General features: G+C 63.7%; 107 protein-coding genes (1 of these 107 cut by a window edge). 59 read left to right on the top strand and 48 right to left on the bottom strand.

Annotated elements, in window-relative coordinates; translation table 11 throughout:
• The 4 genes from NKH38_RS06920 to NKH38_RS06905 all read left to right on the top strand — a co-directional run.
• Positions 1-341 carry the 3' end of an arabinose ABC transporter substrate-binding protein gene (locus NKH38_RS06920; protein ID WP_023668118.1) on the top strand. 649 nt of this gene lie to the left of the window's left edge, so only the last 341 of its 990 coding nucleotides appear in the window; the start codon falls outside the window, past its left edge; its stop codon occupies positions 339-341.
• Between the two features lie 70 nt (positions 342-411).
• Complete coding sequence (gene araG / locus NKH38_RS06915) at positions 412-1923, top strand: L-arabinose ABC transporter ATP-binding protein AraG (RefSeq protein WP_352761841.1); 1512 nt, start codon at positions 412-414, stop codon at positions 1921-1923.
• Between the two features lie 11 nt (positions 1924-1934).
• Positions 1935-2885: an L-arabinose ABC transporter permease AraH gene (gene araH, locus NKH38_RS06910; protein WP_023729461.1), complete on the top strand. Its 951-nt coding sequence runs from the start codon at positions 1935-1937 to the stop codon at positions 2883-2885.
• Positions 2886-2909: 24 nt separating this feature from the next.
• On the top strand, positions 2910-3689 hold the full coding sequence (locus NKH38_RS06905; protein WP_023729460.1) for an SDR family oxidoreductase: 780 nt from the start codon (positions 2910-2912) through the stop codon (positions 3687-3689).
• A 62-nt stretch (positions 3690-3751) separates the two neighbouring features.
• On the opposite strand, the gene NKH38_RS06900 is transcribed toward NKH38_RS06905, so the two are convergent.
• The gene (locus NKH38_RS06900) at positions 3752-4699 is read right to left on the bottom strand and encodes a GlxA family transcriptional regulator (protein WP_023729459.1); all 948 of its coding nucleotides are present in this window, start codon (positions 4697-4699) and stop codon (positions 3752-3754) included.
• 87 nt (positions 4700-4786) lie between these two features.
• Between NKH38_RS06900 and NKH38_RS06895 the strand changes: the two genes are divergently transcribed.
• From NKH38_RS06895 to NKH38_RS06865, 7 genes are all read left to right on the top strand, one after another.
• On the top strand, positions 4787-5494 hold the full coding sequence (locus NKH38_RS06895; protein ID WP_023729458.1) for a DJ-1/PfpI family protein: 708 nt from the start codon (positions 4787-4789) through the stop codon (positions 5492-5494).
• A gap of 121 nt (positions 5495-5615) precedes the next feature.
• Entirely contained in the window at positions 5616-6350 is a 735-nt protein-coding gene (locus NKH38_RS06890) for a FadR/GntR family transcriptional regulator (RefSeq protein WP_023668124.1), read from the top strand.
• Positions 6347-7543 (top strand): PLP-dependent transferase, encoded by a 1197-nt coding sequence (locus NKH38_RS06885; RefSeq protein WP_352761842.1) that lies wholly within the window; start codon positions 6347-6349, stop codon positions 7541-7543. Before NKH38_RS06890 ends, NKH38_RS06885 begins: the two co-directional genes overlap by 4 nt.
• A gap of 26 nt (positions 7544-7569) precedes the next feature.
• Positions 7570-8847 (top strand): ABC transporter substrate-binding protein, encoded by a 1278-nt coding sequence (locus NKH38_RS06880; protein WP_023685297.1) that lies wholly within the window; start codon positions 7570-7572, stop codon positions 8845-8847.
• A gap of 268 nt (positions 8848-9115) precedes the next feature.
• Positions 9116-10039 carry a carbohydrate ABC transporter permease gene (locus NKH38_RS06875; protein WP_352761843.1) on the top strand — a complete coding sequence of 308 codons (924 nt, stop codon included), beginning with the start codon at positions 9116-9118 and terminating at the stop codon, positions 10037-10039.
• Positions 10039-10887 carry a carbohydrate ABC transporter permease gene (locus NKH38_RS06870; protein ID WP_023691354.1) on the top strand — a complete coding sequence of 283 codons (849 nt, stop codon included), beginning with the start codon at positions 10039-10041 and terminating at the stop codon, positions 10885-10887. The genes NKH38_RS06875 and NKH38_RS06870 overlap by 1 nt, the downstream gene beginning before the upstream one ends.
• Positions 10888-10890: 3 nt before the next feature.
• Positions 10891-11958, top strand: a complete 1068-nt coding sequence (locus NKH38_RS06865) for an ABC transporter ATP-binding protein (RefSeq protein ID WP_352761844.1) — start codon at positions 10891-10893, stop codon at positions 11956-11958.
• Positions 11959-11960: 2 nt separating this feature from the next.
• Here the strand turns inward: NKH38_RS06865 and NKH38_RS06860 are convergent, their stop codons facing one another.
• Positions 11961-12803 (bottom strand): AraC family ligand binding domain-containing protein, encoded by an 843-nt coding sequence (locus tag NKH38_RS06860; protein ID WP_084014369.1) that lies wholly within the window; start codon positions 12801-12803, stop codon positions 11961-11963.
• Between the two features lie 246 nt (positions 12804-13049).
• Here NKH38_RS06860 and NKH38_RS06855 point away from each other — a divergent pair, with 246 nt between their 5' ends.
• The 6 genes from NKH38_RS06855 to NKH38_RS06830 all read left to right on the top strand — a co-directional run bounded on the left by NKH38_RS06855 (position 13050) and on the right by NKH38_RS06830 (position 22088).
• Positions 13050-14516 carry an alpha-glucosidase/alpha-galactosidase gene (locus NKH38_RS06855; RefSeq protein ID WP_352761845.1) on the top strand — a complete coding sequence of 489 codons (1467 nt, stop codon included), beginning with the start codon at positions 13050-13052 and terminating at the stop codon, positions 14514-14516.
• Positions 14517-14680: 164 nt separating this feature from the next.
• On the top strand, positions 14681-16774 hold the full coding sequence (locus NKH38_RS06850; RefSeq protein ID WP_352761846.1) for an ABC transporter substrate-binding protein: 2094 nt from the start codon (positions 14681-14683) through the stop codon (positions 16772-16774).
• Positions 16775-16873: 99 nt separating this feature from the next.
• Positions 16874-17881: an ABC transporter permease gene (locus NKH38_RS06845; protein WP_352761847.1), complete on the top strand. Its 1008-nt coding sequence runs from the start codon at positions 16874-16876 to the stop codon at positions 17879-17881.
• The gene (locus NKH38_RS06840) at positions 17882-19018 is read left to right on the top strand and encodes an ABC transporter permease (RefSeq protein ID WP_023687914.1); all 1137 of its coding nucleotides are present in this window, start codon (positions 17882-17884) and stop codon (positions 19016-19018) included.
• 10 nt (positions 19019-19028) lie between these two features.
• Complete coding sequence (locus NKH38_RS06835; RefSeq protein WP_352761848.1) at positions 19029-20696, top strand: ABC transporter ATP-binding protein; 1668 nt, start codon at positions 19029-19031, stop codon at positions 20694-20696.
• Between the two features lie 21 nt (positions 20697-20717).
• Positions 20718-22088: an alpha-glucosidase/alpha-galactosidase gene (locus NKH38_RS06830; protein ID WP_352761849.1), complete on the top strand. Its 1371-nt coding sequence runs from the start codon at positions 20718-20720 to the stop codon at positions 22086-22088.
• A 29-nt stretch (positions 22089-22117) separates the two neighbouring features.
• Here NKH38_RS06830 and NKH38_RS06825 read toward each other — a convergent pair whose 3' ends face one another.
• Entirely contained in the window at positions 22118-23764 is a 1647-nt protein-coding gene (locus NKH38_RS06825; protein ID WP_023696249.1) for an acetolactate synthase large subunit, read from the bottom strand.
• Positions 23765-23871: 107 nt separating this feature from the next.
• Positions 23872-24759 (bottom strand): AraC family transcriptional regulator, encoded by an 888-nt coding sequence (locus NKH38_RS06820; RefSeq protein ID WP_023687918.1) that lies wholly within the window; start codon positions 24757-24759, stop codon positions 23872-23874.
• A 99-nt stretch (positions 24760-24858) separates the two neighbouring features.
• Between NKH38_RS06820 and NKH38_RS06815 the strand changes: the two genes are divergently transcribed.
• The gene (locus tag NKH38_RS06815; RefSeq protein WP_352904336.1) at positions 24859-25476 is read left to right on the top strand and encodes a glutathione S-transferase family protein; all 618 of its coding nucleotides are present in this window, start codon (positions 24859-24861) and stop codon (positions 25474-25476) included.
• Positions 25477-25601: 125 nt separating this feature from the next.
• The gene (gene msuE / locus NKH38_RS06810) at positions 25602-26162 is read left to right on the top strand and encodes an FMN reductase (RefSeq protein ID WP_352761851.1); all 561 of its coding nucleotides are present in this window, start codon (positions 25602-25604) and stop codon (positions 26160-26162) included.
• Positions 26163-26458: 296 nt separating this feature from the next.
• Here msuE and NKH38_RS06805 read toward each other — a convergent pair whose 3' ends face one another.
• The 9 genes from NKH38_RS06805 to pcaQ all read right to left on the bottom strand — a co-directional run bounded on the left by NKH38_RS06805 (position 26459) and on the right by pcaQ (position 36008).
• Positions 26459-27490: a hydroxyacid dehydrogenase gene (locus NKH38_RS06805; protein WP_352761852.1), complete on the bottom strand. Its 1032-nt coding sequence runs from the start codon at positions 27488-27490 to the stop codon at positions 26459-26461.
• A gap of 254 nt (positions 27491-27744) precedes the next feature.
• Positions 27745-29190 (bottom strand): aldehyde dehydrogenase, encoded by a 1446-nt coding sequence (locus NKH38_RS06800; RefSeq protein ID WP_352761853.1) that lies wholly within the window; start codon positions 29188-29190, stop codon positions 27745-27747.
• Positions 29191-29284: 94 nt separating this feature from the next.
• Entirely contained in the window at positions 29285-30070 is a 786-nt protein-coding gene (locus NKH38_RS06795; protein WP_027050689.1) for a coniferyl-alcohol dehydrogenase, read from the bottom strand.
• A gap of 2 nt (positions 30071-30072) precedes the next feature.
• The gene (locus tag NKH38_RS06790; protein ID WP_352761854.1) at positions 30073-31137 is read right to left on the bottom strand and encodes a branched-chain amino acid ABC transporter permease; all 1065 of its coding nucleotides are present in this window, start codon (positions 31135-31137) and stop codon (positions 30073-30075) included.
• Positions 31134-32030: a branched-chain amino acid ABC transporter permease gene (locus tag NKH38_RS06785; RefSeq protein ID WP_023729446.1), complete on the bottom strand. Its 897-nt coding sequence runs from the start codon at positions 32028-32030 to the stop codon at positions 31134-31136. The genes NKH38_RS06790 and NKH38_RS06785 overlap by 4 nt, the downstream gene beginning before the upstream one ends.
• Positions 32027-32755: an ABC transporter ATP-binding protein gene (locus NKH38_RS06780; RefSeq protein WP_352761855.1), complete on the bottom strand. Its 729-nt coding sequence runs from the start codon at positions 32753-32755 to the stop codon at positions 32027-32029. Before NKH38_RS06780 ends, NKH38_RS06785 begins: the two co-directional genes overlap by 4 nt.
• Positions 32752-33426 (bottom strand): ABC transporter ATP-binding protein, encoded by a 675-nt coding sequence (locus tag NKH38_RS06775; RefSeq protein WP_502896600.1) that lies wholly within the window; start codon positions 33424-33426, stop codon positions 32752-32754. Before NKH38_RS06775 ends, NKH38_RS06780 begins: the two co-directional genes overlap by 4 nt.
• A gap of 89 nt (positions 33427-33515) precedes the next feature.
• Positions 33516-34814: an ABC transporter substrate-binding protein gene (locus NKH38_RS06770; protein WP_023691338.1), complete on the bottom strand. Its 1299-nt coding sequence runs from the start codon at positions 34812-34814 to the stop codon at positions 33516-33518.
• Between the two features lie 276 nt (positions 34815-35090).
• The gene (gene pcaQ, locus NKH38_RS06765) at positions 35091-36008 is read right to left on the bottom strand and encodes a pca operon transcription factor PcaQ (RefSeq protein ID WP_352761856.1); all 918 of its coding nucleotides are present in this window, start codon (positions 36006-36008) and stop codon (positions 35091-35093) included.
• 92 nt (positions 36009-36100) lie between these two features.
• Between pcaQ and pcaD the strand changes: the two genes are divergently transcribed.
• The 6 genes from pcaD to pobA are packed head-to-tail and all read left to right on the top strand — an operon-like array spanning position 36101 to position 40919.
• A complete protein-coding gene (gene pcaD / locus NKH38_RS06760) occupies positions 36101-36910 on the top strand; it encodes a 3-oxoadipate enol-lactonase (protein WP_352761857.1) in 810 nt (269 codons plus the stop codon).
• The gene (gene pcaC / locus NKH38_RS06755; RefSeq protein ID WP_023668153.1) at positions 36903-37316 is read left to right on the top strand and encodes a 4-carboxymuconolactone decarboxylase; all 414 of its coding nucleotides are present in this window, start codon (positions 36903-36905) and stop codon (positions 37314-37316) included. The genes pcaD and pcaC overlap by 8 nt, the downstream gene beginning before the upstream one ends.
• Positions 37306-38061: a protocatechuate 3,4-dioxygenase subunit beta gene (gene pcaH, locus NKH38_RS06750; protein ID WP_352761858.1), complete on the top strand. Its 756-nt coding sequence runs from the start codon at positions 37306-37308 to the stop codon at positions 38059-38061. Before pcaC ends, pcaH begins: the two co-directional genes overlap by 11 nt.
• Complete coding sequence (gene pcaG / locus NKH38_RS06745) at positions 38061-38675, top strand: protocatechuate 3,4-dioxygenase subunit alpha (RefSeq protein WP_023725446.1); 615 nt, start codon at positions 38061-38063, stop codon at positions 38673-38675. The genes pcaH and pcaG overlap by 1 nt, the downstream gene beginning before the upstream one ends.
• A gap of 19 nt (positions 38676-38694) precedes the next feature.
• Positions 38695-39747, top strand: coding sequence for a 3-carboxy-cis,cis-muconate cycloisomerase (locus NKH38_RS06740; protein WP_352761859.1), 1053 nt, complete (start codon positions 38695-38697; stop codon positions 39745-39747).
• Positions 39747-40919, top strand: a complete 1173-nt coding sequence (gene pobA, locus NKH38_RS06735; protein ID WP_352761860.1) for a 4-hydroxybenzoate 3-monooxygenase — start codon at positions 39747-39749, stop codon at positions 40917-40919. Before NKH38_RS06740 ends, pobA begins: the two co-directional genes overlap by 1 nt.
• A 13-nt stretch (positions 40920-40932) precedes the next feature.
• On the opposite strand, the gene pcaF is transcribed toward pobA, so the two are convergent.
• The 3 genes from pcaF to NKH38_RS06720 are packed head-to-tail and all read right to left on the bottom strand — an operon-like array spanning position 40933 to position 43782.
• A complete protein-coding gene (gene pcaF, locus NKH38_RS06730) occupies positions 40933-42138 on the bottom strand; it encodes a 3-oxoadipyl-CoA thiolase (protein ID WP_352904333.1) in 1206 nt (401 codons plus the stop codon).
• A 1-nt stretch (position 42139) separates the two neighbouring features.
• Complete coding sequence (locus tag NKH38_RS06725) at positions 42140-42928, bottom strand: CoA-transferase subunit beta (protein WP_352765623.1); 789 nt, start codon at positions 42926-42928, stop codon at positions 42140-42142.
• Positions 42925-43782 (bottom strand): CoA transferase subunit A, encoded by an 858-nt coding sequence (locus NKH38_RS06720; RefSeq protein ID WP_023696235.1) that lies wholly within the window; start codon positions 43780-43782, stop codon positions 42925-42927. The genes NKH38_RS06725 and NKH38_RS06720 overlap by 4 nt, the downstream gene beginning before the upstream one ends.
• 115 nt (positions 43783-43897) lie before the next feature.
• Here NKH38_RS06720 and NKH38_RS06715 point away from each other — a divergent pair, with 115 nt between their 5' ends.
• From NKH38_RS06715 to NKH38_RS06660, 12 genes are all read left to right on the top strand, one after another.
• Positions 43898-44668 (top strand): IclR family transcriptional regulator domain-containing protein, encoded by a 771-nt coding sequence (locus NKH38_RS06715; protein ID WP_023690763.1) that lies wholly within the window; start codon positions 43898-43900, stop codon positions 44666-44668.
• A gap of 209 nt (positions 44669-44877) precedes the next feature.
• Positions 44878-45603 (top strand): GntR family transcriptional regulator, encoded by a 726-nt coding sequence (locus NKH38_RS06710; protein ID WP_023687928.1) that lies wholly within the window; start codon positions 44878-44880, stop codon positions 45601-45603.
• Positions 45604-45606: 3 nt separating this feature from the next.
• Entirely contained in the window at positions 45607-46641 is a 1035-nt protein-coding gene (locus NKH38_RS06705; protein ID WP_352765620.1) for an ADP-ribosylglycohydrolase family protein, read from the top strand.
• Complete coding sequence (locus NKH38_RS06700; protein WP_352515220.1) at positions 46638-47612, top strand: PfkB family carbohydrate kinase; 975 nt, start codon at positions 46638-46640, stop codon at positions 47610-47612. Before NKH38_RS06705 ends, NKH38_RS06700 begins: the two co-directional genes overlap by 4 nt.
• Positions 47613-47645: 33 nt before the next feature.
• Positions 47646-48707 (top strand): ABC transporter substrate-binding protein, encoded by a 1062-nt coding sequence (locus NKH38_RS06695; protein WP_352765619.1) that lies wholly within the window; start codon positions 47646-47648, stop codon positions 48705-48707.
• A 66-nt stretch (positions 48708-48773) separates the two neighbouring features.
• A complete protein-coding gene (locus tag NKH38_RS06690; RefSeq protein WP_023685260.1) occupies positions 48774-49643 on the top strand; it encodes an ABC transporter permease in 870 nt (289 codons plus the stop codon).
• Positions 49643-50431 (top strand): ABC transporter permease, encoded by a 789-nt coding sequence (locus NKH38_RS06685; protein ID WP_023696229.1) that lies wholly within the window; start codon positions 49643-49645, stop codon positions 50429-50431. The genes NKH38_RS06690 and NKH38_RS06685 overlap by 1 nt, the downstream gene beginning before the upstream one ends.
• Positions 50431-51498 carry an ABC transporter ATP-binding protein gene (locus NKH38_RS06680; RefSeq protein ID WP_023690769.1) on the top strand — a complete coding sequence of 356 codons (1068 nt, stop codon included), beginning with the start codon at positions 50431-50433 and terminating at the stop codon, positions 51496-51498. The genes NKH38_RS06685 and NKH38_RS06680 overlap by 1 nt, the downstream gene beginning before the upstream one ends.
• Before the next feature lie 101 nt (positions 51499-51599).
• Positions 51600-52688, top strand: coding sequence for a Gfo/Idh/MocA family protein (locus NKH38_RS06675; protein WP_352803633.1), 1089 nt, complete (start codon positions 51600-51602; stop codon positions 52686-52688).
• Positions 52689-52742: 54 nt separating this feature from the next.
• Positions 52743-53657, top strand: a complete 915-nt coding sequence (locus NKH38_RS06670) for a sugar phosphate isomerase/epimerase family protein (protein WP_023705643.1) — start codon at positions 52743-52745, stop codon at positions 53655-53657.
• Between the two features lie 16 nt (positions 53658-53673).
• The gene (locus tag NKH38_RS06665) at positions 53674-54768 is read left to right on the top strand and encodes a fatty acid desaturase family protein (RefSeq protein ID WP_023736018.1); all 1095 of its coding nucleotides are present in this window, start codon (positions 53674-53676) and stop codon (positions 54766-54768) included.
• An 85-nt stretch (positions 54769-54853) separates the two neighbouring features.
• The gene (locus NKH38_RS06660; RefSeq protein WP_023682254.1) at positions 54854-55657 is read left to right on the top strand and encodes a 3-methyl-2-oxobutanoate hydroxymethyltransferase; all 804 of its coding nucleotides are present in this window, start codon (positions 54854-54856) and stop codon (positions 55655-55657) included.
• On the opposite strand, the gene NKH38_RS06655 is transcribed toward NKH38_RS06660, so the two are convergent.
• Together NKH38_RS06655 and NKH38_RS06650 are read right to left on the bottom strand one after the other, a co-directional pair.
• The gene (locus tag NKH38_RS06655) at positions 55658-57166 is read right to left on the bottom strand and encodes an HAL/PAL/TAL family ammonia-lyase (RefSeq protein ID WP_023815628.1); all 1509 of its coding nucleotides are present in this window, start codon (positions 57164-57166) and stop codon (positions 55658-55660) included.
• Positions 57163-58164 (bottom strand): ornithine cyclodeaminase family protein, encoded by a 1002-nt coding sequence (locus tag NKH38_RS06650; protein WP_023687938.1) that lies wholly within the window; start codon positions 58162-58164, stop codon positions 57163-57165. Before NKH38_RS06650 ends, NKH38_RS06655 begins: the two co-directional genes overlap by 4 nt.
• Before the next feature lie 109 nt (positions 58165-58273).
• Here NKH38_RS06650 and NKH38_RS06645 point away from each other — a divergent pair, with 109 nt between their 5' ends.
• The 7 genes from NKH38_RS06645 (at position 58274) to NKH38_RS06615 (ending at position 67456) form a co-directional block, all read left to right on the top strand.
• Positions 58274-59707: a DHA2 family efflux MFS transporter permease subunit gene (locus NKH38_RS06645; RefSeq protein WP_023725434.1), complete on the top strand. Its 1434-nt coding sequence runs from the start codon at positions 58274-58276 to the stop codon at positions 59705-59707.
• 272 nt (positions 59708-59979) lie between these two features.
• Positions 59980-60966 (top strand): ABC transporter permease, encoded by a 987-nt coding sequence (locus tag NKH38_RS06640; RefSeq protein ID WP_023668176.1) that lies wholly within the window; start codon positions 59980-59982, stop codon positions 60964-60966.
• A gap of 60 nt (positions 60967-61026) precedes the next feature.
• Entirely contained in the window at positions 61027-62052 is a 1026-nt protein-coding gene (locus tag NKH38_RS06635) for a sugar ABC transporter substrate-binding protein (RefSeq protein ID WP_023668177.1), read from the top strand.
• Positions 62053-62132: 80 nt separating this feature from the next.
• On the top strand, positions 62133-64256 hold the full coding sequence (locus tag NKH38_RS06630) for an ABC transporter permease (protein ID WP_352764654.1): 2124 nt from the start codon (positions 62133-62135) through the stop codon (positions 64254-64256).
• The gene (locus NKH38_RS06625) at positions 64253-65302 is read left to right on the top strand and encodes an SMP-30/gluconolactonase/LRE family protein (RefSeq protein WP_352764656.1); all 1050 of its coding nucleotides are present in this window, start codon (positions 64253-64255) and stop codon (positions 65300-65302) included. Before NKH38_RS06630 ends, NKH38_RS06625 begins: the two co-directional genes overlap by 4 nt.
• Entirely contained in the window at positions 65302-66798 is a 1497-nt protein-coding gene (locus tag NKH38_RS06620) for a sugar ABC transporter ATP-binding protein (RefSeq protein WP_352764658.1), read from the top strand. Before NKH38_RS06625 ends, NKH38_RS06620 begins: the two co-directional genes overlap by 1 nt.
• Before the next feature lie 250 nt (positions 66799-67048).
• A complete protein-coding gene (locus tag NKH38_RS06615; RefSeq protein ID WP_023699677.1) occupies positions 67049-67456 on the top strand; it encodes a carboxymuconolactone decarboxylase family protein in 408 nt (135 codons plus the stop codon).
• Between the two features lie 45 nt (positions 67457-67501).
• Here the strand turns inward: NKH38_RS06615 and NKH38_RS06610 are convergent, their stop codons facing one another.
• The 12 genes from NKH38_RS06610 to NKH38_RS06555 all read right to left on the bottom strand — a co-directional run bounded on the left by NKH38_RS06610 (position 67502) and on the right by NKH38_RS06555 (position 78505).
• Positions 67502-68389, bottom strand: coding sequence for an amidohydrolase family protein (locus tag NKH38_RS06610; RefSeq protein ID WP_352764712.1), 888 nt, complete (start codon positions 68387-68389; stop codon positions 67502-67504).
• Complete coding sequence (locus NKH38_RS06605) at positions 68389-69525, bottom strand: vWA domain-containing protein (protein WP_352764660.1); 1137 nt, start codon at positions 69523-69525, stop codon at positions 68389-68391. Before NKH38_RS06605 ends, NKH38_RS06610 begins: the two co-directional genes overlap by 1 nt.
• Before the next feature lie 235 nt (positions 69526-69760).
• On the bottom strand, positions 69761-70642 hold the full coding sequence (locus NKH38_RS06600; RefSeq protein WP_023714817.1) for an AAA family ATPase: 882 nt from the start codon (positions 70640-70642) through the stop codon (positions 69761-69763).
• 2 nt (positions 70643-70644) lie between these two features.
• Positions 70645-71649, bottom strand: a complete 1005-nt coding sequence (locus NKH38_RS06595) for a xanthine dehydrogenase family protein molybdopterin-binding subunit (protein WP_023699673.1) — start codon at positions 71647-71649, stop codon at positions 70645-70647.
• A 1-nt stretch (position 71650) separates the two neighbouring features.
• Complete coding sequence (locus tag NKH38_RS06590) at positions 71651-73018, bottom strand: xanthine dehydrogenase family protein molybdopterin-binding subunit (RefSeq protein WP_352764664.1); 1368 nt, start codon at positions 73016-73018, stop codon at positions 71651-71653.
• 11 nt (positions 73019-73029) lie between these two features.
• Positions 73030-73512 carry a (2Fe-2S)-binding protein gene (locus tag NKH38_RS06585; protein WP_023752952.1) on the bottom strand — a complete coding sequence of 161 codons (483 nt, stop codon included), beginning with the start codon at positions 73510-73512 and terminating at the stop codon, positions 73030-73032.
• A 60-nt stretch (positions 73513-73572) separates the two neighbouring features.
• On the bottom strand, positions 73573-74364 hold the full coding sequence (locus NKH38_RS06580) for an FAD binding domain-containing protein (protein ID WP_352764667.1): 792 nt from the start codon (positions 74362-74364) through the stop codon (positions 73573-73575).
• Between the two features lie 15 nt (positions 74365-74379).
• Positions 74380-74823, bottom strand: coding sequence for an SRPBCC family protein (locus NKH38_RS06575; RefSeq protein WP_023696209.1), 444 nt, complete (start codon positions 74821-74823; stop codon positions 74380-74382).
• 113 nt (positions 74824-74936) lie between these two features.
• Entirely contained in the window at positions 74937-75764 is an 828-nt protein-coding gene (locus NKH38_RS06570) for an AraC family transcriptional regulator (protein WP_352764671.1), read from the bottom strand.
• A 150-nt stretch (positions 75765-75914) separates the two neighbouring features.
• Positions 75915-76685: an SDR family oxidoreductase gene (locus tag NKH38_RS06565; RefSeq protein ID WP_031194897.1), complete on the bottom strand. Its 771-nt coding sequence runs from the start codon at positions 76683-76685 to the stop codon at positions 75915-75917.
• Between the two features lie 39 nt (positions 76686-76724).
• Positions 76725-77723 (bottom strand): ABC transporter permease, encoded by a 999-nt coding sequence (locus tag NKH38_RS06560; RefSeq protein ID WP_023673048.1) that lies wholly within the window; start codon positions 77721-77723, stop codon positions 76725-76727.
• A 41-nt stretch (positions 77724-77764) separates the two neighbouring features.
• Positions 77765-78505 carry an ATP-binding cassette domain-containing protein gene (locus tag NKH38_RS06555; protein ID WP_023682237.1) on the bottom strand — a complete coding sequence of 247 codons (741 nt, stop codon included), beginning with the start codon at positions 78503-78505 and terminating at the stop codon, positions 77765-77767.
• A gap of 466 nt (positions 78506-78971) precedes the next feature.
• Here NKH38_RS06555 and NKH38_RS06550 point away from each other — a divergent pair, with 466 nt between their 5' ends.
• Positions 78972-79961, top strand: coding sequence for a sugar-binding protein (locus NKH38_RS06550; protein ID WP_023673050.1), 990 nt, complete (start codon positions 78972-78974; stop codon positions 79959-79961).
• A gap of 179 nt (positions 79962-80140) precedes the next feature.
• A complete protein-coding gene (locus NKH38_RS06545; RefSeq protein WP_352764676.1) occupies positions 80141-80923 on the top strand; it encodes a FadR/GntR family transcriptional regulator in 783 nt (260 codons plus the stop codon).
• A gap of 19 nt (positions 80924-80942) precedes the next feature.
• Here NKH38_RS06545 and NKH38_RS06540 read toward each other — a convergent pair whose 3' ends face one another.
• Entirely contained in the window at positions 80943-81881 is a 939-nt protein-coding gene (locus NKH38_RS06540; RefSeq protein ID WP_023682235.1) for an NAD(P)-dependent oxidoreductase, read from the bottom strand.
• Between the two features lie 117 nt (positions 81882-81998).
• On the opposite strand from NKH38_RS06540, the gene NKH38_RS06535 reads away from it, so the two are divergent.
• Both NKH38_RS06535 and NKH38_RS06530 read left to right on the top strand, forming a co-directional pair.
• Positions 81999-82889 carry an NAD-dependent epimerase/dehydratase family protein gene (locus tag NKH38_RS06535; protein WP_023744557.1) on the top strand — a complete coding sequence of 297 codons (891 nt, stop codon included), beginning with the start codon at positions 81999-82001 and terminating at the stop codon, positions 82887-82889.
• 107 nt (positions 82890-82996) lie between these two features.
• Positions 82997-83773 (top strand): FadR/GntR family transcriptional regulator, encoded by a 777-nt coding sequence (locus NKH38_RS06530; RefSeq protein WP_352764680.1) that lies wholly within the window; start codon positions 82997-82999, stop codon positions 83771-83773.
• A 148-nt stretch (positions 83774-83921) separates the two neighbouring features.
• On the opposite strand, the gene NKH38_RS06525 is transcribed toward NKH38_RS06530, so the two are convergent.
• The 5 genes from NKH38_RS06525 to NKH38_RS06505 form a co-directional block, all read right to left on the bottom strand.
• The gene (locus tag NKH38_RS06525; RefSeq protein WP_352764683.1) at positions 83922-85028 is read right to left on the bottom strand and encodes a Gfo/Idh/MocA family protein; all 1107 of its coding nucleotides are present in this window, start codon (positions 85026-85028) and stop codon (positions 83922-83924) included.
• Positions 85029-85061: 33 nt separating this feature from the next.
• On the bottom strand, positions 85062-85898 hold the full coding sequence (locus tag NKH38_RS06520; protein WP_023712088.1) for an ATP-binding cassette domain-containing protein: 837 nt from the start codon (positions 85896-85898) through the stop codon (positions 85062-85064).
• Entirely contained in the window at positions 85895-87010 is a 1116-nt protein-coding gene (locus NKH38_RS06515; protein ID WP_023687958.1) for an ABC transporter permease, read from the bottom strand. Before NKH38_RS06515 ends, NKH38_RS06520 begins: the two co-directional genes overlap by 4 nt.
• Before the next feature lie 157 nt (positions 87011-87167).
• Complete coding sequence (locus tag NKH38_RS06510) at positions 87168-88136, bottom strand: rhizopine catabolism ABC transporter substrate-binding protein (protein WP_023687959.1); 969 nt, start codon at positions 88134-88136, stop codon at positions 87168-87170.
• Positions 88137-88199: 63 nt separating this feature from the next.
• Positions 88200-89111 (bottom strand): polysaccharide deacetylase family protein, encoded by a 912-nt coding sequence (locus NKH38_RS06505; RefSeq protein WP_352764687.1) that lies wholly within the window; start codon positions 89109-89111, stop codon positions 88200-88202.
• 375 nt (positions 89112-89486) lie between these two features.
• On the opposite strand from NKH38_RS06505, the gene NKH38_RS06500 reads away from it, so the two are divergent.
• The gene (locus tag NKH38_RS06500) at positions 89487-90731 is read left to right on the top strand and encodes a DegT/DnrJ/EryC1/StrS family aminotransferase (protein ID WP_023682227.1); all 1245 of its coding nucleotides are present in this window, start codon (positions 89487-89489) and stop codon (positions 90729-90731) included.
• Between the two features lie 21 nt (positions 90732-90752).
• Here the strand turns inward: NKH38_RS06500 and mocR are convergent, their stop codons facing one another.
• The 4 genes from mocR to NKH38_RS06480 form a co-directional block, all read right to left on the bottom strand.
• Positions 90753-92219 carry a rhizopine catabolism transcriptional regulator MocR gene (gene mocR / locus NKH38_RS06495; protein WP_352764691.1) on the bottom strand — a complete coding sequence of 489 codons (1467 nt, stop codon included), beginning with the start codon at positions 92217-92219 and terminating at the stop codon, positions 90753-90755.
• 1 nt (position 92220) lies between these two features.
• On the bottom strand, positions 92221-92427 hold the full coding sequence (locus tag NKH38_RS06490) for a LacI family DNA-binding transcriptional regulator (protein ID WP_023815611.1): 207 nt from the start codon (positions 92425-92427) through the stop codon (positions 92221-92223).
• 214 nt (positions 92428-92641) lie between these two features.
• Complete coding sequence (gene iolE / locus NKH38_RS06485; protein ID WP_023729403.1) at positions 92642-93553, bottom strand: myo-inosose-2 dehydratase; 912 nt, start codon at positions 93551-93553, stop codon at positions 92642-92644.
• 216 nt (positions 93554-93769) lie between these two features.
• Positions 93770-94057 (bottom strand): DUF3175 domain-containing protein, encoded by a 288-nt coding sequence (locus NKH38_RS06480; protein ID WP_023673065.1) that lies wholly within the window; start codon positions 94055-94057, stop codon positions 93770-93772.
• A 232-nt stretch (positions 94058-94289) separates the two neighbouring features.
• Between NKH38_RS06480 and NKH38_RS06475 the strand changes: the two genes are divergently transcribed.
• From NKH38_RS06475 to NKH38_RS06445, 7 genes are all read left to right on the top strand, one after another.
• Complete coding sequence (locus NKH38_RS06475) at positions 94290-95462, top strand: MFS transporter (protein WP_050589244.1); 1173 nt, start codon at positions 94290-94292, stop codon at positions 95460-95462.
• Between the two features lie 159 nt (positions 95463-95621).
• A complete protein-coding gene (gene gntR, locus NKH38_RS06470; protein ID WP_023682222.1) occupies positions 95622-96650 on the top strand; it encodes an HTH-type transcriptional regulator GntR in 1029 nt (342 codons plus the stop codon).
• A gap of 326 nt (positions 96651-96976) precedes the next feature.
• Positions 96977-98101 carry a sugar ABC transporter substrate-binding protein gene (locus NKH38_RS06465; RefSeq protein ID WP_023705611.1) on the top strand — a complete coding sequence of 375 codons (1125 nt, stop codon included), beginning with the start codon at positions 96977-96979 and terminating at the stop codon, positions 98099-98101.
• A gap of 94 nt (positions 98102-98195) precedes the next feature.
• Positions 98196-99761 carry a sugar ABC transporter ATP-binding protein gene (locus tag NKH38_RS06460; RefSeq protein ID WP_352764696.1) on the top strand — a complete coding sequence of 522 codons (1566 nt, stop codon included), beginning with the start codon at positions 98196-98198 and terminating at the stop codon, positions 99759-99761.
• The gene (locus tag NKH38_RS06455) at positions 99758-100738 is read left to right on the top strand and encodes an ABC transporter permease (RefSeq protein ID WP_023729399.1); all 981 of its coding nucleotides are present in this window, start codon (positions 99758-99760) and stop codon (positions 100736-100738) included. The genes NKH38_RS06460 and NKH38_RS06455 overlap by 4 nt, the downstream gene beginning before the upstream one ends.
• The gene (locus NKH38_RS06450; protein WP_023673071.1) at positions 100735-101721 is read left to right on the top strand and encodes an ABC transporter permease; all 987 of its coding nucleotides are present in this window, start codon (positions 100735-100737) and stop codon (positions 101719-101721) included. The genes NKH38_RS06455 and NKH38_RS06450 overlap by 4 nt, the downstream gene beginning before the upstream one ends.
• Before the next feature lie 2 nt (positions 101722-101723).
• Positions 101724-102278 (top strand): gluconokinase, encoded by a 555-nt coding sequence (locus NKH38_RS06445; RefSeq protein ID WP_352764701.1) that lies wholly within the window; start codon positions 101724-101726, stop codon positions 102276-102278.
• Here the strand turns inward: NKH38_RS06445 and NKH38_RS06440 are convergent.
• On the bottom strand, positions 102273-103421 hold the full coding sequence (locus tag NKH38_RS06440; RefSeq protein ID WP_352764704.1) for a lysophospholipid acyltransferase family protein: 1149 nt from the start codon (positions 103419-103421) through the stop codon (positions 102273-102275). The two genes, NKH38_RS06445 and NKH38_RS06440, sit on opposite strands and share 6 nt — an antisense overlap.
• Positions 103422-103534: 113 nt before the next feature.
• Here NKH38_RS06440 and NKH38_RS06435 point away from each other — a divergent pair, with 113 nt between their 5' ends.
• On the top strand, positions 103535-105076 hold the full coding sequence (locus tag NKH38_RS06435) for an acyl--CoA ligase (protein ID WP_050587033.1): 1542 nt from the start codon (positions 103535-103537) through the stop codon (positions 105074-105076).
• A gap of 65 nt (positions 105077-105141) precedes the next feature.
• Here NKH38_RS06435 and NKH38_RS06430 read toward each other — a convergent pair whose 3' ends face one another.
• The gene (locus tag NKH38_RS06430) at positions 105142-105591 is read right to left on the bottom strand and encodes an RrF2 family transcriptional regulator (protein WP_023673075.1); all 450 of its coding nucleotides are present in this window, start codon (positions 105589-105591) and stop codon (positions 105142-105144) included.
• Positions 105592-105850: 259 nt separating this feature from the next.
• Positions 105851-106837 (bottom strand): sulfate ABC transporter substrate-binding protein, encoded by a 987-nt coding sequence (locus NKH38_RS06425; RefSeq protein ID WP_352764706.1) that lies wholly within the window; start codon positions 106835-106837, stop codon positions 105851-105853.
• Positions 106838-107077: 240 nt separating this feature from the next.
• On the opposite strand from NKH38_RS06425, the gene NKH38_RS06420 reads away from it, so the two are divergent.
• Together NKH38_RS06420 and NKH38_RS06415 are read left to right on the top strand one after the other, a co-directional pair.
• A complete protein-coding gene (locus tag NKH38_RS06420; protein WP_023682213.1) occupies positions 107078-107350 on the top strand; it encodes an AbrB/MazE/SpoVT family DNA-binding domain-containing protein in 273 nt (90 codons plus the stop codon).
• Positions 107350-107748, top strand: coding sequence for a type II toxin-antitoxin system VapC family toxin (locus NKH38_RS06415; RefSeq protein WP_023705604.1), 399 nt, complete (start codon positions 107350-107352; stop codon positions 107746-107748). Before NKH38_RS06420 ends, NKH38_RS06415 begins: the two co-directional genes overlap by 1 nt.
• Positions 107749-107762: 14 nt before the next feature.
• Here the strand turns inward: NKH38_RS06415 and NKH38_RS06410 are convergent, their stop codons facing one another.
• The 5 genes from NKH38_RS06410 to NKH38_RS06390 all read right to left on the bottom strand — a co-directional run bounded on the left by NKH38_RS06410 (position 107763) and on the right by NKH38_RS06390 (position 112565).
• Entirely contained in the window at positions 107763-108803 is a 1041-nt protein-coding gene (locus NKH38_RS06410) for a sulfate/molybdate ABC transporter ATP-binding protein (RefSeq protein WP_023673079.1), read from the bottom strand.
• Between the two features lie 73 nt (positions 108804-108876).
• On the bottom strand, positions 108877-109761 hold the full coding sequence (gene cysW, locus NKH38_RS06405; RefSeq protein ID WP_023690809.1) for a sulfate ABC transporter permease subunit CysW: 885 nt from the start codon (positions 109759-109761) through the stop codon (positions 108877-108879).
• The gene (gene cysT / locus NKH38_RS06400) at positions 109754-110605 is read right to left on the bottom strand and encodes a sulfate ABC transporter permease subunit CysT (RefSeq protein ID WP_023739910.1); all 852 of its coding nucleotides are present in this window, start codon (positions 110603-110605) and stop codon (positions 109754-109756) included. Before cysT ends, cysW begins: the two co-directional genes overlap by 8 nt.
• An 18-nt stretch (positions 110606-110623) precedes the next feature.
• Positions 110624-111652 (bottom strand): sulfate ABC transporter substrate-binding protein, encoded by a 1029-nt coding sequence (locus tag NKH38_RS06395; protein ID WP_023733117.1) that lies wholly within the window; start codon positions 111650-111652, stop codon positions 110624-110626.
• A gap of 229 nt (positions 111653-111881) precedes the next feature.
• Entirely contained in the window at positions 111882-112565 is a 684-nt protein-coding gene (locus NKH38_RS06390; RefSeq protein ID WP_352764710.1) for a M15 family metallopeptidase, read from the bottom strand.
• Between the last annotated feature and the right edge of the window lie 149 nt (positions 112566-112714).

Here is a 112714-nt window from a genome sequence, read left to right as displayed (position 1 = left end):
CCCATGCCGACATCAAGAAGTGGGTCTCCTTCGGCCTCAACGACGAAGCCGTTCTCGGCGCCGTGCGCGCTTCCGAAAGCGTCGGCATCCCGGCCGAAAACGTGATCGGCGTCGGCATTGGCGGCGCGGATTCGGCGATCAACGAGTTCAAGAAGCCGACCGCCACCGGCTTCGTCGGCACGGTGATCATCTCGCCGAAGCGTCACGGCTACGAGACTGCGCTCAACATGTATGACTGGGTCGCCAACAACAAGGAACCCGAGAAGCTCATCCTGACCGCCGGTGCGCTGGCCAAGCGCGACGACTACCAGACGGTCCGCAAGGGTCTCGGCATCGAATAATCCTCCCTGTACAAACAGGCGGCGGCTCACAGTCGCCGCCTGTTTGGCATGGCAAAAGGATAGGCGCCCCATGTCCTTTCTCGACTTCTCGGAAATCACCAAGACCTATCCGGGCGTCAAGGCGCTGTCGGACGTCTCGTTCGGCGTCGACAAGGGCGCCGTGCACGGCCTGATGGGCGAGAACGGCGCCGGCAAATCCACGCTGATCAAGATCCTGTCCGGCGACCAGCATGCCGATGACGGCGAGATCCTCATCGACGGCAAGATGCAAGCCTATGCAACGACGCGAGATGCCTTCGACAATGGCGTCATCGTCATCCACCAGGAACTGCAGCTGGTTCCTGAGCTCACTGTTGCCGAAAACCTCAGCCTCGGCCGCTTCCCCGCCAACGCCGGCATCATCGCCCGTGCCAGGATGCTGGACGATGTTGGCGCCAAGCTGAAATCAGCCGGCATCGACATCGATATCAGCCGCAAGGTCAAGACGCTGTCGATCGGCGAGCGCCAGATGGTCGAGATCGCCAAGGCGATCATGCTCGACGCGCGCGTCATCGCTCTGGACGAGCCGACCTCGTCATTGTCGTCGCGCGAAAGCGAAATCCTGTTTGCCCTGATCGACCGCCTGCGCGGCGAGGGCAAGGTCATCATCTATGTCTCGCACCGGCTGGACGAAGTGTTCCGCCTCTGCGGCAGCCTGACCGTGCTGCGCGACGGCAAGCTCGCGGCGCACCATGCGTCGCTGAGCAACGTCACACGCGACCAGGTCGTCGCCGAAATGGTCGGCCGCGAAATCTCCGATATCTGGGGGTTTCGCCCACGCCCGGCCGGCGATGTCCGGCTGAAGGTCGACGCTGTTTGCGGAGTAAAACTGACGACGCCCGCCAGCTTCGAGGCGAGGGCGGGCGAGATCGTCGGCTTCTTCGGCCTGATCGGCGCGGGGCGCTCGGAACTGATGCGGCTGGTGTTCGGCGCCGACCCGCGCTCAGGTGGCACCATTACCGTTGATGGCAAGGTCGTGCATGCCACCGATCCGCATGACGCGATCCGCGCCGGGATCGTTTTGTGCTCGGAAGACCGCAAGCATGACGGCATCATCCAGGGCCGCTCGATCGAGGAGAACATCAACATCTCGTCGCGGCGTCATCACACACGCTTCGGAATCTTGAACCGCGCTAGCGAGATCGCCACCGCCGAGACCTTCATCAAGAAGCTCAAGGTGCGCACGCCGTCGCGCAAGCAGGACATCATCAACCTCTCCGGTGGCAACCAGCAGAAGGTCATTCTCGGCCGCTGGCTGTCGGAGCAGGGCGTGCGCGTGCTTATCGTCGACGAGCCGACACGCGGTATCGATGTCGGCGCCAAAGCGGAAATCTACGAACTGCTCTACCAGCTTGCCGAAGACGGCATGGCGATCGTCGTCGTCTCGTCCGAACTGCCGGAAGTGATGGGCATTTGCGACCGCATCCTGGTGATGTGCGGCGGGCGCATCAGCGCTGAACTCGCGCGCGACCAGTTCGCCGAAAAAGCGATCCTGGCCGCCGCTCTTCCCGATCAGAAAACCCCCGACGCGATCGCATCCTGAGGATCTTTGCCATGACCGATCAGTTGAAGAAGATCCTGCTCGGCGAACAGGGCCTCGTCGTGATCTTCATCGTCGCCTTCGCGCTGGTGTCGCTGCTGGTGCCGAATTTTCTGACCGACCGCAACATGCTCGGCCTGCTGCAATCGGTGGTCACCGTCGGCATCGTCGCCTGCACGATGATGTTCTGCCTCGCCGCGCGCGACTTCGACCTCTCGGTCGGTTCGATCGTTGCTTTCGCCGGCATGGTCGCGGTGATGGCGTCGAACTATACCGGATCGATCATCCTCGGGCTTCTTGCGGCAATCGCCTGCGGCGCCTTCGTCGGCTTCATCAACGGCGTCGTCATCGCCAAGTTCCGCATCAACGCACTGATCACGACGCTTGCCACCATGCAGATCGTGCGCGGCCTTGCGCTGATCGCATCGGACGGCCGCGCCGTAGGCATCAACAGCCCGGATTTCTACCAACTGGCGCTGTCGAAGCTGTTCGGCATTCCGACGCCGGTCTGGGTCCTGGCCGTGCTGTTTTGCATCTTCGGTTTTGTCCTCAATCGTACCGTCTTCGGCAAGAACACGCTGGCCATCGGCGGCAACCCGGAGGCTTCGCGCCTGGCCGGCGTCAATGTCGACTGGACGCGCATCTGGATCTTTGCGCTGCAAGGCGTGGTTTGCGGCATCGCCGGCATCCTTTTGGCCTCGCGCATCACGTCGGGCCAGCCCAATGCGGCGGTGGGGCTTGAACTCTCGGTCATCTCGGCCTGCGTGCTCGGCGGCGTCTCGCTTGCCGGCGGCCGCGCCACCATGTCGGGCGTCATCGTCGGCGTGCTGATCATGGGCATCGCCGAAAACGCCATGAACCTGCTCAACATCGCAGCCTTCTACCAATACATTGTGCGCGGCGTGATCCTGCTGCTTGCCGTTTTGCTCGACAATCTGCGTTCGTCGGCACTGGGCCGGCGCTGACCATCTTGCAGTGGAGTGACAGCCATGGCTGAGCGCCTGTCCGGCAAACGCATCTTCCTCACCGGCGCCGCGCAAGGCATCGGGCTTGCCATCGCCGAGGCCTGCCTGGCCGAAGGGGCAAAGCTGTTCCTGGTTGATCGCGACGGCGCGCTGCTGGACAAAACGGTCGCCGGCCTAGCAGCGCCGCAGGGCCATGTCGGGCATGTCTCAGCCGACATCAGCGGCGGGGCCGCGATTGCCGCTGCGGTCAGTCAAGCGACCGACGCGATCGGGCCGATCAACGCGCTGATCAACAATGCCGGGATGAATGTGTTCTCGACGCCGCTCGAGGCGACCGAGGAGGAGTGGAACCGCAATTTCGACGTCAACGTCAAGGGCGCCTGGAACTGCGCCAAGGCGGTGCTGCCGGCAATGATCGCAAATGGCGGTGGCGCGATCCTCAACATCGCCTCGACGCACAGCTTCACCATCATCCCTCATACCTTCCCCTATCCCGTGGCCAAGCACGCGCTGCTTGGGCTGACCAAATCGCTGGCGCTGGAATATGCCGGGCAGGGCGTGCGCGTGAACGCGCTGGCGCCCGGTTATGTCGAGACGCAGAAGGCGACCGACTATTGGAACAGTTTTGCCGATCCGGTTGCGGCGCGCGCCAGGACGCTGGCGCTGCATCCCGGCGGCCGCATCGCCTCGGCGCGCGAGATCGCGCTGGCCGCTGTGTTCATGATTTCTGAGGAGTGCCCGTTCATGAACGCGGCGACCCTCGTCGTCGATGGCGGGCTCAGCCAGCTACAGCATCCCGCCTGAACGCTGGAGAGGCTCTATTTCTACGGCGTCGACCGCCGGCTTAATGGCGCAAGCCGTCGCGATCAGAAACGCTCGCGATAGGCGCGCGGGTTGGTGCCCAGCACGCGCAGAAAGCCGCGCCGCATGGTTTCTTCCGAGCCGAAACCGCAGCGTCGTGCCGTCTGGTTGACGGGCTGGCCACGCTCCAGCATCCGCCGCGCCGCCTCAATCCGGATCTCCTCGATCGCGCGGGCGGGAGTTCGGCCTGTGGCCTCGTGATAGCGCCGCGAGAAGCTGCGCGGGCTCATATTGGCGTGGTCGGCCAACCGCGCCAGCGACAGGTCGCCGGCGAGATTTTCGAGGATCCAGCCATGCAGCCGGTCGAAGCGCCCGTCGCCTTGCTGCAGCTTGAGGGTCTGGCTGAATTGCGCCTGGCCACCGGGACGTTTCAGGAAAACCACCAACTCGCGCGCCACGCCGAGCGCCGTGTGCCGGCCAAGGTCGGCCTCGACGAGCGAGAGGGCGAGATCGATCCCCGACGTTACGCCGGCGGATGTCCAGACATTGCCGTCGCGGATGAAGATCGGATCGGGTTCGAGCCGGACCGCGGGAAAGCGCCGGGCGAACTCCGCGCAGCGTCCCCAATGGGTCACCGCGCGGCGGCCGTCGAGCAGGCCAGCCGTCGCCAGCAGCATGGCGCCGCTGCAGACGGAAGCGGTTCGGGTGGCATCGCGCGAGCGACCGGCGATCCACTGGACCAGCACGGGATCGTCGCAGGCCGCGTTGACGCCCCATCCGCCGGGGACAAGCAGCGTGTCGATCTTACCTCCGTGGGTTGGCAGCGCCGTGGCCTCCAGCACCAGACCGGCCGAGGTCCTTATCCGGGGCGAGGCGGCGACGACCACGACCTCGTAGGGGGCCGGCGCGCCCGCCTGCCTCTTGAAGTCGTTGGCGCTGGCAAAGACCTGGAGCGGTCCGCTGACGTCGAGGAGCTGGATGTCGGGATAGGCAAGCACTTCGATACGGCGCATCGGGTTTGGCCTGAAACGAGGGGTGAATGGCAATCGTGCCAAACCATGATGCCGTAGATTGCCTGAAGTCAACCCAAGGAGATTTCCATGCCCCTGCGTTTCGGCATCCTCGTATTCCCTGACGTCCAGCAGCTCGATCTCACCGGCCCATACGAAGTCTTGGCATCGGCCAAGGATGCCGAGGTGGAACTGATCTGGAAGGATCGCAACCCGGTGACGTCATCGACGCGCCTCTCGCTGACGCCAACCGCGACCTTCGACGATTGCCGGCCTCTCGACGTGCTGTGCATTCCGGGCGGGGGCGGGGTCAACGCGTTGCTGGAAGACCAGACAGTCCTCGATTTCGTGTGGGAGCGCGCGGGGCAGGTGCGCTACATCACCTCCGTTTGCAGCGGTGCCCTGGTGCTTGGGGCGGCCGGGCTGCTTAGGGGCAAACGGGCGACAACGCACTGGTATGCGCATGATTTCCTGGAAGAGTTCGGAGCGATCCCCGTCGATGAGCGGATTGTCGAGGACGGCAGGCTCATCACCGCCGGCGGCGTCACTTCCGGGATCGACTTCGGCCTGGCGCTGGTTGCGAGGCTGCTTGGACAGGAGGAGGCCGAGATCGTGCAGCTCTCGCTCGAATACGCCCCGGCTCCTCCCTTTCGGTCCGGCACGCCCGCCGAGGCGTCGCCTGCGGTGCTGGCGCAGGCAAAAAAGCGCCTCTCTGGTTCGAGGCGGGTTCGCGAGGCAATCTTCGCTCGCTGGCGCGAGGCTCGCGCCGCCGCTGCGCCGGCGCGCATCCCCGGCTGAAGCAGCAAGGCCGAAGGTGCATCCCCTGGCCCTTCGGCCTCGCTGCGTTTCCACTGTTGACAGGTCCCTTCGTCTGTGCAGAAATTGGTTGGACCATTGAACCACTTCGTTAATAGCGCCGGTGACCGAATTCAGCCTTCCGCCGATCCAGACGACGGCCCGCGACGACGCGGTGCTGAAGGCGTTGGCCGGCTTCGTCATGCGCGAGAAGCTGGAACCCGGTGAGAGGCTGCCGACCGAACGCATCCTCGCCGAGCGGCTCAAGGTAAGCCGCAACACGGTGCGCGAGGCGCTGACGCGCTGGGAAGGGCTTGGCCTGGTCGAGCGCCGGCAGGGCTCGGGCACGTATCTCAAGGCCGCCGTCTCGCTCGACATGCTGCACATGCCGCTGACGCTTGCCGGCGGCAATGATTTCACCGGCCTGATGCGCACGCTGGAAATCCGCCGCGCGCTGGAAGCGGAAGCCGCCGCCCTTTGCGCCATTCGTGCCGACAAGGACGACCTCGCCGAGATCGAGCGCAAGCTCGACATCATGGAGGAAGAGTTTCTCAGCCGCGCCGGCATGTCGTCGGAAGAGGACTGGGAATTCCATCAGGCGATCTACCGCGCCTGCGGCAATCCGCTGTTCGAGCAGATTATCGCCGCCATGCACGAACTGTTCCACCGCTTCTGGGAACATCCGCTCGGCGTGCGCGATTTCGGCCACGCAAGCTTTCCCTACCACCGCACCATGTTCGACTGCATCGCCGCGCACGATCCGGAAGGCGCCCGGGCCGAAGCGCTGAAGCTGATCGCCACGGTCGAGGACGATTTGAAGCGCGGCGCCGCCAACCTCAAACTTTCGGTCCGCACATGAACGAGCACAGCTTCGACCCAGGCATTTCCGGCAGCGACTATCTCGCCGAGGCGACGACGCTTCTGGCGCATGACGACCCGTTCCCCGGCAATGCGGTGGTGCCGCCGATCTACCAGACCTCGCTGTTCACCTTCGCCAGCTATGCCGACATGGCCGATACCTTTGCCGGGCGCAGGAAGCAGCCGATCTATTCGCGCGGCGACAACCCGACAGTGATGGAATTCGAGTCACGCGTCGCAGCGCTTGAAGGTGCTGAAGCCGCACGTGGTTTTTCGAGCGGCATGGCTGCAATCAGCGCGACGTTGCTGGCTTTCGTCGGCGCAGGCGAACGCATCCTTGCGGTACGCAACTGCTATGGCGACGCCTACCGACTGTTCGAGCGGTTGTTCCCGCGCCTGCATATCAAGGTCGACTATGTCGACGGCTCCGATCCGGATGCGGTGGCCGCGGCACTTCCCGGTGCGAAACTGCTCTATCTGGAAAGCCCGACCTCGATGATGTTCGAGCTGCAGGATCTCGAGCATCTGACGCGGCTGGCGAAAGAGCAGGGCATCGTCACCACCATCGACAATTCCTGGGCCACGCCGGTGTTCCAGAAGCCGATCCTGCACGGCGTCGATCTGGTGCTGCATTCCGCCTCGAAATATCTCGGCGGTCACAGCGACACCGTCGCCGGCGTGGTGGCTGGCTCGGCCGCTCACATCAAGCATATCAACGACCAGACCTATTCGCAGCTCGGCGCAAAGCTGTCGCCCTTCGAGGGCTGGCTGCTGTTGCGCGGCCTGCGCACGCTGCCGCTGAGACTGCCGCATCACATGAAGAGCGGGCTCATCATCGCCGAGCGCTTGAAGGCGCATGACAAGGTCGAGCGGGTCAATCATCCCGCCTATTCCAACCATCCCGGCAAGAAGACGCTTGCCGGCTATGCCGGGCTGTTCTCCTTCGAGGTGACGGAGGATGTCGACATTCCCGCTTTCGTCGATGCGCTGAAATTTTTCCGCATCGGCGTCAGCTGGGGCGGTCATGAAAGCCTGGTCGTGCCGGCAAAGGCCTCGCTCGAGCAGACACCGGGTCTCAATTCGATGGCGCGCTTCGGCGTCAGCCCCCGAACCATCCGCTTCAATGTCGGATTGGAAAGCGTCGAAGACCTCTGGGCCGACATCGGCCAGGCCTTCGACAAAGCAAAAAAATGACTGGGTTCAAAATGGGAGTTCTGAACATGAAACGACTGAGCATCATGCTTGCCACCGCTGCCGGCCTGGCGATGTCCGCCAGCGGCGCGCTGGCCGATACCACCCTCAAGCTGGTCGAGGTCATCACCAGCCCGCAGCGCACCGAATTCCTGAAGAAGCAGATCGCCGAGTTCGAGGCCGCCAATGCCGGCGTCAAGGTCGAGGTGGTCTCGCTGCCCTGGGGGCAGGCCTTCGAGAAATTCCTCACCATGGTGCAGGCCGGCGATACGCCCGACATCGTCGAGATGCCGGAGCGCTGGATGGGCCTGTACGCCACCAACGGCCAGCTCGAGGATCTCGGCCCTTACATGGCCAAATGGGACGACGCCAAGACGCTGGGCGACCGCGCCAAGCAATTCGGCTCGACCGTCAACAACACCCAGTTCATGATCCCGTACGGCTACTATGTGAATGCGCTGTTCTGGAACAAGAAGCTGTTCAAGGAGGCCGGTCTCGACGGCCCGCCGGCGACGCTCGACGACTTCATCGCCGACTCCAAGAAGATCTCCGCCATTCCGGGCAAGTACGGCTACTGCCTGCGCGGTGGCCCGGGCGCCTTCAACGGCATGCACATGTTCATGAACATCGCCGCTGGCAAGGGCGGCTACTTCAACGAGGACGGCACCTCGACCATCAACGAGGAGGGCTCGGTCAAGGGCCTGCAGATGCTGGCCGACATGTACAAGGACGGGCTGGCGCCCAAGGATGCGGTGAGCTGGGGCTTTAACGAGACTGTCACCGGCTTCTATTCCGGCACCTGCGCCATGCTCAACCAGGATCCGGATGCGCTGATCGGCATTGCCGACAAGATGAGTGCCGACGATTTTGCCGTGGCGCCGCTGCCTGTGGGGCCAAGCGGCAAATCCTATCCGACGCTGGGCTATGCCGGCTGGGCGATGTTCGCCAATTCGCAGCACAAGGACGATGCCTGGAAGCTGATGGCGACGCTGTTGTCGCCCAAGGACAATCTCGAATGGGCCAAGGAAGTCGGCGTCGTGCCGATCCACAATGGCGCCGACCAGGATGCCCACTTCAAGACCGAGCAGTTCAAAGGCTGGTTCACCGAACTCAGCGACACTTCCAAATATGAAATGGTGACGCCGCCGACACATCTGGAGAACCTCGGCAATTTCGTCGACCAGGTGGCGATCAAGAATTTCCAGGAAGTGCTGCTCGGCCAGAAGTCGGCCAAGGACGTTGCCGATCAATGGGCCGCGTTCCTGACCAAGGAACAGCAGGACTGGCTGGCCAAGAACAAGAAGTAGTTCTTCCACCTTCTCCCCGTTTACGGGGAGAAGGTGGCCCGAATGCATGTCGCCAAAAAGTGCGTAGCGGTTTTGGGACAACGACATGCACAGACAGGCCCGGATGAGAGGCAGCGCGAGCACCCCAAGGCTGGCGCCGCCCCTCATCTGCCTGCCCGTCCTCCGCAGCAGCTGTGCTGCAGCTACGGAGGGTGGACCGGCATCTGTTCCCCAATGAACGGCGACGCTTGTTGCCAATCCGCTCCTCCAGGAGACGATCCAGAAGCCAATGACCTACGCCGTACCCGAAATACGATCCGCCGGCCGGCCGCGAAAGAAGCGGCTGACGCATGCGGCCATCGAGCCCTGGCTTTATCTTTCGCCGGCGATCGTTCTGCTGGTCGTGGTGCTGTTGGTGCCGCTGATCATCGGCATCAGCTATTCGTTCCGGAAGTTCTCCGCCTTCAAATCCGAATATGTCGGTCTAGGCCAGTATCAGGCGATGCTGACCGACCAGGTGCTGGGGCAGGCGCTGGTCAACACGCTGTGGTGGACCGTCGCCAGCCTGTTCTTCCAGTTCTTCCTCGGCCTGGGTCTGGCGTTGCTGCTCGACAAACCGTTTGTCGGGCGCAAGTTCGTGCAGGCGGTGGTGTTCCTGCCCTGGGCGGTGCCATCTTTCCTGTCGGGCCTGACCTGGGCGTGGCTGTTCAATCCGATCATCGGACCACTGCCGCATTGGCTCTTCACGCTCGGGCTGAAGGCCGAGCCTACCAATGTGCTGTCCGATCCGGCGACCGCCATGTGGGGGCCGATCATCGCCAACATCTGGTTCGGCATTCCGTTCTTCGCCATCACGCTGCTGGCGGCGCTGAAGTCGATCCCGTCGGAACTGCATGAGGCGGCCGCAATCGACGGCGCTTCGCCTTGGCAGCGCTTCACCAAGGTGACGCTGCCGTTCCTGGCGCCGACCATCGTCATCACCGTCATGCTGCGTACGATCTGGATCGCGACCTTCGCCGATCTGATCTTCGTCATGACCGAGGGCGGGCCGGCCGGCTCGACCAGCACGGTGCCGGTCTACATCTATGTCAGCGCCTTCAAGTCGCTGGACAAGGGCTATGCCTCCGCGGTGGCGGTGCTGCTACTGGTACTGCTCATCGCCTATGCGATCGCGCTGATCGCCATCCGCCGCTTGCTGGTGAGGCACGTCTGATGATTGCCGGACGCTCCACCTCCTCGCGCATCTTCAGCGGCGTCGGCCTCTACGCGGCGATTGCCGCCTATATGATCTTCGCCCTGTTCCCGATCTTCTGGACGCTGAAGATTTCGGTGACGCCGGAGCGGCTGCTCTATTCCGAGGGCATCACGCTGTGGCCGTCGCAGACGACCTTCCGCAACTTCATCACTGTCCTGGAAGCCTCTGACTTCCCCCGCTATTTCCTCAACAGCGTCATCGTCTCGGTGTCGACCGCGGCGCTCGTCACGGTCATCGCCACCCTCGCCGGCTACGCCATGTCGCGCTTCACCTTTCGCGGCAAGGCGACACTGGCGATCATGCTTTTGCTCACGCAAACCTTTCCGCTGGTGATGGTCATTCCGCCGATCTACCGCGTCATGGGCGAGCTTGGCCTGACCAACAGCCTGGTCGGTCTGATCATCATCTACACGGCCTTCAACACCGCCTTCGCCACCTTCCTGATGCAGTCCTTCTTCGACGGCATTCCGAAGGATCTGGAGGAAGCGGCGATGATCGACGGCTGCACGCGGGCGCAGGCGATGCGCAAGGTGATCGTGCCGCTGACCTTGCCCGGCATGGGCGCCACGCTCGGCTTCGTCTTCACCGCCGCCTGGAGCGAATTGCTGTTCGCGCTGATGCTCATTTCCAGCGACGACCAGAAGACGTTTGCCGTCGGCCTGCTCACCTATATCGGCAAGTTCGCCGTCGACTGGGGGCAGATGATGGCGGCGTCGATCCTGGCGCTGATCCCGGTCTGCATCTTCTTCGCCTTCCTGCAACGCTATCTCGTCACCGGCCTCACCGCCGGCGCGGTCAAAGGATAATCGATGGCTTCCGTCACGCTGCAAAACGTCGAGAAGGACTACGGTTCGCTGCGCATCCTGCACGGCGTCGACCTCGAGATCGCCGATGGCGAGTTCGTCGTGCTGGTCGGCCAGTCCGGCTGTGGCAAGTCGACCCTTTTGCGCATGATTGCCGGGCTGGAGGAGGTGTCGGGCGGCGAGATCCATATCGGCGATCGGCTGGTCAACGATGTCGCGCCGAAGGACCGCGATATTGCCATGGTGTTCCAGTCCTACGCGCTCTATCCGCACATGGATGTGTCGTCGAATATGGGCTTCAGCCTGCTGTTGAAGAAGGCGGAGAAGACGAGGATCGACGGCAGGGTAGGGGCGGCAGCAAAGCGGCTCGGCCTCGACAATTTTCTCGGCCGTCTGCCCAGGCAACTGTCCGGCGGCCAACGCCAGCGCGTCGCCATGGGCCGGGCCATCGTGCGTGATCCCAAAGTGTTCCTGTTCGACGAACCGCTCAGCAATCTCGACGCCAAATTGCGCGTGCATATGCGCGCCGAGATCAAGGCGCTGCACCAGCAGCTCAAGACCACATCGGTCTATGTCACCCACGACCAGATCGAAGCCATGACTATGGCCGACCGCATCGTCGTCATGCATGACGGTTACGTCCAGCAGGTCGGCCATCCGCTCGAACTCTACGATCGGCCGATCAACACCTTCGTCGCCGGCTTCATCGGCTCGCCCGGCATGAACTTTTTTCCGGCGACAGTGGCCAAGGGCGGCAAGGTGGACGCGGTGCTGGCCGACGGCCAGAAGCTGAGATTGCCTGATGGCTTGCCATTGAAGGATGGCGATGTGCTCACCGTCGGGCTACGGCCGGAGCACATCCAGCTTGCCGACGATGGTCCGCTCAGGGCAGAGGTCGAGGTGGTCGAGCCGCTCGGCCTGTCGACGCAGTTCTATGTCCGGCTCGCCAACCAGCTGGTTTGTGTCTTCGTCATGGGACGCAGCACTATCCGGCCTGGCGATAAGGTGCGGCTGTCTGCCGATCCGGCGGCGCTGCATCTGTTCGATCCCGCAAGCGGCAACCGCATCGGGTAATCCTATCGAAGGCTGCCCAGGCTGGCATACATGCCGGTGGTGCGGAACTGCGTCGGGTTGATGCCGTAGAGCCGGCGGAAGACTTTCGAGAAATAGTTGGCGTCCTCGAAGCCGCACAGGATGGCGACCTCCTTGACCGGCAGGAAATCGGCTTTGGTTAGCAGCTTCGCCGCCCGCTGCAGCCGCTGCTGCAGCACGAACTCGGCCGGCGGAACGCCTTCGCTCTCGGCGAAGCAGCGCGAGAAATGGGCGCGGCTGAGGCCGCTGATCTGGACGAGCTCGGCCACGGGCAAGGGCTTGTCGAGATTGGCGTTGATATGATCGATGACCGGCTGCATGACGCTCTGTTTCTCAGTGAAGGCGTGCGAGCCGAAGACATCGTCGTAAAGCGCCATCGCCGCCTCATAGGCGATTGCCGAAGCAGCGCCCGGCGAAGCGCCGGCCTTGATCAGGCGCAGGCTGCAATCGGCGAGATGATCGATCGTCTCCGGCTGCAGCCGAAACACCGGGCCGGAGACGCTGAGTATGGATTTGTGGACGCGCAGCGCCTCCTCGCCATTCATCGAGATCCAGAAATATTCCCAGCGGTCGCCCTTCTCCAGCCAGTAGCGATGGTTGTGTGGCACCAGCACCAGCAGCGTGTCGTTGGCCTGCAGGCGGTAGTTGCGGTTCTCGTAGCGCAGCTGGCCGGTGCCGCTGATCGTGTGCTGCAGCACGGTGAACGGTGTCTGGCCGCGCTTGCGCCCATCCCAGTCATAGGTCACGCCCTCGCGTACTTCATAGCCGGTGCTGGTTGGCATGGCATGCAGGCGCTGGCGGCCGCGCGGCAGCGAGATGGTTCGCATCAACTGTCCGTTGGCGATCAGATCATGCAGCACAAAATTACCCTCGAAAGCATAATCGTTCTCTGGCCGCGCCTTGGAATAACGGCATAATCCAAATCCTGAGAACGCGAAAGACCCGCGGTCGAGGAGCGGGCGGGGAGGAGAACGAGCCGGAATTCCGGCTCGAATGGCATGCGCGCCGAGGCGAGCCGCCATTCCCTTTCCTGTTGCTCCTTACCCGGCATTCGAATGCATCGAGGTGAGGTAATGAGTTTCAAAATCGCTATTATCGGCGCCGGCAGCGTCGGCTTCACCAAGAAGCTGTTCACCGATATTTTGTGCGTCCCGGAATTCAGCGACATCGAATTCGCGCTGACCGATCTCAGCGAACACAATCTGCAAATGATCAAGGCGATCCTCGACCGCATCGTCGAGGCCAACAAGCTGCCGACCAGGGTGACGGCGACGACCGACCGCCGCAAGGCGCTGGAAGGCGCGCGCTACGTCATCAGCTGCGTGCGGGTCGGCGGGCTCGAAGCCTATGCCGACGATATCCGCATTCCCTTGAAATACGGCATCGACCAGTGCGTCGGTGACACGATTTGCGCCGGGGGCATCCTCTACGGCCAGCGCAACATCCCGGTCATCCTCGACTTCTGCAAGGATATATTGGAGGTCGCCGAGCCAGGCGCCAAATTCCTCAACTATGCCAACCCGATGGCGATGAACACCTGGGCGGCGATCGAATATGGCAAGGTCGATACGGTCGGCCTCTGCCACGGTGTCCAGCACGGCGCCGAACAGATCGCCGAAGTGCTCGGCGCCAAGTCGCACAGCGAACTCGATTATGTCTGCTCCGGTATCAACCACCAGACCTGGTTCATCGATTTGCGGCTCAACGGCCGCAAGATCGGCAAGGACGAACTGGTGGCTGCCTTCGAGGCGCATCCGGTCTATTCGCAGCAGGAAAAGCTGCGCATCGACGTGCTGAAGCGCTTCGGCGTCTACTCCACCGAAAGCAACGGTCATCTCTCCGAATATCTGCCCTGGTATCGCAAGCGGCCGGACGAAATCACCCGCTGGATCGACATGTCCGATTGGATCCATGGCGAGACCGGCGGCTATCTTCGCTACTCAACGGAAACCCGCAACTGGTTCGAGACGGAATATCCGCAATTCCTCGAAGCGGCGTCGAAGCCGCTCGACGTATCGAAGCGCTCGAACGAACATGCCAGCCATATTCTCGAAGCGCTGGAGACGAACCGCGTCTATCGCGGCCACTTCAACGTCAAGAACACCGGCATCATCACCAATCTGCCGCAGGACGCGATCATCGAATCGCCCGGCTTCGTCGATCGCTTCGGCATCAACATGGCGTCAGGCATCACGCTGCCGGAAGCCTGCGCGGCCACCTGCATGGCTTCGATCAACGTCCAGCGCATGTCGGTGCATGCGGCTGTTACGGGCGACATTGACCTGCTCAAGCTCGCGGTGCTGCACGATCCGCTGGTGGGTGCGGTGTCGACGCCGGAAGAGGTCTGGCAGATGGTCGACGAGATGGTCGTCGCCCAGGCGCGTTGGCTGCCGCAATACGCCGATGCCGTGCCGGCCGCCATGGAGCGGCTTTCGAAATCGATGGTGAAAACCCGCGACTGGGCGGGTGCGGCGCGGCGCAAAGTGCGCTCGATCGAGGAACTGCGCGCCGAAAAAACGGCCCTGAAACAGGCCGGCTGAGAATGCTGGCAGGCGGACAGCGGGAGGCCGGTTCGCCAATCAGCCATCATGAATAGATGCGGGCAGCAGCAGACGTCGAAACATCTGGGAGGAACACAATGAGGAACTTTCGTGGAATTGGCATTCTCGCCGGTCGAAGAATTGGAATTCTCGCCGGGCGAAGAATGGGGATTCTCGCCGGGCGAAGAATTGGCATTCTCGCCGGGCTGGCGCTGAGCGTCTCGGCATCGGCGCTTGGCAGTGCATACGCGTCCGAGCCGACCACGCCGCCGGCGCCGGCGGCGTTTCCCGCCGAGGGCAAGATCAAATACGTCGCCCGCGATTCCATCCTGGAGTTCAAGGCGCTGCCCGAATATCACGAGCCCGACTGGGTCACCGAGAAATACGTCAAGACGGGCAAGCTGCCGCCGGTCAAGGATCGCCTGCCGAAGGAGCCGCTGATGTTCAAGACCGGCAACATGCCGGACGGCATCGGCGTTTATGGCGACACCATGCGCCACGTCATTGGCGGCCGGCCGGAAGGCTGGAATTATGGCGCCGGCCAGACGCAAGGATGGGGCGGCATCGACATCGGCCTTTCGGAATGCCTGACGCGCACCGCGCCTTTGTTCCAGGTCGAGGCCAAGGACACCGAGCCGCTGCCCAACCTCGCCAGGAGCTGGGACTGGTCGAAGGATGGCCACACGCTGACGATGCACCTGGTCGAAGGCGCCAAATGGTCGGACGGCGTTGCCTTCAATGCCGACGATGTCATGTTCTACTGGGACGACGAGGTCGTCGATCCCAATGTCTCGCCGTTGAACGGCGCCACAGCGGAAACCTTCGGTGTCGGCACGACGCTGAAGAAGGTCGACGACTACACCGTCGAGTGGACCTTCAAGGACGCTTTCCCCAAACAGTATCTCTACGCCATGGCCTACGGCACCTTCTGCCCCGGCCCGGCGCATATCCTGAAGCCGCAGCATCCGAAGTACTCGAAGAATACCTACGAGCAGTTCAAGAACGCGTTCCCGCCGGAATATATGAACATTCCGGTGATGGGTGCCTGGGTGCCGGTGGAGTATAGGCCCGACGACATCATCGTCTTGCGCCGCAACCCCTACTACTGGAAGGTCGACGAGAAGGGCAACCAGCTGCCCTATCTCAACGAACTGCACTACAAGCTGTCGACCTGGGCCGACCGCGACGTGCAGGCGGTGGCAGGGGCCGCCGACTTCTCCAACCTCGAGCAGCCGGAGAATTTCGTCGCTTCGCTGAAGCGAGCGGCGGACAAGGACGCGCCGGCCCGGCTCGCCTTTGGCCCGCGCCTGATCGGCTACAATCTGCGCATGAACTTTTCCGCCAATGGCTGGGGCAATCCCGACGAACGCGGCCAGGCGATCCGCGAGCTCAACCGCAATGAGGACTTCCGCAAGGGCATCACCATGGCGCTCGACCGCAAGGCGCTCGGCGACTCGCTGGTCAAGGGGCCGTTCACCGCCATCTACCCCGGTGGCTTTTCCTCGGGCACCAGCTTCTATGACCGCAACTCGACCGTCTACTATCCCTTCGACATCGAGGGCGCCAAGGCGGAACTGGCCAAGGCTGGTCTCAAGGATACGGATGGCGACGGCTTCGTGAACTTCCCGGCCGGGACCGCCGGCGGCAAGAACGTCGAGATCGTGATGCTGGTCAACAATGACTACGGCACCGACAAGAGCCTCGCCGAAGGCGTCGTCGGCCAGATGGAAAAGCTTGGCATCAGGGTCGTGCTCAACGGCCTCAACGGCACCCAGCGTGATGCCTCGCAATATTCCGGCCGCTTCGACTGGCTGATCAGGCGCAACGAGCAGGAGCTGACCTCCGTTGTGCAGAATACCGTGCAACTCGCGCCCGTCGGACCCAAGACCAGCTGGGATCACCGCGCGCCCGAAAGCGGCGTGGTCGACCTGATGCCGTTCGAAAAGGAGCTTGTCGACATCGTCAACAAGTTCGTCTCCTCGTCAGACAATGACGAGCGCGCCAGCCTGATGAAGACGTTCCAGAAGATCTCGACGGAGCATGTCTACAATATCGGACTGACCGAATATCCCGGCGCCCTGATCATCAACAAGCGCTTCTCCAACATCCCGCAGGGAACGCCGATCTTCATGTTCAACTGGGCCGAGGATTCGATCATGCGCGAACGCGTCTTCGTCGCCGCCGACAAGCAGCAGAAATACGAACTCTTTCCCGACCAGCTTCCCGGCAAGCCCGGCGACAAGGGTCCGACGAACTGAGTTTCCTCCCCTGGCTGACGCCCGGCCGCGCTGCGCGCGCGGCCGGGACGGAGTAAGGTCAGCGGCAACAGATTAGATCCAAGGAGGAGAAACGGTCCGATGCTGCGATTCCTGGCCATGCGCATAGCATCGGCGGTGCCGGTCATGGTCATCCTGAGCCTGGTCACCTTTGCCATCATCCAGGCGCCGCCGGGCGACTATGCCGACTATATCCGTTCGCAGCTCATCAACCAGGGCGGGGCGTCTTTTGCCGAAGCCGACGCGCAGGCGCAGGCCTATCGGGTCGAGCACGGCCTCGATAAACCGCTGCCCGTCCAGTACCTGAACTGGGTCGCCGGCATCATCACCCGCGGCGATTTCGGCTACAGCCTCTATTACAACAAGCCGGTCGCCGCCGTGGTCGGCGAGCGGCTGCCGCGCACGCTGCTGCTGGCATTGGTCTGCCATCTGCTGGCGTCGGTGCTCGGCATCACCTTCGGCATCTGGGCGGCGACCAGGCAATACACCTGGATCGACTCGGCGCTGTCGGCAATCTCCTTCCTCGGCATGACGGTGCCGCGCTTCCTGATGGCGCTGATCATCGTCTATCTCCTGGTCTTCCAGTTCAACGTGTCGGAGATCGGCAGCTTCTTCTCGCCGCAATATGGCGGCGCGCCGTGGTCGTGGGCGAAATTCGCCGACCTCGTCAAGCATGTCTGGCCGGTGGTGGCGATCGCCACCTTCGGCGGGCTCGCCTACAATATGCGCGTCATGCGCGGCAATCTGCTCGATACGCTGAACGCGCAATATGTCGAGACGGCCAAGGCCAAGGGCCTGACCGGCAGCGCCGTCGTCATGCGCCATGCCGTGCCCAACGCGCTGCACCCGCTCATCATGTATCAGGGCGTGGTGCTGCCCTACATGCTGACCGGCGAGATCGAGACGGCGATCATCTTTGCGCTGCCGACGGTCGGGCCGGCCATTGTCGGCTCGATGGCGGTCGGCGACGTCTATGTCACGGCGACCTTCATGATGGTGCTGTCGGCAACGCTGATCGTCGGCAACATCATCGCCGACATGCTGCTCGCGCTGCTCGATCCGCGCGTGCGCCAGTTCAGGGAGGGCTAGATGCTGGCGCGCGACCCATCCCCGCCGCCGCCCCCGGCTGAAGCAACCGCGATTGCGACCCCGCGCGGCAATGAGAGCTATATGGCGCTGGTCTGGCGCCGGCTGAGGCGCTCCTGGACCGGCATGGCCGGGCTGATCCTGGTGGTGCTTCTGGTGCTGATGGCGCTGTTCGCCGATTTCTTCGCGCCGATGGACCCCAAGGTGACCGATGTCGCTTTCGCCCCGCCGCAAGTGATGAGTTTTCACGACAGAGACGGGAATTTCGTGCTCCAGCCGCGGGTCTATGCGCTGGCGGATTCTGCAGACCTCGACCCGGTCACCTTCCAGCCGGTCGTCGGGCCGGATTACGAGCATCCGCGCCTGCTCGGCTTCTTCGTCAAGGGCGCCGACTACCGGCTGCTTGGCCTGATCCCCGCCAACCGGCATTTCTTCGCTTCGGCCGACGGCCAGCCGGTGCATTTTCTCGGCACCGACAAATTCGGCCGCGATGTGTTGTCGCGCGCCATCCAGGGCTCGCGCGTCTCGCTGATGATCGCGCTGACGGTGGTGTTCATCATCACCGTCATCGGCACCACGGTCGGCATGGTCTCGGGCTATTTCGGCGGCCGCTTCGACGTCTGGATGCAGCGCTTTGTCGAGTTGGTGCTCGCTTTCCCGCAATTGCCGCTTTATCTTGCGCTGACGACGCTGATCCCGGTGACCGCGCCGACCAACGTCTTCCTCGCCTTCGTCATCATCGTCATGTCGGCGCTGGGCTGGGCGCAGATGTCGCGCGAGGTGCGCGGCAAGACGCTGGCGCTGGCGCGGATCGACTATGTGCGCGCCGCCATGGCGGTCGGCGCCACCGACATGCGCATCATCATGCAACACATTTTCCCCAATGTGATGAGCCACGTCATCGTCGCCGTGACGATCGCCATCCCGACGGTGGTACTGCTCGAAGCCTTTCTCGGCTTCCTCGGCTTCGCGGTGAAGCCGCCGCTGATCTCGTGGGGGCTGATGCTGCAGGACACGGCTACCTATTCGGTCATCGGCACCTATCCGTGGATCCTGTCGCCGGTCGGCTTCGTGCTGATCACCGTCTTTGCCTTCAACGCGCTGGGCGACGGCCTGCGCGATGCCGTCGATCCTTATTGAGGTGGCCGGGATGACTGTAGCGCTCGCAGCCACCTTCGCACCAGCCGTCCGGTTCGACCATGCCGGCCGCCACGACCAACCCATCATCGATGCCCGCAACATCGAGGTCGCCTTCAAGGTCGAGCACGGCGTCGTCGACGCGGTGAAGGATGTCTCGTTCCAGCTCTATCGCGGGGAGACGATCGCCATCGTCGGCGAGTCCGGTTCCGGCAAGTCGGTGACGGCGCGCGCTGTCATGGGGCTCTTGTCAAAGCGGGCCACCGTGTCGCCGAAATCCACCATCCACTATTGCGGGCAGGACATACTGAAATTCCCCGAGAGCGCCCGGCGCAAGTTGCGCGGCAATCGCATCTCGATGATCTTCCAGGAGCCGATGAGCTCGCTCAACCCGATCTATACGGTCGGCAGTCAGATCGTCGAGGCGATCAGAGTGCATCGAAAGGTCAGCCGCAAGCAAGCCTGGGCGCGGGCGCTCGAGCTTTTGCGGCATGTCCAGATCCCCGAGCCGGAAGCGCGCATCAAACAGTATCCGCACCAGATGTCGGGCGGGCAGCGCCAGCGCGTGATGATCGCCATGGCGCTCGCCAACGACCCCGATGTGCTGATCGCCGACGAGCCAACGACAGCGCTCGACGTCACGGTGCAAGCACAGATCCTCAATTTGATCCGCAATCTGCAAAAAGAACTCAGGATGGCGGTCATCCTGATCACCCACGACCTCACCGTGGTGCGGAAATTCTCGGACTATGTCTATGTCATGCAGCATGGCGAGATGTGCGAGCACAACGTTACCGAGCGGCTGTTCGCCGACCCGCAGCATGCCTATACCAAGCGGCTGCTCGCTTCAGAGCCGCACGGCAAGCCGCAGCCGCTGCCGGAAAACAGCGGCACCATCCTCGAGGCCCGCGACATGCGCGTCTGCTTCATGCTGCGCCATGGCAGCTTCCTGAAGCCGGACTGGCGCGAACTGGTCGCCGTCAACGGTCTCGGCCTGAAGCTTTGCCGCCACGAGACGCTGGGGCTGGTCGGCGAATCCGGCTCCGGCAAGACCACCTTCGGTCTCGCCTTGCTCAAGCTCACCGAGGCCAAGCGCGGCGAGGTCAGCTTCGACGGCCAGCCAATCCACGGCCTGTCGCGCGCCGAGATGCGGCCGCTGCGCTCGCGCATGCAGGTCGTTTTTCAGGATCCGTTCTCGTCGCTCAATCCGCGCATGACGATCGGCCAGATCATCGAGGAAGGGCTGGTCGTCAACAGGATCGGCGCGACACGGCGCGAGCGGGTCGATCGGGTGCGCGACGCCCTGGTCAGCGCCGGCATGCCCGGCGATATCCTGTCACGGTTCCCGCACGAATTTTCCGGCGGCCAGCGGCAGCGCATCGCCATTGCCCGGGCCATCGCACTGGAGCCCGAATTCATCCTGCTCGACGAACCGACATCGGCGCTCGACCTCTCGGTGCAGGCGCAGATCATCGACTTGTTGCGCAAGCTGCAGGACGAACGCGGCCTTAGTTATCTCTTCATTTCGCACGACCTCAAGGTCGTGCGCGCGCTCTGCCACCGTGTCATCGTCATGCAGAACGGCAAGATCGTCGAACAGGGACCCGTCGACGAGGTCCTCACCCATCCCAAGACCGCCTACACCGAACGGCTCGTCAGGGCCGCCTTCGACGTGGCGTAGCAAAGTGCCGGAGGCTTAATAGTGGCAAGACATCCCAGGATCACCTTCATTGGCGCGGGTTCGACCGTGTTCATGAAGAACATTGTCGGCGACGTGCTGCAGCGGCCATCGCTGTCAGGCGCGACGATCGCGCTGATGGACATCAATCCGCAGCGGCTGGAAGAGAGCGCCATCGTCGTCAACAAGCTGATCGCGACGCTGGGCGTGAAGGCGAAGGCCGAGACCTATTCCGATCAACGCAAGGCGCTCGCCGGTGCCGACTTCGTCGTCGTCGCCTTCCAGATCGGCGGCTTTGAGCCCTGCACCGTCACCGATTTCGAGGTGCCGAAGAAATACGGCCTGCGCCAGACCATTGCCGACACACTCGGCGTCGGCGGCATCATGCGCGGCCTCCGGACCGTGCCGCATCTGTGGAAGATCTGCGAGGACATGCTGGCCGTCTGCCCCGACGCGATCATGCTGCAATATGTCAACCCGATGGCGATCAACACCTGGGCGATCTCAGAGAAATACCCTGAGATCAAACAGGTAGGCCTCTGCCACTCGGTGCAGGGCACGGCGATGGAACTGGCGCACGATCTCGACATTCCCTACGAAGAGATACGCTACCGCTCGGCCGGCATCAACCACATGGCCTTCTACCTGAAGTTCGAGCACCGGCAGCCGGATGGCTCTTACCACAACCTCTATCCGGACCTGGTCCGCGCCTATCGCGAAGGCAGGGCGCCGAAGCCGGGCTGGAACCCGCGCTGCCCCAACAAGGTGCGCTACGAGATGCTGACGCGGCTCGGCTATTTCGTCACCGAAAGCTCCGAGCATTTCGCCGAATACACGCCCTATTTCATCAAGGAAGGCCGCCCCGACCTGATCGACAAGTTCGGCATTCCGCTCGACGAATATCCCAAGCGCTGCATCGAACAGATCGAGCGCTGGAAGGGCCAGGCCGAGGCCTATCGCTCGGCCGACCGCATCGAGGTCGAGCAATCGAAGGAATACGCGTCCTCGATCATGAACTCGGTGTGGACCGGGGAGCCTTCGGTGATCTACGGCAATGTCCGCAACAATGGCTGCATCACCTCGCTGCCGGACAATTGCGCCGCCGAGGTGCCGTGTCTGGTGGACGCCTCCGGCATCCAGCCGACCTATATTGGCGAACTGCCGCCGCAACTCACCGCGTTGATACGCACCAACATCAATGTGCAGGAACTGACGGTGCAGGCGTTGATGACCGAAAACCGCGAGCACATCTACCACGCGGCGATGATGGACCCGCATACGGCGGCCGAACTCGATCTCGACCAGATCTGGGCGCTGGTCGATGAGTTGCTGGCGGCGCATGGCGACTGGCTGCCGACCTGGGCGCGTGTGAGCGCCAAGGTCCGGGCCGCCTGAGCGCTGCTGCGGCGGTATCTACTCCACCGTCAGGCCTCCGGTGGCGCCGGCAACCGGTGGCGCAGTTCCTCGACCAGCACGCGCTCGTTCTCCGAATAGTCGATCGGAACGACGACGAGATGGACGCCACCGCCGGCAAAAGCCTGTTCAAGCGTCGATTGTATTTCTGAGACGGCGCCGACCCTGGTTCCCTTGGCGCCATAGGCCTCGGCATATCTGACGAAATCCGGATTGCCGAAGGTCATGCCGAAATCGGGGAACTGGTCGACCGCCTGCTTCCAGCGGATCATGCCGAAAGCATTGTCCTCGATGATCAGCACGACGAGGTTAAGTTTCAGCCTGACGGCGGTTTCCAGTTCCTGGCTGTTCATCATGAAGCCGCCGTCGCCGCAGATCGCCATGACGCGGCGGCCGGGATAGAGCATCGCGGCCGTCATCGCCGAGGGCAGGCCGGCGCCCATCGTGGCCAGGGCGTTGTCGAGCAGCAAAGTGTTGGCGACGCGCGTGCGGTAATTGCGCGCAAACCAGATCTTGTACATGCCGTTGTCGAGCGCCAGGATGCCATCGGCCGGCATCACCGCGCGCACATCGTGCACCAAGCGCTGCGGCGTGAAACGGTCTTCGGTGGCGCGGGTGGCAATGCGGCTCAAAATCCCTTCGCGCAATGGCAGCAACGCTTGCGCGTTGGGGATCTTGCCCTCGATCCGGTCGGCAAGCAGCCTGAGCGAAGCGCCGATGTCGCCGACCACTTCGGTCTGCGGGAAATAGACCTGCTCGACATTGGCCGGCTGGTAACCGACATGGATCACCTTCGGTCCCTTGTCGCCCATAATGAAGGGCGGCTTCTCGATCGTGTCGTGGCCGATGGTGATGATGAGGTCGGCCTGTTCTATCGCCTCATGCACATAGTCGCGCTCGGAGAGAGCGGCGGTGCCCATGTAGAGTTCGGTGCCGCCGGGCACGGTGCCCTTGCCCATCTGGGTGGTGAAATAGGGGATGCCGGTTCTGATCACGAACTGGGCGAGGTCGGAGGTCGAGCGCGGCCGCGATGCGGCGGCGCCCAGCATCGCCAGCGGACGTTGCGCCTTGATGATCATCTCAGCGGCACGGTCGAGCGCCAGCGGGCTGGCCAGCGGAAGCTCGACCGGATGCGGCGGGATCAGCGCGACATCGTCGCACTCCTCGGCCGCGATGTCTTCGGGCAGTTCCAGATGCACCGGCCCCGGACGCTCCTCCTCGGCAATCCGAAACGCTTCGCGCACCACGGCGGGAATGGTCTTCGCCGAGATGATCTGACGTGACAGCTTGGTCAACGGCTTCATCGCGGCGACGATGTCGACGATCTGGAAGCGGGCCTGGCGCGACGAGCGGATGCCCTTCTGCCCGGTGATCATGATCATCGGCATGGCGCCGAGCAGCGCATAGGCGGCACCCGTCGTCAGGTTCAGGGCGCCGGGTCCCAGCGTGGTGATGCACACACCTGGCTTGCCGGTGAGCCTGCCATGGGTGGCGGCCATGAACGCCGCCGCCTGCTCATGACGGGTGAGGATGAGCTGGATCGAGGATTTGCGGATGGATTCGACGACGTCCAGGTTTTCTTCGCCGGGAATGCCGAAGATGCGATCGACGCCCTCATTCTCGAGGGCGGCAACAAGCAGGTCAGAACCTTTGGGCACGAAGCATCTCCTGGGCAAAGCGGCGGCGAACCGCGTCGGGATATGATCAGACATAGTGCTGGCAAAGTCCTACCGCGAGGCCCGGCCGCCGCCAATATCGCTCTGCCTTACAGATCCTTCCGTTTCCTGAATTGGCCGGGCGAGACGCCGGCGTGGCGCCTGAAGGCGGTGGAGAAGGCGGCTTCCGAGCTGTAGCCGACCGCCTCGGCGACTTGGCCCAGGCTCTTGCCCTCGTGCAGCAGCCGGCTGGCCTGCCGCATGCGGCAGCCGAAGAGATAGGCCATGGGCGCTTCGCCGACGAGATCGCGAAAGCGGGCGGCAAAGGTTGCCCTGGAGAGCCCGACCGCGCGTGCCAGGGTCTCGATCGTCCAGTCGTGGCCATAGGCTTCATGCAGGGTGGCGAGCGCTCTGGCGATCGCGGGGTCCTGCAATCCCCTCAGCCAACCTGGATTGTCCATGCTTTCCAGACCGGAGCGCAAGGCGCGCGTGACGATGGCCCCAGACAGGCGAGCCATGACCACGTCGCTGCCGGGACCTTCGTCGGTCGCTTCCACCAGCAAGGCCTCGACATAGCCACGCAGCCATTTGGGCAGACGGCCATTCGATCCCCGGATGTGAACGATGCGCGGCAGGCCGGCAAGTGCCGGATGGTCGGCGTCGCGAAAGGCGAAGGCGCCGCACAGGATGACGGTCTTTTCGCCTTCGCCGCCGCTGCGAATACGCCCGGCTGCGGTTTGGGTCGCCAGTTCGGCGGCGGAGACGTTCGCGCTTTTGAGCGCGCCGGGCGACCGCAGCACATGCGGATCGGCGCGCGGTGCAATGATCAGGTCGCCGGCATCGAGAGGCTCGACATCTTCCTCACCGAACACCGCCTCGCATCGCCCCTTGATGACGACGTGAATGCCGCGAAGCCCAGCCTGGCTGAACGAGATCGCCCAGGGAGCGGCCAGTTCGAGGCGCCGGTACCCGGCGGCTGCGAAGTGCAATTCGCGCATGAGGGTAGCCAGGAGATCCACGCTTCGCTCCAGAAACAGACGATCGATAAATCAATCCAGACGCTGTCGAATAGCGCGCCGGCCTTACTGGACCTAGCTATGCCCGACAGGCCGCTTGTCGGCGATAACGAAACTCAGGAGTTATTCATGCCGCCAATCGAGCTTTTTGTCGCGCAGCTTTGTCCCTATGCGCACCGTGTCAGGCTCGCCCTTGCCGAGAAAGGCCTGCAGGCGACGGAAATCGAAATCGATCTGCGCAACAAGCCGGCGTGGTTCCTGAAACTCACGCCGACGGGAAAGGTGCCGCTGCTGCGCCATCAGGGGCAATATGTCAGGGAGTCGGCGATCATCTGCGAATATCTCGATGATGCATTCCCCGAACGGCCGATTTTCCCCAGGGATGCTCAGGCCCGCGCTGAGGCGCGCAAGGCCCAGCTTGCCGACGATCTGCGCTTTGTGGAACAGCATGCCTTCGCCCTGCGAGGGGCGGACGAACGGTTTTTGCTGGGCTCGGAATTCAGCGCCGCCGACATCGCCTTCTATCCCTGGTTCGAACAGCTGTGCGTGCTTGAGAAATATCTGGGCTTCGTCATGCCGACCGAATGCGAGCGCCTGCTGCGGTGGCAGGAAACGGTTGCCGCCAGGGAGGCGGTGCGGACCTGCGCAAGGTCGCCCGGCTTCTACCTGGAATCCTATGGCCCGCTTCTCGCGGCCTGAGACGAGCGGGCAAACGGAAAAAAATTCCTCACTATGGTGCTGCAAGGTCAGTCATTTGCTTCTTGCGGCAGGCGCAAGCCTGTAAATATGCGGTATGAAACCCCGCCGCGAGAGGTGAGAGAAACATGCCCAATCCAACCGTCGTCGGGTTTTCCGGCAATTTCACCAGGCCGTCCAAGACGCGTGGTTTTGTCGACCAGGTTGTCAGGGATATTGCGCGCCAGCATGGCCTGTCGGCGAGCACCTATGACATCGAAGACCTCGGCCCGTCGCTCGGCGCTGCCAAATGGGCGCGCGATCTCGACGGCCAGGCCCGGGCAGTCTTCGACAGGGTCGTCAATGCCGATGTGCTGGTGGTGGGGTCACCGACCTACAAGGGCAGCTACACCGGCCTGTTCAAGCACTTCTTCGACCTCTTCGATCCCGCTTCCTTGCGCGGCAAGCCGGTGGTGCTGCTTGCCACCGGCGGCAACGATCGCCACGCGTTGATCGTCGAGCACCAGTTGCGGCCGTTGTTCGGCTTCTTCGAGGCGCTGACGCTGCCGACAGGGGTCTATGCCACGGACAAGGACTTTTCCGACGGCGTGCTGCGGGCCGAACCCATCCTGAAGCGCGTCGATCAGGTTGTCGGCGAGGTCGGGCTGGTGCTGGCCAATCGCTCGGCAGCCGGCGTTGCTGCCGGATAGAGCGAGGCGGGCAGACCGCCTCCGGCTTTGCTCGGGAGTGAATAAAAAGGCCCGCCACCGACGCGAATCGTGACGAGCCTCCTTGGAGTAGGCCAGGCCTCCCACAGCCCGATTGCTTTCAAAATCAATACCCCGCCGGCTACGCCTGGGGGGTATCGATAGTAGGATCTGGATCGAATGGGAGCGATCCGGCTGAAAAACGCCAATGCCGGAAGGTTCCCGGTCATCCTGAGCGGCGATGACAAAGGGGTTTTGGCCAACTGCGAAATCCATCTCAGGCGGATTTCTCGCGACAACTAGTTCCTGTCCGCCGGCTTCGAACGCATCCTTGACACCGTCTCGCGCTCGGCGCGCTTGGAGCGCAGAGGCGGCAGGCCGCGGTCGATCAGGTCCATGTCTTCCAGAACCATGTCGCCCATGCGCTTGAAGGCGATGTCAAGCGCACCGGCGCGGTGGGCGGAGCGCAGGAAGCCGGGGATCGTGCGGACCGGATGTTCCTGCGCCAGCGGCTCTTCAGGGAAGACATCGCTGGCGGCGACGATGTGGCCGCTTTTCACCGCCGCCATCAGGGCAGGGAAGTCGACGACGCCGGCGCGGCTGAGCAGGATGAAGGCGGCGCCCTTGCGCATACTTGTAAAGGCCTCAGCGCCGAGGAAACCCTGGTTCTCCGAGGTCACCGAAGCGACGACGAAGACGAAATCGCTTGATGTCAGCACCTCGTCCAGCGAAGCCGGCTTCACGCCATTGTCGATCAGGATCGACGGCGGCAGCCAAGGGTCGAAGACCTTGGTGCGGGTGCGAAAACCCGACAGCAGTCGGTTGAGCGCACGGCCGAGATCGCCGAAGCCGATGATGCCGACATCGGCGCCGGACAGAAGCCGCGCCGTCAAATTGCCGTCACCGCCCCACAGCTCCTCGCCTTTGCGGAAGGCGAGGTCGGCATCGACGATGTTGCGGGCGAGGTTGAGTGCCATGGCGAGGCCAAGCTCGGCCACCGGCTCGGCGAAGACGAGGCCGGTGGTGACGACATGGATGCCGCGCGCAAACAGCGTTTCATAGGGCATGTTGTTGATGAGGTTGGTCTCGACATTGAAGACGCAACGCAGCGCCTGCATCTGGTCCAAGGTCTCGGGCGAGATCGGCGGTTGGCCGATAATATAGCGGGCTTCGGCCAGCACGTCGGCGGGCAAGTTCGCCACGCCCTCGGCCGTCGTCTCGACGACGCGGCAATGCGCCTTGAGGCGCGCCAGCTGCGGTGGGGTGAAGATCAGGTCGAGCGTGCGTGGTTCCGGCGCGCTGATGACCAGCGGCAGGGCCTTGTTTGGCATGACGATTCCTCCCCGGCGCGATCCGTATCGCGTATTTTGCTTTGCACTTGCGGTAGTCCCAAAACCGCTTGCCGCCGTCCGGCGGCATGTGCTTGAGGGGTAAAATACCCACGATTAAACGATTTACAACTCCGGGAGGGGCCGCCGATCGCGCGACTCGAGCCTTGCCGGGTTTTGATGCGGGAATCCGTTGGCTCGCCAGGCAACGGCCCTGAGGGCTCCTTCCCTTCTCCCCCCTGTGGGAGAAGGTGCAGTCAAAACGGATAGTGCTGCCCCGGATCCTCGATGGTTAGCCAGCGCAGGTCGGTGAACTCGGCGATCGAGGCCTTGCCGCCGAAGCGGCCGTAGCCTGAACCCTTGACGCCGCCGAACGGCATTTGCGCCTCGTCGCCGACGGTCGGGCCGTTGATGTGGCAGATACCGGCTTCGATGCGCGCGGCGACCGTCATGGCACGGCGGATGTCGCGGCTGAACACGGCTGAGGACAGGCCGTATTCGGTGTCGTTGGCGACACGTACCGCTTCGTCCTCGCCCTCAACGCGGATCACGGGCTTGACCGGGCCGAAGGATTCTTCCGAATAGACGCGCATCGCGGGCGTCACGTGGTCGAGCAATGTCGCCTCGACCACGGTTCCGGTGCGCTTGCCGCCGGCCACAAGCCTGGCGCCCTTGGCGACGGCGTCGGCAACCAGTTCTTCCATCTTGTCGGCGGCCTGGCTGCTGATCAGCGAACCGAGCACGACATGGCCGCGCGGGTCGCCGGCCGGCAGCTGCGCCGCGCGGACGGCGAGCTTGGCGACGAATTCGTCGGCGACCTTTTCATCGACGACCAGACGCTCGGTCGACATGCAGATCTGGCCCTGATGCATGTAGGCGCCGAAGGTCGCCGCATTGACCGCGGCGTCGATGTCGGCATCGTCCAGCACGACCAGCGGCGCCTTGCCGCCAAGTTCGAGCAGCGCTGGCTTCAAGTGACGGCCGGCGAGTTCGGCAATGATCCTGCCGACCTTCGTCGAGCCGGTGAAGTTGACGCGTCTGACTGCTGGGTGCGCGACCAGTGTTTCGACGATTGCCGCTGCGTCCTTGGGGTCATTGGTGACGACATTGATGACGCCCTTGGGCAGGCCGGCCTCGACCAGCACCTGGCCGATCAGCCGGTGTGTGCCTGGGCACATTTCCGAAGCTTTCAGCACAACCGTGTTGCCGCAGGCGATCGGCATGGCGATGGCACGGGTTCCGAGGATGACCGGTGCATTCCACGGCGCGATTCCGAGGCAGACGCCGGCCGGCTGGCGGATCGCCATGGCCAGCGTGCCGGGCTTGTCGGAGGGAATGACCTCGCCCGAAATCTGCGTCGTCATGGCGGCTGCCTCGCGCAGCATTTTGGCGGCGAGCATGACGTTGAAGCCGGCCCAGGGGTCGGTCGCGCCGGTTTCTTCCATCATCAATTTGGTGAATTCGCCGACCTTGGAGTCCATGACATCGGCCGCCTTGGACAGCAAAGCACGGCGCTCGCCCGGGCCGGTCTTCGACCACGTCTTGAAAGCGGCAGCAGCGGCTTCGACCGCGGCATTGGCGTCGGCGATGCTGGCTGCGGCAGCGCGGGTCGCCAGCTTGCCGGTGAACGGGTCCATGCGCTCGTAAGAGGCTGAGCCGGAGGCATCCCTTTTGTCGCCGTCGATCAGAAGTCCGATGTCCATTGTTCTCTCCCTCGCTCGCCGTGGAGCGTCTTTTCTATCTATTATCGACCACGATCTGATCCGAACACCGGCTCCCACTTTTCGGGATCATGGTCTAGAAGCCGAGCACCTCGGCATTGATCGATGCTTCAAGCCCACCGTCAACCGGCACATTGACGCCGTTGACCCAGCGTGCGCCGTCCGAGCACAGGAACAGCACGACAGGCGCGATGTCGCCCGAGGTTCCGGCGCGCCCGACCCTGGCGATGTCGCTGTCCACGCGGGCGTCACCCAGCACATTGCGGAACTGTTTGAGGATCGGCGTCTCGACCGGGCCGGGGCTCACTGCATTGACGCGGATGCCGCGGCTCCTGAACAGATCCTGATGTGCGGCGCGCTGCGTCCACAACAGCAGCAGCTCCTTGGAAACGGGATAGCCTTCCTCGTTCTTCACCTGATGGTCGGCGATCATCTTCGCCACATCGGGAAAGCCTTCGATGCCGACCATCGATGCCGCGCGGTTGAGATTGGCGCGCCAGCCATAGCCGGCGATCGAGGCGACGTTGACTACGGTGCCGCCTTCACGAAGTCTTGGTGCGAGGCCTTCCGAGAGCGCGCGCAGGCCGTAGAAGTTGACGGCCAGTGTCGACACCGCACCGGTGTTGCCGGGGAGGCCGGCGACATTGCAGAGCGCATCGATGCGCTGCGGCAGGCGCCCGAGGAGATCGTCGACGCCGGCCTTGGATGAGATGTCAGCCTTGACGAAACTGCCGGCCGATGCTGCCGGTTCACGCATATCGACGCCGATCACGTCAGCGCCCAGTTGGCCGGCAAGTTCGGCCGTGCGAGCGCCGATACCAGAGGCGACACCGGTGATGAGGATGGTCTTGCCGAACAGCATGGTCACGCCTTTTCACTATGCGTTGCGGCCTGTTGCGGCGAAGGCGTCGCGTCACTATCGCCGGCGTTTGCCGGCAGCCTGACCCGGTAGCCGACCGGTAGCAGGCGCAGGCCAAAGCGCTCCTCCAGCGTTCCCCACACGCCGCGCGGCAGGAACAGCGAGAACAGCACCGCCGTGGCGCCGAGGCCGATCAGATACCAGACGCCGGTGCCGCCGAACCAGGTCTCGATGAGGAAGAACAGCAGCGCACCCAGAATGGCGCCCTCGAAGGTGCCGATGCCGCCGACCAGCACCATGAAGATCATGTAGGCGGTCCACTGGACGTTGAAGTAGGTTTTCGGCTGGAAGGTGATCGACGTGGCCAACCACAGCGCGCCGGCCATGCCGATGCCGAAGGCGGCGAGCACGAAGAGCAGCCGCTTGGTTCCGGTGACGCGCACGCCGACCGATGCCGCGGCCTCCTCATTGTCCCTGATGGCGCGGATGGCCGCACCCGTGCTGCCGCGCAGCAGGCTAAACAGGGTGGCGAGCAGCGCCGTCATCGCGGCCAGCGCCAGCCAGTAGATCGTCGCCCGCCTGGAACCGGCGTCATAGACGTTGAGCGAGATCAGCGACGTCCCGGTCTCGCCTTGCACCAGCCGGTCGAGATTGACCAGGAGATGGGTGAGCGCCGCGATCACCCACATGCCGATGGCGAACTCGCCGTTCCTGAGCCGCAGCATGAACAGCGACATCGGCCAGGAGATCGCGCCGACAATGATCGCGGAGACGAACAGCGAAGCGAACGGGTTGAGGCCGGCATCGGCCAGGCGGATGGTGAAATAGGCGCCGAGGCCGAAGAACACTTGCTGTCCCACCGAAACCAGCCCGCCGAAGCCGGCCAACGCGTTCCACATCGCTGCCAGGATCACATAGATGAACAAGGCGGTCACGCGGTCGACGGCGCCGGCCGACAGGAAATGCGGCGCGACGCCAAGTAGCGCGATGATGACGACGACCGCAATCGCCGAGATGCGCGAGGCGGAGGTGCCGCGCTCGATAGCGGGGGCGTTTAAAACCGCGCTCATGATGCTTTCCTCGCGGGCAGGCGCAGCAGGCCGCGCAGGCCGAGGCCGGAGGTGGAGAGCCGGATGAACAGCACGATCAGGAAGGCGACATGGCCGCCGATCAGAAAACCTTGCGGATGGATCTGCGCGCCGAGCGTCTGGGCGAGCGCCAGAACGATGCCGCCGACCAGCGTGCCCCATAGCGAACCGGCGCCGCCGATCACGGCCGCCTCGAAAGCGAACAGCAATTGAGGTGCGCCGGTATAGGGATCGAAGGTGGCGCGCATGCCGAGGAAGGCACCGGCAAGACCGACCGTGACCATGGCGATGGCGGCCGCGAGGGCGTTGGCGCGGCGCGCATCGACGCCGACGAGACCGGCCGTGTCGGGATCTTCCGACGTGGCGCGGATCGAGCGGCCAAGCCTGGTGTTGGTAAGGAACAGCTGCAGTCCGCCAAGCAATATGACGGCGGCGGCGAACATGATCACGGCAAGCTTGCCGACATAGATGCTGCCCGGCCATTCCCAGGAATCGTAGGAGAGGCTGCCGATATAGGGCGCCAGCGAACGTGTGTCGGCGCCGAACTGCTCGAATAGCGCATTGTCGATGACGATGGCGAGGCCGAACGTGGTCAGGATCGGCAGCAGCGCGCCTCCACGGGCGCTGCGCTCGAGTAGGAAGCGTTGCAGCGCCCAGCCGATGGCCGCCATCAGCGGCAGCACGATGAGCAGGCCGACGAAGGGCGAGATATGGAATTGCGAGGCGAGCCACCACAGCGCGTAGGCGGAAAACACGGCCAGGCTGCCATGCGCGAGGTTGATTATGCGCATCACCGAAAACATGAAGGAGAGGCCGCAGGCGATCAGCGCGTAGTAGCCGCCGAGCAGGATGCCCTGGACGATCTGGTTGCTCATGCCGGCACACTCCCGGCGCTTTTTCTGTGCAGACCGAAATAGGCTTTCGTCACTTCATCGCGGGACATGCCCTTGCTCGGGCCTTCCAGCGCGACGCGTCCTTCGAGCATGCAGATGACCTTGTCCGAGACCGAGAGCGCGCGATTGAGGTCCTGTTCGACCAGGATGATCGTCGTGCCGGAGCTGATCAGGCCTTGCAGCGAAGCGTATACGCGATCGACCACCAGCGGCGACAGGCCGAGCGAGACCTCGTCGAGCAGCAGCAGTTCGGGATTGCTCATCAAAGCGCGGCCGATGGCGGTGGCCTGCTGCTCGCCACCGGAGAGATGCCCGATCTTGGCATGGCGGCGCGGCTTCAGATTGGGGAACGTGTCGAGCACTCGTTCCACGCTCCAGTCGCCGGGACGGCCGGCGGTCTTGCCAAGCAGGAGGTTCTCCTCGACCCTCATTTGCACGAACAGTTTTCGCCCTTCCGGCACCAGCGCGACGCCCATGCCGACGCGCTTGTGCGAGGGAACGCCGGTGATATCGGCGCCATTCAGCAGCACGCGGCCGGCCGTCGGCTGGTGCGCGCCGGCGATCGCCCGCAGCAGGGTCGTCTTGCCGGCGCCGTTGGCGCCGACCAGCGCCAGCGTTTCACCCCGCTCGATCGAGAAGTTCACGCCGCGCACCGCCTGCAACAGGCCGTGGTGGACGACCAGATTCGCGATTGCGAGCAGGCTCATTTCGGGCCTCCGCCGAGATAGGCCCGCACGACTTCGGGGTCGGCCATCACCGCTTGCGGCTCGCCGTCGGCGATGATCTTGCCGGCGTCCATGCAGATCAGCCGCTCGGCCACCTGCAGCAGGATGTGGACGATGTGCTCGATCCAGACGATGCCGATCTTGCGCCGACGCAATTCCTTGATGGTATCGACAAGTTCGCTCGCCTCGCCATCGGTCAGGCCGCCGCCGATCTCGTCGAGCAGAAGCAGCATCGGCCTTGCCGCGAGCGCGCGGGCAAGTTCTAGCCGCTTGCGGTCGAGCAGGCCGAGCGTTTCGGCGCGCCGGTTGGCCACGCCCATCATGCCGCACAGTTTCAGCGACGCCAGCGCCTCTTCATAGGCCTCGTCGCGGGCGAGACCGGCGCCATGCGACGCGGCAACAAAAACGTTCTCGAACGTGGTCATGCCGCTGAACGGCTTGGGCACCTGGTGCGTGCGCACCAGGCCGAGACGACAGCGCGCTGTAGCCGGCATCGCGGTCACATCGCCACCCTTGAAGGCGACCGTGCCGGCGCTCGGCGGGAAGGCGCCTGACAAGATGCTGAGCAGTGTCGTCTTGCCGGCGCCGTTCGGGCCGACGATGCCGACGGCCTCATCGGCATTCATGGCGAAGTCGACATCGTCGAGCACCACCAGCGCGCCGAAGCGTTTCTGGATGCCGGCAGCGTGGAGGATCGCGGCGTTTGCTGAACCGTTCACGATGCGATCCCCGTAACCGACCGTCAGCTGTTATACGGCTGGAGCTTGGCCTCGACCGGAACCTTCGGGTCGGTGGCGTTCTCGGTCACGACGTAGTCGAGCGGGAATTTGCCGCCTTCCTTGGCCGCCACCCATTGGGTGCCGATGATCGGGCCGGGAGAGACATTGGCGACCGGGCCGCTGGTGAAGTCGACCTTGCCGATCATGGTCTCGGTGTTGAGCGTGCTCAGCGCCTTGGCGACGGCCGCCTTGTCCTTGGCGTCGGTGCTTGCCTTCAGCGCCTCGAAGCCGGCGTCGAGCAGCGACATCGAGGCGCCGAGCTGCTGCGTCCACTGCTTGCCGCTGGCGGCCTCATAACCGTCGGCCAGTTCGATTCCCGAAACGCCGGTCAGCGGCGACTTGTAGGGAAAGGCCTTGTGCCAGTAAGCGGCGCTCGAAATCTTGTTGCCGAGATCGCCCAGCGCCTCGATGTCGGACGGGAACAATCCGGTCTTGGCGACCTGGCAGATCTTGATCTGCTTGATCAGGCCTTGCTGTGCAGCCTGACGCCAGAAGGCGGCGAAGTCCGGCGGGATCGGGAAGGAGTTGAAGATCTCGACGCCTTCCTGCTTGAACAGCGCGATCTGCGAGGAATAGTCGGTGGTGCCGGTCTCGTAGGCGCCGGGATCGACGATGGTGAAACCCTGCTTTGCCAGCAACGGCGCCAGATGGGTGCGGATGGCATTGCCGTCTGCGTCGTTGGGATACATGACGCCGACCTTCTTGTTGGTCTCGATCAGGTTCCATTGCGAGATGTAGGTCCGGAAGAACTCGTCGACGCCGAAGCCGAAATGATAGGTCCATTTGAACGGCGAGGGTTCGCCGGGCTTGGCGCCGCGGCCGAAATACCAGGCCTCCCACGGCATGACGGTGGAGAGGCAAGGCACGCCGGCGGCTTCGCAGGCGTCGGCGACCGGGTTGATCACCTCCGGCGTCGACACCGCCAGCATCAGGTCGACGGCCTGGTTGTTGATGAGGTCCTTGGCGAGCTGGCCGGCGCGCGACGGGTCGGATTGCGTGTCCTGGTCGATGATCTCGACACTGTATTTCTTGCCGCCGATGTCGAGGCCGTTGGCGAGCGCCTTGCGGGCGAGATCGAGCACATAGCCGTCGGTCTGGCCGAAGCCGGCGAGCGGCCCGGTGCGCGGGCTGACAAAGCCGACCTTCAGCGTGTCGGCGGCCTGCGCGAATGCCTGGCCGCGGCTGAGCGCAAGTGCCGCGCCGCCGGCGAGCGATGTGGCGATGAACTGGCGCCGCGAGACGCCGGATTTGCTTGAGGTCATGCTGGTATTCCTCCCTTTCCTGACGGCACCTGGAGGTCACCGCCGGCCTGCTCAAAATCGATGCCGCCCGTTCTTAAGATCGGAGATCGCCCCGGCAGGCCTTGAGGCGGCAGCGGAACGCCGCCAATGCCGATAACGGCACGATTTCGATCCTCCCATCGTCACAGTGCCCTAGGTGTTTGGTTTGGTAAAATGATATTTTGCGGTGTTTCGTTAACCAACAGGTTATGGAAATACGGCTGAAGGCCCGCTCTGCGCCAGATTGGCGAAAGGTGCTCAGGCGTTCTGGCTGGCCGCCTCGCGAATGGTCTGCAGCAGGATGGTGAAGGCCGGCGAAGGCGCAGTGTCGGTCCGCATCGTCAGGCCGACCGGCCCTTTGGTTTCCTCGGTGTTGACGGGCAAGGCGACGAAGGCGCCGCTGGAGAGTTCGTTGGCGACGACGCCTGTCGATATGATCCAGACCGCATTGCTTTGGCGCAGGAAGGCACGGCCGAAGGAATCCGAGACAGTCTCGATCTCGGTCGCAGGCGCCGTCATGCCGTTGGTGATGAACAGGCGGTCGACGAACGGGCGGATGACCGACTCCCGCGTCGGCATCAGCACCGGGAATTCATCGAGCCGGGCGAAGATGTCCTGGCCCGGCTGCAGCAGCGGATGGCCGGCCCTCACCACGAACAGCACCGGTTCGGAATAGAGATGCTCGAAGAAGAAGCCGGTCATGTTTTCCGGCGCCGCAAGCCGGCCGACGACGAGATCGAGCGCACCGACGCGCAACTGTTCCAGCAGGACCGCGTTCTCGCCGGTGACGATCTTGATCGCAGCACCGGTATTTTCACTCAGGAACAGGCTTATGGCGCGTGGCATCACCTTGGCCGACACTGTCGGGAGCGCGCCGATGCGGATCGGATGCCGGTTGATGGCGCCGTCCTGGCGGACGGAATCGACGCCGCGCTTCAGTGCCGTGATCGCCGTGCCGGCATGGCCGAGAAAGATTTCGCCAAGCCGCGTCACCCTGATGCCGCGGCCGTCGCGTTCGACGACAGCGATGCCAAGCGCCTCCTCCAGTTCGCGCAACGTCTTGGTCACGGCCGGTGGGCTGACATGGAGAAAGTCGGCCGCCCTCGCCACGCTGCCTTGCCGCGCTACCTCAAGGAATGCCTGCAGGTGACGGAACTTTATGCGGCTTTCGGACATGTTCTCATAACCTAGCAGTTAATGAAACGGCGTAAAATATCATTTTACCAAACCAAATGCCTTGTGCAATGTGAACACGGAGGATCGAAATCGTGCCATTCGTCAACATTGGCGGCATCACGCTGCACCATCGCTATATCAAGGCGAAGGGAAATGCGCGGCCGATCGTGTTCATCAATTCGCTGGGCACCGACTTCCGCATCTGGGACGAGGTGTTGTCCGAACTGGGTGGCGAAATGCCTGTGTTGGTCTACGACAAGCGCGGCCATGGCCTGTCCGACATTGGTGGCGTCAGCTCGATCGACGAGCATGTCGATGATCTGTCGGGCCTGATCGATCATTTCGAACTGAACAATGCGGTGCTGTGCGGCCTGTCGGTGGGCGGCCTGATTGCGCAAGGGTTTTATGCCCGGCGCCCCGAAATCGTCGATGGCCTCATCCTGTGCGACACCGCCCACAAGATCGGCACGGCCGACAGCTGGAACACCCGCATCGAAACGGTCGAAAGCAAAGGCATCCAGGCCATCGCCGATGCCGTGCTCAAAATGTGGTTTACGCCTGCCTTCCACGCGGACCGTGTCGCCGAGCTCGACGGCTACTGGAACATGATGACCCGGCAAGCCGTCGCCGGCTATGTCGGCACCTGCGCCGCGGTGCGCGATGCCGATTTCACCGAGGCTGCGCAGGCGATCGCGGTGCCCACGCTTTGCGTCGTTGGCGACCAGGACGGCTCGACGCCGCCGGATCTCGTCCGCTGGCTGGCCGATCTGATCCCAGGCGCACATTTCGAAATCATTCGTGACGCCGCGCACATCCCTTGCGTCGAACAGCCCGAGGCGCTGACCACCCTGATCCGCGATTTCGTCGCGGCGCTTCCCCTGAGAAAGCAGACCCATGGATGAACTGCCCAAAAACGAAACCAGATACCGAACCGGGCTGACCGTCAGGCGCTCGGTGCTCGGCGACCCTCATGTCGATCGCAGCGAGGATGCCGTCACCGATTTCGACCGGCCGTTCCAGGAGTTGATCACCGAGGCAGCCTGGGGCACTGTGTGGGCGCGTCCGGGCTTCAGCAGGCGCGAACGCTCGATCGTGACGCTGGCACTGCTGGCCGCCCTTGGCCATGATGAAGAGGTCGCCATGCATGTGCGCGCCACCGCCAACACCGGTGCGTCGCGCGACGATATCTGCGAAGCGTTCCTGCATGTCGCGATCTATGCCGGCGTGCCGGCGGCCAACCGCGCCTTCAGGATCGCCAAGGAGGTGTTTTCGGAAATGGACGGAAGCAGGGCTGGCCATGCCAGCTGATGCCGGCTCGAACCGCAGGCCCGAGACCGGCGCCTTCTTCCAGCGCGACCGCGGCTGGCACACGCCGGCGCTGACGCCCGACTACAAGACTTCGGTGCTGCGCTCGCCGCAGAAGGCGCTGCTGGCCTTCGACAACACGGCGTCGGAGATCACCGGTCCGGTGTTCGGCCACGCCGTGCTGGGCGAACTCGACAATGACCTGATCCACAATTTCGCAAAGTCCGGCGAGAGCGCCATCGGCGAGCGTATCATCGTCTATGGCCGCGTGCTCGACGAGCGCGGCCAGGGCGTCTCCGGCGCGCTGCTCGAATTCTGGCAGGCCAATGCGGGCGGCCGCTACCGCCACAAGAAGGACGGCTATCTGGCGCCGCTCGATCCGAATTTCGGCGGCTGCGGCCGCACCATCACCGATGCCGACGGCGGCTATGCCTTTCGCACGGTGAAGCCAGGTCCCTATCCCTGGCCGAACGGGCCCAATGACTGGCGGCCGTCGCACATCCATTTTTCGGTGTTCGGCCACGGCTTCGCACAGCGGCTGATCACCCAGATGTATTTCGAGGGCGACCCGCTGATCTGGCGGTGCCCGATCGTGCGCGGTATCCGCGACAGGGCGGCGATCGAGACGCTGGTCGCGGCGCTCGACATGCAGGCGACGATCCCGTTCGACGCGCGCGCCTACAAGTTCGACATCGTGCTGCGCGGGCGCCGCGCCTCGCTGTTCGGAAACCGGCCGGAGGGCAATTGATGGCGCAGTCGCTCAGCCGGCTGAAGGAGAGCCCGTCGCAGACGGCGGGGCCTTATGTGCATATCGGGCTGACGCCGAATTTCGGCGGTATCGGCGGCGTCTATCCGACAGACCTCGGCGCGACGATGCTCAACGACAAGACCAAGGGCGAGCGCATCGGTTTGCGCATCCGCGTGCTCGACGGCACCGGCACGCCGCTCAAGGACGCGCTGATCGAGATCTGGCAGGCGGATGCCAATGGCTTCTACAATTCGCCGGCCGAATTGCGCGGCGATGCCGATCCGGATTTTCAGGGCTGGGGCCGTCAGCCGACCGACATGGAAACCGGCCTGTGCAGTTTTCAGACGATCAAGCCGGGACGCGTGCCGTATGGCGACGGGCGGCTGATGGCGCCGCATATCAGCTTGTGGATCGTCGCGCGCGGCATCAATATCGGCCTCCATACGCGGCTCTATTTCTCAGACGAGGCCAAGGCCAATGCCGAGGATCCGATCCTGGCCCGCATCGAGCACAAGGTGCGCGTGCCGACGCTGATCGCCGAGCGGCAAGGCGACAACTATATTTTCGACGTCCATCTCCAAGGGGAGAAGGAAACGGTCTTCTTCGACAGCTGACGGTCAGGAAACCAATGACATGACCGTATCGCCCTTCGACCATCCGCTGCTCTCCGGCCTGCTCGGCGACGAGGAGGCGGCTCGGCATTTTTCGGTGGATGCGGAAATCGCCGCCATGCTCGATTTCGAGCGCGCGCTGGCGCAAGCGGAAGCCGAAAGCGGGACTATCGGCACGGATGCCGCCGCGGCGATTGTACCTGTCCTGTTGTCATACAAGCCGGACACCGCGCGGCTGCGGGCCGGTGTGGCGAAGGATGGCGTGATCGTGCCCGAACTGGTGCGCCAGTTGAAGGCAGCGGTCGGGGCGCCGCACGACGCCGGCGTGCATTTCGGCGCAACCAGCCAGGACGTCATCGACACTGGCCTGGTGCTTCGGCTGCGCCGGCTCATTGAACATCTCGACCTGCTGCTGACTGAAAACATTCTGCGGCTGGTGGGGCTGGAAGAACGTTTTGGCAGCCGTGCATTGACAGCGATGACGCGCATGCAGCCGGCGATCCCAATTCAGGCGTCGGACCGCGTGGCGGTGTGGCGCACGCCGCTGCAACGGCATCAGCAGAGACTGTCGGAGCAATCCAAGCGTCTGATCGTGGTGCAATTCGGCGGCGCCGCCGGCACGCTGGAAAAGCTCGGCGACAAAGGCCCCGCAGTGCGCGCCGCCCTTGCCGCAAAGCTTGGCCTTGGCGATGCGCCGCAATGGCACAACCAGCGCGATGCGCTGGCCGAGTTCGCCGGTTTGCTGTCGCTCATCACCGGCAGCCTCGGCAAGTTCGGCCAGGACGTCGCCCTGATGGCGCAGAGCGGCACCGAGATCAAACTATCCGGCGGTGGCGGCTCATCGGCCATGCCGCACAAGCAGAATCCGGTCAAGGCCGAAGCGCTGGTGGCGCTGGCGCGCTTCAACGCCACCCAGCTTTCCGGCATGCACCAGGCGCTGGTGCATGAGCAGGAGCGCTCCGGTGCTGCCTGGACGCTGGAATGGCTGCTCTTGCCGCAGATGGCGATAGCGACCGCGGCTGCGCTACGGCTCGCCGCCGAACTCGCCGGACAGATCGAAAGCCTGGGACACTGATGCGCACAAAGATCGTCATTGTCGGCTCCGGACCGTCCGGGCTGCTGCTTGGCCAGCTTCTCGGCACCATTGGCGTCGAGACGGTGATCCTCGAACGTTCGAGCCGGCAGCATGTGCTTGGCCGGGTGCGGGCAGGGGTGCTCGAACAAGGCACCGTCGAGTTGCTCGAAGAGGCGGGCGCAGCTGTAAGGCTGCATGCCGAGGGCCTGCTGCATGCCGGCATCTCGCTTGCGTTCGGCGGCGGCCTGCACCGGCTCGACCTCACGGCACTGACCGGCGGCAAGCATGTCACCGTCTATGGTCAGACCGAAGTGACGCACGATCTGATGGACAAGCGCGAGGCGGCCGGGCTGACCACCGTCTATGAGGCGGCCAACGTCGCGCTGCATGGTTTCGATGGCGAAGCGCCCTACGTCACCTACGACAAGGATGGCGTCAGCCATCGCATCGACTGCGACTTCATCGCCGGCTGCGACGGCTATCACGGCGTCAGCCGCAAGTCGGCGCCTGGGCGGGCGCTGAAAACCTTCGAGCGGACCTATCCCTTCGGCTGGCTCGGCGTGCTGGCCGAAGTGCCGCCGGCCGATCACGAACTGGTCTACGCCAACCATGAGCGGGGCTTTGCGCTGTGCTCGATGCGGTCGACGCATCGCAGCCGCTACTATGTGCAGGTCCCGGCTGACGAACAGGTCGACGCCTGGAGCGACGGTCGCTTCTGGGACGAATTGCGCAGTCGCCTGCCGGAACAGACCGCAGCCGCGGTCGTTACCGGCCCGTCCTTCGAAAAATCGATTGCGCCGCTGCGCTCCTTCGTCGCCGAGCCGATGCGCTTCGGCCGGCTGTTCCTGGTCGGCGACGCCGCCCATATCGTGCCGCCGACGGGCGCCAAGGGGCTCAACCTTGCCGCCAGCGATGTGCGCTATCTCTTTGCCGGGCTTCGCGAATTCTATCTGGACAAATCACCAAGCGGGCTCGACGCTTATTCAGCCAAGGCGCTGGCCAGAGTGTGGAAGGCGGTGCGCTTCTCCTGGTGGATGACGACGATGCTGCACCGCTTTCCCGATACGGGCGAGTTCGGCCAGCGCATCCAGGAAGCCGAGCTCGACTATCTCGTGCATTCGCAGGCGGCGTCGACCGCGCTGGCGGAGAACTATGTCGGTTTGCCCTATTAAGGGCAGTGCGATCTCAAACCCGTTCGAGCGCCACTGCGATGCCCTGGCCGACGCCGATGCACATGGTGGCCAGCGCATAGCGGGCGCTGCGCTCGCGCAGTTCCAGCGCCGCGGTGCCAGTGATACGCGCGCCCGACATGCCCAAGGGATGACCAAGCGCGATGGCGCCGCCATTGGGGTTGACGTGCTCCGCAAAAACGGCGATGCCGATTTGGCGGAGCACGGCGATGCCTTGGGAGGCGAAGGCTTCGTTGAGCTCGATGACATCGAATTGCTGCGGCGTCAGGCCGAGGCGGGCGCAGAGCTTTTGTGTCGCCGGGGCAGGGCCTATGCCCATGATGCGCGGCGCCACGCCGGCAGCAGCGCCGCCGAGAACGCGGGCGATCGGCGTCAGGCCGTATTTTTTCACAGCCGCTTCGGAGGCGATGATCAGCGCCGCCGCGCCATCGTTGACGCCGGATGCGTTGCCGGCGGTGACCGTGCCACCTTGCCGGAACGGCGTCGGCAATTTGGCCAGCGACTCGACCGTGGTGCCGGCGCGCGGATGCTCATCCTTCGATACGATAATCGCGTCGCCCTTTTTCTGCGGGATCGTCACCGGGGTAATCTCCTTCGCCAGCCGGCCATTGGCCTGTGCCGCGACGGCCTTGTCCTGGCTGCGCACGGCAAAGGCGTCCTGGTCGGCGCGCGACACTGAAAAATCCTCGGCGACGTTCTCGCCGGTCTCCGGCATGGAATCGACGCCATATTGTTTCTTCATCAGCGGGTTGATGAAACGCCAGCCGATGGTGGTGTCATGGATCTCGGCATGGCGTGAAAAGGCGGTCTCGGCCTTGGGCATGACGAAGGGCGCGCGGCTCATCGATTCGACGCCGCCGGCGATCATCAACTCGGCTTCGCCCGCCTTGATGGCGCGGGCGGCAATGGTGAGCGCGTCCATGCCGGACCCGCAGAGGCGATTGACGGTCGAGCCTGAAATTTCCTTCGGCAGTCCGGCCAGGAGCAGCGACATGCGGGCTACATTGCGGTTGTCCTCGCCGGCCTGATTGGCGCAGCCATAGACGACGTCGTCGACAGCCTGCCAGTCAATGCCGGCATTGCGCTCGACCAGCGCCTTCAGCGGGATGGCGCCAAGATCGTCGGCCCGCACCGACGACAGCGATCCGCCGAAACGGCCGATCGGGGTGCGGATGTAATCGCAGATGAATGCCTCGGTCATGTCATGCGGCCTTTTCTTTTCCGCTTCCCTCATGCGCCGCCTTGGTGCGGGCCTGCAGGTCGCGCAATGTCGTCAGCTCGAGTTCCGTCGGCGCCGGCGTTTCGTGAAGCGCCTCGGCGAACTTTACGATCCAGCCACAGCTGTCCTGCACCTGCTGCCGCGTTGCGCCGGGATGCAACGACACCACGGTGAATTCCTTGCTCACCGGATCTGGCTTCCAGATGGCAAGGTCGGTGATCAGCAGCGTCGGCCCTGATGTCTCGATGCCTAGGCGCTGGCGGTGATCGCCCCCATCGCCATGGCCGAAGGAGGTGAAGAAGTCGATCTTCTCGACCATGCCGCGCTTGGACTGCGCCATGGTGATGTAGATCTCCTTCGACGAGGTGGCGATCTCCGGCGCGCCGCCGCCGCCGGGCAGGCGGGTCTTGGGATGCGCATAGTCGCCGATGATGGTGGTGTTGATGTTGCCGAACTTGTCGAGCTGGGCGGCACCGAGGAAACCGATCGAAATGCGACCGCCCTGCAGCCAGTAGCGAAACATCTCCGGCACCGAGACGGTCGTGACGGCGGTATCGCAAAGTTCGCCGTCACCGACCGACAGCGGCAAAACATCGGGCGCGGTGCCGATGGTGCCGCTTTCATAGATCAGCGTGATGTCGGGCGCATGCGTCAGCCGCGCGACGTTGCAGGCGGCTGACGGCGCGCCAATGCCGACGAAGCAGACATCGTCGTTTTTCAGGGCTCGGCTGGCGGCAATCGTCATCATCTCATTGGGAGTAAAGCCGCTCATCCCGCGCTCCTCAGATGCTTTACGCGGCCGGCGAAATCGTCCGCCGTGCGATCGAGGACATTGGCCTGCATCCAGGTCTGGAATTTTTCACGGTCGGCGGCGATGTCGTCCCATTCGAGATAGGCGGCGTTGTCCCTGGCATAGTAGCCGTGCGTGTAGGAGGGATGCGAACCGCCTGATACCACCGAGATCGCAGCGATGGTCCAGCGCGGCAGCACGGTGAGGTTGGGATGCAGGTCGTCGAAATTGTCGACGACTTCCTCTACCGTCACCACGGCGCGCTTGGCCGCGAGCACCGCTTCCTTCTGGATGCCGATAATGCCTTCGACCAGAACATTGCCTTTTTTGTCGGCCTTCTGAGCGTGGATGAAGGTCACGTCCGGTCGGATGGAAGGAACGGCGGCAAGCACCTCGCCGGTGAACGGGCAGGTGACCGAGCGGATGTTGGGATTGACTGCCGCCAGCCCGGCGCCGCGATAGCCGCGGAACACCGCGCAAGGCAGGCCGGCAGCTCCCGCCTCGTAGGCGTTGGCCATGCCGGCATGGCTGTGCTCCTCGATCTCGATCGACCGGGGGAAGCCGTTCTCGATGGCGTCGCGGGCGCGGCGCAGCAGGCCGACGCCGGGATTGCCGACATAGGAGAAGATGATCTTCTTGGCCATGCCCATGCCGATCATCTGGTCGTAGATCAGGTCGGGGGTCATGCGGATGAGCGTCAGGTCGCGAAAGCCCTGGCGGATGGCCTCATGCGCCGCCGCCGTCGGGATCAGATGCGTGAAGCCTTCGAAGGCGACCGTATCGCCATCATGCAGGTTCTCAGCCACGGCCTGTTTGAGCGGCAGGAAATTGACCATCGCCAAGAACTCCGAAGTTCAAAAGTTCGTATTGCGAACATTTGTTTTGTATGAGATATTTTTACATCGCGCCGCCGAGACGAGTCAAGGCGGCGCATTGTCTTGCGGAGGCCGCATGGAGGACAAGGCAAAGACGCGCGACCATGTCGGCTCGCTGGAGCGCGGCCTTGCAGTCATGGAGATACTGGCCCGGCATCCGGCCGGGATGACGCTGACCGAAATGGCGGAGGAGGCGGGGCTGACCCGCGCCGGCGCGCGTCGCTTCCTGCTGACGCTGACCGCCACCGGCTATGCCACGCAATCCGGCCGGCAGTTTTCGCTGTCGCCGCGCCTGCTCGCCATCGTGCGCTCTTGGCTCGGCGGCGCCTCGCTGTGGACATTCGCGGCATCCATCATGCGCGACGTCGCGGGCCAATTCGACGAGGCCTGTAACGCGGCGGTGCTGTCGGGCGAGGAAGTCGTCTATGTCGCGCGCATTCCTGGCCGCCGCATCCTCAGCGTTTCGCTCGATGTCGGCACCAGGCTGCCGGCGCATTGCACCTCGATGGGGCGCGTCCTGCTTGCGGGGCTGGGCGCGGATGAGCTGAAGGCCTTGCTTGCAGAGGCGAGGATCGAACGGCGCACGCCGAAGACGATCACCAGCCGCGCCGCGCTGGCCAAGGCCATCGACGCGGCGAGGGCGGATGGCTTTGCCGTCGTCGATGAAGAGCTGGAACTTGGCCTGCGCTCGATAGCGGTGCCGATCTATGACCGCGCCGGCAAGACCGTGGCGGCGATCAACGTCTCGACGCAGTCGGCGCGGTTCTCCGTCGAGGCGATGGAGCGGGATATCCTGCCAGCGCTGCGGACGGCCAAGCAACGGATTGAGGAATTTTTCTTCGTGTGAGCGCAAGGCTAATCGCCTGAGGGAAGCGCTGCCCCCGCTCTGTCTCGGAGACGGGACACCCTGCGCGGTTAGCGTCGCCATGCGAACAAACGATGCCCGGGGCACCTCCTGAGCACAACGCATATGCGTGAATCCAAATATATCGTTGACGTCGCCCTTCAACTCCAATATCGAACAGGACTATACAGGTTTATTGAACAGGTACCCATATGAAGCGGCGCGCGGTTCAACTTTCTCCCGGCACGGGCAAGCCCGAGCAGATCGCCACCGTTCTCGAACATGAGATCCGCTCCGGCGTGCTTGGCTTCGGCGACCGCCTGCAAAGCGAGAACGAACTCGTCCAGCGCTTTTCCGTCAGCCGCAACACGGTCCGCAAGGGCCTCGAGGAGTTGTCCAGCCGTGGGCTGATCACGACCAAGGTCGGCATCGGCTCCTTCGTCACTTTCGACGGCAAGCCGGTCGATGACAGCATTGGCTGGTCGCGGGCGCTGGCCAATGCCGGCGCCAATGCCGAGACGCGGACGCTGCGGCTTGAAGTGATCGAGGATGCCGATCTTGCCGCGCTGCTTGGCATCGAAAGCCCGTTCTTCATCGCCGTCGACCGGGTGCGCACCAATGCTAGCGACGGCCATGCGATCTCCATCGAACGCAGCCGCCTGCCGCTGTCGCCCGAACTGGAGGACGTGCCGCTGCGCGGTCTGCGCGAAGGCTCGCTGCACCAGACGCTGCGCGGCGCCGGCCTCATCCCAGACCATGGCGAGGAATGGGTCGGCATCGAGATGCTGAATGCCGAAGACGCCGCCATTCTCGGCTGCCCGCAAGGCACGCCGTTCCTGCGCGGACGCCGGCTGACGCGTGCGGCCGACGACCGGCCGATCGAATATGTAACCAGCCTGCTCAACCCGGCGCATTTCGCGCTGCATATGAGGTTTTGAGCGATGCCGGACAGAACCAACGACATGCTCGATCGCGCCATGGGCGCGCTTGTCGGTGGGGCGCTCGGTGATGCGCTGGGCATGCCGACGCAGCTTCTGTCGCCGGCGCGGATCGCCGAGCTATACGGCCATGTCGAGGATTTCGTGGCGCCGTTTGCCGATCATCCGGTGTCGAAGGGGCTCGTTGCCGGCACCATCACCGACGATACCGAACAGGCCCTGCTGCTTGGTCGCATTCTCGTCGAGTCCGGCGACCGCTTCGATCATGCGCGCTGGGTGAACGCACTGCTCGACTGGGAGCGCGAGGTCAAGGCGCGCGGCAGCTATGACCTGCTGGGACCATCGACCAAGCGCGCCATCGACGCCATCAATGACGGCGTGCCGGCGGAAGAGGCGGGAAGCCGGGGCGACACCAATGGCGCGGCCATGCGCATCGCGCCGGTCGGCATCATGATGCCGCTGGAACCGCTCGACGCTTTCGTCGCCAAGGTCGCCGAAACTTGCCGTGCCACGCACAACACCTCGATCGCCATCGCTTCGGCCGCAGCAGTTGCCGCCGCCGCCAGCCACGGCGTCGCCGGTGGCGACTGGCGTGCCGCTTCCGACAGCGCGGTAGCAGCCGCGCGGCGAGGCGCCCGGCTCGGACATTGGGTGACTGGTGGCGATATCGCCGCGCGTATCGCCTGGGCGCAGGAGCTCGTGCGCGGCAAGACCATGCGGGATGCGATCGGGCTCATCACCGATCTCGTCGGCACCGGTGTGGCCAGCCAGGAGTCCGTGCCGGCAGCTTTCGCCGTGCTTGAAGTCGCGCAGGGCGATCCCTGGCAAGCGGCAATCATCAGCGCCAATCTCGGCGGCGACACCGACACGATCGGCGCGATTGCCTCAGGCATGGCCGGCGCCTGCGTCGGCTTTTCGCAACTGCCGCAACAACACATTGCCGGGCTCGTCGGCATAGATATGGGGGAGGTGCGCTCGCTTGCCGAAGACCTCGTCGCGGCGCGCACGGCAAAGGCCAGCAAGGATGCCGCGGCATGAGTGGGCGTCTGGTCCATATCGGCAGCGCCGTCGTCGACTATGTCTACCGCATCGACGCCTTGCCGGCGCCGGGCTGCGAGAAGACCGCGTCGAGCTTTGCGCAGGTCGCCGGCGGCGGCTTCAACATGATGGTCGCGGCCAGCCGCACCGGCATGACGGTGGTGTTCGGCGGCCAGCTCGGCAGCGGACCGAATGGCGATTTTTTGCGCACCGCGTTTGCGGCCGAAGGCATCATAACGCTGACGTCGCCATCGCCGGTCATGGACAGCGGCAATTGCGTCGCCATGATCTCCGGCGATGCCGAGCGCACCTTCGTGTCGTGGCCCGGTGCGGAGAGCATTCTCAGCCTCGAGATGATGAGGCCCGTGGTGGTCACGTCTGATGATTGGGTGTTCACGTCAGGCTACACGCTGAGCTATCTCGGAAGCCACAACGCGCTGACCGACTGGATCGAGGCGCTGCCAGAAAACATTCCCTTCGTTTTCGATCCAACGCCGGTCATCGCGGATATCCCACGTCCCATCCTGTCGCGGGTACTTGCCCGTACGACATGGCTGAGCTGCAACATGACGGAAGCGGTCGAGATCGCTGGGCAAGGCGATGTCGAGGCACTCGCCGCCCGGCTGCTCGCCGACCACTGCCCAAAGGCCGAAGGCGTCGTTATCCGCGCCGGCGCCAAGGGCTGTTTCGTGAGGTTGGTCAATGGCGAGACGCAGACCATTGCCGGCTTCAAGGTCGATGCCATCGACACCAATGGCGCCGGCGACACCCATATCGGCGGTTTCGTCAGTGCACTCTCGCGCGGCGTGCATCCCTTCGAGGCGGCGCGCTATGCCAATGCGGCGGCAGCACTTTCCGTCACCCGCCACGGCGGCTCATCGGCGCCGACCGACAGCGAGATCCAGACTTTCCTGAGCCAGGCCGCCACGGGCGAGCCGGGCCAGAACCAGAAGGCCCATCAGACAGCCTGACCCGCCAAGCGGGCAAACAAGAGAGGAACGAACATGCGCATGCCAAGACTGACTGCCCTGCTGACGGCGACCGCCGTCATCACCTCCGCGCTCACGCTGGCCGCCAGTGCCGCCGAAGTGCATGTGCTCAACTGGAAGGGCTACGGCGCCGACGAGCCGTGGGCGATCGAAGCCTTCGAAAAGGCGACCGGCAACAAGGTCGTCAACGACTTCTTCAATTCCGAACAGGAAATGCTGACCAAGATCCGCACCAATCCGGGCCTCTATGACGTGGTCATGATCAACGCCGCCTTCAACGATCAGGCGATGGCGGAAAAGCTGATCCAGCCGATCGATGTCTCGAAGCTGCCGAACTATGCCGACATCAGCAAGGACAAGGCGCAATCGCCGATGCTCGACCATGACGGCAAGGTCTATGGCGTGCCGTGGGTGTGGGGCCTGACGGCGCTGGCAATCAACGAAAAGTCCTTCGACAAGCCACCGACCTCGATCGCCGAAATGTGGGACCCAGCGCATAAGGGCCGGGTCGTCATTCGCGACGACGCTGTCGAAGCGGTGCAGTTCGGCGCCATCGCCACCGGTCAGAATATCAACGACATCAAGGATATGGAAGCGGTCAAGGCGAAGCTGACCTCGCTGATGCCGCAGATCAAGACGTTCTGGAGCTCGGAGAACGACTGGAACCAGATGGTCGCCTCCAACCAGATCGACATCGGCACCTATTGGAGCGGCTCGGCCGACCGTGCCAAGACGCATTTCAAGCTGCCGGTCTCGCTGGTCGTTCCGCAGGAAGGCGCCGTCGCCTGGCTCGACGCGTTCTCTATTCCCGTGGGCTCGAAGAATGTCGAGGGTGCGCAGGCCTTCATCAACTGGACGATCGATCCGAAATTCTATGTCGAATGGGTCACCAAGGTCGGCGCGCCGGTGTCGGCCAACACCAAGGCGGTGGAAGCGCTGCCTGAAGACTCCTTCAACCGCAAGGTGATGGGCGATCCCGAGGTGGCCAAGCGCATCCAGTTCCAGGCGCCGATCACCGACGCGCAGCGCGAGGCCTATCTGGCGCTGTGGCAGCAGCTCAAAGTCGACGTGAAGTAACGCTCACGTCCGGACCAGCCGGCGGTTGGCGCCGGCTGGCCCTTCAATCCTGGGGAGGAGGGTATCATGGCAGTACAGGGTGCGGTCGCGTCGCGCAGCGGGCTGAGATCGGCCCTGCCGCTGCTGGCGCCGGCCTATCTCTGGCTGACGGTGGCGATCTTCCTGCCGCTCTCGGCCATGGTATTCTTCTCCTTCATGACCGACCTGCCGCTGTCGGGAAAGCCGTGGGCGTTCACCCTTGGCAATTACGCCGCCTTCTTCTCGCAGAGCCTGTACCTGACGCTGCTGCTCGCTTCGCTGCGGCTCGGCCTCGAAGTGACTTTGTGGTGCGTCGTCATCGGCTACCCCGCCGCCTATGTGCTGGCCAAGGTGCTGAAGGGGCGCAGCCGCGAGGCGATCTTCCTGCTGGTCATCCTGCCGTTCTGGTCGAACGGGCTGGTGCGCATCTTCTCCTGGGCGATGGTGCTGCGCGAGGGCGGCATCCTCGACACGGCGCTCAACGCCGTGCTGCCGTTCAAGATCAACATCGACCTGATGTATTCCTATCCCGCAATCATCATCGGCCTGGTGCACTCCTACGTGCCTTATATGGTGCTGACCTGTTATCTCACTTTGCAGGCCATCGACGACTCGCTGATCGAGGCCGGACGTTCGCTCGGCGCCTCGCGGCTGCAGGTGCTGAAGCGGGTGATCATCCCGCTGTCGATGCCTGGCCTGGTGGCAGGTGCGGCACTGATCTTCGTGCCGGTCGTCGGCTCGTTCATGGAGCCGCGCATTCTCGGCGGCCGCACCGGCACGTTCTACGGGACGGTGATCGAGGACCAGTTCGTCGCCGTCTTCAACTGGCCGCTGGGGGCGGCGCTTTCCTTCATCCTGCTGGCGGTGGTGCTGGTGATCCTGGCGGTTGCCTCGCCGGTGCTGCGGAGGGCTGCTTGATGATGACGACCCGCATCCTCGAAGGACTAGGCCGCTTCTACATCGGACTGCTGCTCGCCTTCCTCTATCTGCCGATCATCATCATGGCGCTGATGTCGTTCAACGTCTCGCCCTTCTACCAATTGCCGTTCGAATGGACGACGGAATGGTATGCCTCGCTCTGGCAGAACGACCAGCTGATCGCGGCCACCTGGAACAGCCTCGAGATCGCGGTCATCACCACGCTCATCTCAGTGGTGCTTGGCTCGGCCGCTTCGCTAGCGCTGTTCCGCTATGATTTCCGCGGCAAGAAAGTGCTGCAGGCGCTGCTGTTTCCGCCAATCGCCATTCCGTGGCTGATCACCGGCACGGCGATGCTGATCTTCTTCTTCGGCGTCGGCATTGGCCGCGGCCTGTTCGCCATCCTGCTCGGCCATGTGGCGCTGGCGCTGCCCTATGTCATCGTCGTCGTCTCGGCCCGGCTGCAGACTTTTGCACCGGAGCTGGAAGAGGCGGCGCGCTCGCTCGGCGCCAACCAGTGGCAAGTGACGAGGCGTGTGACGCTGCCGTGGATCATGCCCGGCGTCATTGCCGGCGGCTTGTTCGCATTTGCCGTGTCGTTCGACCAGTTCGTCGTCTCCTACTTCCTGGCGACCCCGGGGCAGACGACGCTGCCGGTCGAAATCTACGCCGCGATCCGCAAGGGGTTCACGCCCGAGATCAACGCGGTCTCGACCATCATCATCGTCGTGTCGATGGCGCTGATGCTGCTCACGGCGCGCTTCTTCAAATTCGGCGGAGAGAAATAATGGCCGGCGTGCAGGTATCGAACGTCTCGCGCAGTTTTGGCGCGCACAAGGCGCTGGACGACGTCTCCATCGATTTCGCCGATGGCGGCTTTTATGCGTTGCTCGGCCCATCGGGCAGCGGCAAGACCACGCTGCTTCGCCAGATCGCCGGCTTCGACTTTCCCGATACTGGCCGCATTGCCATTGGCGGCGAGAGTGTGGAACGCGTGCCGGTCGAAAAGCGGCGCATCGGCATGGTGTTCCAGAACTATGCGCTGTTTCCCAATATGAGCGTTGCCGACAATGTCGCCTTCGGCCTGTCGGTGCGCGGCGAAACGAAAGCGACGATCGCCACCGAAGTGCAGCGCGCGCTCGATCTCGTCCAACTCGGGAAGCTCGGCGAGCGCCGGCCGCACCAGCTCTCCGGCGGCCAACGCCAGCGTGTGGCGCTGGCGCGCGCCATCGTCACCAAGCCGCGCGTGCTGCTGCTCGACGAGCCGCTCGGCGCGCTCGACAAGGCGCTGCGCGTTGACATGCAGATCGAGCTGAAACGCATCCAGCGCGAGGTCGGCATCACCACCATCTTCGTCACCCACGACCAGGAAGAGGCGCTGACGATGAGCGACCGCATCGGCATCTTGCGCGACGGCAAGCTCGTGCAGGAAGGGCCACCGGAGGAGATCTACAACCGGCCGAAGAGCGAGTTCGCCGCCACCTTCCTTGGCGACGCAAACATTTTTCGCGGCGATGCGACCGGCAACGGCATCCGGCTGCCTGACGGCACGGCGATCGCCGCCGGGGTGGGTGATCGGCTTGCCGCCGGTACGAAGGCCAGCTGCGCCGTGCGTCCCGAACGCATTCGCATCGCGACCGATGCCGGGGTTGCGGATGCGGCCAATGCCAACGCTCTGAAGGGCCAGATCTCCAAGCGCATCTTCGCCGGCAACAACAGCACCTATTTCGTCGAGCGCGCCGGCCAGACGCTGAAGGTCATCGTCCAGAATACCGGCAATGACCGGCTGGCCGAGGGCCAGGATGTAATGCTCAGCTGGTCGCCGGAAAGCACTGTGCTGATTGCCGCAAACTAGTTCGCACCGTCACCCCGGCATGGTTCTGATGGGAATTGATGGAGCGGACCTTGGCTGATCGACGGGCCATGGCGTTATATCCGTCCTCCAGGGAGGAATGGATGGCAGGCCAGGGTTTCGAGCCGGATGTAAGGGTTCGCACCAGCGAATACCGGATCGGCTGCATCGGCGCCGGCATGATCATGGCCGAATGCCATCTTGCCGCCTATGCGCAGGCCGGTTTCCCAGTCGTTGCCATCGCTTCGCGCACCAAGGCCAGCGCCGAGAAGGTAGCTGCACGCTGGAGCATTCCGACCATCCACGACACACCGGAACAGCTGATCGAGGATTCCGAGGTCGAGATCGTCGACCTTGCCTTTCCGCCCGACCAGCAGCCGGCGCTGATCCGCCATGCGCTGAAGCAGCCTCACATCAAGGCGATCCTGGCGCAGAAGCCACTGGCGCTGTCGGTCGATGAAGCCGTGAAGCTGCGCGACGAGGCAGCCAAGTCAGGCAAGATCCTCTCGGTCAACCAGAACATGCGCTACGACCAGTCGATGCGCGTCCTGAAGCAGATCATCGACAGCGGCGCGCTGGGCGACATCGTCTTTGCGCAGATCGACATGCATGCGATCCCGCACTGGCAGACTTTCCTTCAGGACTACGACCGGCTGACGCTCGCCAATATGAGCGTGCATCATCTGGACGTGCTGCGCTTCCTGTTCGGCGATCCCTCGGAAATCACCACGCTGACGCGCAAGGATCCGCGCACGACATTCGACCATTCAGACGGCATCACCGTCTCGACGCTGCGCTTTCCCTCCGGCGTGCTCGCCGTGTCGCTGGAGGATGTCTGGTCCGGACCGCGCCAGGAGGGCTATGAGGACGACCAGCACATCAACTGGCGCGTCGACGGCACCAAGGGTGTCGCCAAAGGCACGATCGGCTGGCCGAAAGGCGTGGCCTCGACGCTGACCTATGCGTCGACCAAGACGACCGGCGGCGAATGGGTCAGCCCGAGCTGGGACACGATGTGGTTCCCGCATGCCTTCATCGGCGTGATGGAGCAATTGCAGCATGCGGTGAAGACAGGCGCGCCGCCGGCGCTCTCCGTCGCCGATAACGTCAAGACAATGGCACTGGTCGAGGCGGGCTACCGCTCGATGGCGCAAGGCCGCACCGTCAAACTGTCCGAGATATCGATCGACTGAACATGCCGCCGAATAGTGTGGCGGCTGAATCGCTTACCGGGAGGAGTTCACATCATGATGCAGGCAGGTATCTTCACCGGCTATTTCCCCTATGAGCTCGCGGAGGCCGCCCGCCGCATCCGTGCACTCGGCTTCAACACAGTGCAGCTCGACATGCATTTCAGGGATGTCGATCTCACGGCCGGGCAGATCACCGGGGACAAGGCGAGGACAGTGCGCGACACGTTTCGCGACCACAATCTGCCGGTCTGCTGCATCTCGGGCTACACCAACATCATCCATCCCGACAAATCCGAGCGCGAGAAGCGCGTCGGCTATCTCAAGGAAATCATCCGCAATGCGCGCGACTTCGGCTCGCCCTACGTGATCTCGGAGACCGGCACCTACAACACCGAATCCGACTGGGTGCATCATCCCAAAAACAAGACCGAGGAAGGCTTCGAGGAATGCCGCAAGGTGATCTCGGATCTTGCCCAGACGGCTTACGACCATGGCGCGGTGTTCCTGCTCGAAACCTATGTCAACAATGTCGTCGGTTCGGTCGAGGAGACGGTCAAAATGTTCGCGCAGGTCGACCATCCGGGCCTCGGCCTGCTGATGGATCCGACCAATTATTTCGAGGCGCACAATATCGACCGCATGGACCAGGTGCTGAACCAGGTGTTCGACACGCTGGCCGACAAGATCCGCATCGCGCACGCCAAGGACGTCAAGCGCTCAGGCAGCGACAAGACCGAGAAGCATGCCGATATCGGCGACGCGGACGCGCATGAGGGGCTGACCTTCCGCGGCGTCGGCGAGATCGAGCTGCCGGCGCCCGGGCTGGGATCGCTGAATTACGATCTCTATCTGCAGCGGCTCAGTGAGAAGCACCCGAACATCCCTGTTATCATCGAGCATCTGACCGAGGACGACGTGCCGCGGGCGAAAACATTTCTCGACGGGAAGTTCCGCGCCAACGGGCTTTGAGGTAGGCGAGACGGTGATGGCGACGGCGGCCAAGACAAAGCGCGATTACGGCCTGGTCGGCGAAAGCACCCGCCGGGCGATCGAGACCGGGCTGGCCTCGGCCGAGTGGTATCACACCGACGTGCCGCGCAAGGCAATGAAGGAAATGATGCAGCGCTCCGACGGGCCGGCGATCCGCGATACAGTGATCTGGATCGCAGCCATCCTGGGCTCGGCCGCCGGCATCGTGTGGTTCTGGGGCACGTGGTGGGTGGTGCCGTTCCTGCTCGTCTATGGCGTGCTCTATGGATCGTCGAGCGATTCGCGCTGGCACGAATGCGGCCATGGCACCGCCTTCCGCACACGCTGGATGAACGATGCGATCTACGAAATCGCCAGCTTCATGGTGGTGCGCAATCCGGTGCAATGGCGCTGGAGCCATGCGCGGCATCACACCGACACGATCATCGTCGGCCGTGACGCCGAGATCGCGGTAATGCGGCCGCCAAATCTGGTCAAGGCGGCGCTTGCCTTCACCGGCATTCTCGATTTCCGTTATTCGCTGCCGATCCTGGCGCGCCAGGCGTTGGGCAAGCTGTCGGACGACGAAAAGAGCTACATTCCTGAGACCGAACAGGGCAAGGCCATCACGGCGGCGCGCTGGCATGTCGCCGTGTACGTTGCGACGATCGCCCTCGCGATCGCGCTGGGTTCATGGCTGCCGCTGGTGCTGATCGGCCTGCCGCGTTTTTATGGCAGCTGGCACATGGTTCTGACCGGCCTGCTGCAGCATATCGGGTTGGCCGACAATGTCGTCGACCACCGGCTGAACACGCGCACCGTCTACATGAACCCGGTCAGCCGCTTCATCTACTGGAACATGAATTACCACGTCGAGCATCACATGTTTCCGATGGTGCCCTACCATGCGCTGCCGAGGCTGCACGAGCTGGTCAAGCACGACCTGCCGGCGGCGAACCCGTCCATGTGGCATGCCTATCGCGAGGTCTGGCCGGTGCTGCTGAAGCAGCTGCGGTACGAGGATTATTTCCTCAAGCGCGAATTGCCGCCGACGGCGCGGCCCTATCGCGGTGAATTTCACGAGCTCGATATGTCGGCGGCGGCCGAGTAGCGAATAAACCACCCGCCTTCTATCCGGCCTGTTACGGGGCCGGTAAGGTGACCGGGAAAAGCAACCAGCCAACAGGGACATCCCGATGAGCCGAAAGAGACCGACCGTCGCCGATCTGCGCGCCATGAAGGGCAAGCGCCAGCTGACCATGCTGCGCGTCCTGACCATGGACGAGGCCGAGGCTGCCGAGCGGGCAGGGGTCGATATCGTCTCGGTGCCGCCCGAGCTGGTGCTCAACCCTGAGTATCGCGATGCGGCGCCCAGCCTGTTCACCATGCCGGGCGAGAATTTTTATGAGATCGGCACGGCGGACGATTTCCTGCGCTGGGCGTTCCGGCTCTACAAGGCCGGCGCCGACGCCGTTTATTGCAGCGCCGGTTTCGCCACCGTGAAGCGGCTCGCCGACGACGCGATCCCCGTCATCGGCCATGTCGGCCTCATTCCGTCCCGCGCCACCTGGACCGGCGGCTTCAAGGCCGTCGGCAAGACCGCCGACACCGCCATGCAGATTTTTGAGGCGGTCAAGCAGTATGAGGCCGTTGGAGCTCTCGGCGCCGAGATCGAAGTGGTGCCGATCGAGGTGGCGAAGGCGATCTCGGAACGGACCTCGCTGATCATGCTGTCGATGGGTGCGGGCACCGGCTGCGACGCGCAATATCTGTTTGCCGACGATATTCTTGGCCAGAACCGGGGCCACATGCCGCGCCATTCCAAGGTCTACCGCAACTTCGCCGCCGAGTACGATCGTCTGCAGGCGGAACGCGTCGCGGCGTTTTCCGAGTACGTTGCCGACGTCGATAGCGGCGCCTATCCGGAAGACAGGCATGTCGTGCGCATGGATCCGGCCGAGCTCAGCCTGTTCATGAAACGGGTGGACGCAAAGGGCTAACTACTCGGCCTCCTTGCCGATCATCGCTGCACCTTGCCATGTTCCGTCAGCGAGCATGGCATGGAGCACCTCGGCATCCGTTCCCAGCGGCCGGTCCTCCCTGAGCATCGCTACATGCGCGCGCACCGCGGTATGGACCGCTGCTGTGCCGGGCGCCAGCTTGAGACCGTCGCGCAGGTCCACGGCCTGTGCGGCGGCCATCAGTTCGAAGGCGATCAGCCGTCGCCACAGCGCGATCATCCCGGCGCATTTCGACACGGCAAGCGGCGTCTGCGTGGCGTGGTCCTCTACGCCTTCGGACACGGCCAGGAAATCCAGCATCACCGGATTGGCCTTGTGGCGGATGCCGGCCAGGATTGCCGTTGCGGTCTTTTGCAGCGGCACGAAACCGGCCGAGGCGCCGCCGACCGGTGACAAATATTTTGGAAGGCCGTTGCGGCCGGAGCCGGCGAGCTGGATGAAGCGGGCAACGCTTGCCGCGGCACATTGCGCGATCGCCAGGCCGAGCGTCTCGAAGGCAAGCGCCAGCGATGCGGTGTGGAAATTGCCGGTCGACAGAACCAGCCCGTCATCGCCCAGCACCAGCGGATTGTCGGCGGCGGCATTGAGTTCGATCTCCAGCGCCAGCCGCGCCTGATCGATCGCCTGGATCAATGCACCATGGATCGACGGCATGCAGCGGATCGACAACGGGTCCTGCAAGGTGGTCGGCGCCGGCTCCTCGTCACGGGCAAGCAGGTCGCGCAGGCCCTTGGCCGCGAGTTGCTGGCAGGCTGCCGGCCGCGCCAGATGCAGGCGCGGATCGAGGATGGTGCGGTTGGCGCCAAACCCTTCCATGGTCAGCGCGCCGGCCTGCTGCTGTTGCGCAAAGGCCGACAGCGCGTCGGCCAGTACCAACGCGCCAGTGCCGGCTGATACCGCCGAGGCGTTGATCAGCGACAGGCCGTCTTTCGGCGCCAGGCTGATCGGAGCCAACCGCGCCATCATCAACGCCTTGGCCGCCGGCATGCGCCGACCCTGATAGTCAGCTTCGCCGTCGCCGGTCAGCAGACGGGCGAGCGCCGCCATCAGCACGAGATCGCCGGCGCCGATCGAGCCCAACTGCGGCATTACCGGATGCACGCCTGCATTGAGCGCATCGACAAGGGCGGTGAAAGCCGCCGGCGAAATGCCGGAGCCGCCGACTGCCAGCATCGCTGCGCGCGCTAGCATGGTCGCCCGCACCGCCTCTTGGGGCAACGGTTCGCCGACAGCGCCGCTTCGCCCTTCCAGCAACTGGCGCTGGAAGGCGCTGGCATCGCCCTCGACCGATGTGCCGAGATTGGCGCCGAGCCCGGTGTTGAGCCCATAGATTTGCTGACCGGACGCGGCGACCTGATCGAGCACTTTTCGCGCTTTGTCGAGCCTCTCGATGACTGTCGGTTCAACCTCGACCTTGCGGCCGCCGCGGGCGACCTGCGCAACGTCCTCGACGCTGACGCCGGCGCCGGTGAGGACGAGCGCGCTCATGCGAAGCGCAGCCTCTGGCCGATGCCTTTATCAGCAGCCTTGGCCAGCATCGCCTTGCCCAGCGCAATGTCGGACAGCGACAGGCCGCGATGCCAGAACAGGATCGTCTCGTCGTCGCTCTGGCGTCCCGGCTTGAGACCGGCAGCGATCTGGCCGAGCTCGGCGTGCAGCGTCGCTTCGCTCAGCCGCCCGGTCTCGACATGGGCGCGCAGCGAGCCGAACTTGCCGCCTTTGCACTGGCCCCAGTCGTCGACGACCATTTTCTGCATGATGTCGGTCAATGACAGCTCCACCGCGCTCATCGTACCATAGGGCACGACCAGCGCACCGGGCTTGATCCATTCGGTCTTGAGCAGCGGCTGCGGCTCCGGCAGCCGCGAGGCCTCGACGACGATGTCGGCGCCCTTGATGCAGCTTTCCCAGTCGGCAACCGCGGTAACTTTCTTGCCGAGATCGGCCGAGAGTTTGGCGGCGAAGCCGTCGCGGCTTTCCGGGCGGCGCGAATGGACGCGGATCTCGTCGAAGTCGAAGAGATGGTCGAGCAGGCGCACATTCCAATAGGCGGTGCCGCGCGCGCCGATATGGGCCAGCACCTTGGAGTTCTTGCGCGCCAGATGTTTGGCGCCAATGGCGGTGACGGCGCCGGTGCGCATGTCGGTGATGACGGTGGCGTCGAGAATGGCGCGCGGCGTGCCGGTGCGCGGATCGAACAGGTTCAAAATGCCAAATTCTGAAGGGAGCCCGTGCAGATAGTTGTCGACATAGTCGCCGACGATTTTCACGCCCGCCGTATCGAGCGGCGCAACGTAGCCGCGCAGAACGTTGAAATGGCCATGGAAGGAAGGGGCGGGTTCAAGATGGACGCGCGGCTCGATCACCGTCTGGCCATTGCCTTGCGCGATAAGCCCGGCTTCGACAGCGGCAATGATTTCGCCGTCGGTCATCTCCAGGGCTTCGATATCGAGGCCATTGAGGTAGTCGATATAGATAGGCTTCATGCAATGTCCTTGGCCGCCCGCCCATCCATAACAGGCTGCGAGCCGACACGGAAGTTTGTTGGATAAGCTCTGGACGGGGCCAGCCATATGCTGTTCAACGCGGTTCGCCATGACTGCCGTTCCCGACACCGAGGCCTCCGCCGTAACCGCCAGCAATGCGCGGCGCGTGGCGTTGATCGTTGCCATCGCCTTTTTCATGCAGCTGCTGGATTCGACGATCATCTCGACCTCGCTGCCGCAGATGGGACAATCCTTCGGCGTGCCGGCGGTGGCGATGAGCATCGGCATCACCGCCTATATGCTGACCATGGCAGTGTTCGTGCCGCTGTCGGGCTGGCTTGCCGACCGCTTCGGCGCGCGCAACATCTTCCTGCTGGCGATCGTACTGTTCACGCTGGCCTCGCTGGCCTGCGGCTTCTCGCAAAGTCTGCCTCAGTTCGTTGCCGCTCGCGTCGTGCAAGGCCTTGGCAGCGCGCTGATGACGCCGGTCGGGCGAATTCTGGTGCTGCGCAATGCGTCGAAATCGGAGCTGCTCAACGCCACGGCGCTGATCACCTGGCCGGCGTTGTTTGCGCCCGTGGTCGGGCCGGTGCTTGGCGGCTTCATCACAACCTATCTCTCCTGGCACTGGAATTTCTTCATCAACGTCCCGCTTGGGCTCGTCGGGCTGGCGCTGGTCGCGCGCTTCATTCCGGGCGACCGCGCGGCCGATCCCAAGCCGCTGGATTGGCCGGGGTTTTTCCTCACGTCGCTGGGGCTCGCGCTGCTGCTCTACGGCCTTGAGCGCATCGCACATCCGGAAGACGGCGCCTTGCCCGCCGTGCTGCTGGTTGCCGCCGGCATCGTCATCGGCTGGCTGGCGGTGCGGCATCTCCGGCGCGCGCCGCATCCGCTGCTCGATCTCAGCGCGTTCAGGGTGCAGACCTTCGCCATCTCTACGCTTGCCGCCGGCACCATTTTTCGCGTGGCGATCAACGCCACGCCGTTCCTTTTGCCGCTGCTGTTTCAGGTCGGCTTTGGCCTTTCGCCGGTCGATGCCGGCTTGATGATCCTGGCCTATTTCCTCGGCAATCTCGGCATGAAGACGGTGACGACGCCGACGCTGCGGCGCTTTGGTTTTCGCACGGTCATGGTCGTCAACGGCCTGATCGCCTCGGCCTCGATCATGGCCTGCGCGGCGATCTCGCCGGAGACGCCGCAGGCGCTGGTGGTAGCGCTGATGCTGATCGCCGGCCTGACGCGCTCGATGCAGTTCACAGCGCTGAATACTCTGGCCTTCGCCGATATCGATGCGGCGCAGCGCAGCTCGGCGGCAACTTTGTCGTCCATGCTGCAGCAGATGTCGATGCTGTTCGGCGTAGCGGTGGCGGCTGCCATTCTGAACCTGTCGCAGATCGTCAGGCACCGGCCGGCGCTCGACCTCGTCGATTTTCGCATCGCCTTCCTGGTCATCGGCGCCATCGGGCTGGCGGCGGCGTTGCGGTTCCTCGTGCTGCCGCCCGGTGCAGGCGCCGAAGTTTCAGGCCACACGTCCAGGACCTGAATTCGCAATTTTCGCCGCTCAGGCGGCAATTAATTCCGCCTTGTGCTTTCGCCTCAGAACGGCACCTTCGCGCATACGCGCAATGGTGCAACCAAATGCCAAAAGCGCAGTCTTTTCCTAGGATTGCGCCAGTTCTAGCAATCGGTGCGTCCACTGGAAGATTATCACTGCCAACGGGTGTTCCGAGCGCGGATTCATTTGACGAAGCGGCGCCGAGCCGATTAGCTTTCTTCGGAAGGGGTGGCAGAGCTGCCATCGGGGCGAATGCAGACATGAACACGATTGGCTGGCCAAATGTCAGGAGCCTGAATCAGGAAGGCATTGTCTTTGCCATCGCCGTGGTGCTGTTCGTCGCCGCTGCCATTGGGCTGCCTGGTTTCATCGCTGCCAACAATCTCGTTGCCATCGTCCGCTCGGTGTCGGTGCTGGGCATTTTGGCGCTCGGCATGGCGGTCGTCATAATCGGCAGGGGCATCGACCTGTCGGCGGTGGCGATCATGGCGATGTCGGTCGCCTGGTATCTACAATTGCTCAACGCCGGAACGCCTGATGGGCTCGCCTTCGCCTATGTGCTGGCAGGCGTGCTCGCCATCGGCCTGCTCAACGGTTTTCTCGTCGCTTATGCCGACGTGCCGGCGATCTTCGTGACGCTGGCGACCGGCTCCTTCGTCTTCGGCTATGTCCGCTCGCAACTGATCACACAGGATGCGGTGCCGGTGCCTCAGGGCCATTGGGTGGAGTTGCTCGGCGGCCTGCGTTTCCTCGACATTCCGATCGAAGTGTTCGTCTTCGCCGGGCTCGCCTTCCTGTTCTTCCTGTTCCTGCGCTACACCAAATGGGGCCGCTACATCTATTTCGCCGGCGACAATCCGGTCGCCGCGCGCAACATCGGCATTCCGGTGCGGCCAATGCTGGTGCTGCGTTATGTGGTTTCGGCCTTCGTCGCGCTGATCGCCGGCCTGCTGACGGCGTCGAGCCTGCACTCGATCAACACCCGCGTCGTCAACTCGACGCTGCTCTATGACATCGTGCTGGTGGCGGTGATCGGCGGCATCGGCCTGTCCGGCGGGCGGGGCGGAGTGCGCAATGTGCTGGTGGGCGCTGCACTGATCGGCATCCTGTCGAACGCGATGACCATCATCGACATTCCGCTGCTCTATCAAAACCTGATCAAGGCGGCGATCCTGCTCGGAGCCATCATCGTCGACGGCATCATCAATCCGCGTGACGAACAGACCGCGCAGCAGGGCGACATCTAAGGGGTACCCGACCGGGTCATGCCGACCGGCCGGCAATAAGTGAAAAACAGAGGATGTGACATGAAACTGATCAGAACACTGATGGCGGCCGCCACGGCGCTTGCCGCTACCGCCTTCGTCGCGCCGACCTTCGCCGCCGACGATCCGGGCCCGGCCGCATACGCGCAGGCGCTCAAGGGCAAGCGCGTCATGCTGGTGCCGCTGGCGATGGGCTTCGACCTTGCGCAGGGCTGGTCGCACTATCTGAAGACGGAAGTCGAGGCCTGGGGCGGCACCTTCGAAACACGCGATCCGAACTGGGTCGTCGATGCCGGTGCACAGGCGATCACCGACGCGATCTCGTCCGACACAAGGCCGGACGTGTTGATCATCCATGCGCCGGACCTCAACTCCTATTCCAAGCTGATGAAGAAGGCACAGGCCGCCGGAACCTACGTCATACTGGTCGACAACCCCGCCAACTTCCCGGCCGACGCCTTTGTCGGCAGCGACTGGGACCGGCTTGGCCAGCTCGAAGCCGAAGCGGCGATCAAGGGCTGCGGCGAGAACTCGTCGAAGAAGATCGGCCTTGTGCAGGGTGATCAGGCCAACTCGTCCAGTCTCTACCAGTATGCCGGCATCATGAAGGTGCTGGAGAAGCACCCCGACTTCAAAGTCGTGGCCAAGCCCGACTCCAACTGGGATCCGACGACGTCGCGCAACGTGACGACGACAATGCTGCAGCAGAACCCCGACATCTGCTCGATCATCGACTTCTGGGATGGTGACGCCACCGGCGCATCCGCCGCCATCCGCGACGCCAAGCTCGACGGCAAGGTCTTTTTGGTCACCACCGGCGGCGGCGAGAAGGCGGCCGATTGCGACAAATTGCAGGACGGAACTTACGGCGCCGTGGTGATGACCGATCTGGCTCGCCAGTCCGGCGACATGAACGCTATCATCAAGTTCCTGCTGCAGAGCGGCCAGCCGGCCGGCACGTCGCACACCTACATCTACACACTGGAGAAGGCTACGACCAAGGCCGACCTCAAGCCCGACAGCTGCTGGGACCTGAAGGCGCTGCAGGCCGAAGCGGCGGCGAAGTAAGCCGCGCTTTTTTCGACTGAAACAAACGAGGTGACTGGACAATCCGGTCACCTCGTTCCCTCATGGAATAGCAGCCGCCGATGTCCTTTCGCGAACGCCTCCAGTCCTGGCGCTACAATCTCGTGCCCGACCATCTGGTCGGCGAGATCCTGACAAAACGCTGGACCGACAACGCCATTCCGTTCCTGGCGCTGGTGGCGACGCTCAGCGTGTTCGGCTCGATCATTCCCGGCTTCTTCAAGCTGACCTCGCTGCAGGAATCGACCCGCCAGCTCGGCGAGTTCTCGATGGTAGTCACCGGCATGACGGTGGTGATGCTGGGCGGCGGCATCGACCTGTCCGTCGGCTCGATCTTCGCGCTGTCCTGTTTCTCCGCCGTCTATGTCTTCTTCATTCTCGAACAGTCTATCTGGCTGGCGCTGGCGGCATCGCTCGCCACCGGCCTGATCTTCGGCGCCGTCAACGGCTACCTCGTCGGCTCCCTCAGGCTGCGCGCCTTCCTCACCACCCTGGTGACGTTCATCTTCGGCCGGGCGCTGTTCGATATTCTCGTCACCACCTACGCCGCCGACGTGCAGCTTTCCCAGGTGACATCGGATGTGCTCGACTTCATCGGCGACAGCACCTTCTGGGGGCTTTCGGTCTCGGTGTGGCTGGCGATCATTCTTGCCATCGTCACCCATATCGCGCTGACGCGCTCACGGCCGGGCTGGCATGTGCTGGCGGTCGGCGGCTCCAGGCGCTCGGCGCACAATGCCGGCATTCGCGTGCGCCGCACCGTGTTCATGACCTATGTCTTTTCCGGCTTCTGCGCCTCGATCGGCGGCTTCCTCATCGCTTGCCGCCTGAGTGGGGCAGGGCCGGGCACCGGCCTCAACCTGGAGATCATGGCTCTGACGGCGGCGGTGGTTGGCGGCGTCAGCCTGGGTGGTGGCCGCGGCTCGGTCATCAAGGGGCTGATGGGCGCCATCATCGTGCTGACCATGACCAACGGGCTGATCCGGCTGGGCTATGGCACCGGCACCAACCAGATGGTGCTGGGCATCATGCTGGCGGTGGCGGTGACGATCGACATCCGCTGGCTGAAGAACCGCCATAAGGTGCTCAACGAAGTCTATGTCGCGCCGGTCTATCTCAAGATGGGCGAGACACAGTCTGCGGTGCCGGGCTCAGGCACGCCCTACGCGCTCGACAACCGGCTGTCGGCGGCCGACCATATCGGGCTCGGCGAGTTGGAAGGGCCGGAAGACGTCATCCTCGACCGCGACGATCACCTCTATTGCGGCACGCGCCATGGCGAGATCGTCCGCTTCTTCGCGCCGGATTACGTTAAGTCGGAGGTGTTTGCCCATATCGGTGGTTTTCCGCTAGGCCTGGCCTTCGACAAATCGGGCAATCTGATCAGCTGCGTCGGCGCCATGGGGCTCTATTCCGTCTCACCGGATCGGGAAGTGAAGCGCTTGTCGGCCGAGACGTCACGCTCCTGGACCTCGATCGTAGACGATGCGCGGCTGCGCGACCCCAATGATTGCGACATCGCGCCGGACGGGCGCATCTATTTCACTGACTCCACCAAGCGCTATGACGCGCACGATTGGGCGCTGGACTCGATCGAGAACCGCGCCACCGGCCGGCTGCTGGTCTATGACCCGAAGGACGGTTCGACGAAGACACTGCTCGACGGCTACCGCTACACCAATGGCGTGTGCATGGCGCATGACGGTAAGTCGCTGTTCTTCGCTGAGAGCTGGGCCTGCCGCGTCCACCGCTACTGGCTGGAAGGGCCAAAGGCGGGCGCCGCCGAATGCGTCATCCGCGACATGCCGGGCTATCCCGACAACATCAACCGCGCCTCCGACGGCAATTACTGGATGGCGTGGCTCGGCATGCGCACGCCGAGCTTCGACCTGTCGCTGCGCCATCCCGATATGCGCAAGCGCATGACGCGCCGGCTGCCGCAGGACGAGTGGCTGTTCCCCAACATCAACACCGGCGGCGTGGTGAAATTCAACGACAAGGGCGGCATTGTCGAGGCGATGGGCGACCTCACCGGCGGCGCGCATCCGATGGTCACCTCGATGCGCGAGCACAAGGGTTTCCTGTTCGTCGGCGGCATCCTCAACAACCGCATCGGCCGCTACAAGATTGCGGGCGCGGACCCGACCTGGACCAGCTCCGCTTCTTATTGGGGAACGCAGCCATGATCCTCGATCCTATCTTGGACATGTTTCGCGGCAAGGCCGTCACCATCCCGCCGCTCGACGGCGCCTTCCGGCCCAACACGCGGCTCGATGATGCGCCGGTTTTTGCCGGACTGATCGAACCCGACAATCTGCTGGTTGCCGATGGCCGGCTGCTCGCTTCCAGCGGCAACGCCATCTATTCGCTTGCCGCAGGAGTGGGGCCGAAGGTTGTCGAGACCTTTCCTTCCCCCATCACTGCGCTGGCTCTATCACTGTCGGGAGAACTGACGGTCGGACTTGAGAGCGGCAAGCTGCTGGTCGCCGGCAAGGAGGTTTCGCTGCCGTCTGGCGTCAGCTGCATCACCGCGCTTGCCTATGCAGACGACGGCACGTTGTGGCTGGCCAATGGCTCGGCTGAGCACACGCCGTCGCAATGGGCCGCCGACCTGATGAAGAAGGGCGCGTCCGGTTCGCTTTGGAGGCGGGACGCGGCCGCCGCCGAGTTCCGCAAAGTGGCCGGCGATATCGCCTTTCCCTATGGGCTGCATCCCATTGGGCGGGATGTGCTGGTCAGCGAAAGCTGGCGCCATCAGCTCGTTCGCTTCGATGGTGCGACCGGTAGCCGCTCGACCGTGCTGACGCATCTGCCCGGCTATCCCGCGCGCCTCGCGCCGGCCGGCGATGGCGGCGCGTGGCTGGCTCTGTTCGCGCCACGCAACCGGCTGATCGAATTCGTTCTCCAGGAAACCCACTATCGGCGCGACATGCTAGACCAGGTGGCGCCGGCCTACTGGATCGCGCCGGCTTTGGCCTCCAATCGCAGCTTCCTCGAACCGCTGCAATGCGGCGGCATCCGCACCATGGGCATCCACAAGCCCTGGTCGCCGAGCCGCTCCTATGGGCTGGTGGTCAGGCTCGATCAGAACATGCAGCCGCAATTCAGCCTGCACAGCCGCGCCGACGGCACGCGCCATGGCATCTGCAGCGTGGCGGAAACGGACGGCCGCCTGTTCATCGCCTCCAGGGGCGGCGATTGCGTGCTGGCCATCGACGCAGGAGGTCTCTGATGGAACCGATCGTGCGCCTGGAAAATGTCACCAAGAACTATCGCGGCGTGCCCGCGGTCAGACAAGTCAGCTTCGAACTGCGCAAGGGCGAAATCCACGCGCTGCTCGGCGAGAACGGCGCCGGCAAATCCACGCTGACCAAGATCATCGCCGGCGTCGTCGACGCCACCTCAGGCAAGATGTTCCACAAAGGCCGCGAGATCGCCTACGCCTCGCCGCATGCGGCGCTCGAGGCCGGCATCGCCATGGTGTTCCAGGAGACCAGCCTGTTGCCGTCGATGACGGTGGCGCAAAACCTCTATCTCGGCACCGAAAAATTCCTCAACCGGCTGCGCGGCACCTACATTTCGGCGCAGCAGTTTTTGCAGTCGCTGAACTTTCCGGTCGACCCCAACGCCATGGTGGCGACGCTGGGCGCGGCCAAGCGTCAGATGGTCGAGATCGCGCGCGCCGTTCACCACAATGCCGAGATCATCATCTTCGACGAGCCGACGGCGACGCTGACGCCGGAGGAGAAGCGGCACTTTTTCGCACTGATCCGGCGGCTGAAGGCGAACGGCGTCTCGATCGTCTTCATCAGCCATGCATTGGAAGAGGCGCTGATGATCGCCGACCGCATCACAATCCTGCGCGATGGCGAGCTGGTCATAACCGACGACACATCGGCCTTCGATCGCGACAAGATCGTCGCCGCCATGGTCGGGCGTACACTGTCGGGACAGATCTATCGCCAGCGCGACGAGGCCAGGCTGCGCAAGGCCGGCAAGAAGGTGCTGTCGGTGCAGGACATTTCGATGAGCAATGTCGTGCGCAACACCTCCTTCTCGATCTTCGAGGGACAGATCACCGGCGTGTTCGGGCTGATCGGCTCCGGCCGCACCGAGACCTTCAAGATCGTCTCCGGCATCTACAAGCGCGATTTTTTGCGCGGTGGCGCGATTGAACTCGACGACAGGCCGGTGCGCTATCTCGTGCCCAGTGAGGCGGTCGCCGGCGGCATCGTCTATGTTACCGAGGACCGCAAGAGCGAGGGCATTTTCGAGACGATGGGCATCGCCGAGAACCTGTTCGGCGGGCTGCTGGCGGCGGGCCGCGAAAAGGCCTGGGTGATCAACCAGCAGGAGATGCGCACGCTTTCCGCTGAATGGACGAAGACGCTGAACATCAAGGCGATCAACGACAATGCCCGCGTGGTCGAGCTTTCCGGCGGCAACCAGCAAAAGGTGGTGATCGGCAAGGGGCTGGTGCAGCAGCCGCGTATCGTGATCTTCGACGAGCCGACGCGCGGCGTCGATGTCGGCGCCATCGCCGAGATCCACCAGATCATCAACCGGCTGGCCGACGAGGGATTGGCCGTCGTCGTTATCTCGTCGTACCTGCCGGAAATCATGAACCTGTCGGACCGGATTCTGGTGTGCCGGCAGGGCCGCATGGTCGAGGAGTTTTCGCCCGCCGAGGCGACGGAGGAGAAGATCATGTATGCGGCGGTTCATTAGGTTTCTGGTCGGTGTTTGAGGGTGCGCATACGTCGCCAATTGGCGAAGGCCTCAGCGCCTTCGTCATCCTCGGGTCTCTCCGCGACGGCGCTTCGCGCCTGCTTCGCCCGTGAATGACGAAGCTGAGATGCTTCGGCCAATCGCCATGGTTCTGTCAGCATCAAAAACTGAATCGGAATAGCCGGTTAGCCGCCCTTGCTCGAAACCTGATTCAACCACCTGATCCACCGATTCAACGAAAGGAAACGCCATGGCCGCCACAAAACTCCTCAGCGATGCTGAGGTCGAAAAAATCCCGGTTGCGAAGGCTGTGTTCGATGACATCCGCGCGACGCGCAAATCGGATTTCGTCAACAATTTCTGGCGTGGGCTCGCCAACGATCCGGCCTTGCTGAAACGGACATGGGAACAGGTGAAGGTGGTGATGGCCACGGAGAGCGCCATCGACCCGCTGACCAAGGAAATGATCTATATCGCGGTGTCGACCGCCAATGGCTGCTCCTACTGCGTCCATTCGCATACGGCAGCCGCCCGCGCCAAAGGCTTGACCGATGCGCAGCATGGCGAGCTGGTGTCGATCATCGGGCTGGCCGGGCAGACCAACCATCTGGTGACTGCGATGCAGATTCCGGTCGATCCTGAGTTTGAAGTGAAGTGAGGGGCGGATTTCCCTTCTCCCCTGTGGGAGAAGGGGAAGCGTGCGCTATGCCGGTCTGTAAACCTTCTCTGCTGTATTCCAAAAGATATCCGCTTCCGCCACCGGACCGTGCTTCGCCATGGCTGCACGATGCGCCTTGATCAGTTCGGCGTGGCTGGTCCAGAGCTTCTCTATCGGGAAGTTGGAGCCGAACATCAGGTGGTCAGCGCCCAGAATGTCGATGGCATTGTCGACGATGTAGGCAATCAACGCCGGATCGTTGCGGTGGGCGAAGGTGCCGAGGCCCGACAGCTTGGCGTAGACGTTCGGCGCTGTTGATAGAGTACTCAGGCCGGCTTTCCAGGCCTCGGTGGTTTCCGGCTCCATGCCGGTCAGCATGCCGGCATGGGTGAGGATGAAATTGGTGTCGGGGTTCTCGCCGACGAGCGTCAGCCCGTCCTTCATCTGGGCGGGGAAAAGCTGCAGGTCGAAGGACAGGCCATAGTCTTTAAGCCGCGCGACATTGGCCCGCACCTTGGGGTCGATGACCTGATCGGCCGAGGCAGCGAAGCGGAAGGCCGGCGTCTCGTGCCAATGCAGCTGCATGCGCACGCCGCGCAGCAGCGGGTACTTTTTCAATCGATCGATCTGGGGCCGGACATCGTCGACAGTCATGTCGGTATAGCCGACGATAGCGTGCGGCCAGCCGGTCTCGTCGGCAGTCTTCTGCAGGAAGGCGACTTCTTTTTCGAAATCCTCCTTGGCCCAGTTGGTCTGGACATAGACGGCCTTCTCGACACCTGCGCCTCGCTGATCGGCGAGAAATTCCTCGATCGGATAGTCGCGGCGGATCGGCTCGTAGGGGCCGAAAATGCGCGGCACCATCGGCCCGACCAGCCAGGGCTGATCCTGCTGGCGCCAGATGTGGAAATGCGCGTCGATGGCTTTCTGCATCACGATACCCTTTTCCAGATTGCCGACGCCGCCGGGGCCGGGCGGGCGAGCGACAGGATGAAATCGGTGAGACTCCCGAGCGACGAGCCGTCGATGAGATCGTCGAGATCGGGCAAGATGGCGCGCAACGCCGCCGTTGCCGGCTGGAAGCGCGGATCGCCGGCCAAAGGTGTCGCCAGCGAAAGCCGGAAGGCGCGCGCGCTCAGTCGGCGCATTGCGGTCTCGAGATCGGCATGGTCGCCGCGCTCCAGCGCGTCCGACAGCATGATCACAGCAGCGCCGCGGGCGAAGGCTGAGAAACGGGGCACCGAGAGGAAGGCGAGCAGGGTCGGTCCCATGCGCGTGCCGCCGTCCCAGTCGTCTACGAGTGCCGCCGCTCGGGCGAGAGCCTGGTCGCGATCGCGGATACGCAGTGCGGACGTGATTCGGGTGAGCTGCGTGCCGAAGGTGAAGATTTCGGCGTGGTCCGCGCCTTGTGCGGCGGCGTGCGCCAGCTTGAGGTAGTCCGCCGTGTGCAGCTTCATCGAGCCGGAGACGTCGATGAGGATCAGCAGTTTGCGCGGCACCGTCTGGCGGCGGCGCAGCAGCGGCGAGGGGATGTCGCCATCGGCGCTGACGATTTCCCTGAGCGAGCGGCGCAGGTCGAGCTTGCCGCGCGAATGGGTGCGCACGGTGCGGAATGAGCGGCGGGCGGGCAGGGCTGAAGCGAGCTTGCGGCGGAAGGGCCCAAGGCCATCGTCGTCGCGGAGGAAATCGCGGCTGCTGAGCTGTTCGATTGCCGACGACAGCTCGCCGCCTTTCTCCTGGCGCGTGGTCTGTTTCTCCTCCTGGCGCGTGCCGCCATCGTCCTTGATGCGGGTTTCCTCGTCTTCTTCGCCTTCGACGGAGGGTTCGCCATCGCCATGGAAGTGATTGCGAAAATGCGCCTCGAATTCGCCGCGGCGATCGGGCGGGGGGGCAAGCGTTGCGAGCGCCGCCTCGCGGATGTCGGCCATCGAGCGGGGGCCGAGCAGGGTGACCGCCTGCATGAAGCTGGAGACCTGCTCGGGGGCGACGGCAAAGGCGTGGCGGCGCAGCAGCCGGGCGAAGTGGAGGAAGGGCGCGGAGGCGAGAGGAAGGGTTCCCTGACGCATCATTCCTTCGCGCCCCCCTCTGTCCTGCCGGACATCTCCCCCACAAGGGGGGAGATCAGCAGCTTTGGCGCTTCGGTTCTTTCTGCGCCGCTGGAGATTGGCGAAGGCCAGGATGACGGCTGATCTCCCCCCTTGTGGGGGAGATGTCCGGCAGGACAGAGGGGGGCGCTGTCCCGCCAGCGTTGCAGAGTGCCCAGGTGAGGCCACCTCGCTGTGAACGAGCTGTTGACCTCACACGTCACCCCAGCGCCTCCTCGACAATCTGGCCAAGCTCCGGCGCGATCGCGGACAAATCCTCCTCGTCCTTGATAAGCACACCGATGGCGCGGCGGAAGGCTTGCGGCCATGGGCTGCCGCCTTTCTCCAGTATGGTGGCGGCGTTGGCCCATTCTACGGCCTCGGAGATGCCGGGCGGCTTGGCCAGCGGGCGGACGCGGATCTCCTGCACAGCGGCCGCCACGGCGCGGGCGGTGGTCTCGGCGACATCGCCGGCGCGCAGCATGATGATGGCGGCTTCGCGCTCGGCGTCGGGATAGCCGATCCAGTGATAGACGCAGCGCCGACGCAGCGCCTCCGCCAGTTCGCGGGTGCGGTTCGAGGTCAGGATGACGATCGGCTGCGCTTCGGCGCGGATCGTGCCGCGCTCGGGGATGCTGATCTGGAAATCGGAAAGGAATTCGAGAAGCAGCGCTTCGAACTCATGATCGGAGCGGTCGATCTCGTCGACCAGCAGCACGCGCTGCTCCGGCGCCCGCAGCACCTGCAGCAATGGCCGCGCGATCAGAAAGCGGTCGTCATAGATGTCGATCTCGTGCTCGCCGGCATGGCGGATGGCGAGCAACTGGCGCTGGTAGTTCCATTCATAGAGCGCGTGTGCTGCGTCGATTCCCTCATAGCATTGCAGCCGCACCAGATCGCGGCCCAGCAGCTGCGCGATCGCCTTGGCCGCTTCGGTCTTGCCGACGCCGGGCGCGCCTTCGAGCAGCAACGGCTTGCCCAGCCGTATGGCCAGGAAGATCGCAGTCGCCAGGCTGTCGTCGGCGAGATAGCGCGATCCAGCGAGGTGGCGTGCCACCGCCTCCGGTGAGGTCGCGACAGTCTCGGCGTTCACCTCTGGCATCCTCAGTTCGCCGCTTGCGCTTTCAGCGCGCGCAAGATGCGTTCCGGCGTGATCGGCAGCGTGTCGATGCGCACGCCGACGGCGTCGAAGACGGCATTGGCAACCGCGGGGATCTGCGGGTTCGCGCACATTTCGCCTGGCCCTTTGGCGCCATAAGGCCCGTCGGCCGAAGGCCGCTCCAGCACGATGATCTCGGTTTGGGCGAGATCGCCCGGTCCCGGCATCAGATACTGGTTGAAGTCGGTGCCGCCATGGTCGCGGTTGGGATAATAGGGCTCGGTCGTTTCGTAGAGCGCGTGGCTGATGCCCATCCAGGAACCGCCGACCAGTTGCTGCTCGACCATTTTCGGGTTCAGCGCGCGGCCGATCTCGAAGACGTTCTTGACGGTCAGCACCGTAACCTCGCCCGTCTCGTCATCGACCTCGACCTCGGCCACCGTGCAGGCATGGGCGTAGCAGGTCGACGGCTTCATCGCGCCGGTCTCTTTCTCCGGATAGGAGCGCGGGATCAGGAACATGCCGCGGCCTGAGATCGAGCGGCCACGCTTGAAATGAGCCGACAGCGCGACATCGAAGATCGAGATCGACTTTTGCGGCGCGCCCTTGACCAGAATGTTGCCCTGGCCATCAGTTTCGAGATCGGAAGCGTTGACCTCCAGCTCTTCCGCCGCCACTTCCAGCATCACCTGGCGCGCTTCCTTGGCCGCCTGGATGACGGCGTTGCCGGCGCGGTGGGTGCCGCGCGAGGCGAAGGTGCCCATGCAGTGCGGACCGGTGTCTGTGTCGGCGGTGTCGATGGTAACCCGGTCCGTCGGCACGCCGATGGTCTCGGCGCAGATCTGCGCCATGATCTGCTTCAAGCCCTGACCGAGATCGACGCTGGAAAGCGTCACCATGAAATTGCCGGTCGGCGTCGAATGCACCAGCGCCTGCGTCGGGTCGCCGCCAAGGTTCATGCCCGTCGGATAGTTGATCGCGGCGACGCCGCGTCCGCGCCTTATCGCCATCTCAAGCTCCCTTCGTGTAGGAGGACATCGCCATATACTTCTCCGCCACCGGCCAGTTGGCGGCGCGCGACGCCTCCTGCATGCACTCGATCAGCGCCGCTCCTTCGGTCGGCTGGCGATGCGCCTTCATGTCGCCATCGCGATAGGCGTTGATGAAGCGGAATTCGAGCGGGTCCATGCCGATCAGCCGCGCCAGCTTGTCCATCTGCACCTCAAGCGCGAAGTCGCCGATGGTGACGCCGAAGCCGCGCATGGCGGAGGAGGGGGTGCGGTTGGTGTAGACGCAATAAGTGTCGATCCAGACATTGGGAATGGTGTAGGGCCCGGGATAGTGCGCCGCTCCCTTCTGCGCGCCATAAGGCGAGTGGCGCGAATAGGCGCCGGCATCGGTATAGCCGGTCACCTTGCGCGCAACGATGCGGCCGTCGTTCATCACGCCGTCCTTGATGATTATCTTTTCGGCGGCGCGCGGCGAGGAGATCTGCATCTCCTCCTCGCGGCTATAGACGAAACAGACTGGGCGTCCGGTTTGTTTAGCGCCAAGAATGGCGATCGGCTCGACGATGACGTCGACCTTGCCGCCGAAGCCGCCGCCGACAGTGCCGCCGACGAAATGCAGTTTTGAGCCGGGCATCTGCAGGATGATCGAGGCGTTGTCGAGGGTGAAGAACATCGCCTGGGTGTTGGTGTAGCAGGTGAAGCGGTCATTGCCTTCGGGCACCACGACGCAACCGGTGGTCTCGGTCGGCGCATGCTCGATGGGCGAGGATTGATAACTCTGTTCGAGGATGTGGTCGGCGCCGGCGAAGCTCGCCTCGACATCGCCGAAGCGCACCTTGCGGCATTCGCCGCTGTCATAGAGATAATAGTTCTGGCCGTGATATTCATTGACCAAAGGCGCGCCGGGCTTCAGCGCTTCTTCCATGTCGAAGACGGCCGGCAGCACCTCGTAGTCGACCTTGACCTTGGCTGCCGCTTCCTGAGCCGCGCGCTCGGTCTCGGCCAGCACCGCCACCACCGCCTCGCCCTTCCAGCGTACCTTGCCGTCGGCCAGCACCGTCTCGTCTTCCGGTCCGACCTGGATCAGGATCAGGATGGTGTAGACATTGTGCGGCACATCCCTGGCGGTGAGGATTTTCACCACGCCGGGATGCTTCTCCGCTTCGGAAGTGTCGATCGAACGGATGCGGGCATGGTGGTGCGGACTGCGCACCATTTTCAGGTGAAGCATATTCGGGAAGTTGCGGTCGGCGAAATAGGCGGTCTTGCCCGTCACATGTCCCGGCGAATCCAGCCGAGGCCGCCCATGGCCGATCTCGTGCAGGCCGTCCTTGCGCTGATCGGCGAAATAGTTTTTGCGCAGTTCCATTCTTTTGATCCTTAGGCCGCGTTCTGCGAATTGGCTCGGGCCGCCGTCAGCACCGCCTGGATGATCGGCTCGTAGCCGGTGCAGCGGCAGATATTGCCGGACAGCGCCTCGACCACATCCTCGCGGCTCGGATTGGGCGTGTGGTCAAGCAGCACCTTGGCGGCCATGATCATGCCCGGCGTGCAGAAGCCGCATTGCGTGGCGAAGGCATCGAGGAAGGCACGCTGCAGCGGATGCAGGACGCCGGCCTCAGCGAGGCCCGACGTGGTGCGGATGTCGGCGCCGCTGCAGGTCTCGGCCAGGGTCAGGCAAGAGAGCCGGAGTTCGCCGTCGATGATGACCGAACAGGCGCCGCAGGTGCCCTGGTGGCAGCCGCCCTTGGGCGAGGTGTCGCCGATCTTGTCGCGCAGCGCGTGCAGCAGCGTCGTGCCGCTGTCGACAAATTCGGCCTTCTCCGAGCCGTTGAGCGTGAACTGAACCGGAACCTTTGCCATGTTTTCCTCCCAGCGCGCCTGCCCGATTGATCGGACAGACGCGCGCCCCCCAAGCGGTGGTTAAGTAAGCAGCCGGCCGAGATGGACCGGGAGAACCTCGGCGCGATACCAGGCGCTGGCGATCGGGTCGGTGATTGGCGAAGTGCCTTCACCGGCTGCAGCCAGCGCCGCTGCGACGCCGTCCTGGTCAAGCCTGCTGCCGATCAGTGCCTTTTCCGCCGCACGGGCGCGCATCGGCCGGTCTGCCATGCAGCCGAGCGCGATCCGCGCCGAGGAGACAGTGCCGTCGCCGGCCTGTTCGAGAACGGCAGCGATGCTGAGCACCGAGACGCCCTTCGGCTTGACTCGCGACACTTTCAGGAAGCGGAAATTCTCGGCCTTCGGCAGCGCGAAGGCGACTGACGTGACGATGGCGCGGCTGCCGTCCCGCCTGGCTAGAAAATCCTCGATAGGCAATTCCCCATCATCGGTGCCAACCGTCGCATCCAGCGCCAGCAACACCACGGCGAAATCGCCATAGGGCGCCGGCGCAAACAAATTGCCGCCGACGGTCGCCATGTTGCGGATCGCCGGGCCGCCGACGGCGCGCGCAGCCTTGGACAGCGCCGCAAGCTCGGGATGGCGGGCGATGGCCGCCATTGTCACCGAAGCGCCGATGCGGACCTTGCCGCCGGCAACGGTGATCCCGGAGAGGGTCGGATCGGTCGAGCGGACGAGGCCGGTGACGGAGACATCGCCTTCATTGGCGGCGCGCACGACCAGCGTGCCGCCGCCGAGATAGCGGGTGCCGGGCGCCTTCAGCGCCGCGTTGGCATCCCTGACGGCCGAAAAGGTCTGGAGGGCAAGCGCCATGGCAGTCTCCCTGGTTCAGCTCTGGCCAGAAAAGTGGCTCTTCAACGCATTGAAGCCACCCTGGAAGACATTGGCGGCCATGCCGGCGGCGATCTTGTCGGCCTCTTCGGGCGCCGCGTCGAAAGTTGCTGTCCATTCGGCATAGGTGCGGTCGCCGTCGGTAACGCGGCGCAATTGCAGCGTCGCCTTGTGATTGGTCAGCGGCTGCGGCGTCTCCAGGATGGAGTAGCTGACGCGGAAATTCGCGTCGGAGAAGTCGAGCAGTTTTTCGCGGATACGCGCGCCGCTGGCGAGCTCGAAATTACGCACGCAGCCGATGGTTTCGGCGCTCTTGCCGTCTTCGATATGGCTCTTGACCATGCGCGGATGCCAGCCCGGCAGGTCATTGAAGTCGCGTATGCGCGCCCAGACCTTTTCGACCGGCGCGTCGATGACGCTGGAGACGGTGACTTCAGCCATATGATCATTCCCCTACGAATTCGATACGCAGCAGGGTAGGGCGGCGGCCGGTGCTGCGCTTATCAATGGGTCTTGCGGCCCTATCAAGGAGTCTGAAAAACGAGCGGCTTGGCTCAGGCCATGGCCCGCGCCGCCTCGCGGTAAAGCGTCGGCGGCACGCCGACATGGTCGCGGAAGAAGCGCGAGAAATTGCCCTGGGTGGTGAAGCCGAGATTGCAGGCGACCGAGATCAGCGGCTCCTGCGACCACTGCAACTGCCGCACGGCTTCCTCCATGCGCAGCGTGTTCCAGTAGACGTTGGGCGTGAGATTGGTCTGTTCCTTGAACAAAGCAAAGAAATGCGGCCGCGACAGGCCGACGCTGCGGGCGACGTCGTCGAACGAGATGCGCTCGCAGACATTGGCCTTCATCAGCTGGATCGCCTTGCGGACGCGGAAATCCTGCATGGTGTTGACGCGGATGCGCGCCTCCTGCGGCGCCGAGGCGTCGGCAGCGTCAAGCACGCTATCGATGAAGCGCTCGATCTCGTAATTGGCGACGTCGTCGATGCTTTCATTCTCGCTCAAATGGTCAAGCAGATTGGCGGCGGCCCGGTGCAGCCATGGTTCGAGCGTGATTGCCGCCTGTGCAAACAACGGCGCCGACGAAGGCAGGTCGCGGCGCCGACGCGCCCAATCCGGATCGATGTAGAAAGCGAGGAACAGGCCGGGCCTGCCGTTCTGCGACAGAATGTGGCTGTGCGGCTGGTAGGAATTGATGCCGGCGGCGGTGCCGGGACCCAGCGGCACCGTCTCGCGGCCGACGGTCATCTCGCCGGCCGTGCCCTCCAGCCAGATGATGATGTGGGCCTCGACATGCGCATGGGTGACGAAGTCGCTGGCGACATTCAGGACAGAAACATGTCCGAACCGGCCCCAATAGAGCCTGATCGCGTCCGTCATGGGTTATACCTCCCGCAGACGACTGGCCTCCCTTCGCCTGCAACGGGATTGTGCGGCTGAGTTCGGGGTCGCGTCAAGGCGCGGGGCGAAAGCCGCTGTGTGCTGCCGGCCGCAGTGGTGGATTTTCAGACTGAGCGATAGGGTTTCCCGTCAAACCGAAGCCGTCATGCCGCCGTCGACATAAAGCGTATGGCCGTTGACGAAGGATGAGGCGTCGGAGGCGAGGAACACGGCGGCGCCGATCAGTTCGTCGACATACCCCCAGCGGCCAGCCGGCGTGCGCTTTTCCAGCCAGGCGGAGAATTCCTGGTTGTCGACCAGCGCCTGGTTCATCTCGGTGCGGAAATAGCCGGGGGCGATGGCATTGATCTGCAAGCCGTATTTCGCCCAGTCGGTGCACATGCCACGTGTCAAATTGCGGATTGCGCCCTTGGTGGCCGTATAGGGCGCGATGTTGGGCCGGGCGAGTTCGCTCTGCACCGAGCCGATGTTGATGATCTTGCCCTTGCCGCGCGCGATCATATTGCGGGCGACCGCCTTGCCGGCATGGAAGGCGCCGGAGACATTGGTCTTGAACAGCCGCTCCCACTGCTCCTCGGGAAAGTCCTCGAGCGGAGCGCGGAACTGCACGCCGGCATTGTTGATCAGGATGTCGATGGCGCCGATCTCGGCCTCGATGCGGGCGACATCGGCATCGACCGCGCGAAAATCCGTCACGTCGAAGGTCGAGGGGTGCGCTTTGAAGCCGGCGTCGCGCAAGCCGGCGACAGCACCGGCAACCTTGCCGGCATCGCGGCCGTTGAGCACGACACTTGCGCCATGCTCGGCAAGGCCGCGCGCCAGCGCCAGGCCGATGCCCTGGCCGGAGCCGGTGATCAGCGCCAGCCGGCCGTTGAGCTCGAACAGGGATTTCGATGTCAAGGCAACGGTTTCCAGCCGAAAGGTTCAGTCCAAAAACATTCAGTCATTGCGCCTGAAGTTGCGGATCCGGTCGAACAGCACCGCGAGCAGGATGGCGCCGCCGATGAACACGCCTTGCCAGAAAGCATTGATGCCGAGCAGACCAAGGCTGTTGCGGATCACCTCGATGAGCGCGGCACCGACAATGGCGCCGAAAGCGGTGCCGACGCCGCCGGCGAGATTGGCGCCGCCGATGACGGTGGCGGCGATGACCTGCAGTTCCATGCCGGTTCCGAGATTGGTGGTGACGGCGCCAAGCCATCCGGTCTGGATGATGCCGGCAATGCCCGCCGCCAGCGCCGAGATCATATAGACGGCGACCTTGATCTGCTTGACGGGAACGCCGGTCAGCGTCGCCGCGTGCTCATTGCCGCCAATGGCGAAGATGTGGCGGCCAAACTTGGTCCAGCGCAGCGTGAATCCGGTGATCAGCGCCAAAAGGATCATGTAGAGGACCGGATTGGCGATGCCGAACACCCAGGCGCCGCCGCCCAGCGCCAGAAGCTTGTCGTGATCCGGGCCGAACTGGAAGACGACGGTGTTGTTGGAGGCGACCATGGCGAGGCTGCGGGCAATCGACAGCATGCCGAGCGTCACCACGAAGGGTGGAAAGCCGAGATAGGCGATCATGATGCCGTTGAAGGCGCCTATGGCGAGCGCAGTGGCGATCGAGGCGAGGATGCCGACTTCTATGGAGTAGCCGGCATGCATGGTGACGGCCAGCACCATCGACGACAGGCAGAGCACCGAACCGACCGACAGGTCGATGCCGCCGGTGATGATGACGAAGGTCATGCCGAGCGCGATGATGGCGACGAAGGTGATGTTGCGGGTGATGTTGTAAAGGTTCTTCGACGTGGCGAAGGCGTCGGTGGCAAAAGACAGGAACAGGCAGGCCAGGATGACCGCGATCACCACCCAGAAGGTCTGGCTGGCAAACAGTCTTGCCGGCAAGGATTGCTGTTTTTGTTCGATCGGCTGGTCAATTGTCAGTGCCATCGTCGACCTTCATGTGCTGTGCGTGGTGAAATTCGCTGAGATCAAACCTGTTCGATGGCGCCGGTGATCAGCCCGGTGACTTCCTCGGGCGAACTTGACGCAATCGTCTTGTCGGCGACCTTGCGGCCGCGCCGCATGACGATGACGCGGTCGGCAACGGTGAACACGTCAGGCATGCGGTGGCTGATCAGCACCACTGCGATGCCCTGGTCGCGCAAATGGCGGATCAGGTTCAGCACTTCGGCGACCTGGCGCACCGAGATCGCGGCCGTCGGTTCGTCCATCAACACGATCTTGGCCTGCGACAGCATGGTGCGGGCAATCGCTACTGCCTGGCGCTGGCCGCCCGACATCTGCTTGACGAGGTCGCGCGGACGGGTCTCGGACTTCAACTCGGCGAAGAGCTGGCCGGCGCGCTTGTACATGGCGGCATAGTCGAGGATGCGTAAAGGGCCGAGGCCGCGGCGCAATTCACGGCCGAGATAGACATTGGCGGCGGCGGTCAGATTGTTGCACAGCGCCAGGTCCTGGTGGACGATCTCGATGCCGTGCTGGCGAGCTTCCGCCGGCTTGTGCAGGATCAACTCCTTGCCGTCCATGCGCATGACGCCATGGCTGGGGCGGAAATTGCCGGCGATCATCTTGACCAGTGTCGACTTGCCGGCGCCGTTGTCGCCCATCAGGCCGACCACCTGTCCGGGCTCGATCGACAGCGATACGTCGTTGACCGCCTGGATGGCGCCGAAATGCCTCGAGATATTGGTGAGTTCGAGAACCGCCACCAGTCTTTGCCTCCCCGTGTTTTGCGACCCGCTGCTGTTCCCGGCGTGAATGCCGGCGCTGCTTTGGCCCCGCTCTCCCCATCTCCTCCAGGAAACAGCGTCAGCGTTCTTTTACGCAAAAGCCGGCGCTCGTCAATCAATTGTCGGACGAATTGAAGCGTTGGTTATCCAAAAATCCGTTTTGTAGGACAAATAGCATTGACGTTGGCCGCAAGCCGATATTAGCTAAGCGTCGGAGGAGATTATGCCGATGCCGCTGGCGGTTAGCCGGGCGGAATCGGCGGAGGTTTATCGGTCGAGGTTGCGGCGCCACCCATGTGTTGAGCCGGGCCAATGCCGCATCTGGAAATGCTTATCGATCTGTCTTGGCGACACGAGTGCTCGTGAAACGAACCTCGGTCATTAAGCATCCGGTCGATCTGTGTGGCGGGCACGCCGTGTCCGTCTGTTTCAAGGGAGGACTGACATGAGGAAAACACTTTTGCTCGCCGCCGTCGCCGCCATGGCGCTGGGCGCCGGGCCGGCTTTGGCCAAGAAACAGCTCGTCATCGTGGTGAAGGGTCTCGACAATCCATTCTTCGAAGCCATCCACCAGGGTTGCGAGAAATGGAACAAGGAAAATGCCAGCTCGGAATATGAATGCTTCTACACCGGCCCGGCGTCGACCTCGGACGAGGCCGGCGAGGCGCAGATCGTTCAGGACATGCTGAGCAAGGCCGACACGGTGGCAATGGCGATTTCGCCATCCAACGCGCCGCTGATCGCTCAGACGATCAAGACCGCCAATCCGACGATCCCGATCATGACGCTCGACGCCGATCTCAGCAAGGAAGATGCCGCGCTGCGCAAGACCTATCTCGGCACCGACAACTATTTGATGGGTCACAAGATCGGCGAGTACATCAAGAAGGGCAAGCCGAACGGCGGCACGATCTGTACCATCGAAGGCAATCCCGCGGCCGACAACATCCTGCGCCGGGCGCAGGGCATGCGTGACGCGCTGTCGGGCAAGGAAGGCCTGGCGGCACTTGCCGGCGAAGGCGGCTGGACCGAAGTTGCCGGTTGCCCGGTGTTCACCAATGACGACGGCGCCAAGGGCGTGCAGGCGATGACCGACATCCTCGCCGCCAATCCCAAGCTCGACGCCTTCGGCATCATGGGCGGCTGGCCGCTGTTTGGCGCACCGCAGCCCTATCGCGACCTGTTCGGGCCGCTCAAGGACCGCATCGCCAGCAACGACTTCGTCATTGGCGCCGCCGATACGATCGGCGATGAAGTGGCGATCGCCCGTGACGGCCTTGTGACCGCTCTGGTCGGTCAGCGGCCGTTCGAAATGGGCTACAAGGCACCATCGGTGATGATCGATCTGGTCGAAGGCAAGGCGGTCGCCGATCCGGTGTTCACCGGCCTCGACGAATGCACCAAGGACACGGTCGACACCTGCATCCAGAAGTAGGTTCTCGATTTCGGGGCGCCCTTTGACGGGCGCCCCGTCTCTTCCCGGACGGACGCAACGGTTGGGGCAGCAGGCTCCGGCTTTGACACGTCTGTAGTTTGGATTTTCGGCAACGAGATCGGCGCGCCGTGCAGGTTCGGACCATTCCGGACGCAGACGGCCGACGCATTGGAACGTGAATGCCGGACGAGAAATCAAAGAAGCGAGCCGAGCGGGCCAAGGCACAAACCAGCCTCGGTCCGGCTGTCATGCGCAGGGCCGGTGCCGCGCATTTTCCGGGAGCGAGCGTCCATGTCTCGCTGGCCGGCGAGATTGGCCTCAGGATCGTGCGCGGCGACTATCCGCCCGGCACCATTCTGCCCAACGAGGCCAAATGGGCCGAGACCTTCGATGTCAGTCGTTCGGCGGTGCGCGAAGCCATCAAGATGCTGATGGCCAAAAGCCTGCTGGCTTCACGGCCCAAGATCGGCAGCTGGGTCGAGCCCAGGGAACGCTGGAACCTGCTCGACCGCGATGTGCTGGCCTGGTACGCGACCGGGCCGGACCGGGAAGCCTTCCTGCGCACGGTGCAGGAGTTCCGTCACATCATCGAGCCGGAAGCGTCGGCCTTTGCCGCTACGCGGCGCAACGACGAGCAGATGGACGAGATCAGCCAAGCCTGTCGTGAGATGGGCGAGGCTCTGAACCTGCAGGAGCGTATCCGCGCCGATACGCGTTTTCACCTCGCCATACTGCGCGCCTCGGGCAACGATCTGCTGGTGCCGCTTGGCGTTCTGATCGAGTCGGCGCTCGATCATCTCTTTGTCTTCGTCACACGCGAGACCAGCGATCAGCGGCGGGCGCAGGCGCTGCATGAGGCGATCGAGAAGAACATCCGCCTGCAGCGCCCTGCGGCCGCGCGCAATGCGGTGCACAAACTGCTCGCCAACACCGACGATGTTATCGGCCGGTCGAGGCGCTGACACAGGCTTTTCGCCGCCTTCAAATCGTCTGCTTCTTGCCGTCCTTGCTGGGCATCAGGTCGACGCCGTTGACCTTGCCGATATATGTCGCCAGCATCGGCACGAATTGCTCGGCCGGGCCAGTGGCATGGGCACCGGCGAAGGAGTTCTTGGTGGCGTTGCCGAGCGGGTTGGCGATGCCGGCCGCACCCGCCATCGATTCCAGATAGGTCAGGTCCTTGAAGGCGTTGGCGATGGTGAATTTATGCGCGTCGCGGTCGCCCTCCAGCGTCCAGCGCATGAAGGTCTGGTAGAAGCCGCAATCCATGCGGCCGTTGCGGATGACGCTGTCGAAACGCGGTGGCGAGATGCCGACCTTTTCGGCCAGCGCCAGCGCCTCGGAATAGATCGCGGCATAGCCCAGCGAGATGAAGTTGTTGAGCAGCTTCATGCGGTGGCCGTCACCGGTGTCGCCAATATGGACGATGCGGCCGGCCCAGGTCTCGATGACCGGCTTCACACGGGCAAACAGCGCGTCGGGCGCGCCGACCATGGCGTCGAGCGTGCCTTCCCAGGCTTCCTTCGGGGTGCGGCTGAGCGGTGCATCGACGAAGTCGACGCCGATCTCCTTCAGTTCCGCCGCCAGCGCCACGGTCGAGACCGGATCGGCGGTCGAGCAATCGACGACAACCGAGCCTCTTTTCAGGCCCTCCTTGAGGCCGCCGGGGCCACGGATGATGGCTTCGACCTCGCGCGAGCCGGTGACGCAGATGAAGACGATATCGGATGCCGCTGCCACCTCACGCGAGGTGGCCACTTCCTTCGCGCCGCGGCCAGCCAAGTCTTCCGCCGGCTTGCGGTTCTTGCGGCCGAGGAAGGTCAGGCCATAGCCCTTGTCGACGATGTTCTTGGCAATGCCGTGCCCCATCAGGCCAAGGCCGATAAAGCCGATCTTTTCGCTCGCGGCGGTCGTGGTCATGTCTTGAAGTCCTGTTGCGATGATTGATATTGGGCGCCGCCGTCTTGCGGGCGAGGGTGGTTGCAGAATGCCATATTGTCTGACAATACACAGAAATCCTAGGCATTGGAGACGAAAATGACGAAGCGGATCATGTTCACCGGCGGCAGCGGCAAGGCCGGTCGCCATGTCGTGCAATATCTGGTCGAACAGGGCTGCCAGGTGCTCAACATCGACACCAAGCCGCTCGACAATCCCAAGGTACGCACGCTGATCACCGACATCACCGACAGCGGCCAGGTGTTCAACGCGCTGTCGAGCTATATGGGCCTGCATGAATTCGATCCGTCGCTGCGCCCGCAGCCGGTCGATGCCGTGGTGCATTTCGCCGCCATACCGCGCATCATGATCACGACCGACAATGAGGTGTTCCGCATCAATGCGATGGGCACCTACAACGTCATCGAGGCGGCGGTGAAGCTCGGTATCCCGAAGGTGGTGATCGCGTCCAGCGAGACCACCTATGGCGTGGTGTTCGCCAACGAGCCGCGCGATCCCAAATATTTCCCACTCGACGAAGAATACGACGTCGATCCGATGGACAGCTATGCTCTGTCCAAGGTCGTCAACGAGCACACGGCGCGCGCCTTTGCGCAGCGCAACGGCACCGATATCTATGCCTTGCGCATCGGCAACGTCATCGAACCGCACGAATATTCGCTGTTTCCGAAGTGGTTTGCCGATCCGGGCTTTCGCAAGCGCATCGCCTGGAGCTATGTCGACGCGCGCGATCTCGGCCAGATCACGCTGCGCGCCGTTGAAACGGACGGGCTCGGCTTCCAGGTGTTCAACGCCGCCAATGACGACACCTCGTCCGACCTGCCGACGGCCGAACTTTTGAAGCGGTTTTACCCCGACGTGCCGGTCAAGGCGGATCTCGGCGAATATGAAACGCTGCTCTCGAACCGCAAGGCCAGGGACATGCTCGGCTTCCGTCCCGAGCACAGCTGGCGCAAATACGTCAAATAGGACGGTCGGGGGCAAGGTTGCGACCTGATCTGTGCACAGCCGCAGGCTTTGCCGTCAACGTCCCGTCCTTTGCTTGACAGCTTTCGAAATCCGGACTTTGTGGACGCATGAGGGACGGAAAGCCGAATAAGGGAAAGAAGCCTGAAAAGGCGGCATCCGGCGAGCGCCCGGCGACCCTTCGCCGGGCTGACGCCACCCGGATGCCCGGCACCAGCGTGCATGCCTCGCTGGCCAGCGAAATCGGGCTTCGGATCGTGCGCGGCGACTATCCGCCAGGCACCATCCTGCCCAATGAAGCCAAATGGTCCGAAACCTTCAACGTCAGTCGCTCTGCGGTGCGCGAAGCGATCAAGATGCTGATGGCCAAAAGCCTTTTGGCATCGCGCCCCAAGATCGGCAGTTGGGTGGAGCCCAGGGAGCGCTGGAACCTGCTCGATCGCGATGTGCTCGCCTGGTACGCGACCGCGCCCGACCGTGAGGTGTTCCTGAAGACGGTGCAGGAATTCCGCCACATCATCGAGCCGGAAGCGACTGCCTTCGCAGCCATGCGACGCACCGAGGAGCAGATGGCCGAGATCAGCCAGGCCTGCCGCGAGATGGGCAAGGCGTCGAGCCTGCAGGAGCGCACGCGCGCCGACACACGTTTCCATCTGGCCATCCTGCGTGCCTCCGGCAATGACCTGCTGGTGCCGCTCGGCGTGCTGATCGAATCCGCCTTCGATCATCTGTTCACCTATACGACGCGCGAACTCGACGATCTGCAGCATGCACAGCAACTGCACGAGGCGATCGAGAAGGCCATCCGCCTGCAGCGGCCGGAGGCGGCCCGCAACGCGGTGCGCAAGCTGCTCGCCAATACAGACGGCGTCATCAACACCCGGTAGGATGTGCTGAAATTCAGGTGAGGCGGGCCTGCAAACGCCGGCTTTCTGCGCTTCCGGTGCTCACGTACTTAAGTACGCTCCGCTCCGGTTCTCGAACCCAATGTTTTCGGCGCGGCCTGACCTGAATCTCAACACATCCTGCGAGCGCTCAGCCGGCCTGCGAAGTGGCCAAATGCTGCCTGGTCAGCGCGATCAGCAGTGCCTGGTCGCGCGCGGCGTGCTCGGGGCGGTTGACCACCTCGTCGCCATTGACGATCGCACCCCAGAAGCCGCGCAGTTCCTCGACGAAGGCTTCGCCGTAGCCGGCACGCAGATCCCTTGTCGACAGTGTGTGGCCGTCCGAGGTCTTCACAGTCAGCCGGGTCGGATGATGGTTGAGCCAGGGCGAGGGGAATTCGAGCTCAAGGCTGGCATCGTCGAAGAAGAGCGTGATGCGTTCCTTGTAGTCGGCGAGCTTCGGCACGGTGAGATGCGTCATCGTCCACAGTGCCTGGCCGTCGAGCAGTTTTACCGCGCCCTGGCCGCCATCGCCATTGGCGAAGATCTGCGCGCCGACAACCTCGCCCTCCGGCACGCTGAGCGCGTCGAGCAGGCCGTGCACGGCATTCACATCGTGAATCAAGGCGGAGCTGTAAGCGCCGGTAAACCCACGGAAAGCCAGATCGGTCATGGGCTGGCCGATGGCGCGCTCGACCTGTTGTTTCTGCTTGCTTTGCGCGGCGGCAATCAGCTCCTCGGGAATGTCGTTGCCTCGCTTGTAGCGCTGGTGGGCGATGAACGGCCAGGCATCGGGATCGTTGACCTCGACCGAGACGGACCGCAACGTCTTTGCCGTGCCGGGCAGCGAGGCCAGCGCCAGCCGGTAGCTCGGATCGAAGCGCTTCATATAGCCGACCTGCATGACCTTGCCGGCCTTGTCGCGCGCGGCGATGATCTCGGCGATTTCCGCCGGGGAATAGCAGAGCGGCTTTTCGCAGAAGACATGCAGGCCGCGCCCGAGTGCGGCCAGTACCTGCTCGTGATGCAGCGGGTCGGGCGAGCCGATGACGACGGCGTCGAGCTTCTGGCCGAACAGTTGCTCCGGCGTTTCGAAATTGGCGATGCCGTGAATTTCGCTGACATATTCCCGCGAAATCCTTGACGGGTCGGCAACGCCGACCAGTTCGAACAGGTCGCCGAGCCGCAACAGGTTTGGAATATGCTCGACCTGCGAAATCATGCCGGCGCCGATGACGCCGACGCGTATCCTGCTCATGCTGTTAATACTCTCTGCAAAAGTGTTCCAGGCTCAGGGTGCGGCGGCCGGCCGGTTGCCGATCTGCGCCAACAGCCCGGCAATCTCAGCTTCCACCGCCTTCAAATCCTCGCCGCCCGACATGATGGAAATCACCTCGTCGCGCGAGATCTCGGACTTGGCGTATGTACCGCGATTGCGGCCGCGGTTGAGCAGCGTGAAAGTGTCACCGACAGGGTAGGCGTGGTGGATGTTGTGGCTGATGAAGATCACGGCCAGGCCGCGCATGCGCGCCTCGATGATGAATTTCAGCACCATCGCCGCCTGATGCACGCCGAGCGCCGAGGTCGGTTCGTCCAAAATCAGCACCTTGGCGCCGAAATGCACGGCGCGTGCGATCGCCACCGACTGGCGCTCGCCGCCCGACAGCGTGCCGACGGCCTGCGTCGGGTCGCGCACGTCGATGCCGATATCGGCCATCGCCTGGCGGGCAATTGTGTTGGCGCGCTCCTTGTCGAAGCGCGAGAAGGGCAGGCGGCTTCTGGTCGGCTCGCGGCCGAGGAAGAAGTTGCGCGTGATCGACATCAGCGAGATCATGCCGAGGTCCTGGAAGACCGTCGCGACGCCGAGGTCCTGCGCGTCGCGCGGGCTGCGGAACGTGACGGGCTTGCCGTCGACGAAAATCTCGCCCTTGGTCGGCCGGTGCACGCCCGACAGAACCTTGATCAGCGTCGACTTGCCGGCGCCGTTGTCGCCCAGCAAGCAGTGCACCTCGCCGGGATAGACCTTGATGTCGATATCCTGCAGCGCGCGCACCGAGCCGAAATTGACCGACACACCACGCAATTCCATGGCTGGCTGGATGGCCGGGGACGGGTTTGGGTAGGTCATTTGCCGCCTCCGCGTCCGAGCGCCTTGAGGCGGATGTAGTTGTTGACCAGCACGGCCATCAAAATGACGATGCCGAGGAAGACCTTGAACCAGTCGGTGTCGATGCCGGTGTAGAAGATGCCCATCTGCACCAGGCCGAAGATCAGCGCGCCGAACAGCACGCCATAGACGGTGCCGTAGCCGCCGGTGAGCAGCACGCCGCCGATGACCGCGGCGATGATCGCCTCGAATTCCTTGAGCAGGCCGCGCGTGGTGTCGGCGGAGCCGGCCTCCATCACCTGGATGGTGGCAAGCAAGGTCGCGGCACAGGCGGTGTAGATGAACAGCGCGATCTTAACCCGGTCGACCGGCACGCCGACATTGCGGGCGGCATTGAGGTCGCCGCCGGTGGCGAAGATCCAGTTGCCGTATTTGGTCTGGGTCAAGACATAGCCGGCAAGCGCTGTCAGTCCGAGCCACCAGACGATCGACATCGGAATGCCGACGACGAAGGGAATGCCGTCGGTGCGGGTGGCGATCCAACCTTGCGTGCCCATCCATTGGAAGAAGCCGGTCAGGAGATGGCCGTTGAACAGGCCCGCGGTTGCCGGGTCCGGCGCGCCGTCGAGGATGTAGGGGATCTGCGTGCGGCCGGTGACGGCGCGGGTGATGCCGATCGACAGGCCGCGCAGGATGTAGAGCGACGCCAGCGTCACGATGAAGGAGGGCAGGCGGGTCTTCACCACGATCAGGCCGTTGACGTAGCCGGTGAGGATGGCGACAGCGAAGGCGCAGGCGATGCCGCCCCACAGCGGCAAGCCCCAGTATTTGACGGTCAGGCCGATGACGACGCCGGCGAAGCCGACCATCGAGCCGACGGAGAGATCGAACTCGCCGGCGATGATGAGAAGGGCTGCGGCCGTGGCGATGATGCCGAGTTCGGCTGCCAGCGTCAGGAAGGTCATCGACCCCTGTAGCGAATAGAGGTTCGACGCACCCGGCAGCAGGGCGAAGATGATGACGGTGGCGATGAGGCCGCCGGCGGCACCGGCTTCGGGCCGGCGCAGCCATTGCGTCAGCCGGCCGGTGCTGGCCAGCCGCTCGTCAGTGCCGGCAGCCCGTTTCGACGTCATGCCGAAACGGTCCTTGCCCAGTACCCCGGGGGCCGGCGCTTCTGGAGGTATCGCCTTGTCTTCCACAACAGCCATTAGGCTCCCCAATCGCTCACTTCGCAATCTCGACCAGAGACGGGGAGCGCATGGCGGCTCCCCGATCCGTTTTGGTCTTGCCTTAGCGGATGCCGTCCTTGGCGAGCGCCAGGATCGCCTTGGCCTTGTCGGGCGAGTCGATGAACAGCGGCCCGGTGTAGGCGTTGTTCTGCGGCCAGAAGCCATGTGTGGCATGCTCGACCAGATAGATCACCGGCAGGTATCCCATCAGATATTGCTGGGCGTCCATGCCGAAGCCCATTTCGCCGGCGACGACGGAATCCAGGACTTCGGGGCTGATGTCGAAGGTGTAGAGCTTGATCTTGCCGAACAGTTCCTTCTGCCGGAAGAACGGGATCAGCGGATTGGCGGCGGTGGCGCCGAGCGCAAACACCGCCTGGGTGTCGGGATGCGCCGACAGATAGGCCTCGGTGCGGCGCTGGATGTCGGCCGGATCGGGCGACACGGTAAGCACCTCGGTGCCGCCGCCTGACGGCTTCAGCCCGTCATTCAACCCCTGGCAGCGCTGGTCGAGGCTGACATTGCCGACCTCGTGGTTGATGCAGACGACCTTGAGCGTGCCTTCCTTGGCCAGCCGCTCGCCCGCCTTCTTGCCGGAATCATATTCGGAGACTGTGCCGACGTAGAGAGAGGTGCCGAGTTCGGCGCCTTCCTTCTCGCCGGAATCCAGGACGACCATCGGAATGTTGGCGGCAAGGCCGGCCTTGACCGATTTACCAAGCGCATTGGCGTCGGCAATGGAGACGGCGATGCCGTCGGGATTGGTGGCGATGGCCGCGTCGAGCAGGCGGGCCTGTTCGACCACGTCGAACACTTGCGGCGCATAATATTCGACCTTGGCGCCGGTGAGCGCCGCCGCATCGTCGACGCCGCGCTTGACCACCGACCAGTAGGGATCGGAGGCCGAGCCATGCACCACGAAGGTGATGCGGACATCCTTCGGGTCCTTCAGGCCCGCGGCCTGCACGACGCCCGCCAGCATACTCATCGAGACAAGCGCGCCGAGCGCCAGTTTCAGAACAGTCTTCATGTCATTCTCCCATTGTCGTTGCAGTTCCAAATCCCTCTTTGCGCTGTTGGCCGACGGATCGGCTTACGGCGCTGACCGGGTGGCCGCTTTGCGGGCCTTTGCCGGTGTCGATGCCCCGAGCCGTGCACGCAGTTCCTCGCGCAACGGCTTCATGCCGATGATGTCGATGTCCTGCGCGCCGAGCCAGTCGCGAAAAGCCTGGTCGCGGAAGAGTTCATATTCCTCGGTGCGGATATAGGCGGAGCGCGGCTCGATCAGTTCGAGCTCGCCCGGCGCGTTGAAGTGCAGGCAAAAGAAGGTCAGGCCTTCACGGACCCCTTCGACCAATGCCTTGTAGGCTGGCTCTATCGGCTTGGAGCGTGGACGGCCCCAGGTCGTCTGAATGGCGGCGTCGAAGATGACAAAGCCTTTGGCGCGGGCTCCAGTGACGCCGCGCTGGAACGCCGCTTCGGTGACGCCGACCAGATTGTCTTTGGGCGAATAGGCCGACAGCGTTTTGGTCAACAGCACCGGCAGCCGATATTCCAGGCCGAGCTTGATGTAGACGTCGCAAAACTCCGGCGACAGCGCTGCCCCCATATGGGCGTCAAGATGAGTGACGTCGATGCCGGCGCGGTAGGCGGTGTCGATCTGGGCGCGAAGCTCGGTTTCCACCGCTTGCGGTGCTGCCTTGCGGCGGGTGGTCGCGACATCGGGCCAGAAATAACCGAACTCGTCCGTCAGGCCGGCCGCGCGCGACGGCGACGTCAGCGGCCGCCATTTGTAGTGCTGCTTTTCGCTGTTCAGCGTCAGGTGGACGCCGAGATCGAGCCGGGGGTCGGCGGCTGTCGCTTCGGCCATCTCAGGGAACCATGGACACGGCACCATCACGGCGCCGGAGCTGCAGGCGCCCAGTGCGGTCAGTTCGAGGAAGGCGCTGTTGGCGCCATGGCACATGCCGACATCGTCTTCATGCAGGACGAGCTGTCGCGTCATGGACGGCCACCGTTTTGCCGGCCACCATCTTGCCGGCCACCATCTTGCCGGCCACCATCTTGCCGGCACGCCGGTTTCGAGGGTCTTCCAAAGTGTGTCCCGTGCTGCATGGAACCGACCGTTTGCCCAACTGGACGCGATGGAACGCCCAACGCGGGCTTTCCGACAGGGCCACTTCGACGAATTCGGATGGGTACGATTTTTCCGCGGGCCTGCATTCTGGAATGTCGATTTCATTCGATATGCCCACAGTCGGCGCTAAACGCCGCTCCGACGTGAGCAGGATGGCTTGGTCCGATCGCAGCGGAGTGGTTCTTTCAAACGGCGGCCGTAGGCGTACTGCTTTCACACCATCAAGCGATGTGGAGACTTGCCATGTACACCGCCGGCGAAGAAGAGATCGAAGCCATTGCCAGGGTGATCCGCTCGGGCGCGCTGTTTCGCTATGGCGAGAACAGCGAGTGCAACCGCTTCGAGGCCCGCTATGCAAGGCATCTCGGCGTCGAGCATTTCGCGCTTGCCGCCAGCGGCACCTATGGGCTCGCCGCCGGCCTGATCGGCCTCGGCATCGGCCCGGGCGATGAGGTGCTGGTGCCGGCGCACACCTATATGGCGACCGCCACAGCAGTGCTGTCGGTCGGCGCCATTCCGGTCATTGTCGACATCGACGAGAGCCTGACCATCGACCCGGCCGCTCTGCGCGACGCCGTCGGCCCGCGCACCAAGGCGGTCATCCCGGTACATATGTGGGGTGCGGCCTGCAACATGAACGCCATCATGGACATCGCTAAAAAACGCGGTCTGCTCGTGCTGGAAGATGTCTGCCAGGGCATTGGCGGCGGCTATGAGGGCAAGAAGCTCGGCTCCATCGGCCATGCCGGCGCCTACTCCTTCAACTACTTCAAGAACATGACGTCGGGCGAGGGCGGCGGCATCGCCACCAGCTATCCGAAAGTGGCGGAGCGGGCGCGCTGCGCCATCGACCCCTGCCACTTCTACTGGCAGGGCCGCAGCGACAGCATCAAGCCGTTCGCCGGCATCGGCGCGCGCGCCTCGGAATTGATGGGCGCGATGCTCAATGTCCAGCTCGACCGTCTCGACGGCATCATCGAGGCGATGCGGGCGGAGAAGAAGAAGGTGCTGGCCGGCACGCGCCATCTCGGCAATCTCGGTCTGACGCCGTCGCCGATGAACAGCCCCGACGACGATTGCGCGGCGCAGGTGATGTATCTGCTGCCCAGCGAACAGGCGGCGCAGACTTTTTCGAAGACCATTCCGAGCGTCATTGCCGGCAAGACCGGCCGCCACAATTTCACTCAGTGGGACCAGGTGCTGATGCATGAGGGCGCGCATCATCCGGCGCTCAATCCGTACACGCTGCCGGAAAACAAGGGCCTGCGGCTGACCTATGCCGACGATCTCGGCAAGGGTTCTCTCGACATCCTCAACCGCACGGTGATGATCGCGATGAATCCGGCGCATGGCGACGCCGACATCGACGACATGGTCCATAACATCGATGCGGCGGCCCGTGTGGCGCTGGAGAATGCCTCGCTGGACGATGTCGAGGTGCGCAAGGCAGCGCCCGTCGATCTGCAGAAATTCGATAGTGTGAATTGAAGCGCTCAGCGCTGGATCGGCCTATTGCCGGTCCAGCCGCATGAAGGCAGCGCGCAACGCCAGCACCGCGCGCAGGATCTGGCGTTCGTCCATCGCGGCATAGCCGAGCAGCAGGCCGTGTTCCGGCTCGCTCGAATGGTAGTTGATCGAGATGCCCTGCACGTCGAGGCCCTCCTTGACGGCGGCGGCGACGACGTCGCTGTCCTTGTAGGGTCGGACGAAACTGGCCAGCAGCTGCATGCCGGAATCGTTCTCGGTCACAGTCAGCCATTCGGCCAGATGCTCCTGGCACAGCTTGACGAAATTGGCTTGCCGGCGCGCATAAAGGCGGCGCATGCGTTTCAGATGTGTGGCGAAATAGCCTTGCGTGATGAAGTCGTTGACCGTCGCCTGCAGGATCAGCGGCGCGAACTGGCCGGTGATCGAGACGGCACGGTCGAAGGGCACGGACAGTTCGCGGGGTACGATGAGATAGCCGATGCGAAGCGTCGGGATCAGCGTCTTGCCGAAGGAACCAATATAGACGACGCGGTCGGCATGATCGAGGCCGCGCAGCGCCGGCACCGGCCGGCCACGGTACCGGTACTCGCCGTCATAATCGTCCTCGACGATCCAGGCGCCGTGGCGCTCGGCGATGTCGAGCAGCTGCAGCCGTTCCTCGATGCGCATGATGGTGCCGAACGGCCACTGGCAGGATGGCGTCACATAGATCAGGCGCGGCGGCGGCAGCTCTGGGTCTGCGAGATGCCATCCAAGGCGATCGACCTTCAAGGGCGCAAGCTGCGCGCCGCTGGCGAGAAAGGCGCTCTTGGCGCCGAGATAGCCGGGCTCCTCCATCCAGACATGGTCGCCTTCGTCCATCAGCACGCGCGAAGCGAGGTCGAGTGCCGCCTGCGCGCCGGTGACGATGATGACCTGGTCGGCGGTGCAGTTGATGCCGCGCGACAGGCTGATGGTCGACGCAATGGCCTGGCGCAGACCGGGATGGCCGGCAAAGGAGATATAGCCGAGCAAGTTCTCGTCGCGGCTGCGCGCATTGCGCACCAGAAGGCTGGACCAGATGGTGAAGGGGAAGGAGGCGGTTTCCGGCACGCCGGGATGGAAGTTGATGACGCCGGCATTGCGTGGCGGCTGTGGGCCGTTGACGATGGTCTGACCGCGCCGCGAGAGTTTTTGCGGGGCGGCGAGGCCGGCACGCAGCGCGGCCGGCGGGCGTTTCTGCTGGATCGGCGCCACCCAGGTGCCGGACCCGGCGCGCGCCTCGATAAAACCTTCGGCGAGCAGCTGGTCGTAGGCGGCGATCACCGTGTTGCGGCCGACCTTGAGATCCTCGGCCAGCGAGCGTGTCGAAGGAAGCAGCGTGTTCTGCTGAATCTGGCCGTCGAGGATGAAGCGCCGCAAGGCGCCATAGATCTGTCGGTGCATCGGTTCGTCCGAGCCGCGGTCGACCGACATGATGTCGAGGGAAAGGCGCATATGGTCGGCCAAGCTAGTCTCCGACGAACCTGGCGGCGCGGGCGATCTTTTCTTCGTTAAGCAGGCAGACAGTCTCCAGCACCAGCCGTCTGGTTGCGGGACGGACCTCACGGCTGTTCTTCAGCGCGCGGTGAACGGTTGCCGCGCCGAGTTCCGCCTTCTCGGCGATCTCACGGATGGTGCAAAGCCGTTCCATGCCGAGTGCCGCCTCGAATGCCATGTCGCTCCTCCATCCGCATCAAGGCATGCCTCGTCGCCAGCCTCAAGCTGGAAACGCCGGGCCGGCAACTCCGGGGTCGAAAATTCGATGCCAAGAACTGTGCGATCCGCGCCGCCAAGGGAGGGCGGCGGCGCGGATCGCCGGGCGCTTTCGCGTCGCTACCCCTACCGAGGCGCGCGCCCAACCGGCCCAACCACCAGCCCCCCGGCGGTGGTCAGGCCATGTCTCGTGTAGCCACCTCGAACCCGGCCTTGCGGGCCGTGGCGAGAAGCGAGGCGTAGCCCTTCGTGGCATAGGTCAAGGGATGTGCCTTGGCCGGGTCCTGTTCGGCCTCGACGACGATCCAGCCTTCGAAGCCGCGCTTGGCCAGCGGCTTCAATAGCGACAGGAAATCGACGGAACCGTCGCCGGGCACAGTGAAAATCCCTTCCATCACTGCCGCCATGAAACTCATGTCCTCGCGCCGTGCCTTCTCCAGCACGGCCGCGCGGACGTCCTTGCAATGGAAATGCACGATGCGGTCGAGATGCCGGTTCAGGAGGGAGGCCGGGTCGCCGCCTGAGAACAGACAATGGCCGGTATCGAACAGCAGGCCGACGCTCTTGCCGGTTGCGGCCATCAGCCTGTCGACCTCGTCATCGCTCTCGACGATGGTGCCCATATGGTGATGGAAAGCCATGCCGACGCCGAAGGCAGCCATGCGGTCGGCGAGTTCGGTCAGCTTCTCGCCATAGGCAGTCCATTCGCCGTCAGCGAGGCGCGGACGCTGTGAGATCGGCGCGAAAATGCCGTCATGACGGCCGCGCGAGGTGTCGGCATAGACGACGACCTTGGCGCCGAGGTCGCGCAGCAGGGTCAGATGCGAGGTGATGGCGGCGAATTCCTCGTCGACCGTGCGGTCCAGAATGCGGCCGTCATACCAGCCGGAGACGAGCTCCAGTCCGTAAGAAGACAGGATCGGTCCAAGCTCGTCGCTTCGCCTGGGGAATTTGCCGCCGAGTTCGGTGCCGCGATAGCCGGCCTGCCTGGTTTCCGACAGACATGTCGCGAGCGGCGTATCCCCGCCGAGTGCGGGAACATCGTCATTGCTCCAGGTGATTGGATTGATGCCGATCTTGACCGTCATGCCGCTACTTCAAAGGCTCGGGGAACCACAAAGCCGAGGCCGGCAAACTGAGGGGAAAGAGGACCTGTCACTAGGTCCAGTTGAGGTAAATTTGGCAGAACCAATCGGGAGCGCTAAAAGCGCTTCCCGTTTGAACGGACTAAGTCGACGCGCTTTATGTCTTCGTTTTATGCATGTCGTTGTCTCAAAACCGGCGCCACTTTTGAGCGACATGCATTAATCCTGCTGCGGCCTTCCGAAGGCCGCGCGCAGTTCGTCCTTGGCGTCCTCGAGCACTTTCCGGCGCGCCTGCGGCAGGTTCTTGCCGGCGCGGTTGATGTAGAAATTCAGCATCGACATGGCCGACTGAAACGGCTCGGCCTTGCGGCGGTCGCTGTGCTCGGCCGAGCGCTTGAGCGAGGCCGCGATCTTCCTGGCGTCGTCGGCTTCGAAGATGTGGTCCTCGAGGTCCATCGCATCGCTGTGCTCGGTCACCTCGGCCGACCATTTCTTTTTCGCGGTCATGACAAAACTCCTTCCTGTCGCAAAAACTCGGGCAGGCCGCCGCCGGTTCCCGAGAAAGTCGCCGGGCCGCTGGAGCCACGGATCATGGCCCTGTGGCGCTGCCCGTCGCGGTGAATGCGCCGATAGTGGCGACACAACGGTCGACTTCCCAGGACCGTAGACAGGAAACGCCTTGACCCCGATCGTCGCCAATCAGGCGGATAGCCCCGGCATCGACAGCAGCTACGCCTGGATGCGGCTTGCCATCTCCATGCTGCTGGCGACGATCGGTGCGGTCGGCATGTGGGCCGTCGTCGTCGTGCTGCCGGCCGTGCAGGCCGAGTTCGGCGTTGACCGCGCCGCGGCATCGATGCCCTACACCGCAACCATGGTCGGCTTCGCCGCCGGCAATGTGCTGGTTGGCCGCGCGGTCGATCGCATGGGGTATTGGATCCCGGCACTGCTATCCTCGGTGGCTCTCGCCGCCGGCCTGCTGCTCGCCGCGTTGTCGACCTCTATCCTGCAATTCACCCTTGCCCAGGGCGTGCTGATTGGTGTCGGCACATCGGTGATCTTCGGGCCGCTGATCGCCGACATCTCGCACTGGTTCAACCGTCGGCGCGGCGTCGCCGTCACGGCGGCGGCGGCTGGCAACTATCTCGCCGGAGCGCTCTGGCCAACCATCATGCCGACGCTGATCAAGGCGGAGGGCTGGCGCTTCACCTATGCCGGCATCGGTGTCTTCTGCCTGGTCACCATGGTGCCCCTGGTGCTGTTGTTGCGGCGCGCTGCTCCGGCGGCGGCTGCCGCCGGTTCACCCGGAAGCCGGACAGTGCAGTCGATTTCGCTGTCTCCGGCGGCGTTACAGGTGCTGCTGATCGTTGCCGGTCTCGGCTGCTGCGTGGCGATGTCGATGCCGCAGGTGCACATCGTCGCCTATTGCATGGATCTTGGCTACGGCATTGCGCATGGCGCCGACATGCTGTCGATCATGATGGCGGCGGGCGTCGTCAGCCGGCTCGCCTCCGGCTTTGTCGCCGACCGCATCGGCGGCGTGAAAACCCTGCTTTTCGGTTCCGTGCTGCAATGCCTGTCGCTCTTGTTTTACATCCCGTTCGACGGGCTTGCCTCGCTCTATGTCGTGTCGCTGGTGTTCGGCCTGTCGCAAGGCGGCATCGTGCCTTGCTATGCCATCATCGTGCGCGAATACCTGCCCGCCAGGGAGGCCGGCCAGCGTATCGGCATCGTCATGATGGCGACCATCTTCGGCATGGCGATCGGTGGCTGGATGTCGGGCTGGATCTACGACCTGACCGGCTCTTACGCCGCCGCGTTCCTCAACGGGATCGCGTGGAACTTGCTGAACATAGTGGCGATCGGGCTGCTGCTGTGGAAAGCAAAACGCAGTGCTGCCCTGATGGCTTAATTAGGCAGGATTGCCCTGTTGCTTGACAAGGGCGATTGGCTGCGCGACGCCAGCAGGCGAGTGGGTGCGGCAGCAGCCGGTTGGCATGGTGGCAGTGGAAAAGCTGAACATGGTTTCGCAAGGGCGCAGCGGCCGGGGCCCGGCATGTGGAGGATGTCCATGACCAAGCCGCGCTCGCGTCGTGGGGGCGGCCGCCCGACCCTATCAGATGTGGCGCGCAAGGCCGGCGTCGGCGCCATCACCGTGTCGCGGGCGCTGCGCGAACCGGAACGCGTCAGCCAGGATCTGCGGCGCCAGATCCAGGCCGCCGTCGACGAACTCGGTTATGTCCCGGATCCCAATGCACGGGCGCTGGCCTCGGCGCGCGCCGATGTGTTCGGCGTGCTGGTGCCGTCGCTGACCAACAACGTCTTCGCCGAAGTGGTGCGCGGCATCTATGACAGCCTGTCGGACGGCCCGTTCCGCGTCCAGCTCGGCAACACCCATTATTCCGGCCTCGAGGAGGAGCGCCTGCTGCAGGTGTTCGCACCGCAGCGCCCGGCGGCGCTGATCGTGGCCGGCATCGACCAGACGCCGACCTCGCGAAAGCTGCTGGAGAGCGCGGGCTGCCCGGTGGTGCAGGTGATGGAGACCGGGCCCGATCCGGTCGACATGCTGGTCGGCTTCTCGCATTTCGACGGCGGCCGCACCGCGACCGAGCATCTGATCGAGGCGGGCTACCGGCGGATCGGCTTCATCGGCGCACGCATGGACCCGCGCTCGCAGCGGCGGCTTGCCGGCTATCGCGCGGCAATGGAGAAGGCCGGCCTGTTCGACCCGCGGCTGGTCACCACCACGCCGCTACTGTCCAGCGTGACGCTCGGCCGCGAGCTGCTTCGCGATGCGCTGGCCAAGATGCCGGCGCTCGACGGCGTCTTCTGCAACAATGACGACATCGCGCTCGGCGTTTTGTTCGAATGCCATAGCGCCGCGCTCAACGTGCCGAAAACAATCGGCATTGTCGGCTTCAACGACCTCGAAATGATGCAGGCGGCGTTCCCGCCGCTCACCAGTATCCGCACCCCTCGCTATGAAATCGGCCGTCGGTCTGTCGCCATGGCGCTGGCGGCGATCGCAGGACGAAGGCCTGAGCAGCGGGTCGTCGATCTTGGTTTCGAACTCAAGCCCCGCGAGAGCACCGCACGTTGAACACGCTTTGGCCGGCCTCAGCAAATGGTGCTTTACACAACGTCATGGTAGCGCTACCATTTTCGTCGGGCAGACGTTTTGATGAAAGGCCGCCCCTGTTTATTATACATAAGCAACAGCTCATGCTTGTTTATTATGTATAATATGCTAGTTTCGTTTCTCGCCTGTGAAGCGGCGAGGGGGAGGGGATCGGGCCGGCTTCGGGCCCTTGAGACGTGGCGCCGGCCAGGCTGGAGGGCCTTCGGCAGGCGTGGAAAACACACCACGACAAACAGCATCAAATTAACAAGCAGCAGCAAATAAAACTACAACTGGGAGGAATATCGATGATCAAGTCACTTGTTGGTGGCATCGTTGCCGCCACTGCATTCGTCATGCTGAGTTCGTCGGCCATGGCCGACCCGGAAGTTGTCAAGGGCCCGTCGGCTGAGCCGGATTGCTTTGCGCCCTGGGCGGCCGATACGCAGTTCTTCAAGTTCCCCAAGAAAGACGGCCCATACCGCATCGCGCTCGCCAATGGCTATATCGCCAACACCTGGCGCATCCAGATGGTGCAGACCGCCAAGGCCTATGCGGCCCAGCCGGAGGTCGCTGCGAAACTGAAGGAATTCAAGGTCGTCTCGACCGGCGAGGACGTGCCGGCTCAGATTTCGGCGATCAACAACTTCATCGATTCCGGCTATGACGCGATCGTCGTCAACGCCCAGAACCCGACCGCTTTCGGGCCGGTCATCAAGCGCGCCAAGGAAGCTGGCGTCATCCTCGTCGCCTTCGACAATATTCTCGATACCAAGGACGCCATCAACGTCAATGTCGACCAGAAGGGCCTTGGCGAATTGTGGGGCAAATGGCTGGTCGGCCATGTGCCGAATGGCGGCAAGGTGCTCGAAGTGCGCGGCGTTGCCGGGACTTCCGTCGACACCGACCGTCACAACGGAATCCATGAAGCGCTCGATGCCTCCGGCAAGAAATGGGAGGTCACCGAGGTGGTCGGCAAATGGGACGACGGCGTGGCACAGAAGGCTACGGCCGACGCCATTGCCACCAACGGTCCGTTCGACGGAATCACCGGGCAAGGCGGCGACACCGGCATCGTGCAGGCGATGATCGATGCCAAGCATGCTTTCGTGCCGTTCGGCGGGGAGACCGAGAACGGTTTCCGCAAGTTCTGCGCGGCACATGCCGGCGACGGGCTGAAATGCTCATCGGCCGGCACCGGTCCGGCGCAGGTCGCGGTCGCCATCAAGACGGCCATTGCCGCGCTCGAAGGCAACGTCGTTCCGCAAGCAGTGAAACTGCCACTGGCGATCGTCGAGGATCCGAACTTCAAGGCCGGTCAGGATTTCTTCCCCGACCAGTCCGACAATTTCTTCGTCGGCAATTCCTTCCCGACCTGCGGCATCAATTTCACCGCGCAGGAAATTATGGGCCAGACCAAAGCTGACCAATAGGGGCTGACCAATAGGCGGCATATCCGGCGCCGCGGGATCTCCGCGGCGCCGGCCACTCGATATCCCTTGAAGTCAAACTGCCTCGGGAGGGCCGATGGACGGTGCGGTTCCGCTCTTCCGGATGGAAGGCATATCCAAGCGCTATGGTGGTGTGCGGGCGCTGGAAAAGGCCGAGCTTTCGGTCTCGTCCGGTAGCATCCACGCCATTCTCGGCGAAAACGGCGCCGGCAAATCGACGCTGATCAAGGTCATGGCGGGCGTCGTCGCGCCCGACGAAGGCCGCATGATGCTGAACGGCAGCGAGGTGACGTTCGCTTCGCCTGCTGCTGCAAACAAGTCCGGCATCGTCTGCATCTTCCAGGAGCTGTCGCTGGTTCCCGAACTCAGCGTTGCCGACAACATCGTCATCTCCGATCCGCCGAAGCGTTTCGGCATGATCGACCGCAAGGCGCAGCGCCGCATTGCCGAGGATGCGCTGGCACGCGCAGGTGCGGCCGACATCCATCCATTGGCGCTGGTCAAGGATCTTCCGCTTTCAAGAAGACAGATGGTCGAGATCGCCAAGGCATTGGCCAGGAAGCCGCGCATCCTGATCCTCGACGAGGCGACCTCGGCGCTGACCGCGACGGACGTCGCCAGGATATTCAGCGTGCTCAAGCGATTGCGCTCGGAAGGGCTGGCGCTGCTTTACATTTCGCACCGCATGAACGAGATCGCCGAGCTTGCCGACCACTGCACGGTGTTTCGCAACGGCCGCAATGTCGCCAGCTACAAGGCAGGCACAAAGAGCGACAACGAAGTCGTCGAACTGATGATCGGGCGCGAATACAGCCATATTTTCCCGCCGAAACCCGCGCGCGCTGCCGCCGCCGCCGTTCCTGTGCTGGAGGCGCGCAAGCTGTCCTGGACGGACCGGCTGGACAATGTCTCGCTGACCGTCGGGGCAGGCGAGGTCGTCGGCCTTGGCGGGCTGGACGGCCAGGGCCAGCGCGAATTGCTGCTTGCCTTTTTCGGTGTGCTGCGCGGCCTCGGCGGCCAGATCCTTATCGACGGCAAGCCGGTTTCGATCGCCAGCCCGCAAGCGGCGCGCGACGACCGCATCGGCATGGCGCTGATCCCGGAGGACCGCAAGACCGAAGGCCTGATGCTGCCGATGACGGTGCGCGAGAACCTCTCCTTTGCCGCCCTAGACCGGCTGTCCAAGGCCGGCATCATCGACCGCGCCGCCGAACAGCGGCTGATCGACGACATGGTCGGGCTGCTGGCGATCAAGACGGCCGGCCTCGACATTCCGGTCGGTGCGCTGTCGGGGGGCAACCAGCAGAAGGTGGTCATCGCCAAATGGCTGATGCGCCAGCCGCGCATCATCCTGCTCAACGATCCGACGCGCGGCATCGATGTCGGCACCAAGCAGGAACTCTATCAACTGATGCGCAAGCTGGCGGATGCGGGGGCGGCGATCCTGTTCTATTCAACCGACTATGACGAACTGATCGGCTGCTGCGACCGCGTGCTGGTGCTCTATGACGGCGCGGTCAAGCGCGAGCTGGTCGGAGCCGAGATCACCGAGCGGGCGCTGATTGCAAGCGCGCTCAACATCCACGGCGATGACGCCGGCGCAAGAGACGATGCCGGCGCAAGACAGGGAGCGGACGCGTGAAAGAGTGGCGCTACTGGCTGGCCGAGCAGCGCGGAACACTGATGGCACTCGGCATATTCATTGTCATGTTCGTCATCTACACCTCGAACCATCCGGCGGGCTTCACCGCCAATGTCGTGCAGACGGCGTCGAACAAGGGCGTGCTGCTCGCCTTCGTCGCCATGGCGCAGACACTGGTCGTGATCACCGCCGGCATCGACCTCTCCGTCGGTATGATCTTCACGCTGACCAATTGCCTCGCCTCCTGGGTGGTCATCGGCACCGGCCTTGAGACCGCTTTCGGCGTCATCGCCGTGCTCGGCACCGGGCTCCTGTGCGGGGCGATCAACGGCGCCATCGTCATCTACGGCCGCCTGCAGCCGATCGTCGCCACGATCGCCACGGGTGCGGTCTATTTCGGCATCGCGCTGCTGCTCAGGCCGTTTCCCGGCGGTTCGGTCAACGAAGGTCTCGCCGACGCGCTGACCGGACGCCTGTTGGGCGTGGTGCCGGCGAGCCTGGTCGTGCTGCTCGCCGTCGTGCTCGTGGTCTGGGTACCGTTCAGCCGCTCGGTGCTCGGGCGCGCGGCCTATGCGGCCGGATCCTCGGAGACGGCGGCCTACATGTCCGGTGTGCCGATAAGGCGCGGCAAGTTCGCTGCCTACGCGCTCGCAGGCCTGTTGGCCGCGATCGGCGGACTGTTCCTGACCTTCTTCACCTATACGGGCGATGCAGCCTATGCCAGCGGCAACGCCTATACGCTGTTTTCGATCGCCGCGGTGGTGCTGGGCGGCGTCTCGCTGTTCGGCGGGAAAGGCAGCGCCATCGGCGCCATCTTCGGCGCGCTGGCCTTCCGCACCATCGGTGACCTGTTGTTCGTGTTCGATTTCGACCCGCTATGGCAGCCGCTGTTCCAGGGCGTTATCCTGCTGGTCGCGGTCAGCCTTGGCGCCTTTGCACTGTTTCGGGTCCGCAACCGGCTGGAGTGGTTCCTGTGAGCGAAACGACATTGGGCGGTATCGCCGGCCGCATGCCGAAATTCATCCGCCGCGCCGATCCGGCGGTGCTGACGGCCTTCGCCTGCATCGTGCTGTTGCTGTTCCTAGGCAGCCTCTATTCCAGGAGCTTTCTGTCGCCTGAATATCTCTTGCAGCAGCTCAAGGTGGCCTCGTTCCTCGGCGTCATCGCCACAGGCATGATGCTGGTCATCCTGCTAGGCCAGATCGACCTGTCGGTGCCGTGGGCGGTGGCGGCGGGCGCGATGATGGCGTGTGCGGCTGCGGCCTATGGCCCGATCGGTGTGGCGCTGGCCATCCCGTTCGGCATCTTCTGCGGGGTGCTGATCGGCATCGTCAACGGCTTTGGCGTCGCCTATCTGCGCATACCCTCGATGATCATCACGCTCGCCACCAACGCTGTCGCGCAAGGGCTCATGGTCGTTTATACCGGCGGCTACTCGCCACAGGATTCGGCCACCGGCGCCATGCGCTATCTTGCGACAGGTTTTACCATTCCTGGCGTGCCTAACGCCGTCATCATCTGGGCGCTGATTGGCGCTGCGATGGTGTTCGTGCTGTCCCGCACCAGCTTCGGCCGCACCGTCTACGGCATCGGCAACCGCGAGCGTGCCGCCTATCTCTCCGGCATCGATACAAGGCGCGTGGTGATGATCGCCTTCGCTATCTCAGGCGGGCTGTCCGCCTTTGGCGGGGTGCTTCTCGCCGGCTATGCCTCCAAGGCGGCGCAATCGATGGGCGATGCCTATCTCCTGCCGTCGATCGCCGCCGTGGTTCTGGGCGGCACCTCCATCCTGGGTGGCCGCGGCTCCTATCTCGGCACCGTCGCCGGTGTCATTCTGATCACCCTCCTGCAGTCCATACTCTCGGTCATGCAGATGCCGGAGGCGGGGCGGCAGATCGTCTATGGCCTAGTCATCGTTGCCATGCTCCTGCTCTACGGCCGCGCGCCGGCAAGCCGCTGACCGTGGACGAAAAGACGGCACAGGCGCCAATGGGCGCTACCGGCTCAGTGCCTCGGGCCATTGTGGTGATGGGCGTCGCCGGCTGCGGAAAATCGGCTGTCGGCAAAGCATTGGCAGCAGAGGAAGGGGCCGTCTTTGTCGAAGGCGACAGGCTGCACCCACCCGAAAACGTCGCCCGCATGGCGAGCGGCGAGCCGCTCACAGATCAACTGCGTGAGGGCTGGCTCGATGCCATCGGCGAGCGGATCGCCGACCTGACCGGCAGCGGCCAAAGCGTGGTTGCCGCCTGCTCGGCGCTGAAGCGCAGCTACCGCGATCGTCTGCGTGGCTTCCGCCGGGATATCGATTTCATCTATCTGAAGATCGATCCCGCAACCGCCAAGCAGCGTGTCGCCAACCGCAAGGGCCATTTCATGCCGGCAAGCCTGGTCGAAAGCCAGTTCGCCATCCTTGAGCCGCCTGGCGCCGACGAGCGGGCGCTGACGGCCGACGCCACACTTCCAGTGGCTGAGATCGTCACCGCCGTTGCCAGCCTGCTGGCCGGCGCAAAATCATGAACCACCCTCGTCGGGCAAGGCGGTTTCCGGCCGTTCGGTGAACCGGTCATGGCCTGACCAGACCATCATTTGCTCGGGATAGAGTTTCAGCGCCTCCAGCAAGCGGTCGCGCTTGAGCAATATGTACTCGGCCTGAAGCGCCATGTTCTTGGCGCCGCCGGCTCTGGTCGCGGGCTCGCCGGCCTCTGCCGGGGCCGGCACCAGTTCGGGACTTAGGACGGCGCGGTATTGGCGGAACGGATCGGTCTCGAAGGTCGACATGGAAAACAGCGCCGCCTTGCCTCTGGCAGCGAAATTCGTCGGCGCCGAAGCCAGGTGGGTCCAACCGCTCTCGCCAAGGCCGACTTCGGTGAATGTCGAGCCGGCATGCACCGTGTTGGTCACCAACACCACGCCGTTGCTGCCAAGGATCTTCTGGATCCGGCCGGTGACCTGGTAGGCGTCGCTGCGGTCGAACACGATCCGGCTTTTCAGGAAACGGTTCTCGACCCGAACCATCGGCGGGTTCAGGAAGCGCAAGCCGAAGGTCGAATCGGATATGCCGTGAGCCCTGACGCTGAGCTGGTGTGTCTCGATACCGGCCTCATGGAGAGCGCGTTTGCCGATGATGGTCTGTGCCGTGAACTGGTCGCACCAGATGATAGCGCCGTGGCCGCGCTTCAGCGCCGCTTGCAGGCCTTCCAGGCCCTCCAGCCGGATATCAGGTGACCAGCGGCGGCCGATGAGATGCGCGGCAAGCAGCAAACGCCGGCGGTGGTTGGCGCAGAGCAAGGCCCTGAACTGCCTTTGCGCATCGATGCCATTGCCGAGCACGGCGCGCGTCGCGGCGGCGTAGCGCACGAAATCCTTGCGGATATGGCGCTTGAGGCGCAGCCCCGACATGCGACTGCAGATCGCGGCCCACCAATTGACCGGCAGCAATGCCGCGACCCCGAGATAGAAGGCGGCCAGCAGCAGCTCGCGGAAATCCCTGTTGTTGAAGGTGCGCAACTTGCCGGCGCGGACCTGCTTGCGGCTGAAGAAGCGGACATGCTCGGCGCGTTCGGGCACCAGGATGTCGGCGATGATTTCCGTATCATAAATGACGGCGGAAGATGGTGTCCGGTCGGCTTTCCGGGATTTTCCCAACCACGGCAGCCTCATCCGATCGGTGTCCACCTGTTCTTGCGTGCGTCCGGAAATCGCTTTACTGCGTCTGCCACGGGCGCGCAATCGGCGCCGGCAAGGCCATGGTGAACGCCATTCAGGGTTCGAACTTGAAACAGGCCCTATCGGTAGCACTTCCCCAACTGGCGCCCTGGCGGCCGGCTGCGGTGGCGCTGATGGCGCCGGACCGGCCGTCCCTGAGCTTTGCCGGCCTCGCCAATCTTGTCGACAAGCTCTGCGGCGATCTCGCCAGGCGTGGCGTTGCCCGCGGCACGGCCGTCGGCATCGTCTTGCCCAACGGCCCGGAAATGGCGGCCTGTTTCCTGGCGGTCTCGGCGTTGGCGACGGCGGCGCCGCTCAATCCGGCTTACGGCGAAGACGAATTCCGCTTCTATCTCGGCGATCTCGATGTGAAGCTGCTGCTGTGCGGACAAGGCATGGGCGATGCCGCGCGCAACGCCGCAAAGGGGCTCGGCATTGCGGTGCTCGACGTCGTCGTGACTGACGGCGCCAAGGCCGGCGAGTTTCTGCTGGCGGGCGACGCCGAGGTGGAGGCTGCCAGCGAGGCTCGCCTCGACGATATGCAGTTCAACGGACCCGACGATTTCGCGCTTGTCCTGCACACATCGGGAACCACGGCGCGACCGAAGATCGTCGGCTTGCGGCAGCGCAATCTGCAGGCATCGATGGCCAACATCGCCAGCACCCTGGCGCTGTCGGCAAACGATATGTGTCTCAACGTGATGCCGCTGTTCCACATTCACGGGCTGATGGCGGCGCTCAGCGCACAGCTGGCAGTCGGCGGCGCTGTTGTCTGCACGCCGGGCTTCAACCCGCTCAAATTCTACGGCTGGCTGGGCGATTTCCGGCCGAGCTGGTACAGCGCGGTGCCGACCATGCATCAGGCGATCCTGGCGCGCGCCGCCCGCAATGGCGAAACCATCGCGGCTGCGCGGCTGCGCTTCATCCGCTCGTCTTCGGCAGCGCTTCCCGACACCGTGTTCCGCGACCTCGAGCGCGTCTTCGGCTGTCCGGTGGTCGAGGCCTATGGCATGACCGAGGCGGCGCACCAGATGACATCCAACGGCCTGCCGCCGGCACGCCGCAAGCCAGGCTCGGTCGGCCTGCCTGCGGGTCCGCAGGTGACGATCCTGGACGACAAGGGGACGATCCTGCCGGCGGGTGAAAAGGGCGAGATCGCGGTGCGCGGCGCCAACATCCATGATGGCTATCTCGACAATCCGGTGGCCAATGAAGCTGCCTTCAGCGATGGCTGGTTCCGCACCGGCGACCAGGGCCTCATCGACGAGGATGGCGATCTGAAGATCACCGGGCGGCTGAAGGAGATCATCAATCGCGGCGGCGAAAAGATCTCGCCGCTCGAGGTCGACAATGTGCTGCTCGATCATCCGCTGGTGGCGCAGGCGGTGACCTTCGCCGTGCCGCACGCCATGCTCGGCGAAGAGGTGGGTGCGGCCATCGTGCTGGCCGAGGGCGCCACCGCCGATGCCGAGCAGATTCGCGATTTCGCGCGCAGCCGGATCGTCGAGTTCAAGGTGCCGCGCCACATCCTGTTTCTCCAGGAGATACCCAAGGGTCCCACCGGCAAAATCCAGCGCGTCGGCCTGGCCGGCAAGCTCGGCCTGGTCTGAGGACTCTCATTTCAGCATGATCTTGTCCGAAAAACGGTTCGCACTTTTCGGGACCATGCTCTAATTTAGATCTGCGATGTCAGCTCGACCGGAAAATCATCATTGTCGGCGTCGCGCATGGCGGCGAGGCTGCGATTGTCCAGCACTTCGGCGATCGCCTGGCGCACTTCCAGCATCATGTGCCGGACCTGGCAGGTCGCCTCGTCGCAATCCTCGCAGCGCTGGTATTGCGTGCGGCTGGCGCAGGGTATGGGAGCGAGCGGGCCGTCCAGCACGCGCACGACGTGGCCGATCTTGATTTCGGAAGCCGGCCGGGCGAGGCGATAACCGCCTTCCTTGCCCTTGCGACTGAGGACGAAACCGGCATTGCGCAGCTCGCCCAGAATGGCATCCAGGAATTTCTTCGGGATGTTGTTGGCGATCGCGATGTCGTTGACGAATGCAAGCTGGCCGACCGGCAGGCCGGAAAGATGCACGAGGGCCTTGAGGCCGTATTTGCCTTTTTTGGTAAGCATGCCCGCTTCAGTTCATGAAAACCCCAACCACCCGCATCTGGCGGTTGTTTGTGTGCAAATCATGACGTTTCGCCTGAACAACCCGGTTTCGCGTAGAACAAGCCGCCCGATTGCACGTTGGGCACAAAGGCGTTGATTCTTTGTAACGTTTTTCACCGATCGCGACAGATTCCGCCTGAAGCCGTTTGTCGGCGCGCGAAAACGAAGAAGGCGGCAAAGCGCCGGCTTTCTTGTGAGGTGAGGTCGAACGCTGCTGATATCAGCGGCTGCCATAGGTCTGGTCGAGCAGACCGCCGGCGGCGAAGTGCTCCTTCTGTACCTTGTCCCAGCCGCCAAAGACGTCTTCCACAGTCAGCAGGCGGACATCGGGGAAGTCGGCCTTGTATTTTGCCGCGACTTCAGCGTTGCGGGCGCGCAGGCCATTTTCAGCCGCGATGGTCTGGCCCTCGGGCGTGTAGAGGAAATCGAGATAGGTCTTGGCGAGGTCACGGCTGCCGTGCTCGTCGGCGACCTTGTCGACGATCGCCACCGGGAATTCGGCGAGCAGGCTGACCGTTGGCGTGACCTGTTCGAACTTGTCGTTGCCATACTCCTTGCGGATACCGCGCGTTTCCGACTCGAAGGTGATCAGCACGTCGCCGATGTCGCGTTGCACGAAGGTGGTGGTGGCGGCGCGCCCGCCGGTGTCGAAGATCGGCACGTTGTTGAACAGCTTGGTGACGAACTCCTTCACCTTGGCGTCGTCGCCCTTGAAGGCTTCCTTGGCGTAGGCGGTTGCGGCCAGATAGGTGTAGCGCGCATTGCCCGAGGTCTTGGGGTTGGGGAAGATCACCTGCACGTCGTCGCGCACGAGGTCGTTCCAGTTCTTGATGTGCTTGGGGTTGCCCGCGCGGACGAGAAAGGATGGGAGCGAATAGAAGGGCGAGGCGTTGTCGGGGAAATCCTTCTGCCAGTCGGCGGAGACGAGGCCTTTCTTGACCAGAAAGTCGATGTCGGTGACCTGGTTGAAGGTGACGACATCGGCGCCGAGGCCTTCGGCAATGGCGCGCGCCTGCGCCGAGGTGCCGGCGTGCGACTGGTCGACGGTGACGCCCGGATGGCCGGCGACGAAAGCCTTGTTCACCTGCGCGAACAATTCGCGGCCGACATCATAGGAAGCGTTGAGCAATTTGTCGGCCGACCAGGCCTGCGAACAGGCGAGGATCAGGCCGGCGACAGTGGCGACGCTGAGGAAAAATCGCTTCATGAACACAGGCTCCGATGTGCAATGCGTTGCCAGAACATAGCCGGGCCGGAGGGTGTACTGCGAGGCACACGGGGCAGACGTATGGCGTTGCAGCGAAAAAGAAATCGCTGAAGCAGGTTATCGGCGAAATTTCATTCCAGCCGAAATGCCGATGCGTTGGGGTTTTCTGTGGTTTGCAATTCGAGGCCGAGTGGCATATACAAATGGCATATACAAGTGGAACAGACAGGGGAGGCTGCCATGCCGCAGCACCGTCACTCAATACCACCCCCCAGGGAGGCGAAGTTGTTTCGCAACAACCGCAGTCAGGCGGTTCGCATCCCTGTCGAATTCGAGCTGCCTGGCGAGAAGGTCCTGATCAGCCGCGATGGCGACCGGCTGATCATCGAGCCGGTCCGTCAACCAGGCCTCACCGCCTTGCTCACCCAATGGGCGAAAGAGCCGCCGCTTGGTCCTGAAGACGACTTTCCCGAGATCCATGATGCGCCCGTGGGGCCTGAGGATATCTTTTGATGCGGTTCATGCTGGACACCAACATTCTCAGCGACATGATCCGAAACCCTACCGGCAAGGCTGCCAGTGCGGCGGTTCGCGCGGGAGACGGTGCCCTGTGCACCAGCATCGTTGTCGCCTCGGAGCTGCGTTATGGCTGCGCCCGCAAGAGATCGGCCAAGCTGCTCGCCAAGGTCGAGCAATTGCTCGCCGAGGTTCCTGTGTTGCCGCTCGATGTGCCGATGGATAACGAATACGGAGCACTTCGTGCCGAGCTGGAGGCCAGAGGCCAGCCAATCGGCCACAATGATCTTTTCATTGCTGCCCATGCCTGTGTGTTGGGGACGACACTGGTGACGGCCAACACCGCTGAGTTCCGTCGGATCAAGGGCCTGACGGTCGAGAACTGGCTGGAGTAGCGCCGGATCGATGTCTATGCCGCCGGGAAAAGCTTCCAGCGCCTCGGCCTGAACGCCACCCGGCTCTTCTGCGCCGCAGGATGGTCCACAGGCAGTTCGATCTCGACGCGCTGGCGCTCGCCGCCGATTTCCAGTTCGACGCGTCTTGTGCCGGCGACGCGGCGGCTGGCGGCGACCGTGCCGGCGATGCAGCCGCTGCAGCCGTCGAGCAGTTCGATATCGTGCGGGCGGAAGTACAGCGTCGCATCGCCCTCGGGTGCGTGCGGCGCCGACACGCCGATCGGACGGTCGGCGAGCCAGATCTCGCCATTCTCAACCTTGACCGGCAGCATGCTCGATTCACCGATGAAGGAGTAGACGAAGGGCGAGTTCGGCGTGTCGTAGATCTCGTCGGCGGAGCCGACCTGCTCGATGCGGCCCTGGCTCATCACCACGACGCGGTCGGCCAGCTCGAGCGCCTCTTCCTGGTCGTGGGTGACAAAGACGGTGGTGTGGCCGGTGCGGTCATGGATTTCGCGCAGCCAGCGGCGGAGTTCCCGGCGCACCTGCGCATCGAGGGCGCCGAACGGCTCGTCGAGCAACAGCACCTTGGGCTCGATGGCCATGGCGCGCGCCAGCGCCACGCGCTGGCGCTGGCCACCCGAAAGTTGCGCCGGATAGCGCTTTTCCAGGCCGGAAAGCTGAACGAGATCGAGCAGTTCGGAGGCGCGTCGGCGGATTTCGGCCGCCGGTGGTCGCGACGGTCCATGCCGCACCTTGAGGCCGAAGCCGATATTGTCGGCGACCGTCATGTGCCGGAAAAGCGCATAGTGCTGGAAGACGAAGCCGACATTGCGCTCCTGGATCGAGCGGTGCGAGGCGTCCTCGTCGCCGAAGAAGATCTTTCCGCGCGTCGGCCGCTCCAGGCCGGCGATAAGCCTCAGCAGCGTCGTCTTGCCAGAGCCGGATGGCCCAAGCAGCGCGATCAGCTCACCCGACTTGATGTCAAGCGATACGTCATGGAGGGCCGGAAACCGGTCAAACTCCTTGCGTACGTTGGCAACGCGAACTTCCATGTAGATCCCTCAGTAATTTGGTGCATGTCGTTGTCCCAAAACCGGTTCCCAGTCTTGGGCGACATGCATTTAGTCAGTGCCCGCGCGTCGCGGCGATCTCGGCGCCGTAGCGCATCTCGAGAAGTGTTTTCAAGACCAGCGTGACCAGCGCCAGGCCGGCAAGCAGCGAAGCGACGGCAAAAGCGCCGACGGCGTTGTACTCGTTGTAGAGGATTTCGACATGCAACGGCATGGTGTTGGTCAGCCCGCGTATGTGGCCCGACACGACCGAGACCGCGCCGAATTCGCCCATCGAGCGGGCGTTGCACAGAAGCACGCCGTAGAGCAATCCCCATTTGACGTTGGGCAGCGTCACGTACCAGAAGGTCTGCCAGCCATTGGCGCCCAGAGAGAGCGCGGCTTCCTCGTCGCCGTTGCCCTGTTCCTGCATCAGCGGGATCAGTTCGCGGGCAACGAAGGGGAAGGTGACGAAGATGGTCGCGAGCACGATGCCGGGCACGGCGAACAAGATCTGGATGCCGTGCGCCTTCAGCCACTCACCGAACAGTCCCTGAGCGCCAAACAAAAGCACATAGACCAGGCCGGAAATGACCGGCGAGACCGAGAAGGGCAGGTCGATCAGCGTGGTCAGAAAAGCCTTGCCCTTGAACTCGAACTTGGCGATCGCCCAGGCAGCCGAAATGCCGAAGACGACGTTGAGCGGAACGGCGATCACCGCCACCAGCAGCGTCAGCCGGATCGCCGAGCGCGTATCGGGATTGGAGAGCGATTCCGTGTAGGCGCCAATGCCTTTCGCCAGCGCCTCGTGGAAGACGATGATCAGCGGCAGCAGCAGGAAGATGGCGAGGAAGGCGAAGGCCACCGCCATCAGCAGCAGCCGCACCGGCCGGCTTTCGGTCACCGCCGCCGACCGGCTCTCGTGATGCGGTTCGTAGGATTTGATCTCGGGGTCAGCCATAGCGCTTGCGACTCCATGACTGCGCCAGGTTGATGACCAGCAGCATCACGAACGACAGCAAAAGCATGATCGCCGCGATCGCGGTGGCCGCCGGATAATTGTACTCCTCGAGCCGGATGACGATCAGAAGCGGTGCGATCTCCGACTTGTAGGGAAGGTTGCCGGCGATGAAGATGACCGAGCCGTATTCGCCGACGCCGCGCGCGAAGGCGAGTGAGAAGCCGGTGATGATGGCCGGCGCCAGGCCGGGAAACAGGATGCGGGTGATGATCTGGAAGCGGTTGGCGCCGAGCGTCGCGGCGGCTTCCTCCACTTCCTTGTCGATCTCCTCCATGATCGGCTGCACCGTGCGCACGACAAAGGGCAGGCCGATGAAGACGAGCGCCACGACGATGCCGAGCGGCGTGTAGGCGACCTTGATGCCGAGCGGCGCCAGGAGATGGCCGATCCAGCCATTGGGCGCATAGAGCGTGGTCAGCGCAATGCCGGCTACTGCCGTCGGCAGCGCGAAGGGCAGGTCGACCATGGCGTCGACGACGCGGCGGCCGGGGAAACGGTAGCGCACCAACACCCAGGCGACGAGCGTGCCGAAGACGACGTTGACGGCGGCTGCGATGAAGGCTGTGCCGAAGCTGATTTCGAGTGCGTTGATGGTCCGGCGGTCGGTGACGATCGCCCAGAAATCGGTCCAGCCGAGGGCTGCCGAGCGCCAGATCAGGCCCGACAGGGGGATGAGGATGATGAGGGTGAGGTAGGCAAGCGAGAAGCCGAGCGTCAATCCGAAACCCGGAATGACACTCGGCTGTCTGAATCGCCACCCCGCCTTGGCGGGTGCTATGGTCATGTCGTCCTGATCTAAATCCTACTGGGCCGGCTTGTAGATCTGGTCGAATATACCACCGTCGCCGAAATGATAAGGCTGTGCCTTCTTCCAGCCGCCAAAAAGCGGATCGTCGATGGAGATCAGCTTGATTTCGGGCGTCTTCGGAATGTCAGCCGCATCCACCAACTCGGGCTTGGCCGGACGATAGTGGTTCTTGGCGATGATCGTCTGGGCTTCCTTGGAATAGAGCCAGCCGAGATAGGCTTCGGCGACCTTGCGGGTGCCCTTGGCATCGACATTGGCGTCGACGATCGCCACCGGCGGCTCGGCCAGGATCGAGGTCGGGGGATAGACGATCTCGAAATTGTCGGCTCCGAATTCATTGAGCGCCAGATAGGCGTCGTTTTCCCAGCCGATCAGCACGTCGCCGATGCCCTTTTGCGCGAAGGTGACCGTCGAGCCGCGCGCACCGGTGTCGAGCACCGGAGCATTGGCGTAGAGCTTGCCGACGAATTCCTTGTTCTTGGCTTCGTCGCCGCCATCATTGGCGTTGGCATAGGCCCAGGCGGCAAGGTAGTTCCAGCGCGCACCGCCGGAGGTCTTGGGGTTCGGCGTGATCACCTGGACGCCGTCCTTGACCAGATCGCTCCAGTCGTGGATGCCCTTCGGGTTGCCCTTGCGGACCAGGAAGATGATGGTCGAGGTGTAAGGCGCCGAATTGTTTTCGAATTTCTTGCGCCAGTCCGGATTGATCTTCTTCGACTTGGTGACGATGGCGTTGATGTCGCCCTCCAGCGCCAGCGTGACCACATCGGCATCGAGGCCGTCGATCACGGCGCGGGCCTGGGCGCCCGATCCGCCATGCGATTGCTGGATGGTGACCGTCTCGCCGGTCTCGGCCTTCCAGTGTGCGACGAAGGCTTCGTCATAGGCTTTGTAGAGTTCGCGTGTCGGGTCGTAGGACACGTTCAGAATGGTGGTATCGGCAAACGCGAAACCGAGCGTGCCGAACTGGATCGATGTGGCGACCAGTGCGCCGAGCAGTTTCTTGAAATGAGCTTTGGTCATTCCCGCCTCCGTTGGTGACGGCTGAACTCTATCGAATTGATAGAAATTAGATGCATTCAACGTTGCCTTTTTTGTCCCCCCGAAGGAAATTTTCGCCGATATTGGGTTTCGGAAGGAAATATTTTCCTCATATTGGTCTAACCCGAATCCGGCCGGTTTGACGCTATCTAGGAGCTGACAGCGCAGAAGCAAGGCCGAGCGAGGGAGGCTCGGTGTTGCACCGGGCGGTTCAGCCCGCAGTGATAGGAAAATCGAAGCGCAGCTTTGGAAACGGCTCATCCCGAAGCGTGTAGTGCCACCACTCTCGCGCATAGTTCTTGAAGCCGCCGGCGCGCATGGCGTCGAGCAGCTTTTTGCGGTTTGCCGCCGCTTCTGCCGCCAATGGGCGATGTGCGGTTTCGCTTGCCGGGTCGAAACAGTCGAAGCTGGTGCCGAAATCGAGCGTGCCGGGGCCGGCCGCGCCGCAAGCGGCGGATGACTTGTTCTTGCCGTCGCTGCGGGCGATGGCGATATCGACGGTCGAGCCGCGCGAATGGGTGGACAATTCGCCGATATAGCCCTTGGCGATGAGGTCGCCGCGCTGCACCTGAGGGTACCATTGCGGATCGGGCGGGCCGCCCTCTCTGGTCCATTTGCCCATGTCGGCAACGGCGCGGGCCGGGCGGTAGCAGTCGAAGACGACCAGCGTCAGGCCATCGGCGGCGAGCGCTTTCTGCACACCGGACAGCGCTTGCGCAGCTTGCTTCGTGAGGATGCAGATTGGGGCTTCGTAGCCATCGGCCTTGCGATGCAGGAAATTTTCCAGGCCGGCATAGCGGATGTCCTGGCGGATCGAGGGATCGACATCGGCCAGGCGGACGAAGCCGGCGGGCAGGGGATCGGCGTCGGCGGGGGAGCAAGTCGAAACGAACATGGATAGGGCTAAGGCCAATCCTCGATGCAAGCGCTTCGGCACACCCCCCTCGGGGGGGGGGGGGGCGGGGGGGGGGGGGGGCGCGGGGGGGGGGGGGGGGGGGGGGGGGGGGGGGGGGACGAGCACCCACAGGAGCGGAGGGGCGCGGA

It is taken from the genome of Mesorhizobium sp. M1078 (assembly GCF_040318615.1).
Lineage (GTDB): Bacteria > Pseudomonadota > Alphaproteobacteria > Rhizobiales > Rhizobiaceae > Mesorhizobium.
This window is presented reverse-complemented; position numbering and strand designations above follow the sequence as displayed.

What these genes read in the sequence shown, in the direction of transcription:
- araG (WP_352761841.1), top strand. Translation starts at nt 412, where the DNA reads ATGTCCTTTCTCGACTTCTCGGAAATCACCAAGACCTATCCGGGCGTC.
- araH (WP_023729461.1), top strand. Translation starts at nt 1,935, where the DNA reads ATGACCGATCAGTTGAAGAAGATCCTGCTCGGCGAACAGGGCCTCGTC.
- NKH38_RS06905 (WP_023729460.1), top strand. Translation starts at nt 2,910, where the DNA reads ATGGCTGAGCGCCTGTCCGGCAAACGCATCTTCCTCACCGGCGCCGCG.
- NKH38_RS06900 (WP_023729459.1), bottom strand. Translation starts at nt 4,699, where the DNA reads ATGCGCCGTATCGAAGTGCTTGCCTATCCCGACATCCAGCTCCTCGAC.
- NKH38_RS06895 (WP_023729458.1), top strand. Translation starts at nt 4,787, where the DNA reads ATGCCCCTGCGTTTCGGCATCCTCGTATTCCCTGACGTCCAGCAGCTC.
- NKH38_RS06885 (WP_352761842.1), top strand. Translation starts at nt 6,347, where the DNA reads ATGAACGAGCACAGCTTCGACCCAGGCATTTCCGGCAGCGACTATCTC.
- NKH38_RS06880 (WP_023685297.1), top strand. Translation starts at nt 7,570, where the DNA reads ATGAAACGACTGAGCATCATGCTTGCCACCGCTGCCGGCCTGGCGATG.
- NKH38_RS06875 (WP_352761843.1), top strand. Translation starts at nt 9,116, where the DNA reads ATGACCTACGCCGTACCCGAAATACGATCCGCCGGCCGGCCGCGAAAG.
- NKH38_RS06870 (WP_023691354.1), top strand. Translation starts at nt 10,039, where the DNA reads ATGATTGCCGGACGCTCCACCTCCTCGCGCATCTTCAGCGGCGTCGGC.
- NKH38_RS06865 (WP_352761844.1), top strand. Translation starts at nt 10,891, where the DNA reads ATGGCTTCCGTCACGCTGCAAAACGTCGAGAAGGACTACGGTTCGCTG.
- NKH38_RS06860 (WP_084014369.1), bottom strand. Translation starts at nt 12,803, where the DNA reads ATGCGAACCATCTCGCTGCCGCGCGGCCGCCAGCGCCTGCATGCCATG.
- NKH38_RS06855 (WP_352761845.1), top strand. Translation starts at nt 13,050, where the DNA reads ATGAGTTTCAAAATCGCTATTATCGGCGCCGGCAGCGTCGGCTTCACC.
- NKH38_RS06850 (WP_352761846.1), top strand. Translation starts at nt 14,681, where the DNA reads ATGGGGATTCTCGCCGGGCGAAGAATTGGCATTCTCGCCGGGCTGGCG.
- NKH38_RS06845 (WP_352761847.1), top strand. Translation starts at nt 16,874, where the DNA reads ATGCTGCGATTCCTGGCCATGCGCATAGCATCGGCGGTGCCGGTCATG.
- NKH38_RS06840 (WP_023687914.1), top strand. Translation starts at nt 17,882, where the DNA reads ATGCTGGCGCGCGACCCATCCCCGCCGCCGCCCCCGGCTGAAGCAACC.
- NKH38_RS06835 (WP_352761848.1), top strand. Translation starts at nt 19,029, where the DNA reads ATGACTGTAGCGCTCGCAGCCACCTTCGCACCAGCCGTCCGGTTCGAC.
- NKH38_RS06820 (WP_023687918.1), bottom strand. Translation starts at nt 24,759, where the DNA reads ATGCGCGAATTGCACTTCGCAGCCGCCGGGTACCGGCGCCTCGAACTG.
- NKH38_RS06815 (WP_352904336.1), top strand. Translation starts at nt 24,859, where the DNA reads ATGCCCGACAGGCCGCTTGTCGGCGATAACGAAACTCAGGAGTTATTC.
- msuE (WP_352761851.1), top strand. Translation starts at nt 25,602, where the DNA reads ATGCCCAATCCAACCGTCGTCGGGTTTTCCGGCAATTTCACCAGGCCG.
- NKH38_RS06805 (WP_352761852.1), bottom strand. Translation starts at nt 27,490, where the DNA reads ATGCCAAACAAGGCCCTGCCGCTGGTCATCAGCGCGCCGGAACCACGC.
- NKH38_RS06800 (WP_352761853.1), bottom strand. Translation starts at nt 29,190, where the DNA reads ATGGACATCGGACTTCTGATCGACGGCGACAAAAGGGATGCCTCCGGC.
- NKH38_RS06795 (WP_027050689.1), bottom strand. Translation starts at nt 30,070, where the DNA reads ATGCTGTTCGGCAAGACCATCCTCATCACCGGTGTCGCCTCTGGTATC.
- NKH38_RS06790 (WP_352761854.1), bottom strand. Translation starts at nt 31,137, where the DNA reads ATGAGCGCGGTTTTAAACGCCCCCGCTATCGAGCGCGGCACCTCCGCC.
- NKH38_RS06785 (WP_023729446.1), bottom strand. Translation starts at nt 32,030, where the DNA reads ATGAGCAACCAGATCGTCCAGGGCATCCTGCTCGGCGGCTACTACGCG.
- NKH38_RS06780 (WP_352761855.1), bottom strand. Translation starts at nt 32,755, where the DNA reads ATGAGCCTGCTCGCAATCGCGAATCTGGTCGTCCACCACGGCCTGTTG.
- NKH38_RS06770 (WP_023691338.1), bottom strand. Translation starts at nt 34,814, where the DNA reads ATGACCTCAAGCAAATCCGGCGTCTCGCGGCGCCAGTTCATCGCCACA.
- pcaQ (WP_352761856.1), bottom strand. Translation starts at nt 36,008, where the DNA reads ATGTCCGAAAGCCGCATAAAGTTCCGTCACCTGCAGGCATTCCTTGAG.
- pcaC (WP_023668153.1), top strand. Translation starts at nt 36,903, where the DNA reads ATGGATGAACTGCCCAAAAACGAAACCAGATACCGAACCGGGCTGACC.
- pcaH (WP_352761858.1), top strand. Translation starts at nt 37,306, where the DNA reads ATGCCAGCTGATGCCGGCTCGAACCGCAGGCCCGAGACCGGCGCCTTC.
- pcaG (WP_023725446.1), top strand. Translation starts at nt 38,061, where the DNA reads ATGGCGCAGTCGCTCAGCCGGCTGAAGGAGAGCCCGTCGCAGACGGCG.
- NKH38_RS06740 (WP_352761859.1), top strand. Translation starts at nt 38,695, where the DNA reads ATGACCGTATCGCCCTTCGACCATCCGCTGCTCTCCGGCCTGCTCGGC.
- pobA (WP_352761860.1), top strand. Translation starts at nt 39,747, where the DNA reads ATGCGCACAAAGATCGTCATTGTCGGCTCCGGACCGTCCGGGCTGCTG.
- pcaF (WP_352904333.1), bottom strand. Translation starts at nt 42,138, where the DNA reads ATGACCGAGGCATTCATCTGCGATTACATCCGCACCCCGATCGGCCGT.
- NKH38_RS06725 (WP_352765623.1), bottom strand. Translation starts at nt 42,928, where the DNA reads ATGAGCGGCTTTACTCCCAATGAGATGATGACGATTGCCGCCAGCCGA.
- NKH38_RS06720 (WP_023696235.1), bottom strand. Translation starts at nt 43,782, where the DNA reads ATGGTCAATTTCCTGCCGCTCAAACAGGCCGTGGCTGAGAACCTGCAT.
- NKH38_RS06715 (WP_023690763.1), top strand. Translation starts at nt 43,898, where the DNA reads ATGGAGGACAAGGCAAAGACGCGCGACCATGTCGGCTCGCTGGAGCGC.
- NKH38_RS06710 (WP_023687928.1), top strand. Translation starts at nt 44,878, where the DNA reads ATGAAGCGGCGCGCGGTTCAACTTTCTCCCGGCACGGGCAAGCCCGAG.
- NKH38_RS06705 (WP_352765620.1), top strand. Translation starts at nt 45,607, where the DNA reads ATGCCGGACAGAACCAACGACATGCTCGATCGCGCCATGGGCGCGCTT.
- NKH38_RS06700 (WP_352515220.1), top strand. Translation starts at nt 46,638, where the DNA reads ATGAGTGGGCGTCTGGTCCATATCGGCAGCGCCGTCGTCGACTATGTC.
- NKH38_RS06695 (WP_352765619.1), top strand. Translation starts at nt 47,646, where the DNA reads ATGCGCATGCCAAGACTGACTGCCCTGCTGACGGCGACCGCCGTCATC.
- NKH38_RS06690 (WP_023685260.1), top strand. Translation starts at nt 48,774, where the DNA reads ATGGCAGTACAGGGTGCGGTCGCGTCGCGCAGCGGGCTGAGATCGGCC.
- NKH38_RS06685 (WP_023696229.1), top strand. Translation starts at nt 49,643, where the DNA reads ATGATGACGACCCGCATCCTCGAAGGACTAGGCCGCTTCTACATCGGA.
- NKH38_RS06680 (WP_023690769.1), top strand. Translation starts at nt 50,431, where the DNA reads ATGGCCGGCGTGCAGGTATCGAACGTCTCGCGCAGTTTTGGCGCGCAC.
- NKH38_RS06675 (WP_352803633.1), top strand. Translation starts at nt 51,600, where the DNA reads ATGGCAGGCCAGGGTTTCGAGCCGGATGTAAGGGTTCGCACCAGCGAA.
- NKH38_RS06670 (WP_023705643.1), top strand. Translation starts at nt 52,743, where the DNA reads ATGATGCAGGCAGGTATCTTCACCGGCTATTTCCCCTATGAGCTCGCG.
- NKH38_RS06665 (WP_023736018.1), top strand. Translation starts at nt 53,674, where the DNA reads ATGGCGACGGCGGCCAAGACAAAGCGCGATTACGGCCTGGTCGGCGAA.
- NKH38_RS06660 (WP_023682254.1), top strand. Translation starts at nt 54,854, where the DNA reads ATGAGCCGAAAGAGACCGACCGTCGCCGATCTGCGCGCCATGAAGGGC.
- NKH38_RS06655 (WP_023815628.1), bottom strand. Translation starts at nt 57,166, where the DNA reads ATGAGCGCGCTCGTCCTCACCGGCGCCGGCGTCAGCGTCGAGGACGTT.
- NKH38_RS06650 (WP_023687938.1), bottom strand. Translation starts at nt 58,164, where the DNA reads ATGAAGCCTATCTATATCGACTACCTCAATGGCCTCGATATCGAAGCC.
- NKH38_RS06645 (WP_023725434.1), top strand. Translation starts at nt 58,274, where the DNA reads ATGACTGCCGTTCCCGACACCGAGGCCTCCGCCGTAACCGCCAGCAAT.
- NKH38_RS06640 (WP_023668176.1), top strand. Translation starts at nt 59,980, where the DNA reads ATGAACACGATTGGCTGGCCAAATGTCAGGAGCCTGAATCAGGAAGGC.
- NKH38_RS06635 (WP_023668177.1), top strand. Translation starts at nt 61,027, where the DNA reads ATGAAACTGATCAGAACACTGATGGCGGCCGCCACGGCGCTTGCCGCT.
- NKH38_RS06630 (WP_352764654.1), top strand. Translation starts at nt 62,133, where the DNA reads ATGTCCTTTCGCGAACGCCTCCAGTCCTGGCGCTACAATCTCGTGCCC.
- NKH38_RS06625 (WP_352764656.1), top strand. Translation starts at nt 64,253, where the DNA reads ATGATCCTCGATCCTATCTTGGACATGTTTCGCGGCAAGGCCGTCACC.
- NKH38_RS06620 (WP_352764658.1), top strand. Translation starts at nt 65,302, where the DNA reads ATGGAACCGATCGTGCGCCTGGAAAATGTCACCAAGAACTATCGCGGC.
- NKH38_RS06615 (WP_023699677.1), top strand. Translation starts at nt 67,049, where the DNA reads ATGGCCGCCACAAAACTCCTCAGCGATGCTGAGGTCGAAAAAATCCCG.
- NKH38_RS06610 (WP_352764712.1), bottom strand. Translation starts at nt 68,389, where the DNA reads ATGCAGAAAGCCATCGACGCGCATTTCCACATCTGGCGCCAGCAGGAT.
- NKH38_RS06605 (WP_352764660.1), bottom strand. Translation starts at nt 69,525, where the DNA reads ATGATGCGTCAGGGAACCCTTCCTCTCGCCTCCGCGCCCTTCCTCCAC.
- NKH38_RS06600 (WP_023714817.1), bottom strand. Translation starts at nt 70,642, where the DNA reads ATGCCAGAGGTGAACGCCGAGACTGTCGCGACCTCACCGGAGGCGGTG.
- NKH38_RS06595 (WP_023699673.1), bottom strand. Translation starts at nt 71,649, where the DNA reads ATGGCGATAAGGCGCGGACGCGGCGTCGCCGCGATCAACTATCCGACG.
- NKH38_RS06590 (WP_352764664.1), bottom strand. Translation starts at nt 73,018, where the DNA reads ATGGAACTGCGCAAAAACTATTTCGCCGATCAGCGCAAGGACGGCCTG.
- NKH38_RS06585 (WP_023752952.1), bottom strand. Translation starts at nt 73,512, where the DNA reads ATGGCAAAGGTTCCGGTTCAGTTCACGCTCAACGGCTCGGAGAAGGCC.
- NKH38_RS06580 (WP_352764667.1), bottom strand. Translation starts at nt 74,364, where the DNA reads ATGGCGCTTGCCCTCCAGACCTTTTCGGCCGTCAGGGATGCCAACGCG.
- NKH38_RS06575 (WP_023696209.1), bottom strand. Translation starts at nt 74,823, where the DNA reads ATGGCTGAAGTCACCGTCTCCAGCGTCATCGACGCGCCGGTCGAAAAG.
- NKH38_RS06570 (WP_352764671.1), bottom strand. Translation starts at nt 75,764, where the DNA reads ATGACGGACGCGATCAGGCTCTATTGGGGCCGGTTCGGACATGTTTCT.
- NKH38_RS06560 (WP_023673048.1), bottom strand. Translation starts at nt 77,723, where the DNA reads ATGGCACTGACAATTGACCAGCCGATCGAACAAAAACAGCAATCCTTG.
- NKH38_RS06550 (WP_023673050.1), top strand. Translation starts at nt 78,972, where the DNA reads ATGAGGAAAACACTTTTGCTCGCCGCCGTCGCCGCCATGGCGCTGGGC.
- NKH38_RS06545 (WP_352764676.1), top strand. Translation starts at nt 80,141, where the DNA reads ATGCCGGACGAGAAATCAAAGAAGCGAGCCGAGCGGGCCAAGGCACAA.
- NKH38_RS06540 (WP_023682235.1), bottom strand. Translation starts at nt 81,881, where the DNA reads ATGACCACGACCGCCGCGAGCGAAAAGATCGGCTTTATCGGCCTTGGC.
- NKH38_RS06535 (WP_023744557.1), top strand. Translation starts at nt 81,999, where the DNA reads ATGACGAAGCGGATCATGTTCACCGGCGGCAGCGGCAAGGCCGGTCGC.
- NKH38_RS06530 (WP_352764680.1), top strand. Translation starts at nt 82,997, where the DNA reads ATGAGGGACGGAAAGCCGAATAAGGGAAAGAAGCCTGAAAAGGCGGCA.
- NKH38_RS06525 (WP_352764683.1), bottom strand. Translation starts at nt 85,028, where the DNA reads ATGAGCAGGATACGCGTCGGCGTCATCGGCGCCGGCATGATTTCGCAG.
- NKH38_RS06520 (WP_023712088.1), bottom strand. Translation starts at nt 85,898, where the DNA reads ATGACCTACCCAAACCCGTCCCCGGCCATCCAGCCAGCCATGGAATTG.
- NKH38_RS06515 (WP_023687958.1), bottom strand. Translation starts at nt 87,010, where the DNA reads ATGACGTCGAAACGGGCTGCCGGCACTGACGAGCGGCTGGCCAGCACC.
- NKH38_RS06510 (WP_023687959.1), bottom strand. Translation starts at nt 88,136, where the DNA reads ATGAAGACTGTTCTGAAACTGGCGCTCGGCGCGCTTGTCTCGATGAGT.
- NKH38_RS06505 (WP_352764687.1), bottom strand. Translation starts at nt 89,111, where the DNA reads ATGACGCGACAGCTCGTCCTGCATGAAGACGATGTCGGCATGTGCCAT.
- NKH38_RS06500 (WP_023682227.1), top strand. Translation starts at nt 89,487, where the DNA reads ATGTACACCGCCGGCGAAGAAGAGATCGAAGCCATTGCCAGGGTGATC.
- NKH38_RS06490 (WP_023815611.1), bottom strand. Translation starts at nt 92,427, where the DNA reads ATGGCATTCGAGGCGGCACTCGGCATGGAACGGCTTTGCACCATCCGT.
- iolE (WP_023729403.1), bottom strand. Translation starts at nt 93,553, where the DNA reads ATGACGGTCAAGATCGGCATCAATCCAATCACCTGGAGCAATGACGAT.
- NKH38_RS06480 (WP_023673065.1), bottom strand. Translation starts at nt 94,057, where the DNA reads ATGACCGCGAAAAAGAAATGGTCGGCCGAGGTGACCGAGCACAGCGAT.
- NKH38_RS06475 (WP_050589244.1), top strand. Translation starts at nt 94,290, where the DNA reads ATGCGGCTTGCCATCTCCATGCTGCTGGCGACGATCGGTGCGGTCGGC.
- gntR (WP_023682222.1), top strand. Translation starts at nt 95,622, where the DNA reads ATGACCAAGCCGCGCTCGCGTCGTGGGGGCGGCCGCCCGACCCTATCA.
- NKH38_RS06465 (WP_023705611.1), top strand. Translation starts at nt 96,977, where the DNA reads ATGATCAAGTCACTTGTTGGTGGCATCGTTGCCGCCACTGCATTCGTC.
- NKH38_RS06460 (WP_352764696.1), top strand. Translation starts at nt 98,196, where the DNA reads ATGGACGGTGCGGTTCCGCTCTTCCGGATGGAAGGCATATCCAAGCGC.
- NKH38_RS06440 (WP_352764704.1), bottom strand. Translation starts at nt 103,421, where the DNA reads ATGAGGCTGCCGTGGTTGGGAAAATCCCGGAAAGCCGACCGGACACCA.
- NKH38_RS06430 (WP_023673075.1), bottom strand. Translation starts at nt 105,591, where the DNA reads ATGCTTACCAAAAAAGGCAAATACGGCCTCAAGGCCCTCGTGCATCTT.
- NKH38_RS06425 (WP_352764706.1), bottom strand. Translation starts at nt 106,837, where the DNA reads ATGAAGCGATTTTTCCTCAGCGTCGCCACTGTCGCCGGCCTGATCCTC.
- NKH38_RS06420 (WP_023682213.1), top strand. Translation starts at nt 107,078, where the DNA reads ATGCCGCAGCACCGTCACTCAATACCACCCCCCAGGGAGGCGAAGTTG.
- NKH38_RS06415 (WP_023705604.1), top strand. Translation starts at nt 107,350, where the DNA reads ATGCGGTTCATGCTGGACACCAACATTCTCAGCGACATGATCCGAAAC.
- NKH38_RS06410 (WP_023673079.1), bottom strand. Translation starts at nt 108,803, where the DNA reads ATGGAAGTTCGCGTTGCCAACGTACGCAAGGAGTTTGACCGGTTTCCG.
- cysW (WP_023690809.1), bottom strand. Translation starts at nt 109,761, where the DNA reads ATGGCTGACCCCGAGATCAAATCCTACGAACCGCATCACGAGAGCCGG.
- cysT (WP_023739910.1), bottom strand. Translation starts at nt 110,605, where the DNA reads ATGACCATAGCACCCGCCAAGGCGGGGTGGCGATTCAGACAGCCGAGT.
- NKH38_RS06395 (WP_023733117.1), bottom strand. Translation starts at nt 111,652, where the DNA reads ATGACCAAAGCTCATTTCAAGAAACTGCTCGGCGCACTGGTCGCCACA.
- NKH38_RS06390 (WP_352764710.1), bottom strand. Translation starts at nt 112,565, where the DNA reads ATGTTCGTTTCGACTTGCTCCCCCGCCGACGCCGATCCCCTGCCCGCC.